We start from the raw sequence: 115,343 nt of genomic DNA on the forward strand, positions 1-115,343 counted from the left end.
AATCTCTTTTAAATCTACTGTATAATCAGAAATTTCAGGAGAAATAGCCGTACATAAGTATTTATCTTGATAAAACACTCGAATCTCCGCAATATCTCTTGGATCATAACGAATAATGACTGTTTCACCGACATATGCAGCTAGATTTGTGTCAATATACCTAAGTCCTTGGAAATGAATACCGTCAGAATGAACTTTCCTTGGTTTTGCTACATTTAGCAATAATAAATCAAGACTTTCCATACTCTCTGGCATATTCGGAAGGAATCCATAATTATTCCACGCCTGTATCGGTTCTTTTTTTGTTGTACCATGAACCCTATGATGATAATTATATATGATGAAATTAAATAATTTTTCATTAAGTTCATTAAGGGTAAGAAGTGAGCTAGTAGTCTGATTTCCCAAGTACCCAGGTAAATCTTGCAAAAACAATTGATTGACGGTTAAAAAGAATCTTTCTATTTTCCCTCGCCCTCTTGGAATACCGATTGCAGAAAAAACTAGGTTAATTTTTAAATCAATTGCTACTTGCTCCAAATGGTTGGATGTAAAATCACTTCCATGGTCTGTATAAAATATTTCAGGTATACCACATATTTGCCAATCGGCATTACTTTTTCTCCATATTGCTTGGTGTAGGACCAAAGATGTATGTATTGCAGAGGGGTTTTCAAAGGTTAAAAAATATCCAGCAACTGCTCGGCTATAATCATCTAAAATAATTGTTAGCCAAGGTCTTTCTGGTTTTCCTCTTTCATTTAAAACTATAATATCTAATGGGGTATGGTCTGCTTGCCAAATTTCATTGGGATAGCTTGCTTCTCTTCGATGAATTAAATCATATTGATTGTCGTATGCCTTTTGGCCATCATGCGCTAACTTCTTCAAGCTTGGCGAAAGGGACTTCGATACCTTATACACTTGATAATAACTCGGTTCTTGCCAGCCTTTATTTCGACATTGTTCACAGATCATTCGATGAATAGACGTCAATGAATTCCTTTTGTACTTTAAAACCAGCTGCTCAATAGAAGAGACAATTTCAGGTTCTAAATGTATTTTGCCAGCATCACTTCTTGTTTTTCGAATTAAACCTTTTAATCCAAATTGTTTATAGTCCCGAATCCAGTATTGCAGCGTTCTTTTTGCAATACCGGTTTCTTCTGTAATGACTGTTAATGTTTTATCGTCGGTAAGATAAGGTGCAATAATTTTATACTTTACCATCGCTGCTTGACGTTGTTCTTCTGAAAAAGCTGTTAATGGAGGTTGTTCATTTTGCATAGATATCAACCTTTCAGATTTATTGTTTTTCTAAATAGCGATAAATCGTAGTGCGAGACACACCCCACTTTTCCGCAACATCTTTAATCGGTGTGCCACTTTCAATTAAAGCTTTCATCATTTCAATATCTTTTGAACCATACTTTTCTGGGCGACCACCTAGACGCCCACGTGCTTTTGCGGCAGCCCGTCCAGCAGCAGAGCGCTCCTCAATCAAATTCCGTTCAAATTCCGCAAACGCTGCAAACAAGTGAAACATTAATAGCCCTGTTGCATTGCTTTTGTCCATTGTTAAGTTTTCTTGCAGGCTATGAAAGCCGATACCTCTATCATTTAAGTTATTCACTATTTGAATTAAATCTTGCATATTGCGCCCTAGTCGATCCAATCGCCAAACGACAATTGTATCGCCTTTACGTGCATACTTAAGAGCTTCTTCTAAACTGGGACGTTGTTTTTTTGTTCCACTCATTTTATCGTAAAAAATTTTTGTACAACCATGCTGCGTTAAAGCATCTGATTGTAAATCTAAATTTTGTAATCCAGTTGACACACGTGCATATCCAATTAACATCAAAATCACTCTTTCCTCATTTTACCTTTGACTTTATTGTAACATAAGATATTAAAAACATGGTTAATGAACATAGATTAATGAACAGAGTTTTGTTACATTCTAAACGGTAAAAAACGCTCCTTATAAATTAAAAAGGAGCGTGTTCAGAAAAGGACGAGTTTTGGAACAAATAATAACTTATTTATGACATGTGTACTTTTTCACTTTGTTCAAAAAACGGGCCAGATTGTGGAATAACAACTTTTTATGAAAGATTTCCAAACGACGTTTTGGTAACGTTCTATCCTACAAAAAAGACACCTATCTGAAGGGAGTTGAATCCCAATCAGACAGGTGTCTTTTTTGTCTTATTTTTTCATCGTCATTTCTGTTGCAGCTGCTTCAATGTCTCCGATTGCCCAATGACTAGCCGGTACATCACGGAATGTTGATTCGGTGATGTTTTCTACTGCTGGTCGTTCAAATAATTGGTTCAGGACTTTTACCGCTTGTGCACGTGTTAACGCACCATTCGGATTAAACGTTGTCGCACTGTTTCCAGTCATAATGCCGAGGGCACTTACTCTTTCAATCGATGAGGCAGCCCAATGGCTTGCTGCAACATCGGAAAAGACTTTTCCGCGCTTAGCGGTTTGACAATACGTTTTCGTGTCATCTTGTGCACACACTGTATCTACCCAGCGTGCGATGACACCTGCCATTTGGGCACGGGTAATGGTCCCATTCGGGTCAAATTTGGTTTGGGTTGTGCCATTAAATAAACCAGCTTGTTTCACAAACTCAATCGCATCCTTTGAAGTATTCTTTTCCGTATCTTCAAAAGTTGCTTGGGCTGTTGGAATTTTCCCATTTGTTAAGAAACGGGCTAACATTGTTGCCATTTGAGCACGTGTTACCGAAGCATTTGGTTTAAATGTGCCATCTGGGTACCCTTGAATGTAGGGCACTAATCGGTTTGTTTCTACTTCCTCTTTCCCTTCTTCTTGTACTTCTGAAGCATACACTAAGCTAAATGTGGAGAAATGATCGACTTCAAATTGGAATCCTTTCACACCTGGTTCAAATTCTACTATACGACCACGTTTTACTTCAGTTGTTGCGTCACTATGCTCAATATAAACAACCAGTGAGGCCATTTGTTCTGCTGTTAATGCAGCCGAAATTGGTAACGTAATTGTTATCAGACGATTTTGTAGATTCGTTTCAATCGTTACCGGTGTCCCTAACAATGAAAGGGTTGCTCTATTTGGCATCGCCTGTTGAATGTGTTCATTTTGTCGCACATTCGCCTGAATCATTTCCTGTTGTTGTGCCTTTACAGGCATAATGCGGAAGAATATATCCTCAGTGATCCCATTAAATGCGGTAGATGGCATCATCAAGTGTGCTAATGCTGTTTGCATGAAAAGATTGGTTTGTTGATTGTTTAAATAGAGACCAGCAGTTCTTGATAGATTTAAAATCGCTTCTCCCGTAGCCGTTTCTGCTGGGTACACGAGACGAATTGTTCGTTCCTCTTGATTAGTCATTTGTTGTACTTGTGCTTGGACATGATTCAATAAAACGTCTGCACGATAACGCACGCCCCCTTGTTCCACTGTACGAATGATAGGGATGACACGTGAAGGTATCGGTTCCACCGAGTCGTCTGGTTGTGGTATCGGTGTCGGCTCTGGTACGGATGTTGGTGCATTCACCGTAATGGTCGCTGTATCAGATGTAGTACCATAGGTAGCCTTTACCGTTACAGTACCTGGTGCAATTGCAGTTAAGGTATTACCTTGAATCGTCGCAACCGTTGAATCGCTTACTGTAAATAAGGTGTTTGCCGTTTGATCTTGCGTAGTGCCATCCGAAAGGTTTTCTATTAGTTGGAAGTTTTGTGTGCCTCCAACAGTTAGTTGCCCTGTTTTGGGTGAAAGACTAATGCCTGTTGTTATGACAGGAGCTGCATTCACCGTAATGGTTGCTGTATCAGATGTGCTGCCGTAAGTAGCCCTGACGGTCACCGTCCCAGGAGCAATCGCTGTTAAGACATTATCTTGCATCGTGGCGATGGCTGAATTATCTACTGTAAATTGGGCATTCCCAGTTTGATCTTGGGTTGTGCCATCCGAAAGGTTTTCTATTAGTTGGAAGTTTTGTGTGCCTCCAACAGTTAGTTGCCCTGTTTTGGGTGATAGAACTATGCCTGTTGAGTAAGTGGGCCACTTTGCATAAATTATCATAGGTGCTGTAACCGTATCTGTCCATGGAGTAGTATACGATTGGTCCTCGAACCATCCGTGAAAATGATTCCCTTGCTTGGTTTGATTACGAAATGCTGTCTGCCCAAGGTTTGAAATTTGTCCTTTAAATTCAACTTGATTTAGCTGGTTATACGCAAAGGCAGCATCCCCAATACTAATCACGCTAGAAGGAATGGTCACATTCGTTAGCTTGTTATTATAAAAGGCATAATACCCAATAGTGGTCACGCTAGAAGGAATGGTCACATTCGTTAGCTCGTTAGATTGAAAGGCATAAGCCCCAATAGTGGTCACGCTAGAAGGAATGGTCACATTCGTTAGCTCGTTAGATTGAAAGGCAGAAGCCCCAATAGTGGTCACGCTAGAAGGAATGGTCACATTCGTTAGCTTGTTATTATAAAAGGCATAATACCCAATAGTGGTCACGCTAGAAGGAATGGTCACATTCGTTAGCTCGTTAGACGCAAAGGCATAATCCCCAATACTGGTCACGCTAGAAGGAATGGTCACATTCGGTAGCTGGTTAGACACAAAGGCAGCATACCCAATAGTGGTCACGCTAGAAGGAATGGTCACATTCGTTAGCTCGTTATACGCAAAGGCATAATACCCAATAGTGGTCACGCTAGAAGGAATGGTCACATTCGTTAGCTCGTTAGACGCAAAGGCATAATCCCCAATACTGGTCACGCTAGAAGGAATGGTCACATTCGCTAGCTCGTTATACGCAAAGGCATAAGCCCCAATACTGGTCACCGCTTGACCATCAATAGTAGGTGGAATATGGACGTCTTTTGTTGTTCCTTTGTATTTTGTAATAGTAACACCTGTAGCATTTGGACTTGTTACAAAATCAGATTCACTATTCGCAGCACCATAGACCGGTATATTTCCCCATTGTAAATTGAGGAGTAACACGATTAGGAATAGACTAGCTAGTTTTTTCATATAGTAAGTCCCTCTCTTTCTTGTGATTTCTATGTACGAATAACGTCAACTTCTCTAGCATTCAGAACATACAAAAGTAAAAAATAACATACAAAGGTTAAAAATAGGTTAAAAATTTAAAATTAAGTAATTATTTTTTTATACAAACCCATTCAAAATAACGTTCCCAAATGTAAGTTTGGAAATACACCGAAAAGCCACGAATGTTGTTAAGTCAACGTTCGTGCCTTTTTACGAGACTATTGTTTATACAGCTTTTTATGCAAAGCTATATAAATATAGCTACGATAGGACTTTTCGAGATTTTTTAGAGTGTGTTATCTGAATAAAACCTGTATATAGAAACATTTTATTAAGCTGTATATCAGCATTTTTTTATCGTTACTATACTTCAATTACAGGGGCTATAGTTGAAAAATTCCACAATCGGGCGCTTTAATGGAGCAACAAAAAAAGCCTAATTTCTCAATTTTAATGTTGAGAAATTGGGCTTTTTATATTTACTTATAGTGCAAAATAGCGTTTAAAAAGTGTGCAATTTATCTCTTAAAGTCACAGATATGAATGTCCAAAGCTTGGCGGCAAAAAGGACAACAAACACATATACCAGGAGGCTATTCAAATGAATTATAACCAAAATGAAAAGATTGCTCAAATTACTTCTCAAACATTAATTATAGGTGTTGATATTGCTAAATACAAGCATGTGGCAAGAGCCCAAGACTTTAGAGGTTTAGAATTTTCAGCACCTTTATACTTTGAAAATACAGATTCTAGTTTTAACTGTTTCTTAGAGTGGATAAAAAAGTTAATGAATCAAAACAATATGGAAAAAGTGATCGTAGGAATGGAGCCGACAGGTCACTATTGGCTGAATTTAGCTCACTTCCTTAAGGCGAAAAATATCAAGTTTGTAGTTGTAAATCCTTTGCATGTAAAGAAAAGTAAAGAGTTAGATGATAATTCTCCAACTAAAAATGATGTAAAGGATGCAAGAGTTATCGCACAGTTGGTCAAAGACGGGAGATATGCAGAACTTCGTGTGGCTAGAAAAATACGTGATCTTCTATCTGTTGATCTTCAAGCAGTTCAAGGGCAAGTCCATAATTGGATAGACCGCTATTTTCCAGAGTTTCTTACCGTCTTTTAAGGATTGGGAAGGTAAATCTGCTATACAATTATTAAAACTAAATTTATTGCCACATGAGTTAGTAGCTCTCTCCGAACAGGAGATACTAGTACATCTTCGAAAAGCTGTTAAACGTGCAGTGGGACTCAGTAAAATAAAAGAACTAAAGAAGATTGCAGTTGCTTCAATTGGTATTAGGGAAGGTTCTGATATGGCTAAGTTAGACCTTCGCACGTTAATAGACAAATATGAACTAATAAAAGAAAAGTTCGAAGAACTGGAATCTAACATAGATAAACTTCTTGAACAAATTCCAGGTGTTGAACAAATGTTGGCTATTAAGGGAATGGGGAAAGACACGGTTGCAGGCTTTTTTTCAGAGGTAGGAGACCTAAGTTACTATTCCCACCCAAGGCAGATTATCAAACTAGCTGGGCTTAGTCTTAAGGAAAATACATCTGGTAAGCATAAAGGACAAACCTAAATTACCAAGAGAGGTAGGAAGACATTAAGAGCTCTCCTCTTTCGAGTTGCAATGCCTTTGGTCGCTAAAAATACCGCTTTTAAAGCATTACATGAGTATTTTACAAAGCGTCCAAATAATCCTTTGAAGAAGATGCAATCTCTAATTGAATTGCAATATGTAATAAGCTCATACGTATTTTATTTACCATCGGTAAAAAGCAGTGCGAATTTAGTGAAGAACGCATGTTATCGGACATTCCTCATATGGACGTATTACAGGTAGCAGCTTAATTTCTTTTCTTGATTGAAATTATTTAGTAGGTTAATTGTTTTAAACATTTGAAGCACGGATTAGTCAGTAAAACAACTAAAATACGGGCAAGGACCCTGTCGGGCAGCATGACTGACATCCACCTCATGGAAAGGTTGGACGAAGGAATTTTGGAGCGAAGACTCTGTGAGATATGGGAGGGTTGACCTCCATGAGAAATGTGGAGATCCACCAGTGCAATCATATTTTTACTCATCCACCAATGGTTGTAAGAAGGTGGTTGATGGGTTATAGCTCTTTTTTCTCTCAGAGTCCAAATATATCCTTTCAAGTGAGAATCCTCCAGCTATAAGGACATTTACCGACAGGTAAATAACTATGAAAATCTAAGAAAACAAGAGTAATCCGGCGTTTTCCCTTCTTTTATAGAGGGAGTTTAGTTGAATAGCGCTATTAATAAAAACAAATCCCAATCATCAAGATTGTTCACACAAATTCCTCGTTCCCACCTGAAATGGGGATATTTGTGTGGCTATTCAAAAATTCCGTAACTTAGCTGGTATGTACTTTTATTATAAAAATTATTTCAAACTGTTTATAAACAATAATATTGTATTCCTCTTCATCCTAAACTTCTACACTTCAACTTTTCCAGATTTCTGTATCTTAATTTTTTCTTCTAAGGACAATAGTTCGTATTCCCAATTTGCGTTCATTCACTTCCTTTTATTTTCTTAAACATTTAGAAGTTATATAAATTGTTCCAGTATCAATTTTCCCCCTGAATAATTATATAAAATTAAGTGCAAATTAAACATATAGGAAATGAAAGGAAAAATGTTATGGAACAAATAGTTTTAGATATTAAAAAAGCGTTAGGGGGTAATGATGACTTTTTTATAAAACGTGATTACCTTTTAAAAAAGGAAGTTTTGTTACTAGGACTATCTACTTTAGTAGATATGACAAAAACAAAAACAATTCTTCAAAAACAGTCAGAGGGTTTAATTTCTCAAGGGAAAACATCAGAATCTATATTTATTTTAATGGGTGAACTTTTTGAAGACGATACAAAAAAGGCTATTACATCAGTCCTTGAAGGTAAACTTATTATATATATAGAACATACAAAAAAGTTTATTATTTACGAACCTGTTCCTAAGGGGTTAAATCGTTCAATTGAAGTTCCATCAAATGAAAGTGTAATTCAAGGACCTTCAAACTCCTTCACAGAAGATATTGACACAAATATTGGACTCCTTCGTAAACAACTTACTTCAAATAAACTTCTTGTTCATTCCTTCACAACAGGGAAAAATCAGAAGACAAAAATTTCTTTACTATTTATTAATGGTCTAGTGGATAAAGAACTTGTTGAAAATATAAATAGTCTTATTGAAAAGAATAAGAGTATGGATATCAGTAACTTACAAAGCATGTCAAAAATGCTGGGGTTTTCATCTTGGGATACAGTTTCAAAATTTAATACGACAGAACTTCCTTTTCATGCATCACAATTTCTTAAAAAGGGAAGAGTTGTTATATTAGTTGATCAATTACCTTTTGCTTTAATACTGCCTAATCTCCTTTGGGATATGTTTATTGTTGAGAGTGATCGTAATTTTCCATTTCCCATTATGATAACTATCAGTTGCCTCCGAGTAATTGGTGCATTAATTGCTCTAATAAGTCCAGGAATGTATGTTGCTCTTGTTGCTGTAAATCCGGAAGCGTTACAGATAGAGCTTGCACTTTCTGTAGCTCAAAGTCGAGAAGGGGTTCCTTATCCAGCACTTGTTGAAGTTATAATCATGTTGGTTGTTCTAGAACTGATATTAGAAGCAAGCATAAGGCTTCCAAAATCAGTAGGTCCCACAATTACAATGGTTGGAGGAATTATATTAGGACAAGCAGTTGTAGAAGCTAAATTAGTCAGCAATCTCTTAATCATCATTCTTGCAGCAACAACAATTGCTAACTCAACCCTTGTGGGGGCTCAAAGCTCGCTTTCAATCAGATCATTTAAATATATTAATGTAATTCTTTCTTCACTATTTGGAGTTTTAGGATTAGTAGTAGGTCTAGTTTTTATTAGTTCTTATTTGGCAAGTTTAACTACCTTTGGCAAGTCCTATCTCTATTTAAATATAGAAAGGAAGGAACAATAGTGGTAAGAAGTCTACATGTTATGATAATGTATGTGCTTTGTCATCTGGGACTAATTTTTTTTATGTTTCCAGCTGATATTATTGCTAGTACAGAACAAGGCCATTGGTTCCCAATTCTAATAGGGATTATTGTACATTTTGTATGTTTGTTGACTTATATGAAAGGTCTCAGCTTTTTTCCAAAAAAGGATATTTTAAGTATATTTTCGAAAAGCAAAAAAAGGGTAACTTTTTTATTTTTTGCTCCCGTTTTACTTTATCTAATCATGGCCATTATTATAACGGTCAGAGCATACGCAGAAATCGTAACCTTGGTATTTTTATCCCATACCCCATTATGGACAATTATACTATTATTGTTGTCTGTTTCTGCATACATTTCATCTAAAGGTATCGAAGCCATTTTACGAACTGCATTTTTATTATTTATATTATTTTTTCCAATATTATTGTTTGTCTTAATCATGTCATTTCAGAATGTTGATTGGAGATATGCCATACCTTTTGACACAGACTTAGGATTCATTAGTAAGCCTGCTTACTTCGAGAGTTATTTTGCATTCGCCGGTGGGTTTCTCTTTCTTGGATTTGTACAACCATTTTTCTCTTATGAAAGAAAATATGTTATTTTGTCTGCGATATTTCTTATTCCTTTCTTTCTCTTTTCAGTATACATTCCAATTCTTACTTTGGGACAAGCGACTGCATCAAAAGCATTTCTTCCTTTTGTACTTATTGTGGATTCTATAAATATTGATTGGTTAATGTTTGATCGAGTTACAATGTTTTTTCTTTTAAGCCTTATTGCTTTTATTATTTTGTATCTCTCTCTCTTAATGTGGAAAGCAATTCGAATAATCAACTATTACATTCCTAAAAGTAGACCTAGCTACCTATTGTTCGGTTTGTCTGTAGCAATCTTTTTCGTTTGCTTTTGGATTCCAGACTGGAAGGATGTTGAAAATATCCTTTTTATGAATTCTTTTTTAAGGTCATACGTTATAATTGTTGTACCTCTTTCTATTTACTATATTGGAAGAAGATTAAAGAGGAAGGATACAAATGAAACTATCTAATAAAAAAGTCATTTATTTAATTTGTAGTCTTTTAACTATGGTTTTGATATTGAGCGGTTGTTGGGATATTAAGGATATAAATCATCGTCTACTACCAGTGTCGATAGGTGTTAAGAAAGTTGACGACCAATATTTGGTGATCCTGAATATACCAGAGCCTATAGATGGTAGTATGGAAACGAAAATTGTATCTGCTAAAGCTGAAACGGTCTCAAAAGCAGTGGATACAATTAGTAGAAATATGGAGAGCGATGTGTATTTATTGCATGTAAAGCTAATCTTTATTGAGAAAGAAACTGCTGAGGATGGAATAAACGATATAATTGCAGGATTTATGCGTTCAAGAGACGTTTCCCCAAAAGCTTTAGTTGCAATATGTGATGAGGATCTTCAAGAATTTTTCAATAACATTAAAATTAATGCCGAAAAAAAAGGGCTCAGCACTTATAACTATTTCGAAAAAAATGCAGGCTGGAATCCTGACATTGCCCTTACAAGAGTTTGGGAGGTCTTCCGAGGCATACATTCTTATACACATGATGTGGCTATACCTTTGATTCGTTCGGGAAAAGATACGACTATGGATCAAATCGGTTCTGCCATATTAAAAAGAGGAAAAATGGTCGAGCAAATCAGTTCAAACGAAACCCTGCTGTACAATGTTTTTAAAGGGGAGAGTGGTAATGGAAAAATGGAAGTAATGGAACATGCTACAGTCATGCTACTGGGTTCTAAAACTGACAATATAGGAAGACTAGTGAATAATGATGCACATATGGAAAGTCTAATAAAAGTGAGAGTTGTGATATTGGAAACAAAAGGAGAACCCAGTTTGAATTTAATTAAAGAGGAAATTAATACTCTAATCTCTGAGAGGTATAATAAATTATTTACAAAACTTCAAGAGAATGAGGCTGATGTATTCGGAATGGGTCAGTTTTTTAGAAATCAAATCCCTCGTGATGAATTAAAAAACTGGAGGTCAGATTACTTTAAAAACATGAAGATTAATATTAATGTTAAAATAGACATTCAAAATGAAGGTTATCTGAAAACAACTTAAAGAATTATATCTATATCCATTTTTGTAACTGGATTGGATTTTATGAATCAAATTTATGTTATCTCAGCAGTTATCTTGAATATAACAATTGAAAAAATAAATAGATAATAAAAAGTTGTTTTTCGATAAGAAAACCGGCTTTCTTTGTGAATTATGTGAAACAATGTACTTAAACAAACGGGTGCGTTAGTTCAACATGACATTATTTGGAAACTACGAAACCAAAAGAATACGAAGAAAAATATTAAACCCTGATCCTTCTGCTTAGCGTAGAAAAATCAGGGTTTTTATATCCAAAAAATGTCTTAGCGTATAATATCTGCGTTTTGTCGGCAGTACCCCTTTATAAACTATTTTTAGTATTTAAACGAAATTCAAATACTTTGATCAATCTTTTTCAAAATTCGTGGGTTCCTTCAATTATAAAAACAACGTTTGTAACAGGTTTTTGCTCAAACTTTATTTCAAATCAACATTTTCTTTAAACATTAGCGCACTAGAATTGTCATTAAACGTCACCTATAGCTTTTCTGTGAATTGGAGACTTGTATATCTTAACTTATGTTAAATCACACATTTATTAAAATACGCTTCGGCACACATGACAATATTGGCTCAGGACCTATACATTTACCACCTGATGAAATGCATACAAGTGCTTCGTGGCTATCGTTTACAGCACCTGATAAATGGACAGAGGAAGAGCTAACAGATGCTATGACTGGGGTAGCCTACGCGATGAATGCCTTCATTCCTTTGTTTATTCAATGTGATAGTAGCGATGTAGCCGTTGTACCACAGGTGAAGGCCACACATAATGAGCGGCCAACGTTTTTTGTCTATGATAAGTATCCTGGTGGCATCGGTTTAAGTGAAAAGGTATATGAACTATGGGAAGAGCTAATCATGAAAACATATGAGCATGTTACAAATTGTGCATGTGAATCAGGCTGTCCTTCCTGTATTGGGGCACAAGAATCATTGCTCCAAACAAAAGGAAAGGTAGCTAAATTACTGCAACAATTAATGGCATAGTAAACAGAGGGTGAGGAACGCCAATATGTTCTTTCACCCTCTTGTTTGTATTCATGGTAAATCGATTTTCCTCGAAGAATATTTTGAATGAGGTTAACAATCATGTTACTCTTGCAAGAGAGATGTCTTATACAATAAGCAGAAAATGAGTGAAATTCATGTCTTACGAAAATAAAATATTACAAATGAAAAAAATGCTGGGAAAAAAACCGATGTCCGCCAAAAAAGTTGAAGAACCAGCGTTCCAAAAGCCTGCTAGGCCAAGCTATACAGAGCAATGGAAACAGGCGGGACTAACGGTTGTTGAAAATGATTTCGGCATCGTATTTAAGCGTCAAGTAAGCTATCCGTTTAGCTATCAGCATGGACATTATCAACTGCAATCATTCTTTGAAGCCCTGAAAAAATGGCAAGATGCTGAGTTTGATCATCCTTATGCGCTAGATATGGAAGAATCCGTCTTATTTTTTGACACGGAAACAACAGGTTTAAAGGGTGTTGGGACCCATATTTTTTTGCTTGGATTTTTAGAAGTAGCTGAAGAATCCTTTATCCTCACACAATATATTATGGCAGATCCTGCACATGAAGCAGCCTTCTTATTTGAATCCAAGCTTTGGCAAAAGTCAGCTACTGTGATTACCTATAATGGGAAAAGCTTTGATTGGCCACAGCTTGAAACACGATGGACATTGCATCAAAAAACCTTACCAAAATTACGTTCTCAGCGACAGATCGATTTGTTGCATAGTTCGAAGCGTTTATGGAAAAATGATATGGAGCGCTTAAAATTAAAATCTGTCGAGGAAGAAAAGCTTGGTTTTTCGCGTAAAGGGGATATTCCAGGCCATCTCGCACCTATTATTTATTTGGATGCAGTAAAAAGTGGCATTCCAGATGCTCTTATAAAGGTTTTGCATCATAATGAGTGGGATTTACTATCACTTATCACACTGTATAGTCATTCTACGTATTTATTGTTCGAGCAGGACCATGAAGAATCAGCAAAAACTTTCACCAACATTGGGAAATGGTATGGTGATTTAAGAGAAAGTACACAAAGTGTGAGGATTTTAGAAAAGGTGACATCAAAATTTGATGCGCTAGAAGCGGGCCATGCTCAATATTATTTAGCTTTACAGCACAAGAAGAATAAACGCTATAGTGAAGCTATTGACTCATTCGTGGCATCCCTTCATTTTGTTGAAGCAAGAACAAAGTTACATGCCCTTGAGCAGCTAGCCATACTTTATGAGCACCAAATGAAGGATTATGAGCTGGCCCTTTATTATACGCAAGAAGGCATACGTCTCATTCGAAATAATGGGCAATGGAGAGCAGAACAAAAACAAAAATGGGAAATTTCTTGGGAAAAGAGACTACACAGATTAGGAAATAAGAAATAAATTCGTGGGTAAGCGCGTGAAACGACAAGTTTAGCCTTACAATTAGTATTTTCAGACGATATAATGTGATGAAGTATGCTATAATGTATTCGTGTATGTAGTGTGAGGAAGGGCGATGTGAATGGACATTAAATTAACGTCAAAAATGATCCTTGAAAAGGAATTTAAAAAGAACTTTAAAGGCTACAATGTAGAAGAAGTAGATTCTTTTCTTGATGAAATTATTCAAGACTATGAAACGTTTGAAAAAGTGGTGGCCCAACTACGTGAAGAAAATAGACAGTTAAAAGAAGAAATTGAAAGCACACCTAAGAGACAACCGGTTGCTTCAGCGGCAGCTGGTACAACGAATTTTGATATTTTAAAACGTCTTTCTAATTTAGAAAAACATGTATTTGGTAGCAAGCTGTACGAATAAATTTAGTCAATTATATTGTATTTAACATAAAACTCTAGTATAATCTTTCGTATCATCACGAAATTCTGGTAATCGCTGCGGCGCTAGACGTCGTAGAGGAAAGTCCATGCTCGCACGGTTCTGAGATGACCGTAGTGTTCGTGCTTACTGAAAAAATAAGGTAAGGCAGCTATTAAGGCTGACGGCGGAAGGAAAACCTAAGTCCTCTGGATATGGTTGACACTTCCTGAAAGTGCCACAGTGACGAAGCTTGCTTGGAAACTTGCAAGGTGGAACGAGGTAAACCCCACGAGTGAGAAACCCAAATTATGGTAGGGGCACTCTCTAGAAGGAATTGAACGGATAGAGGGACAGAGTTTGCTCTGTAGATAGATGATTACCACCTGATCGTACGAGGCGCAAGCTGTTTGAGTACTCGGGAACAAAACATGGCTTATGGAATTTTTTGATGCTTATCTACGAAATAACAAGCGCTCTCCAATTCGGTGGAGAGCTTTTATTTTGAATTCATGAGGAAAAAGTAACCTTGTTAATCAAGTCTTGGTATGCGCTATACGTTTGAGAAGTATCGCTACCGCTTCTAAGTCACAACATCTGAAAACGGTTATAGCATCAATGTGATGTATTGATCTTGACTGCTCACATACTTGTATTGTAAGCAAACGCCAGGTATAACAACCACCTCTATAAATGGTTTATCAGTTTAGGTGTATGGTTACCTGTTTATCAAGAGAATGCCTTCGGCGATTGTCATAGATTTACTTGAGGCGCTTTTCGAGCAAATTCGAAAAATCTGGACGCATTCATTGCACGAAAGAGAAGCGTCAGTGACAATTACACCGAGCGTAATAGATTACATAGTGGTTGGCCTGACGTAAATGCCCTTCTGAGAGGGAGTATAGAGAGATAGGATGGAGCGGAAACATGAACGGAGTAAACAATTGGGAAAGTACGGATAAACTGAAACTGATATCTAAATATCCGACTTCCTTAATACTTAAAATCTTCGAAAATGTATCTGAAGGTATCATGATTACTGATGAATACAAAAAAATAGTAATGGTTAATCCTGCCTTTGAATTTGTGACAGGCTATACATGTGATGATGTGGTTGGAAAAACGCCAGCCGTTTTACAATCTGGTGTACATGAATTGCCGTTCTATTTAGAGATGTGGGAGCAGATACGACAAGAAGGCATTTGGCAAGGTGAGATATGGAATCGTCGTAAAACTGGAGACGTATATCCTGAATGGTTAACAATTGTTTGTGTAACCAACGATGAGGGTGAGGTTACAAATTACTGTGGTATTTTCACAGATTTGTCTGAAAGAAAAATAGTAGAAAATGAATTAGAAAAGCGTTTGCTCACGGATTCATTAACAGATGTATCCAATCGTTTTGCCTATATCGAAAGAATGGATAATCTCTTGGAATCGACTTCTGCTATTTCTCATTCAGTGCAGCATGCGATCTATTTCTTAGATTTGGATCGATTTAAGCAAATTAATGATACATTAGGCCATGCTGTTGGAGATTCAATTTTAATAGAAGTAGCAAATCGACTAAAAAAATTACTGAAAAATAAAGATATTATTGCAAGATATGGCGGAGATGAATTCGTCATTACATTAACCAATGTGAAAAATGTGAAAGAGGCTGCAAAATTTGCTGAACAAATTATTAGTAGTATTGAACAGCCAATGATGATAAATGATCAGGAAGTTTTTATTTCTACAAGTATTGGTATTAGCGTTTATCCAGTTGATAGTAAAAACACAGAAGAACTGATCAATTGTGCAGATAGAGCGATGACTTATTCAAAAAAGAATGAACTAAACGGCTATTCCTTCTATTTTGATGAACTGCAAACCGACGCACAACGAGTGCTATTGCTAGATTCTGAGTTAAGAAGAGCAATAGAAAACCGTGAATTTGAGCTACATTTTCAGCCAAAGATTTCTATTGAAAATGAGCAGATTCAAGGTTTAGAAGCACTAGTCCGCTGGAATAGCGAGAGGCTAGGCTTTGTTTCGCCTGCTGAGTTTATCACTTATGCGGAGGATACAGGTCTAATCATTCCATTAAGTGAGCTTATTATCGAAAAAGCATGTGAGGCAGTCATTCAAATGCAACAATATGGTTGGAAAACACCTGTCGCCATTAATATCTCGAGCATTCACTTTAAACAGCAGAATTTTTTGGAGTCGATACAAACAATATTAGAGCGCTATAATATGCCAGCTAACAATTTTGAAATAGAAGTGACAGAGCGAACGGTGATGAACAGTGCCAATGAGACAGTTAGTAAATTGGTTCGTTTAAAACAATTAGGCTTTAAAATCTCAATCGATGATTTTGGGACTGGCTATTCATCCTTAAGCTATTTGGTTCGCTTCCCATTAGATTGTTTAAAAATTGATCGTAGCTTTATCCAGCATATTGGATCACTCGATGAAAAACAGGCAGTTGTAGATGCGATTATTCAAATGTCCCATCGCTTAAAAATGAAAGTTGTTGCTGAAGGTGTAGAACAAGCACAACAAGTGGATATACTACGTAAAATGAACTGTGATATTATCCAAGGCTATTATTACAGCAAACCACTCCCGTTAAACGAATTGATGGAGTTTATGGAGTATTGGGAAATTGAGCATCAAGGAAGGAAATAATCTATGGCAAACTATCAATTAGTAGCTACGTCAGCAATGGGCTTAGAAGCTATTGTGGCACAAGAAGTAAAAGCACTTGGCTATGAAACAACCGTTGACAATGGCAAAGTATATTTTGAAGGCGATGAAACGGCGATTGCACGTACCAATCTATGGCTACGTGTAGCGGATCGTGTAAAGATTGTTGTTGGGCAATTCCCAGCAAAATCGTTCGAACAATTATTTGAAAGTGTAAAGGCACTCCCTTGGGAGAAGTATTTACCAGTGGACGCTGCTTTTCCTGTTTCAGGAAAGTCCGTAAAATCGAAATTATTTAGTGTACCTGATTGTCAAGCCATTACCAAAAAAGCAATCGTTGAGCGAATGAAACAGCATTATAAGCGACTTGGCTTTTTAGATGAATCTGGAGCGACTTACAAAATTGAGGTTTCAATTTTGAAAGATGTGGCGACACTAACGATTGATACATCTGGTGCTGGCCTACATAAGCGTGGCTATCGTCAGGCTCAAGGTGAGGCACCATTAAAAGAAACATTAGCAGCTGCACTTGTACAAATTTCAAAATGGAATCCAAATCGCCCGTTTGTTGACCCATTCTGTGGCTCTGGTACTATTGCATTGGAAGCGGCGATGTTTGGACAAAATATAGCTCCAGGCTATAACCGAGAATTTATTTCTGAGGAATGGCCATGGATGAAAGCTGCAATCTGGGATACGGTTCGTGATGAAGCAGATAGTTTAGCGAACTATGATCAGCCTTTAGAAATTATTGGTTCCGATATTGATCACCGTATGGTCAGCATTGCGCAAGAAAACGCAATGGAAGCAGGCTTTGGAGAGTTAATCACGTTTAAGCAAATGCAAGCACGTGATTTTACAACACAGTTAACGGATGGTGTCATGATTGGGAACCCGCCGTACGGAGAGCGTATTGGTGATGTGGAAGTCGTGGAACAGGTGATTCGCGATGTTGGGAAGGTCATGATAAACTATCCAACTTGGTCTGTATATATGCTATCCTCCATGAAGAATTTTGAAGAATTATATGGACGCCAAGCGACGAAAAAACGTAAATTATTTAATGGTTTTATTGAAACAAATTATTATCAGTTCTGGGGTCAAAAGTCTAAAAGAGATTAACGAATAGTAACGGAAGATAAGATTTTTTCTTATCTTCCGTTTCGTCGCGTATAATAGCACCAGATAGTTAGAGGGGGAACATTAATTGCGTAAATCTTTACCATTTGCATTATCAAAGGACCGTTCATTTTTCGATTCATTAGGTGACTGGATGGGCGATGTTCTTTATGATGAATTACCAGAAAAGGGCTTTGAATGCCGTGATGAGCAAATCTTTATGGCTTATCAAATAGAACAAGCACTAAAAGAAAAAAATGTTCTCTTTGCAGAGGCAGGAGTGGGAACTGGCAAAACGATCGCTTATTTGCTTCCAGCTATTTCCTACGCACGTTACACAGGGAAACCTGCGTTGATTGCTTGTGCAGATGAAACATTAATCGACCAACTTGTAAAAGAGGGGGGCGATATTTATAAACTCCAAAAAACGTTAGGACTTGATATTGATGTTCGACTAGCAAAATCGAGAGATCAGTATTTATGCTTAAAACGCTTTGAGGAAGCAGAGAAAGTGGAGTCGGATGAATGGATTGATGATATTTCCTTTTCTATCCCTGATGGTGTTTATGCACAAGGTTCGATGATTGCTGTTCATCCATATGGGGAACGCAGTGATTATCCAACAGTCAGTGATGAGGATTGGCAAAAGGTTAATTACAATTCGATTATGCAATGTTCGGTTTGTGACCTTCGTAATCGCTGTGGGCAAACATTGCATCGCTCTCATTATCGAAAATCAACCGATCTTGTTATTTGTTCACAAGATTTTCTAATGGAGCATTTAGCTACAAAGGAATCTCGTGAGCGTGAAGGTCAGTTAGCATTACTGCCTGAGGTATCAATGATGGTGCTGGATGAAGGACATTTATTGGAGTATGCTGCGCAAAAAGCGATGACCTATAAAGTACAGGCGACGACTATCGTGCAATTACTGGAGCGCTTGATGGTAGATGGTGTACGCGAGCGCACACTGTATGCAATGGAGAAATTACAGGATGATCATGAACTATTTTTTGATCAGCTTCGTGATGATATCGTCGCTTCTAATGAAGATCGCAAACGCATAAACAAATCAAAAACATTGCTTGCTTATGGGAAGCAATTAATAGATGATGTAGAAACATTGATGGAAGAATTCGTTTTTGAATCAGAAATGTACATGATTCCTGAATATGAGCTAAATATGGCGGAAGAATATTTAGAACAATATGAGGCTTCGTTGCGTATTTTCATCGCACAGGGAGATGCAGTAGATTGGTTAGAGGAAACAGATGGTGAAGAAACGCTCGTCATTATGCCTCGTTTAATCACAGAAGTTTTAGCAGAAAAATTATTCTCTAAAAAGCTTCCAATCGTCTTTTCTTCTGCCACTCTATCGGTCAATAAAGACTTTTCTTATATTGCCTATAGTTTAGGAATTCGAGATTACCAATCATTTTCTGTACCATCCCCATTCGACTATGAAGAGGTTATGAAAATCTATTTACATGAGCTTACACAACGAGACAAAACAGCGCGTGTTCAGCAGTTGCTGCGTGATGGCGAGCAAACGTTGATTTTGTTTAAATCGAAGCAAGCCATGCTAAACTTCAAGGCAGAATTACCACTAATGGAACGTATGTATGTAGCATTTGAGGGAGATCGAGAGCTATCAGCCATTGTTCGAGACTTCCAGCAAGGAACAGTTAAAACATTATGTTCATATCATTTATGGGAGGGGTTAGATTTGCCTGAGGAAGCATTAACACGTGTGATTATTTATGATTTACCATTTCCTCCACAGGACCCATTATTTGATGCGAAACGTACATTTGCCGAAAACCCATTTGAGGAAGTGGAATTACCTTTCATGCAATTACGCTTGCAGCAAGGGATGGGGCGCTTAATTCGTACATCGAATGACCATGGTGATATTCACATTTTATTAAATGAAGATGAACAAAAGCAGCGCGCAGCCTTTGAAAATATAGTAGCAGTTGTACCAGAAATAAAATAGAAAGAAGCGAGTTTACCCAAACGGTAAGCTCGTTTTTTGTTATATCGAAATAACATTATGTGTGTAGTTAAATTATGGATCTTTAAAAAACTGTTGAATATTTCTCTTTTAAGCTATATAGTTCTTTGTAATGCAACGAAATCTTGTGAAAGAATATATTTTTTATATTGAAAATAATTTCACAAAAGGTTTATAATAATGACAAAGATTTTTAAGAATAGTCAAATTGCTTGCTGACTATTCCTTGATAGGGGGCTTAAACCTGTCGAACATTCAATCATTGTGTAGAAAATATACAAATCTATCGGCAACGGATATTGACAAGTTAATAGAAATAGAGGCTACGCTAACGTATTATGCTGAGTTGACTGATTGTTACATGTTCATAGATTGCCTGTTGGAGAATTTACCGCATGCAATTGTTGTGGCAGAGGCATTCCCGAAGAAAGAGATTGGTTTATACGAAAAATCAGTTATCGGAAAATTCGTATTTGAAAGTTTTGAACCAGCCGTATTTGCTGCGTTTAAACATAAAGAAAAATCATCCATTTCCAGAGCAATTACGCAGGAAGGCATAACGGTGGAGCAAAATGTCATTCCCATTTTTAATGAGCAGCAGCAAGTAATTGCTGTGTTGATTCAGGAAAAAATGGTGAAGATGCAAACGACACCGAAGGATGATTTTCAAAATATGCCGTTTGCATTAATTGAGCATATTGTCGAACCTAATTCTCAACCAATTCCAGTTGTTTCTGATTTACTCGTAGAGTCGATTATTCTCACAAATCACGAAAATAAAGTGATTTATAGTAATCCAGCAGGCTATCATTTTATTTCGGAGCTATCTGGATTAGAAAATTTTGACAATATAGCGTTGGATAAAATCTTACCTTTTTTACAGGAGGTCTATGATAAAGGCGACGATGTCTTTTTCCTAGAAATTACGATTGATCGTAAGTCCTTTATTGTGAAGAAGATTCCTATTCGCAGTCATAACGAGAAAGTCACGCTACTCATTATTCATGATCTAACAGAGCTTAAGCTGAAAGAAAATGAGCTAATGATGAAAACATTTGCGATACGAGAAATTCACCACCGCGTGAAAAACAATCTTCAGACAGTGACAAGTCTATTACGTTTACAAATGCGAAATGATCTGTCTGCTTCAAATGCAAGTGCGTTTCAAGAGGCATTAAATCGAATCTATAGTATTTCATCGGTGTATGAGCTGATTTTAGAAAATGAAGATAACGCTGAAGAAAGAGTAGACGTTATCGCATTAGCTAAAAAAATTGGTCATAAAATGATTGGTACGTCTAATACAGCAACTATTCAACTAGCCTTTCATCATGAAAATTTGCAGCTGTTCTGTCATTCAAAAAAGGCAGTCTCTTTAGCACTCATTATTTGTGAGCTACTGCAAAATGCATTAAAGTATGCGTTTATCGGACGTGATGAAGGAGTTATCGATATTCAATTCATTCAGGAAGATTCTACAATTTCGCTTCATATTTCTGACAACGGCGTTGGAATGCAAGAGGTGAAGGCATCTTTTGGTATGGAGATTATCACAAGGCTTGTAGAATATGATTTAGCTGGCTCATTTTCAATTATCCCTAGTAATGAAGGTACACATACTCAAATTCAGTTCCCTGTAAGTGAGGAGGTATTTATCGTAAATGACTAGGAAAGTTATGATTGTCGAAGATGAATCACTGATTGCGATTGATTTGAAGTTTATGTTAGAAGATAACGGCTACGAAGTTGTAGCACAAGCGAACAATGGGGAAACAGCCATTGAATTAGCCTTTTTACACAAACCTCAGTTAATCTTAATGGACATTAAAATGCCTAAACTTGACGGTTTAAAGGCAAGTAAAATTATTGAACAACAGCTTGGTATACCCGTTCTTTTCATCTCGGCCTATAGTGAAAAAGAATTGTTGCTATACATGAAGCAGGATAATATATTAGGATATGTAATGAAACCGTTTTCTGAAAAAAATGTGTTGCCTGTGCTTGAGGTTGCTTTTCATCAAATTGATAAATTCAACCGTCTCAATGGGGAGATCTTACATAAGCAAACACAATTAGATAAGCGAAAAGTCATTGAACGAGCGAAGGGCTTGCTGATGCAGGCTGAAAATATAAGCGAGGACGAGGCTTACCGTAAGATTCGCAATGAAAGCATGCAAACACAACAGGAAATGGTGCATATTGCACAGCAAATTATTAACAACTTACAAGTCAATAGTTGAAGCAAAGGCGCTTTAAAGAGATTTCTTCTTTAAAGTGCCTTTTTTTATATAAATTTATAAATAAAAAAGGGGTGATGAGTAAGATGGCAATGATAGGAACGGTTATCGTTTATATTATTATGATTTGTGCTGTTTTAGGGGCAATCGGAGCTATCCGAGATGCTGAGTATGGAATTGGGAAAGAATTTATGAATGGGATCCATACGGTTGGTCATATTTTTGTCCCAGCAGCAGGGATCATGGCAGCTATACCTTACTTAACATGGTTTATTAGTCATTTTATTAGTCCGATTTTTGAGTTAATTGGCGCAGATCCTGCGATTGCAGCGACGACGATTTTAGCCTCGGACATGGGTGGTTACCAATTAGCCAATGCGTTAAAGGAGTCTTATGAGGGATGGGTAATGGCTCTTGTTGTTGGTTTTATGTCAGGTGCTACTATCGTATTCTCAATTCCAATGGGCCTTGCGATGTTGGATAAGCGTGATCATAAATACATGGCGCTAGGAATTATGGCTGGCGTTTTAACAATTCCGATTGGTGCATTTATTTCTTCGATCATGATTGTGCTATTCAACACAGAAGTACGTGAAGTCATTAGTACAACAGAGGCTCCTACATATGTATTTGCCATTTCTGTTTTACAAATATTAATTAACTTACTACCTTTATTCATTTTCGTTATCTTAATCGCACTAGGCTTAAAGCTTATTCCAAACGGCATGATTACTGGCTTCATGGTATTCGGTCGTGTAATGGATGCGGGAATTAAATTGGTGTTAGTGTTCTCTATTGTTGAGATTTTTACAGGTATTTTTACAAAGATTTTTGGCGCGTGGGGCTTCGATCCAATCATGGCTGATGAAATCGATCAGTTCCGAGCATTAGAAACAGCCGGTTATATCGGGATTATGCTAGCGGGTGCCTTCCCAATGGTGTATCTAATTCGAAAGTATGCTTCCAAGCCACTTGAAGCAGCTGGTAAAAAATTAGGCTTATCCTCTGTAGGAAGTGCTGGGATTTTAGCAACGATTGCGAACATTTTAGCGATGTTTACACTAATTCGCCATATGCCACCAAAAGACAAAGTAATTAACATTGCATTTGGTGTATGTTCCGCCTTTTTATTAGGTGATCACTTATCATTCACGGCGAACTTCCAGCCAACCATTATTTTACCTGTTATTGCAGGGAAGTTTTTAGCGGGTGTTATTGCGATTATTTTAGCCTATAAGCTTTCAGTACCAACTGCATTAAGGTTGGAAATTGAAGATCGTAAGGCTGGCATTATCAAAGAAGGCGAGTATTTAACAGATCAACAATCTTAATTGATTAAAAAGTGAGGTGATGACGTGTGAGTGAAGAGAAAAAACGATTTATTCAGGAGTTTGTGCCGGGTAAACAGCTAACATTGAGTCACCTTATTGCCAATCCTGATCCAGAAATGTTTCAAAAGCTAGGTATCCAAGAAGCAGGTGCCCTTGGCATTATGACTTGTACGCCAAGTGAAACGGTAATTATTGCAGGAGACTTAGCAACAAAGGCTGCCAATGTCAAACTAGGATTTTTAGATCGTTTTACAGGTAGTCTCGTTATTGTTGGTAGTGTGTCAGAGGTAGAAATGGCGATGTTAGAAATCAATCGTTTTTTATCCGAGGTATTAGGTTATACACCATCAAAAATAACAAAATCATAGGATGTGTCATATGAAAAATCGAGTAATGATAATAGGCGGTGTGCAAGCAGGAAAGTCAACATTGATGAATACATTGTTGGGCAAAGAAAGCAGTGCCAACAAAACACAAGCACTCGTTTATGATGACTGGATTGTTGATACACCAGGTGAATATGTTGAAAATCCAATGTATTACAGAAATATTATGGCAACATCTTTGGAAGTAACCCATGTGATTTACTTGCAGGATGCCACATCAGCAAGGAGTGTATTCCCTCCGCAATTCAGCTTAGGGATTCCCAAAATACAAATAGGGGTTATTACCAAGATTGATGCCCCTGATGCAGATGTAGAAAGGGCTACCGCCTTATTAAAAAATGTTATGACGCAGGGCCCTATCGTGAAAACCTCTTCATGGCAAAAGCTTGGCATTGAATTGATTGAACCATTGATTCAACTCAAGACAAATGAAGAAATTCGACAATTTGTTAAGGAAAGCGATAGTCCGTATCTCATGTATTGCTCACAGTAGCGAGAGGGAGGTGTAGGGTGAAAACTGAAAAAATATTTAGTGCAGGCATTGATATTGGGACAAGTACCACAAAAATGGTTGTCAGTAGTTTTCTGTTAAAGAATGTGGCTGGCGTAACACATGTGCCAAGGATTGAAATTATTGAGAAAACGGTGTTGCATCAAAGTCCAATTATTAGAACCCCTTTTATCAATAAAGACATCATTGATATGAAAAAGATAGAGGAATTTATTTCTCAACAGTATCAATTGGCACAAATTGCTCCATCTGATATTGCAACTGGGGCCATCATCATTACTGGTGAATCAGCCACGAAGGAAAATGCAAGTGAGGTTGTCCATACCATTGCAGATGGCGCAGGTCATTTTTTAGTTGCTACCGCAGGTCCTGATTTAGAGGGCATCATTGCTGCCAAAGGGGCAGGTACTTTACAGCAATCAAAGAATTCATCCAAAGTCATCGCCAATATCGATATTGGTGGAGGGACAGCGAATATTGCTGTTATGCAATTTGGAGAGGTCATTGGTACATGTACCTTACATGTTGGTGGTAGATTGATTGAGTTTAAGGATGGCAAGATTCAATCAATTTCTCCGCCACTCATGCGATTGATGGAACGATGGACTAATCCGTTAGCGGTCGGTGATGCGGCCGAAGATATTCGAGTGACACATTGTATTGAAGAAATGGTGCAAACACTTGCCATGATTCTTCATGGGCAATGCAGAGATGAAAAGCATCCATTATTACTAGGGCATTTACCAAACTGGCATAAACCTGTGGATGCCATCGTTTTTACGGGTGGTGTGGCCTCTTGTATTTATGAAAATGAATGTACCCAGCGTCAATATGATGATATTGGTGAAAAATTAGCGAAAATGCTACTTCAGCATGAACAGCTACAATCATTTTTATGGTTACGACCAGAGGAAACAGCACGTGCAACAGTGACTGGTGCTGGTACACAAACCACTGAAATCAGTGGGGCAACCATTCAGGTGGATGCCCAAGTATTACCACTAAAAAATGTACCTGTCTTCAATTGTCATATAGATTCTTCAACAGATTTTAACTCGACGGTGAAGACAGCAGTAGAGAGAGCAAATGATTTATTTTCTATACAGGACAATCGTTCGCCATTTGCCCTCTATTTTAGTGAATTGCCATATTTAAGCTTTCAGGATGTACATGCATTGTGTCAGGCCATTTTGCTACATTTGGCGACAAGATGCTCTAAGGACATACCAATTATCATAGTCATTCAATCAGATTATGCAAAGATTATTGGACAGACCATACAAGCCATAAATGTGACAGTACCAATTATTTGCATTGATCAAATTAAAGTGGAAACGGGCGATTACATCGACATTGGAGAGGTTCTGCCATCTGGCGTCGTTCCTGTTGTGGTGAAGACCCTTGCCTTCCATTCAAAGTAAGGAGGATGAATGTGAACTTATCGGTGATATTTGGTGGAGAAAAATATAATTTTAAATCATTAAAAGATGTTATGGCTAAGGCCAATGAAGAAAAATCAGGCGATCAGCTAGCAGGTATTGCCGCTGAGACGGTTCAACAACGGATCGCAGCAAAGGCAGTATTAAGTGAGCTTTTAGTTAAAGATATCCGCGAAAACCCATTAGTGCCACAAGAAAATGATGAGGTTTCACGCATTATTGAGGGCGATATTAATGAGCAAATATATGGAGAAATCAAAAACTGGAGCATCGAGCAGCTGCGTGAATACATTTTATCAAATGACACGGGTGATCGTGAATTAAAGCGTTTAAGTAAAGGGATGAATTCCGAGATTATTGCCGCTGTTACAAAACTAATGTCCAATTTAGATCTTGTACATGCAGCCAATAAAGTTGAAATACTTTCAACGTGTAATATTACGATTGGTCAAAAAGGGACGCTGTCATCTCGTCTACAGCCAAATCATCCGACAGATAATATTGATGGCATCATCGCCTCTCTAAAAGAAGGACTGTCCTATGGTATTGGGGATGCTGTTATCGGCATTAATCCTGTAGATGATTCAGTTGAAAGTGTCAAAAAAGTGCTTACAGCTACAAAGGAATTCATCAATGATTGGTCCATTCCTACGCAAAACTGTGTATTAGCTCATATTACAACACAGATGAAGGCAATTAAACAAGGCGCCCCAGCAGATATGATTTTCCAAAGTATCGCAGGCACAGAAATTGCTAACCGTTCGTTCGGTATTTCTGCTGATTTAATAAGAGAAGCAGAGGAGCTCATTAAAAAACAAGGAACAGGTACTGGTCCAAATTTATTCTACTTTGAAACAGGTCAAGGCTCAGAGCTATCGGCAGAGGCACATATGGGCATTGACCAAGTAACACTGGAATCGCGCAATTATGGATTTGCTAGACATTTTAATCCTTATATTGTGAACACTGTAGTTGGCTTTATTGGCCCAGAGTATTTATACAACAATAAACAAGTAATTCGAGCAGGTCTCGAAGATCATTTCATGGGCAAAATGCATGGTATTCCTATGGGGGTAGATATTTGCTATACCAACCATATTAAGGCAGACCAAAATGATGTGGAAGATTTAAGTGTATTGCTGACAGCTGCTGGTGTTAACTTTATTATTGCTGCGCCAATGGGCGATGACGTGATGCTCAACTATCAATCGATGAGCTTCCATGATGTGGCTACATTACTCCAAACATTTGGTAAAAAACCAGCACCAGAGTATTTAGCATGGTTAGAGAAAATGGGCATTTATGAAAATGGTCGACTGTCAGCAAGAGCTGGCGATTTATCCATTTTTGAAAGGTAGGTGAGTCAAGTGAATGATCAATTAGTTTCTATGATTACACAGCTTGTCATGGAGAAGATGGAGAAAAGTACAGGTAGCCAAACACCTGAAATAGCAGCTACTCCAACAGAACAACCACTTATTAAATTTTATGATACAGTAGAAAATCGTTTTTCAGGAACAACAGAAGCTATAGCAACATCACAGGAGCCATTAATTCAGCTGTATCAGCATGGAGCTCCACAGCAAGTAACGACGGTTACTTCTGCTACTTTCGAACAACCAGTAAATGACGCTGTGCCGATCAAGCCCTTTCAGTTTGAGGCGGGCTCGTTAAGTGAAAGTGTGCAGGCTGCTAAGAAACATACACCTGCTCGTATTGGTGTAGGAAGAGCAGGGACAAGACCGAAAACGAAAACCTGGTTGAAATTCCGACTTGATCATGCTGCTGCGGTAGATGCTGTATATGGCGAAGTGACAGAAGATCTTTTACAAAAGCTTGATGTCTTTCAGGTCACAACGAAAGTCACAGATAAAGAGGAATACATTACAAGACCTGACTTAGGGCGTCGTTTATCAGAAGAATCAAAGGCATTGATTCAGCAAAAATGTAAACCACAGCCAAAGGTACAGATTATTATCTCGAATGGCTTGAGTGCAAGTGCGATTGAGGAGAATGTTCAAGATGTTTACTTAGCCCTTCAGCAAAGTCTTAGCAATTTAAATATTGACATTGGTACTACGTTCTATATCGATAAAGGGCGTGTTGCTTTAATGGATGAGATTGGTGAGCTGCTACAGGCAGAGGTTATTGTTTATCTAATTGGTGAGCGTCCAGGGCTCGTATCAGCAGAATCGATGAGTGCATATTTATGCTACAAGCCAAGAATTGGGACAGTGGAAGCGGAACGTATGGTAATTTCAAATATCCATAAGGGTGGTATCCCACCATTAGAAGCGGGAGCTTATCTTGGCACAGTCGTAGAAAAAATCCTGCGTTATCAGGCAAGTGGCGTAGAGCTTGTCGCAAAAGAAGGTTAGGAGGCTGAAATATGTATCCTCAAAAAATTATGGCGCAAATCTTGGCGATGCAAACCATTCCAAGAGTCAACAGTGAACTAGCAGAGCAGTTAGATTTAAAGCCACATCATCATAGCATTGGGCTTGTCACACTGACAATCGACGATGTTGGCTATGTTGCCTTAGATGAGGCGACGAAAAAGGCAGATGTCGATGTTGTTTATGCAAAAAGCTTTTATGCTGGAGCGGCACATGCGTCTGGTCCATTGTCAGGTGAAGTGATTGGCATTATTGCTGGAAGCTCACCTGATGAAATTCGTAGTGGTCTTGATGCCATTCAACAAAAAATTGAATTTGATACGTATTTTGAAGCCATTAATAATAATGACAATCATGCCTTGTTTGCCCATACCGTGGCAAGCTGTGGGACGTATCTTGCTGAGCTTGCAGATGTAAAGGTTGGCACCCCACTTGCTTATTTAATCGCACCGCCGCTTGAGGCAGTTGTTGGATTAGATGCAGCATTAAAGGCTGCAGATGTTGAGCTAAAGGTTTTCTTTGGTCCTCCATCTGAAACCAATTTTGGGGGCGGCTTATTAACTGGCAGTCAATCTTCATGCGAGGCTGCGGCACATGCATTCAGAGAAGCTATTGAAAATATAGCTAGAAACCCAGTGATCTAGAAGGGAGGCGGCTTTATGGCCACATTAGACAAAGACTTATTAGCGATTCAGGAAATGAGAGATGCCGTTAAACATGCTAATACAGCACAGGCTGCCTATATGCAATTTTCTCAGCAACAAGTAGACAACATTGTAAAGGCTGTCGCGGATGCTGCCTTTAAGGAAGCAGACCGTTTAGCAAAAATGGCTGTGCAAGAAACAGGAATGGGTATTCCTAACCATAAAAAGATGAAAAATGAAGTAGCTTCACGAGATGTCTATGAAGATATTAAAGAATTACAAACAGTTGGTATTGTGGGCTATGATCGGATGAAAAAAGTAGCCGAAATTGCAAGTCCTTTCGGTGTTATTGCTGGTATCGTACCAACAACAAATCCAACCTCTACAGCGATCTTTAAGACACTTATTTCTTTAAAAACGAGAAATGGTTTAGTGCTTAGTCCACACCCATATGCAGTGAAATGTACAAAAGAGGCCTTAGATATTTGTCGAGTAGCTGCTGAAAAAGCAGGTGCGCCAGAAGGATTACTACAATGTTTAACAATGTCCTCCATGGAGGCAACACAGCAGCTAATGAAGCACCCAAACATCCATTTAATTTTAGCTACGGGTGGTGGTGCATTGGTCAAGGCGGCCTATAGCTCTGGCAAACCTGCCTATGGGGTTGGACCAGGAAATGTACCAGCTTATATTGAAAAATCGGCTAATATTCAAAAATCTGTACGTCAATTGGTGCAAAGTAAATCGTTTGATAATGGCACAATCTGTGCAACAGAACAAGCCATTATTGTGGATAAGGTGATTGCAGAGCAAGTGCAAACAGAATTAAAGAAAAATGGTGCCTATCTATTAAATGCCGAAGAAAAAGCTAAAATGGAAAAATTGATCTCACCAGTTCCTGGGAAAGTAAATCCCCAGATTGTCGGTAAATCAGCTACTTGCCTAGCAGATTCTGTCGGTATAACGGTACCAGACGATACAAAAGTTCTTGTGGGCTTCGAAACAATGATTGGTAAAAATATTCCGTTTTCTCTTGAAAAACTATCACCAATCTTTGCGCTTTATGTTGTTGAAAACAGTACAGAAGCCAAGCAGGTGATGATTGACCTGCTCAATATTGGAGGACGCGGACATACATGCTCAATTCACACTGAAAATGCAGCATTAGCAGAGCAATTTTCTGTCGAATTGCCAGTATCACGAATTGTGGTTAATACATTATCCTCAATTGGTGCAGTAGGTGGCACAACGGGCTTAGCACCATCCTTTACATTAGGCTGTGGGACATTTGGCGGCAATATTACGTCAGACAACATTACAGCAAGACATTTATTAAATATCAAACGTATGGCGTATGGCATTAAAGATGTCGAAGTGCCAAAACCAGAATTCGAAGTACAGTCCGTTGTTGAATCGGTAGTTTCACAAGAGCCTGCTCTAGATACAACAATGGTTCAACAAATTGTCGATCAAGTATTAAAACAAATCACATTACAAAATAAATAAATTATTTGGAGGAATGACAAATGAGTACAGCATTAGGAATGGTAGAAACAAAAGGTTTAGTAGGAGCAATTGAAGCAGCAGACGCAATGGTAAAGGCAGCAAGCGTTAATTTAGTAGGCAAAGTACATGTAGGTGGCGGGATCGTAACAGTTCTTGTACGTGGTGATGTAGGTGCAGTAAAAGCAGCAACAGATGCAGGGGCAGCAGCAGCACAACGTGTAGGAGAGCTATTATCTGTCCATGTAATTCCACGTCCACACCACGAATTAGAAATGATTTTACCAAAAGCAGAAGCATAATTCATGTTCTTTCAAACGCTATAGATGGAAAAATAACTACCATTTATAGAAGAGAGCTGGATCTAACTCTAGAACAGCTCTCACCTTGTCCTGATAAAATAATCAACAAAATAAAGAGGTGGCTAACATGACAACAGTAACAAAAACTTTTCCAGTGGCCATTTCGGCTCGTCATATCCATCTAAGTGAAGCGGATTTACAAGCACTTTTTGGTCCAAATGCAACCCTAACGAAAGATTTCGACTTATCACAGCCAGGGCAATTTGCTGCAAAAGAGCGCGTCTCTATTGAGGGACCTAAAGGCGTTATTCATAATGTCCGTGTCCTTGGACCTGTAAGACCAGCAACCCAAGTAGAGGTAAGCCGCACTGATGCCATGAAGCTAGGAGTGACACCACCTTTACGCCAATCAGGTGATATAGACAATTCTGCGGGCATTAAAATACTTTCTCAAGACAAAGAAATAGAGATCCAGCAGGGAGTCATCATTGCGCAAGCGCATATTCATATGACTGAGGAAGATGCCAAAGCATTGGAAGTACGCAATAATGAAATAGTTTCAGTAGAAGTTGTAAGTGATCGACCTGTCACTTTCCGAGGTGTCGTTGTACGTGTTTCAAATGATTTTAGTCTGGAAATGCACATTGATACGGATGAAGCAAATGCTGGTTTTATCGAACAGCAGGCACAGGGTAAATTAATAAAAGTATCATCGTAAGGAGGAGGCAAGATGCAAGAAAATTTAGTGCAAAAAATTGTGGAAGAAGTTCTGCAACAGGTCTTAAAAAATCAATCTTCCCCTCCACATGACGGTAAAATTCCGATTGGTGTATCTGCCCGCCATGTCCATCTTGCACAAGCAGAAGTGGAACAGCTCTTTGGTGAAAATTATCAGCTCACACCGAAATTCGAGCTTTCACAGCCAGGGCAATTTGCTGCGGAGGAAACTGTAGTAATTGCAGGTCCAAAAGGGTCAATTGAACGCGTGCGTATTCTTGGTCCCGCTCGTTCCTTATCGCAAGTGGAAGTAAGCTGGACAGATGCTATGAAATTAGGTCTGAAGCCACCATTAAGAATATCTGGTGATATTCAAGGTTCCAGTCCTGTTACATTGATTGGTCCAAAGGGAAGTGTTGTGTTAAATGAAGGCCTCATTATTGCACAGGCACATATTCATATGTCCCCAGCGGATAGTGCGAGATTCCAAGTCGTAGATGGGCAATCTGTCCAAATTAAGGTAGAAGGTATTCGCCCAATTATTTTATCGAATGTGGTTATCCGTGTTTCAGAGCGCTATCGCTTAGAAATGCATATTGATACAGATGAAGCAAATGCAGGGTTAATTCAGCAAGGAACGCTTGCAGAAATCGTGCATCATCAAGTAAGTGAACCTATGATCACTGTGAAAGAGCAGTCGCCAGTCGTACAGAAAGTAGAGCAACCGTCCGTCTATCATTATGACAAAAAGCTACTTTCACAAATAGAAGTGCTCGATATCGATGCACAAGAAATTGTCGTTCCAAAGAAAACCATTGTGACAGCATTGGCTTATGATAAGCTGCGAGAGTTAAATAAAACATTAACGATTCGTTCAGAGTAGTTAGACAATGTGTGTCGCATAAAGAGGGTGAAGTTCATGCAAATGGGAAGAGTGATAGGCAGTGTATGGGCAACACGCAAGGAAGAGGGACTGAATGGTTTAAAGCTACTAATCATTCAACCTATTGATTCCAATCAACAGCCGATTCGCACAGAAATGGTTGCAGCTGATCGTATCGGAGCGGGTATTGGTGATGATGTCCTGATTACAAGTGGTGGGTCATCTCGCTATATTATGAAAGATAATCCGTTACCGATTGATGCAGTTGTCATTGGTATTATTGATTCTACGGAAGTAATGAGAGGTGAGGACAATGAGTAGCGCAATTGGAATGATCGAAACAAAAGGATTAGTAGGCTCTTATGAAGCTGCTGATGCGATGATTAAAGCGTCAGACGTCACAATCGTCAAACAAGAGTTTGTGGATGGTGGCATCGTGACGATTGTCGTGAAGGGTGACGTAGGTTCTGTACAAGCTGCAGTAGAGGCTGGAAAAGCAGCCGCTATGCGTGTTGGTGAATTATTAGGCGCTCACGTCATTCCGAGACCTGATGAAGATGTCTTTAAAATGATTAAAGGACCAGAGGCAACAAAGAAAAAGGCTGTCTCTGCACCAGCAGCAACGCGTGCTAAAAAAACAACAGAAACAACATTGGCGACAGATAATCGAGGTGAGGCATAATGGCATTTCGCAAAAATAAAATCGCTGTTATTGGAGCAGGCCACACCGGTTCCACACTGAGTTTATTTTTAGCACAGAAAGAATTAGGCGATGTAGTGCTTGTTGATATTCCAGAGGCCGAGAACCCGACAAAAGGGAAAGCTTTGGATTTGCTACAAACAGGCCCCATCGAAAAATTCAATGTGTCCATTAAAGGCACGAGTCAATATGAAGATATCGCAGGCGCGGATATTGTTGTCATTACAGCAGGTATTCCACGTAAACCAGGGATGAGTCGTGATGACTTAGTCACAACAAATGCTAAAATTATTCAACAGGTTTCAAGACAAATTAAACACTATGCTCCAAATAGTATTGTTGTTGTGTTGAGTAATCCTGTTGATGCCATGACGTATGTGTGTCATAAGGAAACAGGCTTTGCCAAAAATCGTATCATCGGTCAATCTGGTGTGTTAGATACAGCTCGCTTCAACACGTTTGTGGCGCAGGAGCTTCACATTGCACCAGAGGATGTATCAGGCTTCGTCCTAGGAGGACATGGCGATGAAATGGTTCCATTAATCCGTTATTCCTATGCAGGCGGCATTCCATTAGAGAAACTAATTCCTCAGGAACGACTACAGCAAATCGTGGAGCGTACGCGTAAAGGCGGCGGTGAAATTGTTGGCTTACTAGGTAATGGTAGTGCCTACTATGCTCCAGCCGCAGCGTGTGCCCAAATGGTTGAAATTATTATCAAAGATCAACGAAAAATTATCCCTTCTATTGCCCTATTAGAAGGAGAATATGGGTACCACGATCTCTTTTTAGGGGTACCAACTATTTTAGGTGGCAATGGCATCGAATCTGTCATCGAATTGCACCTTACAAATGAAGAACAAACAGCCCTTCAGCACTCTGCAGAGGCTGTGAAACAGGTAATTGCTATTTGCCAAAACATTGAATAGAGTAAACAGACTCTATTTTTCAATGGATCGAAAGGATCCCCAACTTTCTTTCCAATAAAACTTCATGATAGCTCAAAAAATGTTTGATTGGAAACCGAACATGACTTGAAGGCTAGTATAAATCCCCAATTATATAGAAAGCTCTCCTCTAGTTATGGGAGCAGAAACTGTAGCAGACTCTGTAAAGTTTGCTGCAGTTTTTTTATTCACAACTTATATCATAAAAAAAATTATCGCCTCTACTATAATGAAATTAGGAGGGATGTGGATGAACAACATTGTCCAGGAGATGATTGATTGGATTGAGCTTCATCTATTAGAAGGATTTTCATTAGAGCAATTAGGAAAGGATATAGGTTATTCTCCTTATTACTGTTCTTTTAAATTCCATCAGACGACAGGGATGACGATTAAAAAATATAGATCACTACGTAAAATTTATCTTTCTACTATTGCATTAAAAGATCCCCAAAAGAAAATAATCGACATCGCCTTTCACTACGGCTTTTCATCGCAGGAATCCTTTTCTAGAGCTTTTAAAAGGTATTTTGGTATAAGTCCGAATGATTACAGAAAGTCTCCTCAACCTTTACAAACCTTTGTAAAGTTGAGATTACAGGATGATGGAGGATGGTTGATGATGGATATTTCTCAGAAATTAAAAATTGAAGCATTACAAGAGAAGATGAATGCGCAATACGATCAAGAGCTATTGAATGTATTAAATGGTCAAATGATGTATGAGGAGTTTGCAAAACAACAATTAATGGGCAACAGTGATTACGTTCCTTTCAATGAAGCGATGTGTACGAATCCAACGATTAGTCCGATTTTCAGTGAAGAATTTAATAAACTACGTGCTATAGGGCATGAGGTATCTTTACAGCAATATGAGCAGGTGACATTGAAGCCGTTGAAGCCATTGTTAACAAATGACTATAAATGTATTGTTTTATGGTTTGGAGATGATATGTTTTGTCAGATGAATTTATTGACCGTCCTTGCTTTCCTAGAGCAACAAAGGTATCAAGGCAAAGTCTATTATTATATGGTCAAGGAAATGACCTATGATGTGGAAGAAACAGAGATAGAACTTGGACCGTATGGGGGGGTCTATCACGAGGTCTTGATGCACCATCGTCTACCCAAGACAACGCTTATACCTGTCATGTATCAGGGCATTCAATTATTTTTCAGCTATTTAAATGAAGAGAATGAGATCACTACTTATATAAAAAAACACCTCAATCTATCTCAAAATGACCTGTTAAAGCAATTATTTTCCCTATTTCCACACTATGGATTAGGGGATAGACAATACATCAAAATAATAGAGAAGTTAAAAAAGGAATATTCTGAATAATTATCCTAGAAAGTCCGCAATATACAAAATTTTCGAAAATATGATAAACTTATAACGTGAAAAGGAGGATGAATGCATGACTGTTCAACAATTTACAGACTATGTGAAGAAAATGCAGCATTATGAGGAAGCGCTCAATGTGATTTATTGGGATATGCGGACGGGTGCACCGAAAAAGGGGTTAGCACAACGTTCTGAGGTAATTGGTACATTATCAGCCTCCTTATTTGATATGCAGACGAGTGAAGAACTAGGAGAGCTTCTAGCAGCATTAGAGGCACAAAAAGCTGATCTTGACTATGTAACACTACGTTTAGTAGAAGAAGTAAGAAAGAATTACGATCAAAATAAAAAAATCCCTGCGAATGAATATAAAGAATTCGTCATTCTTCAATCGAAGGCAGAAACGGCTTGGGAAGAAGCGAAGGCGAAGAATAATTTTGCTCTATTCCTACCATACCTAGAAGAAATCATACAATGGCAGAAAAAATTCATTCAATATTGGGGCATTAAAAATGGATCTCCATACAATACATTACTAGATTTATATGAGCCAGATATGACAACAGATGTCGTAGATCAAGTATTTGGTGAATTACGAGAGTCTATTGTGACGCTTGTTCAAAAAATTGCTCATTCATCGAATAAACCCGATACTACCATGTTATTTAAGCATTTCCCGCGTGAGGCACAGCGTGAATTATCGTTAGAATTGCTTGCTCAGCTCGGCTATGACTTCGATGCTGGTCGCTTGGATGAAAGTGTCCATCCTTTCATGATTGGCTTAAACTATGGTGACGCTCGTATTACAACTAAATATGATGAAAATGATTTCCGTTCAGCTATTTTTGGCACAATTCATGAATGTGGACATGCGATGTATGAGCAAAATATTGATGAAAAACTTGCAGGACTGCCATTAGCGACTGGTACATCGATGGGGATTCATGAATCACAATCATTATTTTATGAAAACTTTGTCGGCAGAAATGAGAAATTTTGGGAGCATAACTATGAGCGCCTTCAACACTTCTCACCAGTTCAATTTGGTGATGTAGCGTTAGCCGATTTTTTACGTGCCATTAATATGGTAGAACCATCATTGATTCGCATTGAAGCAGATGAACTAACATATCCATTACATATCATGATTCGCTATGAAATTGAACGTGACCTGTTCAATGGCGATTTACAGGCGAAGGATCTCCCACAGGTATGGAATGATAAATATGAGGAATATTTAGGTATTCGTCCTGAGACAGATGCACAGGGAGTACTACAAGACATGCATTGGTCAGGTGGCATGTTTGGCTATTTCCCATCCTATGCATTAGGAATGATCTATGCAGCGCAGTGGAAGCATGCGATGGACAAGGATATTCCTAATTTTGATGAATTACTAGAAAAAGGTGAGTTACTGCCAATTCGAGAGTGGCTAACAGAGAAAGTACATCAATACGGTGCGCTGAAAAAGCCGTTCGCGCTATTACAAGAGGCTACAGGGGAAGGCTTAAATGCTAAGTACCTAGCAGATTATTTACAAGAAAAATATACAAAGCTATATCAGCTATAGAAAAACAAGCGATTTCTCTAAAATGAGAAATCGCTTCAGACTGTAGACAAAAGCCCATCGAGAAGTTCACTTTCGATGGGCTTTTGTCATTTTTCTTCCTATTTTATCTTTAACATTTGGTAATATACTACCAAATTCAACATACTCTTCGAGCATAGATACCTTCTTAAGCTGCCTGCCACGTCCAAGTAGCCAGTTTCTTTAAATTCATGGCAGCAAAAGTAAGCATCGCCTGCATGGACAATTTTTTCAGACCTCTTAAGGTTGTCCATCGCATACCATGCTTTTCTTTTGCATCGGCAAAGACACGCTCAATCGTTTCTTTGCGCTTTGCATAAATTTGTTTGATGTCATAGGAATGGCGTAAATGTTCAGCTTCCTCCACATACGACTCCCAGATATGGCGTTGAATGAGTTTTTGATGATGCTTACTTTCTGTACATTGGGAAAGGCTTGGACACTTCGCACAAATCAAAGGATTCGATTTATATTGCCGATATCCTTCTTTCGTCGTAGTTGCATACTTCAATATCTGCCCTTGTGGGCAAAGATAACAATTATAATGCTCGTCATATATATACTCATGCTTTCGGAAGAATCCATCTTTTGTTTTAGGTCGTGTATACGGAAGAACAGGCAACATTTGATTCTCTAATAAAAAGTTCGTAATCGCTGGTGTTTTATAGGCTGCATCTGCCGCAACAGCGATTGGTTTTTGAACGTTTTGAATGACTCTTTCAACAAGTGGCTGCAATACATGGCTATCGTGCACATTTCCCGGAGTCACAATGGCACCTAAGACAAAGCCCTTTTCATCTGTCGCTGCATGAAAAGAATACGCAAACTGTTTCGTACGTTCATCCTTCACGTAATATCCACTTTCAGGATCTGTCGTGCTTTCCTTTATTTCTTTCCATTCTTCTTTTTCAAATTTCTCCGGGGAAAAGGGCTTTTTTCCGTGTTCCTCACGATCAATATTTAACTCTAATTGAAGTTTCTCTTCATAAGCCCGTGTTTCTTTTCGCACAACTTTTTTATCATACTTTCGTTTATTCGCACTCGCTTTCACATGCGTAGAATCGATAAATAAATGGTCTGCATGGAGGAGTCCTTGATGCATAATCTCTTTTAATATACGATAGAATATCTGCTCAAATATATCAGTGTCTTGAAAGCGACGGACATAATTTTTACCGAAGGTAGAGAAATGCGGGACTTCTGTCTGGAAGCCAAATCCTAAAAACCAACGATACGCCATATTCGTTTCAATTTCTTTGATGGTTTGACGCATGGACCGTATACCAAAAACGTACTGAATAAACGTCATTTTAAAGAGAACAACAGGATCAATACTAGGGCGTCCTTTGGCAGAGTAGAGGTTTTCTACTAAAGGATAGATAAATGAAAAATCAATAGCCGCCTCTAGTTTTCGTACTAAATGATCTTGGGGAACTAATTGATCAATCGTTAGCATTTCTAATTGTTCACGTTCATTGATTTGATTTTTCGTCATCATGGTTGATCACCTCGAAAGTGTACTTTTTATCAATAGATGAATAAGGAATTCTTTATGTAGAAGTTGATTGGAACGAAGGGTGGCGACTCCTGCGGGAAAAGCGGGAAAGTCGAGATCCTGGACTGAGCGAAGCGAGGGAAGCAGCTCGACCCCGCCCGCGGAAAGCGTCCGCCCGTAGTGGAAATCAACGGCTTTACTTTATTTTATTGTAAAAGAAAAAAGACTGTAGGCAAACTCAAAATTCATTGAGTTTGTCTACAGTCTGAAGCGATTTCTCTAAAATGAGAAATCGCTTGTTGCTTTGAAAATATTCTTACCAAAGCTTAAAGCCTTTGAGCCCGTGGTGAATTTGAAATAATTTCGAAGATTGGAATGGTGTAAGCTAATATAAATAAGGCTACTAAAATTACAAGTCAAGATTTAAAGTAAGCTACATTTCATGTTACATCAATATTTTTTATATAATGTTCAACATTATAAAGAGTCATTTTTAAATTGAACTATTGTGTTAAACAATCTGGCCAGATTGTTGAGTAAATATTTGTATGATGAACCGTATATAGTTTTTACTTTTTTGACCAATTAAAAATTTAGGGGTGATTATGGTGACACTTAAATGGTTGTGGATATTGGTTATTGCATTTTGCGTACTAGAATGGATTTCAATCCCATTCATAAGTGCATTTACAGGAAAATTGTATCAAGTAGTTGATGGTGTATTAATAATTACTTTTATTATTTATCCATTATTTTTCTTGACTACTCTTTTACTATTACAAAAGGGGAATAAAAAAATTGGTGCAGTAATTTTGCTTATTCCACTAATTGTGTATGCCCCCGTGTTAATAAGTCTTCAAACGTTGGTTAAATAATGTATTACTAATTGAGTTAACGAGGTGCTTTGTAAAACAAGAGTTTCAAAAATTATCGAACTTTAAAAATTTAATCGATGCCATTCAATAAGAGCAAGCTTTGATTATAAAGTGAAAAAAGCGATTTCTCGTTACAGAGAAATCGCTTTTTTATAGGAAGATGCGTTTGGATGCTTACCACAATTGATAGCCTTTAGAGCCGGCTGGTGAGTTTGAAATAATATCGATAATTGGTACTGTGTAAGCGAATAAAATTAAGGCTACTAAAATAACAAGCCATATTTTAAAGTTTTCTAAAATAGCTGGTGTTGGACCGCTAAGCTCATGTACATCACCTACAGGGAATTCTTCGTCACCTTTAGGTGCGAACCAAGCTAATTTCACGACGATATAAATGATCACTAGGATGGCGATAAAGAGGATTGTTCCACCCACAGCTTGCGCGATTTGATAAGGAATCCAATCGTAAGCCTGCTGAGCGCCACCATATTCTGAGTAATCTGAGCGACGAGGCGCACCAATTAGACCAGCAATATGCATTGCAGAAGACATAATCGTCATACCAGTAGCCCATAAGATACCAGCGAAATTACTAAGATTATTTAAAGACTTCGAAAGTGTACGACCTGTTAAATGTGGAATTAACCAGAACGCCGCACCGAAGTAAGTTAAAACAACAGCTGTTGCAATCGTTAAATGGAAATGCCCTGTAACCCAAATGGTATTATGAATTAATTGGTTCATTTGATAAGAGGCATTGACAATACCGCCTGCACCCCCTGGAATAAATGACACCATACCGATAAATGGTACGAAGAAACGAGCATCCTTCCAAGGTAATTTTTTAAACCAACCAAATAGTCCTTTGCCACCTAATTCACGTCCACGTAACTCGAACATGGCAAACATCGAGAAGGCCGTCATGAGAGAAGGCACGATTACAGCAAATGTTAAAACAACTTGAATGAACTTCCATGTACCATCAATACCAGGCTCAGTTAACTGATGGTGAATCCCAACAGGAATAGAGAAGAGTAAGAATAGCATAAACGAAAGTCTTGCTAAAGAATCGGAGAAAATTTTCCCGCCAATTACTTTTGGAATAATCACGTACCACACCATATAGGCAGGTAATAACCAGAAGTATACAAGTGCATGACCAAAATACCAGAAAAGGGTACGCGATAATGCCACATCGACACGTTCAATTAAACCTAAGGACCATGGTAACAATTGAATTAAAACAGAAGCTGCAACACCAAGCGTTGCCACGAACCACATTAAATTATTAACAACTACCATAAATGATAGTAACGGGCTGCGTTGTCCACTCGCTTTATTTTCCTTGCGCCACTGGACATAACGTAAAATTTGACCTGCGCCGCCAACCCAAGAACCAACAACGACTAATGTAAGACCTAAATAGAAAATCCAATGTGCCTTTAATGGTGCATAGAATGTATAAAGAACAGTTGCTTTATTCAATAACACCATCGTTGCGGCAGCAGCTGTACCAATCGTCATTAACCAGAAACCAATCCAGCCAAGTCTTCTCTGAGTATCAGTGAACGTACCAGATGTTCGACTTACACTTGCAATTTGGAAGCCGTAAATAAAGAATGTAGTTAATATAAGACCGAGTAATACACCATGAACTGTTAATACTTGATAATAACCAATGCCTGCTGGTAATGTAAATTGACCAGAACGTACAAAAACCTGTAATAAACCTGCAAGACCACCTAATAACAATGCGATAAATGCCACGTAAATATGTGCCATTGCTAGCTTTGCATCTCGACGATCCACTTTTGTCATTGAATTAGTGTGACTCATTTGAATCCACCACCTTTAGCATAGAGTGCATCATCGTATGTCCTGTACCACAATACTCATTACATACGATTAAAAACTCGCCGACCTTATTGACTTCTGTTACATATTCCGAAATATAGCCAGGCTCAAGCATCATATTGATATTCGTACCTGCAACCTCAAAACCATGCATAACATCCTCGCTTGTCGCGATAAATTTCACTTTTGCACCAAGTGGAACCTCAATTTGTGGAGGATTATAATTGAATGCAGAAGCAACTACTACCACTTCGTAATCCCAATCTTTACCTTCAACCTTATGGACACCTGGATTATCAAAAGGCGCTGTCTCTTTCACTTTCTCGTAATCTAGTGTTTTTTTACCATTGTTTGGATGGGAGCCTTGATGAAATGCTCCGATACCGAGAATGATTAGGAATGCCACTAAAGTGGTAACTCCAAACACAAGCCAGTATTTCTCATACTTATGTATGTGCATATATTTCTGTCCCTTCTTCGTAGATTAAAACCGTCCAATGAACAAATCGAAGCAGTACACCCAAAGTAAAATGATGATAATACCTACTCCAAAAACTGCATAGAGTGAACCTTTTAAATTTTCATCTGACTTCTTTTTATTTGCCATTTTTGCTCCTCCTACGCTTTTTATTGTTGTTTCTTACAGTCATCATATAAAAATCCCCTGCATTTTGATGTGAAAAAAATCACACTTCTAGAGGGATTATGTGAAAAAAGTGTGAAGAATTACGAAGAAAAAAAACAAGCTATCTCAAAAGTCATTGAGATAGCTTGTCACCGTACTATATTTTGCTTAATTTTAGTAAAAATAAAAGATTGGTAGGAAAGTACATTCTTTTTTTGTGCGAATGATAAATCTTTTGCATGTGTGCTGTTTGTTTGAGCATACAATGTCTTATTTGGAACATTCCTCAAATCTTGTTTTCTATTCTTCTTCCTCAATCGTTAATAGAACTGTTAGGGAACCGACGCTTGGGACCGAAACTGGGAGAGCAAATGCCTTTTCAAAGCCATATAATTTTGTATTGCCCACCATCACCGTTGGCGGAGTGATATCAATTTCTAAGCTTTCTTGCCCAACAGCTGTACATAAATTTCCTGCAATCATGTTACCAAATTCCCCTGTAAAGGATTCTAGCATTTCTCCTTCAAGCGGCATACCGAACATGGTACTACCGATCCCGCTGAACACTTCGGGAGAGGAGTCAATGATGACGCGTCCCTTTAAATCTCCGATTAAGCCAATTAATACGCCCATTTGTTGTTGTTGAAAGGGTTCAGAAATAATACTAGGCGACTTTACTTCTATATCCATAGGAAGAATGGTTTTTAAAGCGTGAATTGTCCCGTTTAAAATAGTTTGAAAGTACTTCGAATTACTCATCATTACCGCATCCTTTTTCCGACTTTTCTACATCTTACCATGTAAAAAGGGTAAGATGAAAGTATGTCTTGACGAATTCACATGAAATTTATAATATATTAATGAGAATGATTTTCAAATTCAATGTAAACGTCTGAAAACTTAACGAAAAATAACTAAGAAGGAGCGGTTCGCAATGACATTCGTATTGATTGGAGCAGCTGTAGTGATCTATATTGGAGTTGGAAAATACGTCATGAACCAGGCAACTGCACATTTGAAATAAGAGCTAAACAAAAGGGTATGAAGCTACTATGCTTCATACTCTTTTTCATGTTGTTAAAAAAGAAAATAGCACGTGCAGAAAAGGGCTTTAGCAAGGCGAGAGGTGATTCCTGTTACGCCAGTGTCCATTTTAACTTACCCTCTAGAATCTGATCAGTAACACTAATCTCCTAGGAATGACGCTGTCTCCGCTTCAATTAATTAGGCTACAAAATTTTCTTCCATATTACCAATAGTGTAGGGAAAGAATCTCCTCTTTTTTACATGTTTTTGTTCGTGAGAAATATTTGTTTTTTCAGAAATCTATTGTAAAATGAAGCAAACCTTTAAGGTTATTTAAAGAAATCAGGTGACAAATATGACAAAAATATTAGTAACAGGGTTTGAGCCATTTCTTGATTATAAAATAAATCCAACGATGCAAATTGTGGAAGAATTAAACGGAAAGAAAATAGATTGCTATGATATCGTCGGACGAATTCTATCTGTAGATTTTCAGCAATCAGCGGAGCAATTAAAACACCATATAGAAGAAGTGAAACCACAAATCATTATTTCATTAGGATTGGCTGGAGGACGTTTTAAAGTAACACCAGAGCGCATTGCTATTAATGTGAAAGACGGAGAGCCTGATAATAATGGCTATACACCAGTTGATGAGCGTATCCATGAGGAGGGGGCAGATGCTTATCTAACAAACTTACCAATTCGCAGTATGGTAAATCGTTTGCAGGCAGAAGGATATCCAGCGGAAATCTCTAATACAGCGGGTACATACTTATGTAATAACATTATGTATGTGGGGCTTGCTTATGCACAGCAACATGAAGGGGTTCGTGCTGGCTTTATTCATATTCCAGCATCATTTGAGCTGGCCATCCAACATGGCAAAATTCCCGGCTGGAGTATTAGAGATTTAGTAGCTGCGGTACAGCTTTGTATTGAGGAGACGGCACGTGCAACCAATCATTGATTTTCCGCATTCCATGTGGATTAGTCAACATACTATTCGTTTTGCATTCAAAGAGGAAATTTCTCACTCAAACTTTCACGCGGTCCAAGCGTTCAATCGGTTTCTGAAACAGCAGCTACAGCAACACCTAATCGAAAGTGTTGCAAGCTACCATACAGTAACAGCTTATATTAAACAAAAAATAGATATTGAACGTTTAAGGACGCAGTGGCTTGAGATGCAAGCCTCCACAACAATTGATAAAGGAACGAATCGACTTTTAAAAATACCCGTCTGCTATGATGAGGAATTTGCTTTAGATCAAAAGCGTGTCATGGATTTCACAGGTTTACCTTTTGAGGATATTAAAACTTTGCATATGTCCAAAAGCTATTATGTTTATTTAATCGGCTTTTTACCAGGCTTTCCTTACTTAGGTGAGCTTGATGCTAAATTATTTGTGCCCCGCTTACAGAAACCAAGGGCATCTGTATCAGCGAGTTCAGTTGGGGTTGGTGGTGGACAAACAGGCATCTATCCTGTTGATTCACCTGGAGGCTGGAATATTATAGGGAAAACACCTTTGGATTTATTTGATGCTCATGGCAAAGAGCCATTTTTATTTGAACTTGGTGATGAAGTTCAGTTTTATGAAATAACCAAAGAGCAATTTTGGGAAATGAAAAGCAAAGGAGTGTAGCAATTGGAGCCACTTCTGCTCGTAACAAAACTAGGGGTGTATGGTAGCTTACAAGACAAAGGAAGGTTCGGCTATCGGGCATTTGGTATTCCGCTATCTGGACCAATGGATTACCGTTCGTTTCAAGCAGCTCAAAGAATCTTACAGCACCACCATGATCAAACGTCTTTTGAAATGTTTGTGGGTGGTTTTGAATTTGAGGCGCTTGCTGATGGTGTTTATGTATTAACAGGGGGGCATAGTACATGCTTGGTTAATCATGTACCAATTGAAATGTGGAAAACTTTCCATTTAACGAGGGGAGATAGATTATCTATCAAGGGTGTCCATCAGGGCTCTATTGTTTACTTAACTCCATTAGGAGGTTTTCGTACAAATGATGAGCTTGGTAGCCAATCCTACCTTCCACTTGGGAATTTGGGAACATGCATTACAAAAGGAAGTATTTTATATGGGCAGGTATCATCATCTTTAAAATATAATAGAGGGCTATATGCATCCTATCGTCCGCGTTTTGACAGTTCGATTACGGTTCGACTGTTTAAAGGGCCGCATTTCCATTTATTTGCTGAGGAGAGTCAGCGACAATTTTTACAAGATCCTTTTCAATTTATCGGCGGCAATCGTATGGGCTACTACATCAAAGGACCTACCTTACAACTTCAGGAGATGAAGGATATTCTATCAGAAGCTACACAGTTCGGAACAATCCAAGTGCCTCAAAGTGGTAATCCCATTATCCTAATGGCTGATGCTCAAACAGTAGGAGGCTATCCTATTGTTGCAACAGTTCATGAAGAAGATTTACATAAAGTAGCGCAAATGCGTATGTTTAACACAATTCACTTTGTACTGGAGGAAACATGATGTCAATTGATATCAATTGTGATCTGGGTGAAAGCTATGATGCTTTTATCGCGGGTAAGGACGAAGAACTATTAGACTATGTAACTTCCATCAACATTGCATGTGGCTATCATGCGGGTCATCATTCAATCATGCATCAAATTGTACGAAGCGCCATTCGTAAAAATGTTCACATTGGTGCACATCCAGGCTATCCCGATCGAGAGGGATTTGGTCGCCGTAACATGGAATGTAGCCCAGCTGAAATTTACGATATGATGGTTTATCAAATTGGTGCCTTACAAGCATTTGTACAGATTGAAAATGGTATGCTTCATCATGTTAAACCACATGGCGCACTCTATAATCAATGCGCGAATGATCGTGAAAAAGCGTTAGCTGTAGTCAAAGCAGTGTATGATCTTAATCCGCAGCTTATTTTATATGGCTTATCTGGTAGCCTCATCGTAGAGATTGCTAGAGACCAAGGGCTTCAAGTATATGAGGAGGTTTTTTCGGATCGACGCTATAACGAAGATGGCACATTAGTGAACAGACAGGTGCCAAATGCCTTCATACAATCGGAAGAGGAAATGCTAGTGCATGTAAAAGGAATTTTGACTGCGAATGAAGTGATGTCGGTCCAGTCCAAAAAAATTAAAGTGGCAGTCCAAACCTTATGTATACATGGAGATGGCCCACATGCGCTAGACTATGCGAAAAAAATTGCAGGTCTTAGAAAGCAATTACAATAAAATGTAAGAATGGATGCCCTAAATAAGGCATCCATTTTATTTAGATTGTTGTCACTAGCTCCACAGCTTCTAGCACAATTGGCGTACCAGCAGAAAGTGTACCTGTGACAGTATTGAACGTTATTTCAGTTGTAGAAACTGTATAGGCACCACCCTCCTGAAGAACACCATTGATATATAAGTTATAGTAACCATTTGCGACTTCTGGGAATACTGTTGCGGCTGTACCGCTATCATTTAAAAACGTTGTTGCAGCGACTGTCGTGCCATCTGCAATGACAAGGGGTGCAGCTAAGACGTTAAAAAACCTTGTAGAACTACCTGTTACATTGACGTGAATATTAATAATGGAAAGTGCCACCAAATTCACCTCCTTTCATTTCCTTTATTTCGTTGTAAAGCCTAGCGATTCAATAATAATGGGTGTTCCTCTATACAATGTCGCATTATAAGGTACGATTGTCAGGGAGGCTGGGGTTACCGTATAAATACCGCCTTCCTGCATTACTGCATTAATATAAAGGTTAACGTAACCATTAGGTGAAAAAATTGTAAACTCAGTAACAGAATTTGCTTCATCATTCCAAAAGAGATTGGCTGGAAGAGTTGCCCCATTCGATAGATCAAGATCAGCTGTAACGATATAAAAATATCGCTGGATCGTTGGTATAATCATACCTTCAGGGACTACTTCAGGAGGAACCATGGGTATTCCGTTTGTTGCTTTTATACGGGGCCAGATAAATCGATCCTCACAGTTACATGAACAATATTTTTCAATGATTTGATGAGACTTAGGATTTATCATATGGCATCACACTCCCTTCATAAAAAATATAACTTTGCCCCGAATATGCTTACTATAAAATATGAAGTAAATATAAAAAGAACTAGTTGACCATCTATCATTTGGCATAGATTTTTTGTATAAACATGTTTTTGTAAGGATGGAAACGTTGGCATATATGCTTTAAATTAGTGTTATACTTTGCTAGTTGAATAAGGTAGAATACTAATTATGAATAATTAATGAAAAAGGGGTTACTGGTTTCATGAAAGATTTTGAACAACAATTGGAGGGGCTATTAAAGCAAGCCTCTTTGCAATACATAATTTATCAGCATAATGGTGATACAGAGCGCATGGATAAAACATCACTTTTTGCTCGAAAAATTCAGCAAAAAGAGTATGTGATTGGCTTTGCAGGCCATTTCTCTGCAGGGAAGTCCAGTATGATTAATGCGCTGTCTGGTGAAAATCTGCTGGCATCTAGTCCTATTCCAACAAGTGCAAACATCGTCAAAGTTCATAAATCAGAGGAAGACTATGCGATTGTTTATATGCACAATGAAAAGCCTGTAAAATTTGAGGCTGGCTATGATTTTAAAACAGTAAAAGAGCTAAGTAAAAATGGGGATTTAGTGTCACAAATTGAGATTGGACACAGTGCCTCTACACTACCACTAGGTGTCACTGTAATGGATACGCCAGGGGTAGACTCCACAGATGATGCACACCGCATGTCAACGGAATCAGCACTACATATTGCCGATATCGTATTTTATACAATGGACTACAACCATGTGCAGTCGGAATTAAATTTCCAATTCACAAAGCAATTAATGAAATATAATCCAAATGTTTATTTAATTGTCAATATGATTGATAAGCATAAGGATAATGAATTGAGCTTCGAAGAATTTAAAGCCACTGTTCATCAGTCCTTTGCAGCATGGGGTGTTGTACCGAAGGGTGTTTTCTTTACATCATTAAGAGAGCCAGAGCATCCACATAATGATTTTGAGGCAGTAAAGAAAATCGTGATGGACAGTATGAATGACTGGCAGGAGCAGCTTGTACAAACAGCTACGAATACATTGCGTTTATTGCAAAGCGAGCATGACAATTATTTAATGGAAGAAAGACAGGATCGTTTAGCAATTGATGAAGAAATTTTAAGTGCGGATGACTGGGCACACCATCAAGATATATTAGAGCAATACAATAAATTAAATCGTCAGGTTGAATTATTTTCAGTAGAAGCTTGGAACGAAACGTTTGAGGAGCAACGTAAGGAGTTGCTCGCGAATGCTGCAATTATGCCAGCTGATTTACGCGATCACTTACGCCTTTATTTAGAAAGCATGCAGGAAGGCTTTAAAGTTGGAGGGCTCTTTACTGCAAAGAAAAAAACAGAGGAAGAGCGAAACAGACGTAAAGAAAATGCGTATAGTGCCTATCAAAATGTGGTCCATGCACAAATCACGGGACATTTAAAAGGTCTTATGAAAAAGGCATTGAAGGACGTTGGTGCATTAAATGAGGAACGTGCCTCTGCTATTGATGCCTATGTATTTGACTTACCTTTTTCATTGATTGAGCAGCAAGTTCAAACAGGCGCTATTTTAACAGGTGATGCTGTGTTAAACTTCGCTAACCGTATCGCAGAAGCAACAAAGCGCTACTTCATTCAGGAGACAGATAGCTGGAAAAATGCGCAAGCGACAACTCTTGAAGCTGTAGCAACAGAAACTGCCGCACCATCAAAATTAAAAATGGCGGGTATGCAGGACAAAGTAGATGCCATTAATGCGGTCCTTGAAATTGAAGGCTATCAGCAATATAGTGCAAGCACTATGCATCAAGCGAGCAATGAAATTCGTAAAGTTGCCAATCAACAGCTTACAAATTGGGAACAATCATTTAAGCAAGATTTAGCAGAAATTCGTCTATTTGACGAGTCCATGTTGCAGCCAAAAGAGCAAATCATCCAACAAGAGGAAGCTCAGCAAGCTACTAGTGCAACGACTCTACCAATCGATGGTGTGATTAACCGTGCACTCCATACTGCCAATGCAGTCAAAGAGGTGCAAGGCTTTGCCGAAGTAGCCCAATACCTTGAAAATAAAGTAGAACGACTACAGAAAAAGGATTTTACCATTGCATTGTTTGGCGCATTTAGTGCTGGGAAATCTTCCTTCTCAAACGCTTTAATGGGAGCCAAGGTGTTACCTGTATCACCAAACCCAACAACTGCGGCCATCAATAAAATTCGTCCAGTTACACCTGAACACCCACATGAAACAGCGGATGTACAGCTTAAAACTGCGGAACAAATGCTAGAGGATATTCAAGGCTCCTATGCGGCGATTGGTTTGTCTGTATCGACATTGGAGGAAGCCTATAATCGTGCTGATGAAGGGCTTGCGGTGCAGTTAACGGACGAACGCTTAAATGTTCATAAATCATTTATTCGTGCCTATAAAGAAGGCTATCCAACCTTTAAGTCTGAGTTTGGTTCTATCCTCCGCGTAGACCGTGAAGAGTTTGAAAAATTTGTAGCACAAGAAAATAAATCTTGCTTTGTTGATAATATCGACTTCTATTATGATAGTCCATTAACACGTATGGGCGTGACACTTGTTGACACGCCAGGAGCGGACTCTATTAATGCCCGCCATACAGGCGTAGCATTTGAATATATTCGTAATGCTGATGCCATCCTATTTATTACGTACTATAATCATGCCTTTGCCAAAGCTGACCGAGAGTTTTTAATTCAACTTGGTCGTGTGAAGGATGCATTTGAGCTAGATAAAATGTTCTTTATTGTCAATGCAATTGATTTGGCAACAACGGATGAGGAACAGGAAGATGTAAAAGGCTATGTACGCTCAGAGTTACAACGCTTTGGCATTCGCTTCCCAAGACTATATGGGGTATCTAGTCTTTTAGCGTTGAAGGAAAAGGTAGAAGGTGCCGATTTAACATCAGGTATGCCACCATTTGAAAAAGACTTCCATACATTCTTAAATGATGAATTGAGTGCATTAGCCGTTCAAGCTCTTGCAGAGGAAGTTGATAAAACAGAGCAACGTTTGGCGGATTTAATTGCCCAAACAGAGGAAAACTTAAAACGTAAAGATGAGCGACTAGAGGAATTAGCAACACTTGAACAACATATTCAATCGAAGTTCAGTGTACTGAATACGAGCATGTTAGAGAGTGAAACAAAGCAGGAGCTTGATGAGCTACTCTATTATGTTCTTCAGCGTGTTTATTATCGTTACCCTGAGTTCTTTAAGGAAGGCTACAATCCTTCTACCTTTGCTGCAATGCCCGCACAACAAGCATTGGAGCATGCATTAAAAGAAGTGATGCAAAGCTTGCGTTTTGATTTTACTCAAGAAATGCGTGTAACAAACTTCCGTTTATCGCAATTCATTAGCAAAAAGATGCAACAACGTTTTAAAGATGAAGTGCGCGAATTGAAAGAGTTAAATCGAAGCTTCTCATTCCTAGCCTTTGAATCCTCTGAGCCAAATTTATTGGATTTTGAAGGACCGTTTGCGGATATTTCCAAATATGCTAGCGTAAAATCTCATTTCCGCAATCAAAAAGCTTTCTTTGAAAAGAATGAAAAAGTGAAGCTAAGTGAGGCACTAGAAGCTGTAACAAAGCCAGATGCACAAGACTATTTAGATGCACAGAAAGTTTCTCTCATGACATGGGCGATTACGTTTATAGCAGAGGAAGCCGAAAAATTACGTTACTATATTTATCATCAAGCGCTTGAACAAATTGACACAGAAAGATTAGCCTTACAAGAAGAGAGTCGTTTAGCTTCTTGGAAAGCGATTTACGCACAATTACAATACGCATGAGGTGATTCTAATGGGAAAAGTATTCAAATCAGTGGATGAAATTCAGTATGATGGCGTCCGTTTTATCGATGCTCGTTTCGATCTTCAGGACAAAGAGGCTGGCAAAAAAGCATTCGAGGAAGGTCATGCTACTGGTGCTATCTATATTGATTTAGAACAGCAGTTATCGGATATGGACAGCAAAGAAGGTCGTCATCCAATGCCAAGCAAAGAAAAATTGGCATCCGTTTTTCAAGAACTAGGATTACGGTATGAAGATCAGATTGTAGTTTATGACCAAGGAGCAGCTCCATTTGCCCCACGCGCCTGGTGGATGCTAACATATGCTGGTTTCCCAAATGTAGTGATTGTCAACGGAGGTGCCCCTGCGCTAGAGGCAAAAATTCCTTTTACCAAGGATATTATTAAATATCCTCCAACTATCATTGAGTTTGATTGGAAAGATGAGCTTTATGCACCACGCCAAGCCGTAAAAGCCATTGTAGATGGAGAGGTAAAAGCTACTTTACTCGATGCCCGCGCTGCTGAAAGGTATCGAGGAGAAGTAGAGCCTTTGGATAAAGTAGCAGGTCATATCCCAACTGCGAAAAACTTTGACTGGGAGCAATTGAAGTCAAATGGTCAACTAAAGGCAAACGATGCATTACGTCAAAAAGTTACACCTGATGAACAGGTTGTTGTTTACTGTGGAAGCGGCGTAACAGCCTCTCCGCTTTATGCTGTATTAGCAGATGAAGGCTATGAAAACATCCAATTATATGTAGGTAGCTTCAGTGATTGGATTACAGAATATGACGTGGAAAACGGCACAAACGAATAAAAAGAAACGCTCACTTCGGTGGGCGTTTTTTTATGTAGTGCGGTGGAAAGAGTGTAAAGTAGAGGTAAGAATTTAATGTAGCGGATAACCTGTTCAGATTGGCGGATACGGAAGAAAAAGTGGAGGATAGAACGTTCAAAGTGACGGATAAAATTTAATGTAGCGGCTAACCTGCTCAAAGTGGCGGATAAAAATGAAAAAGTGAAGGATACCCCTTTTAAAGTAGGGGATAGAATTTTATACTTGATCAAAAGGTAGATGCACTCGATGTCGTACAGGAAGTCGCTTACCGTAGCTTTAAATACATACATTCTCTTCAAAATTCATCCTATTTAAAAACATGGTTAATAAGGATGGTCATAAACTGTGCAATAAATTTACTAAATAAGCGTGAACCGATCGTCGAGTTTGAGCTGGAGTCAGAACTAGGTGAAGAACCGCATGAAGAACTTCCTGAGAGGTGGGCGTTGGAAGATGTGATGACAAAGCTCACAAAGGAGGAAAAGGATATTATTTTGTTGAGATTCTATCATGATTATACATTGTCTCAGGTGGCTCAGGTATTGCAGCTTAAATTAGGGACGACGAAAATCATTTTGATCGTGCATTAAAAAAATTAAAGCAGGCACTGGAACAGGAGGGATAAGGGTGAACGATCTAAAAAAGCAGATGGATCAAATAGACATTCCAGAATCGTTACATCAACGTAGTCTACAAGGTATTGAACAAGCAACAAAAGAGCAGCATAAGCCTTTGCACTGGGTACCTAAAGGCTTGACTGTTGCTGTAACACTTGCAACGGGTGGATTTGTGGCATTCATGGTGGGGGAACAACACGTAGATAATGATCGGGCTAGTGCGTTAATGTCACAATTAGATCATTTATCTTCGCCAATATACTGGATTTTGGCTATTTTGTGCGTATGCATCATACTGTACATCTCTAGGAAAAAGCTTAAAGTTGGCGCTGATCAGAAAAAGACGATTGGTGTTGCCATAGTTTTGATTTTACTGATCGGTAACAGTACGATTTTTTTACAACATCAATTCATAAAACCGATAGTGGTTCCTGCTGCAATTGAAGTTACAGATAGCTTACAGAATGCTTTAGAGGTACGCTATATTACAAACAAAGATGACCATCGATATGTGAAATATTTACAGGCAGAAGACGTGCAATTACCAACAGTATATGATCAAACAGAGCAAGCAAATCTAGTCAATGGCTTTTATTATCCATTGGATACTTCTCAAGATTTACGCTATCAAAATATTCGATTAGCTTTTTTTCAGTTTGATTTAAACACGATGAAAAAAGTGATGGCAAGTAAAACTATTTATCTTGTATTAAATGACGGGGTGAAATTACCTGCCCCAATTCATTTTACGAGGGAAACCTTCATTGATGAAAATCAGATCATGAATAATAGCTATAGTCAGTCACAAAATGATTCGGAACAAATCATATCATTTACCCTTCAGCAGGATGCAGTTTTTGATGCATTTTATGTTCCAGCTACATTAGAGGATAAAATACTGTTGAAAGAATGGCGATTAAACGATCAGCGCTACACAGCAAGTGATTTCCCTTTTTCAGTGACGAAAGGTCAACGCTTGGAGCTGACTATTCAATTGAAGGAAGCTCCTTTAGATATCAATACGTCCATAGGTTTTAGTGGCCCCGATGGTTATTTAACTAAAAGAGTATATTCGCAAGCGTATTTTACGTCGAATTTGGTGAAAAAGGTGCGTGAAAACAATGAGTGAATCTAAACAACAGGTAAAACTTTTACAATGGTTTGCAGTGGCGCTCTTTTTTCAATTTATCTATTTAAATGTTTTTAAATACGCTAATCTTCTACAAGATATCCTTGTTTATGGGGCCTATTTAAAAAGTCTTTCATTCTATAAAGAAAAAACACCTATCAGCAAATATATGGCTTGCGCTATGATTCTTGCCTTGATGAGTACTTTCTTTTCTTCACATCTTCTCTTCTATTGGAGTACGGTTTTAATTCAAGGAATTAAATTGCTGATCATAATGGAATTTGGAAAAATTTTATTAAGCATTGAACAAAAACACGATATACAGGGTTCCACTACAAGAGTGATGAAAAAATATATAGCGATTACCTTTGCTGTCATTATAAGTTGGACGCTGTTAATGAATGTTACAAATGATTGGCAGATGGGATTATTGTTCCTAGGCGCATTGCTTTTATTGGCTGTAAATATACGATTATTTCTTCATGTGTTAGCACTTCGTAAACATGTAAAAAACAAATCCTTTGTTGTTACCTACTTACAAAAATGACTCACCATTCATTTTATGCTACACTTTTTGTACAAGGGGCAAAGGGGGAGCAGGATGTTTAAACGGGAGAAAAGTATCGAGATTCAGCATCATCGCGGTGTACAATGTGCGCATGGGAAAGTTGCGGTGCAGGGGGTTGGTATGAGTGTGTACAGTTTTTTTGTGGATGGGTTACTAATTGATACAGGTTCCTACTCACTATCGCAGGAATTTCAATCCTTTTTTAAGGGTATACCTATAGAGCAATTGGCATTAACGCATTCACATGAGGATCATGCAGGAAATGCAGCGTGGATTCAACATCATAAGAATGTACCTATTTATATTCATCGTGATTCAGTCAATCTTTGTGCTGAAGATGGAGACTATCCACTCTATCGTCAGGCATTGTGGGGGGAACGACCCGCGTTTGTTGCCCAACCATTTGGGCAAACCTTACAAACGAACGCAGCAACATGGGATGTTATTGAAACACCTGGGCATACTACAGATCATCTTTCTTTTTACAATCGGGAAACAGGCGCTATGTTTACAGGTGATTTGTTTATCCAGCCAAAGACAAAGGTTGTGCTTGATGAAGAAAACATTGTCCATACCTTGGCGTCTTTAAGGAAAATAGTAAACTATGATTTCGATGTCGTCTATTGCTGTCATGCAGGCTTTATAGTGGATGGTCGAACGAAAATACAAGAAAAAATTGCTTATTTGGAAGACATGCAAGGAAAAGTGAAGCAATTATTTATGCAAGGTTATTCTGTTGAGGAAATCACCAAAACAATTTTTCCTCGTGATTATCCGATTACAAAAGTTTCGGGAGAGCAATGGTCTTCCAAGCATATCATCACGGCCTTTATTAATCATTTTACCGAAGAGTCCTTTATATAGGGCTCTTTTTTATCTTGTTAAGAATTTCACAAATACTTTGATCTGTATAATAAAAAACTTTGTGAAAAAATGTGAATAAATTGTGACGAAGTCAATCAGGGCAATGGATGCGCTTACAAAAGTTTGTGAAATAATTCTCATTTACATAAGAAAAATACTATGTGAAAAGTTGAACAGGCTAAATGGCTCTATGTGTACACTTTTTAATGTGTTAACAATCGCATTAATTATCTTAAAATAATTGATTGTGAAATGTTTAATTTGACAGAAAAATGTAATGAAAGTCATTAAACATTGAATTTTTGAAGTTTAAAATAAATTGACAGAAAATTCGTTGACTATATTTTCACAAAGTATTATGATTCTGAAATATAATAAAAAATCAAAGGGAAAAGGATGGGATGGAATGGACGTAATGAAAAAGGCTTTAGAAATGCATGCACACTATAGCGGGAAATTAGAGGTGAGCTCAAAGGTACCTGTACAAGATTCCTATGATCTTAGCTTGGCTTATTCACCGGGGGTAGCAGCGCCATGTGTGGAGATTGAGAAAAATCCTTCGCTTGTGTACGACTATACAATGAAGGGTAATATGGTAGCTGTTGTGTCGGATGGGACAGCGGTTTTAGGGTTAGGAGATATCGGACCGAAAGCGGCATTACCTGTAATGGAAGGGAAGGCGATTTTACTAAAGCGTTTTGCCAATGTTGATGCTTTTCCAATATGCTTAGATACAAAAAATACGGATGAAATCGTCAGCATTGTGAAGGCGCTTGCCCCGACATTTGGTGCGGTAAACTTAGAGGATATTTCAGCACCAAGATGCTTTGAAATTGAAGATCGCCTACGTCAAGAATGTGATATTCCAGTTTTTCATGATGATCAACATGGAACAGCAATTGTTGTAGGAGCAGCGATGATTAATGCCAATCGTATTGTGAAAAAGGATATTGCAACGATGAAGGTTGTGATTAACGGTGCTGGTGCTGCAGGCATTGCGATCTTACGTATACTTGTACAAATGGGCTATAAGAATATTTATATGTGCGATACAAAGGGTATTATTTATGAGGGTCGTACAGAGGGGATGAATCCGATTAAAGAAGCGGTTGCTCATTTGACGAATCCAGAGAAGCAACATGGTACACTAGAGGATGCACTAACAGGTGCAGATGTCTTTATTGGAGTTTCTGTAGCCAATCTATTAACAGAGGCACATATTGCGTCCATGAATGAAAATCCAGTTGTCTTTGCCTTAGCCAATCCAAATCCAGAGATCACGTATGAAAATGCCAAAGCATGGGGGGTACGTGTTATGGGAACTGGCCGTTCAGATTATCCAAATCAAATTAATAATGTTCTTGCATTCCCTGGTATTTTCCGGGGAGCTTTAGATGTGCGTGCTACGGATATTAATGAGTCGATGAAGCTAGCTGCTGTAGAAGCCATTGCCTCCCTTGTGAGTGATAAAGAACTAAAGGAAGAATATATTGTGCCTAAATCTTTGGACGAACGCGTTGTGGCAATCGTCTCACGCGCAGTAAGTGGGGCAGCTGTAGAATCTGGCGTATCTGAGCTATTCCAGCAAAGTACAGCACTATCTGTTTAATAAAATTGAATAGGGAATTAGAACAGATAGGGAAAAGTGTATTGCTTTTTCTCTATCTGTTTTTTATCAAATATGCTCGAAATTTGTTGTTTTTTTGGTGTTTTATGTAATAAAATGATTAAGTAAAATGGAATGTTTTACATAGTTGATTGAAGAGAAGAAATACTTATTGATGACAGATTTAGGTTAAAAAATAAGTCTTAAGTCCATTTAAAATTGAAAGAAGTGATGAGGGAAAATGACATCAATCGTACAATTTCGATCTATTAAAACGAAGCTAATCGCTTTTTCATTGCTGCTTTTAATGATTCCGTTACTTATCTTAGGTTTTATAAGCTATCAGCAAAGTAAATCAAACCTAGAAACAGTAGGGAAAGAAAATCTAAAAAATAGTGTCGAAATGACGATTGCTATGATTGAGCAATTCAATCAAGAGGTAGAAGCAGGCAATTTATCATTAGAGGAAGCTCAGGAAAAAGTAAAGATTGCTATTTTAGGAGAAAAGGATAGTGAAGGAAAGCGACCGATTAATAAGGACATTAAACTTGGCGACAATGGTTATATTTTTGTTGTTGACCAAAAAGGGATGTCCGTTGCCCATCCAAATATAGAGGGTACGAGTGTTTGGGATGAAGAGGATGATAAAGGCGTTAAGTACATACAAGAAATCATTGCTAAAGGGAATGAAGGTGGTGGATTTGTTTCATATTCGTGGCCGTTACCCAATTCAGGTCAATTAGAGGACAAAGGGGTTTATGCAGAAACAGATCCATATTGGGGTTGGGTCATTGGTGCGAGCACCTATTTAATGGACTTCAATAAACCAGCACAAAGTATTCTTAAGATAACACTTATAGTAATTGGCTTGGCCATTATGGTGGGGATATTGATCATTTGGCAATATGCGAGTAGTATGACAAAGCCTATTAACCAAGCGGCTCAAGCGATGGAGCGTTTTGCAGAGGGAGATTTATCTCAAGAAAGTATGGCTATACGTTCAAAAGATGAAATTGGAAAACTGGCAAACGCCATGAATCAAATGCAAATAAGGTTGAAGGATATGATTCATAATATTGCCCAAGCATCAGACTTAATTAATACATCTAGTAAAGAGCTAACGCATTCAGCAAATGAAGTCAATATGGGAGCGGAGCAAGTTGCGATTACGATGCATGAATTAGCATCGGGTGCTGAGGGACAAGCTCACCATTCTAGTGCATTAACTTCATTAATGGAGCGCTTTACAGCAGATTTACAGGAAACGAATCAGCATGGTGCACATATTCATCAATCTTCAGTAGAAGTTTTAACATTAACGAATGAAGGAAGTCAGCTAATGACATCCTCTAATTCTCAAATGGAAAAGATTGATAGCATCGTGCAAAATGCCGTTGAGAAAGTGAAAAAATTAGATGCTCAAGCACAGGAAATCTCTAAATTGGTCGTGGTCATTAAGGATATTGCAGATCAAACGAACCTGTTGGCTTTAAATGCTGCGATTGAAGCGGCAAGAGCGGGAGAGCATGGCAAAGGATTTGCTGTAGTGGCAGATGAAGTACGTAAGCTTGCCGAACAAGTAGCCTTTTCAGTAAACGATATTACATCCATCGTCACGAATATTCAGCAAGATTTTGATGTTGTCACGAACTCTTTAGAGGATGGTTACCAAGAAGTAAAAGAGGGAACGAATCAAATAAAAGCTACTACTGAAACATTTAACACGATTAGCCACTCCATTAATGATGTAGTGGAGAGTGTCCAATTAATTTCAACGAATTTATCGAAAGTTACAGAAGATGGCCATAAAATGAATAACTCTATTCAAGAAATTGCTGCGGTGGCAGAGGAATCTGCTGCAGGGGTCGAGCAAACAACAGCTACGACAGAAGAGACAAGTAGCTCAATGGAGAATATGGCTGGAAAGTCTGCTCAACTATCGGAATTAGCATTACAATTGAAAGCTCTCATTGCTCAATTCAAACTATAAAAAACATCTCCCACTCTCTTAAATGAGAGGGGAGATGTTTTTACATCATGCCAACACCAATAATTCCGATGAGTATGACAAAGAAAAGAACAAATAATACGATGAAGATAATAATGGCTGGAATAAAGATGGTGAAGAAAGCCATCCAGTTAGAAATTTGATGTGCTTCAGCGACTACACCTACAGAAATAACAAATGACCAAATCGTCACAATGATGCTTACTAAAATAGTTGGCCAAAAAATCCACGGTAATGAACCCATAAAATTAGGATCCAATAATGAATCGGGTGAAGTCATTAACCAAATAATATAAAGCGGAATCAGTATGATATATGGGATTGCTGTTAAGCTTAACCCCTTAAATAAGTCCGAGTAAGTCCCAGTACCTTTAAATAATTTCCCGAATAGCCAAGAGATGAGTGCAGAAATAGCTGTGCCAATCATACCTGCGATAGGAGCAAAAATGACACATAATAGGACTAAAAGCCATGGCGAAAAATCAGGAAGAAATTCTGAATCAATTAATCCAGACATAAGGGAGCCAATATAACCAATAGACAAAACCAAAATTGCAAAGCCGATAGATTTTTCATTAATCATATAACGAGTCGTTTGCTTTGGATGCATCCAAACCGATAAAAATGGATTTAGTTTTGACCTTTCTTCTTTTGATGTCTCATTCAAGTTTTCCATCAAACTACCTCCAAAATAATAGAATAATTGCTTGTTACATATAGTTAATATACGAGTGAAGTAAAGAAAAGTTTCATGGAAAATAAAAATAAGCCCACACATAAAAAAAGAGTCGTAATTGTCGACTCTTTTTAGGGTTGTTTCTATTATTCAGCTAACATAATTTTCTCAAGTTCTAACGGCTCAATATACTGATCACCTTTGTAAGCACGCATATTACCGCCTGAAATTTCATCGATTAATAAAATTTCATTCGTTTTCGCATCGCGGCCGAATTCTAATTTAATGTCATAAAGCGTTAAGCCTTTTTTAGCAAGCTCTGCCGCTACAAATTTGGAAATTTCAATTGTACGTTGTTTTAAAATGGCGTATTCTTCATGAGTTAACAGGTTTAACATCGCTAAAGCATCTTCAGAAATTGGAGGATCTAAACGATCATCATCTTTGATTGTTACTTCTACAAAGGAGTCTAAATCTTGTCCTTCCTTTACATAGGCACCATAACGGCGTAGGAATGAACCAACTGCCTTAAAGCGGCAAATCACTTCTAAACCGTTACCGAAAACAGTTGCCGGTTTTACTGTCATTGTTGCATCTTCAAAGTTAGCATCAACGAAATGAGTAGGAACCCCTTGTTCGTTTAATTTTGAATAAAAATAAGAAGTTAAACGTAAACCAGCCAAGCCAGCCCCATCAATTGTTAAACCAACAGTATTTGCACCTGGATCAAACACGCCGTTTTCTCCTGTAACATCGTCTTTAAATTTTAGTAAATAATGACCATCTTCTAATTTGAACACATTTTTTGTTTTACCTGTATACAATAATTCCACAAAAAACCCTCCAATATTTTTCATAGTACTCTAAAATTATAACACGAATGTTCTAAATATTTAATGATAAAAATGTTCGTTTAAAACGTTTATTTTGATGTTTTATAACGGAATTGCAAATAAAAAATAAGGTGATAACGAATGTTCGTTACCACCTTGGTTGAAAATAAGAATATTCCGAAATCAAATTCTAGGAAACATTGAAAATAGAAGGTTATTAATAGACGCCTTCAGTAAGCATTCCATCTGCTACTTTGATAAAGCCAGCAATGTTTGCACCAACTACTAGGTTACCTGGGAAGCCATATTTTTCTGCTGCCGCTTTGCTGTCTGTATAAATATTTTTCATAATTTGATGAAGTTTCGCATCTACTTCTTCAAATGACCAAAATACGCGACTAGAATCTTGTGCCATTTCAAGAGCAGATACCGCAACTCCACCAGCATTCGCTGCTTTTGCTGGACCAAATAATACGCCTGCCTCTAGGAATTCATTGATTGCTTCAAGGTCTGATGGCATATTAGCACCTTCACCAATTGCTTTCACACCATTCGAAATTAATGTACGAGCTGACTCACCGTTAATTTCATTTTGCGTAGCACATGGTAGGGCAATATCACAAGGAATCGTCCAAATTCCTGTACAACCTTCTGTAAAAGTAGCATTTGGTCGGTAATTAACGTAAGTTGAGATACGGTCACCTTTTACTTCTTTAATTTCTTTGATAGCATCTAAATCTAAGCCCTCTGGATCATAGATATAGCCTGAAGAGTCCGAGCAAGCAACCACTTTGGCACCATACTGTTGCGCTTTTTCAATCGCATACGTAGACACATTACCAGATCCAGAAACAACTACTGTTTTTCCTTCGAATGAGTCATTTGCATCCTTTAGCATTTCGTTCACAAAGTAAACAGTACCGTAACCAGTTGCTTCTTTACGTGCTAAAGAGCCACCGTAGCCAGGAGTCTTACCAGTTAATACACCTGATTCATTTGCTTTTGTTAAACGCTTATATTGACCCCATAAATAACCTACTTCACGAGCACCTACGCCAATATCACCAGCAGGAACATCGACATCTGGACCAATATGACGGTATAATTCAGTCATGAATGCTTGGCAGAAACGCATAATTTCTGAATCTGATTTACCTTTCGGGTCAAAGTTTGAACCACCTTTACCACCACCGATAGGTTGCCCTGTTAAAGCATTTTTAAAGATTTGCTCAAAGCCTAGGAACTTAATGATGGATTCATTTACGGAAGGATGGAAGCGAAGACCGCCTTTATATGGGCCCATGACATTGCTGTATTGTACACGATAGCCACGATTCACTTGCACTTGATTGTTATCATCTTGCCATGCTACACGGAAAGAAATAATACGATCTGGCTCCACAATACGAGATAAAATATTGGCCTTAATATATTCAGGATGTTGCGCGAATACAGGTACTAATGAGATGAAAATTTCTTCAGCTGCTTGTAAAAATTCCGCTTGATGACTATTCTGTTGTTTAAGTTGCTCAAATACGCCATCTACGTATTCTTTTGCTAATTGTTCATTGCTAACAGTTGTAATTGTCATAAATAAAACCCCCATTTAGTTGATAGATGTATCGTATATCTATTTTTCAAACTATTCAATAAAATACTTTTAAAGTTTGTGAAAAATTGAGCAAGAGAGGTTGTTTTAAAATTATATTAAAATAATTTAGTTCTAAGTGATTCATCTAATTACGAGAAAGGAATGATGCCTTATTGTGAAGGTTCTTATAGACGCTGATGCCTGTCCAGTAGTGGATTTAGCGCTATCTATATCATCTGAGTTTGAGATAGAAACTATCTTGTTTTGCGATACATCACATCGTGTTGAACGTGATAATGTAATAACAATTATTGTACCCAAAGGTCCAGATTCGGTTGATTTTACGCTAGTGAACGCGCTTTCAAAACACGATATTGTTATTACACAGGATTACGGATTAGCAGCCATGGTTTTAGCACGAGGAGGGTATCCGATTGATCAAAATGGACGAGAAATGTCTAATGAAAACATCGAACGTTTGCTCGATATGCGGCATGTTGGTCAAAAAATTAGAAGGGCAGGTGGACGAACAAAGGGACCTAAAAAAAGAACACAAGAAAACAATATTTCGTTTGAAATGAAATTTCGACAAATTTGTGAACGAGCAATTTTAGCCCATAAACTGGAGGAATCTACAGGTGAAAAATGAACATAAACACGAACTATTCGAACAATATCCGCAGTTGAACGAACTAGCAAAAAAGGCTACTGTATTGTGGGAAAATACAAATTGGATGAAAAATCCTGAAACAACGCTCTTTACTATGGCTGAAGTGGATGATGCTGAAGCAACATTACAACGTTTTTCTTCTTATTTAAAAGTAGCATTTCCAGAGCTTCTAGAAAGTGATGGTTTAATTGAATCAACGATTAAGGAAATTCCTGCAATGAAAAGTGCTATTGAACAAGCATATGGTGTGGCGATTCCCGGCCAATTGCTTTTAAAATGTGATCATGAATTACCGATCTCTGGCTCGATCAAAGCACGTGGAGGAATTTATGAGGTATTAAAACATGCAGAAAGACTAGCTTTGGCAAGTGGAAGACTTAAAGAAGTGGATGATTATGCAATTTTAGCAACAGAAGAATTTCAGTCGTTCTTCCAACAATATACGATTGCAGTAGGCTCTACGGGGAATTTAGGATTAAGTATCGGCATTATGGGCAAGAAGCTCGGCTTTAATGTCGTTGTACATATGTCGAGTGATGCCAAGGAGTGGAAAAAAGCCTTACTGCGTGAAAAGGGTGCGACAGTGATTGAATATGAAGCTGATTACAGTGTAGCTGTTGAGCAGGGGCGACAAGAAGCTGAGCAAGATCCAAAATGTCATTTTATTGATGATGAAAATTCAAAGGATTTATTTGCTGGCTATGCCGTAGCTGCCAAGCGTTTGAAGGAACAGCTAGAAAGGACGAATATTTCAGTGGATGAAGCACATCCATTGTTCGTCTATTTACCATGTGGCGTAGGTGGAGGACCAGGTGGTGTTGCCTATGGATTAAAAGAAATTTACGGTGAGCATGTGCATATTTTCTTTGCAGAACCTGTCGCTTCTCCTTGTATGACGATCGGGCTGATGACAGGCTTACATGATGCAATTAGTGTAGAAGATATTGGCCTTGACAATCGAACAGAAGCGGATGGGTTAGCCGTTGGTCGTGCCTCCAAATTTGTAGGAAAAGTGATGGAGACGTATATAAGTGGTTGCTATACTGTATCAGATGAAGAGCTGTTTACATCTCTGGGATTAGCGATGGAAAGTGAAGGTTTATTTTTAGAGCCATCTGCACACGCAGGAATGTATGGAGCCATTCGTTTATTACAACAAGGTCAATCCTATCTAGAAAAGAACGCATTAGTAAACCATCTACCACAAGCCACACATCTTGTATGGGCAACTGGCGGTAGTATGGTCCCACCTACGATGCGAGCTGCTTATTTAGCAAAGGCCAAGGAATTTAATTAAAGACGATGTGAAGCTATGTTTGGATGGAAGCTCGACCTCTATTAGTGATATCCCGCTCGAGCATGCAGTAAAGCATTCGAATAGTGAGATGACCCGCTCCAATAGGAGACCAAAGCGCTCACAAAATGTGTGGATCCGCTCAAACAGGGGTCTTAAGCTCTCAAAAAGTGAAGCAACCCGCTTAGATTAGCGTCCACAAACGCGCAACGCAATTTCAAGTTTAGTAGAAACAAAATCAAATTAAAAAACAGGTGGAGTCATTTTTCTCCACCTGTTTTTGCTGTTTAACGTTGTAGTGCTTTACGTTGTGCGACTAAGTATACTTCTTGTGCGGCAAGGACGCCTGCTCCTGGTTCGAAATCATAGGAGAAATCTTGTAGGGCAGCCTCAAGTAGGGAAACGGCTTGTAAAATGTCACTTGGGAAACAATAGCCCATATGGCCGAATCTAAAAATTTTACCCTGTAGTTGACCTAGACCGCCTGCGAAATCTAAATGATAGTGTTGCTTAAGATGCGTCAAAAATTCACCAAGATCAATTCCTTGAGGTGTTTTAATTGCTGTAATAGTTGGAGAAGCGTATTGATCTTCAGTTAATAGCTCAATGTGTAATGCTTTCATTGCATTTCGCACCATGTTTTTCATGAGGTCATGTCGGGCAACTGTTTGCGTAAAGCCACCTTCCTGTTCGATTAATTTACACACCTCATGCAGTCCATAAATCAGTGTGATAGCAGGTGTATTAGGAGTCATGCCCTTTTCCGCCCAGCTACGATAGCTTTGAAGATTTAAGTAATAAGCAGGTGTTTGATTTTCTTCAATGACTTCCCAAGCTCTTTCGCTTACGCTGACAAGAGAGAGTCCAGGTGGGAGCATCATGGCTTTTTGAGAGCCTGTCACCAGAATATCAATGCCCCAAGCATCCATTTCAGCAGGAACGCCACCAATACAGCTTACACCATCAACGATAACGAGGGCATCTGTTTCTTCACGGATCACCTGAGCTAGTTCAGCAACAGGGTTTAAAATACCTGTGGATGTTTCATTGTACGTCACAAAAACGGCTTTAATAGTTTGTAATGGCTGTAAAAATGCTCGAAGTTCTTCGGCTGTACAAGCCTGTCCCCATTCTTTTTCGAGCTTATGTACATGGAAGCCATATTGCTCACAGATTGAAACGAAATAGTCGCCAAAAGCTCCAACTGTGATGACGACAACCTCTTCACCAGCAGATACAGTATTAACAGCTGCAGCCTCAAGCGCGGCTGTCCCACCCGAAGGTAAAAGTAAGATGTCCTGTGTCGTACCGAAAACAGGCTTTACTAATTCAATTGTTTCTCGGTATAATTCTACAAATTCCTGACTACGATGACTAAAAATATCCTGATTCATCGCAAGCTGTACCTTTTTTGGAATCGGTGTTGGCCCCGGATGTCTTAAAATATTTTCATACATATTCATTTATCCCCTTTGCTAGAAATTCAAAATTTTCTAACTATAATAATAGCATATTTATGGTGCTAGCTAACTACTTTTTTGAAAAATGATGGAAGAGATTGTCATTGTGGTACAATTTTTAAAAAGGAGGCAGTGCGAATGGAAACATCCATGCATTATCCATTTATCTATTTCTTCTTCGACACAAACCAGGTGCTAGTATATAGAATTCAAGCGTTAGAGTATATCACAATAGCAGAGGTGATGAGGGAGGGGGAATGGCAGGGGTATGAGCTTGAGCCATCTGAATCTTTTACAGCATTTCATCATGAACAAAGCATACCTCAGCAGGGATGGTCTTTCTTTATGGGGCAGGAAGAGCTCTATCAGTTGGTAGAAATTATTAATGATTATATTCAACAGGTCATAACTACTACTTCAGCACAGATGGCACATATTGTTTGCTCGGAATCTGCAGCAGGCTCCTTACGAGCGACACTTGCTCCACCGAAATATGTGATCGGGTTTCCAGAGGATTTGTCGATTGGACCTTTGTGGAAACTCGATGAAAAAAGAGGACAGGCATTCCGTGATGAGTGGCTAAGAGAAAATATTAATGATGGAATGGATGATTTTGTAAACCGAAATAAATTAATGAACACAATCAGAGAGATACAGGATATTCCAAGCAACCTGCAGATTTACATTTGGTGTGGGTACAATGCAGAAGAACAGTGTGGTATTAGATTTCTACTCTATTTATTACGTGATAAAGCCAATGAAGTTGTTCTTATCAACACAGGTGAACAGCGGGCTATCAACCATCAATGGAACATGGAAATGTATGATATAAAGCGAATGTCCGCAAAGGAGCGTCTAATTTTTCAGCAACAGTGGGAAAGTTTAGCACAGACAAAGGATGTTTGTCGTCTATGGCTACATCGACAAATTGAAGCAGTTCAAGAGAACTATTATGATAATTTGATTATGTCAACGATTGAACAACTTCATAAGGAGCAATGGGGTACTGATTTTATACAAACAGGTGAATTCATCTCAGAGCTATTAACAAGAATGGATGCCCCCCCAAATATCTTCTTTTTAGAATATAGAATTCGCTATTTAGTATATAGCGGGGTTTTTGAATTAAAGGGAATTCCTAAATCCATGCACCATTACTCTGTGAAATTACGTAAAAAACCTCTTTAGCCTAAGGGCATAAAGAGGTTTTAAACAATTAAGCAACGAAAGGTCTGTTCATACGCATTAAGCCGTAGATGGCAAAGAACAATCCACCTGTTATTACCATTAAGATTGTGTATAATACTGCCTTACCTGTTTCGCCACACCAGCGGTAGAATAGGCGATACGTGAAATACAGTGTAAAGCCTGCCGCTCCTAAAGAAGCCAGAATACCGATAAATGGAATAAACGAAACAATGATCAAGCCTGCATAAATAAGCGTATTTTTTAAAGCTGTTGCACGTATTGTTTCTCGAGTATCCCCACCAGCTGTCAGCAGGAAGAGACTATATACATTAATAATGGGAATCCAAGCAATATAGGCTACATCTCCAAAACCATTTGTTTTAGATGTCATAAAATAAATAAGTGCACTAATAATGTAGGCAATTAAACCAATAGCAAGAGCGGCTAGTATAAAGATAAAAAATAAACCACCCATGGCTGCATCTAAATCTGAGTAATAATAAGAATCATTATAGTCATAATTCATCAGAAAAACCTCCCTTCATATGAAAATACCTCCTAATCATAACAATCCTCAAATGTTAAAGCTACAACAATTTAGATGTAATATTTAGTAGAAATCGCACAAATGTACTAGAATGAAGTTGATTATTTAAGACTTTAATGATGATTTTTTGAGTGCCTTGTGATAAAAATGCAAAAAATATCCTTGGGAACATTATTATGCTAGTTTTTGAGAATCATTTTCCGTTTTATTAATTTCAAAAATTACGTACAAAAACATTACTATCCTATGATGGTAGATGCACAAGAAATGCCACAAAAAATAAAAATAGCCATCTTAACTACATTGTAAGATGACTATTTTCACGTGTATTAAATGAATTTGGCGATGTGCTCAAGTTCAATGCGGGAAGAATTGTAAGCAGGTGCGGCTGCCTTACCAATGGCAATTAAAATAACTGGGACGATATGGTCAGCTAATTCAAAGCGTTGAGCAAAGGCTTCTTTATTAAATCCACCCATTGGCACTGTATCATAGCCCATGTCTTTAGCTAGTAGCATGATTTGCATGGAAATTAGACCAGCATCAAATGTAACGATATTTTTTAACACTTCTTGGGGAAGTTGAGAATATAGATTGATTGAGTTGTTAATCATTAAATCTTTTGTTGCCTCATTGATATAGCCAAGATCGAAGTTCTTTGTATAGACAGCCTCGGCATTTTCGTACATCTTTGTATCACCTAAAACGGCAATAATTGCTGAGGAAGTTTCTACTTGTTCTTGGTTATTGGCAATAGCACGTAGCTCTTTTTTGACCGCTTCATCCTGAATTACTAAAAAGCGCCAAGGCTGTAGGTTACTAGACGATGGAGCAGACGTTGCTTCTACAAGTAATTCTTCTAATTGTTGCTGCGGGATTTTAAAGTTTTCATCGTATTTACGAACGGATTTACGCTCGTGCATAACTTTAGTTAAAGAACTTTTTGTCACTGTCATTATTTTGTCTCCTTCATGGTATGATGCGTTTTTTACTATACGATAAATGAATTCATTTTCCAAGTAAATTGCTCGAATTAAAGAGTCTTGAATCTAGGATTTAAAAGTTACAAAAAAAACATATTTTTGTAGGTATAATCCATTTATACTAGAGATGGAATAGAGCAATAATAATAGATATGGAGTGAAGGTGAATGAAAAAGCTATTAGGAAATTTAAATATTATGGCAAAAATCGCAATGCTTATTCCTGTCATCACTGTTTTTTTAGGTGGTATGACCTTCCTTAACTATTTGAACGTATCCAATGAACTTGAAAGCTCTATTGAAAATGAAATGTCTATACTAGCGGATGATGTTGCAGGTTCCGTTGAGAGCAAATTGCATGCACACATTCAGCTCATAAATAGTGCAAAGACAACAATAGAATCGGCTGACAGTATGATGACCAGAGAGCAATTTATTCGCTACGTACAGCAGCTATTGCCTTTCAATAAGGAAACGTATGGTATGGGATTATGGCTAGAGGAGGATGTGGCAAAAGGAGAAATTTTCGGGCCTTATGCCTATAAGGAAGAAGAAAAAATTGTCTCTACGGATGCTTATGAAGATCCTGCCTATCATTTTCACGAGCAAGAATGGTATCGCAATAGTATCCAATCTAGTAAGGTAGTTCATACTGCACCTTATTTTGATGAAGCTCTTGGGGAAATGTTTATCTCATTTGGTACACAAATTGTCAAAGATTCTAAGCCCATTGGCGTTATTACAGGGGATTATGTATTAGATTCAATTCAATCCATTGTTTCTGACGTGAAAATTCGAGAGAGTGGTTATGCATTTTTAATTGATGATAGTGGCAAAATTTTAACGCACCCTGATGTAAATAAAGTGAATAAAGAAACGATCCAGCAGTTATTGAACATGCCTGTGGAGCAGATTTCTGAGCAAAAAAAGTTAATACATACAAGCAGTCAGGGTAGTGATTTTACCTTACAATTTATGCAAATACAAGATATGCCGTGGAAGTTAGTTTTACTGGTTCCGACAACTGAGCTTTACGGCGAAATACAGGCAATGCTTCAACAGCAAATCGTGATCAGTGTCGTTCTAATTTTACTTATCGCAATTAGTATTTATTTCCTTGCTCGTTATATCCGTGGGGAAGTGAAAACAATGAATACTCATTTAGGCTATCTTGCTACAGGTGATTTAACGCAACAAATGGCCGTTCATACGAAGGACGAATTTGGTGAAATGGCGCAGTATTATAATGACTCTGTGGAAGCATTAGGTTCGATGATGCAGCGCATTGTAGCTGAAACCGAGACAGTTGCTTCTACTGCAGAGGAATTAACGGCAAGTGTGCAAGAGGTCAATAAAACTGTCACAGAAGTTGCGATTTCTATGCAAGAGGTGGCAGAAAATACGAGTTCACAACAACAGGTGAGTGGGGAGTTAGAGGGTGTAACAACACAACTAGGTGGGGATATGAAGACCGCCATGGACGATTTACATGAAGCTGTCCAACAATCACAAAAAACCTCTGAACTCGCTACTGGCGGATCACAAAAAATACATGGTTTCGTGAATGATATTGTCCACCTACATGCACAGGTTGACAGTAGTGCTAATCTGGTGAATGGCTTGAAGGAGCATTCGATTCAAATAGAGCAGATGAGTCAGCTCATTTCGGCTATTACCGACCAAACTAATTTACTATCACTTAATGCTGCCATTGAGGCAGCACGAGCAGGGGAAGCAGGGAAAGGCTTTGCCGTTGTTGCAGGAGAGGTTAAAGCACTGGCTGAACAAACTAGCCGTGCTTCGTTAGATATTGCAAAGGTTGTGCAGACGATTCAGGAACAAATGAATGACGCGGTAGAGATGATGGAGCAAAGTCGAAAAATAGCTCATCAAGGCATTGGCTCTGTTCAACAGGCAGGCATGACCTTCGATACAATTGCCAGTGCAACTGAAGGTCTCCAAAACACCATGCAAAAGACAAGCAAAACGACATCTGATGCTTTTGAAAAGTTGCAGGCAGTAACCGAAAAAGTACAGGAAATTAGCAAACAGGCACTTGCAACAAATGATCATACATTAAATGTATCGGCCATCACGGAGGAGCAGGCATCGACAATGAATGAGATGTCTGTAGCCTCAGAGCAATTAGCGCAACTTGCTCAAAATCTGCAAGAAGAAGCAACTAAATTCACGATTTAGTGCTAAGGTGTACATCTAGATTTAGGTGTACACCTTTTTAAGATCTAAATGAAAAAGCTTCCCATTTTACATTTTTCTTAGGTGCAGCCGATTTGAAATGCTTGATCATTTTTTCTGGTCCACATATATAAATACTAGTTTGTGGAGAAACGGATAACTCATTAACAGAGAGTCTATTGCGCTGTGTTGTATCAATAAATGTGACAGTAAAATGGTCATTTGCTTGTGCATAATCCTCTAAAAAATCTTTGTAGATGACATTGTCTTGCCCGTGAAAAGAATAATATAAGTCAATTTTTTTATCAGGCTGTGTGTGTAAATAGGCAAGAAATGGGGTGATGCCCATACCACCTGCAATCCATAGCTGCTGTGCATTCCCGTTGCCGAAGTCAAAATGACCATAGGGTCCATCTACAGCAACCTCTGTATGAACCTGAATAAGGTTGTAGACCTGTTTGGTATAATCTCCAATAGCTTTCATTGTAAGATTGATTTGTTGTCCACACCCTCCAGAAATAGAGAAGGGATGTGGTGCTTTTTCGATACCCTCTTGAAAGACTTTCAGAAAGAGAAATTGTCCTGGTCGATAATCCAGCTGTTTTGTAAGCTTCAACTTAATTTCCAATATCTCAGGAGTCAGCCTTTGAATGGATGAAATCTGACCTTTATAGGGAAAGAACATATCCTGATACATTGTCAGCATATAAAGGGCTGACATAAATCCAATTGTAGTTGTTAATGCTGTAAAAATCCCTAAAGCTGAGGGTTGTAATAAATCATAGTGGCTAGAAAAATAAGCATGATAAATACCCAATGTATAGGGTACAAGTAATAAGCGATGAAGCCAGCGCCAATGCTCGTACTTCAGGAATTTTGAAATAAAGGCAAGAATGATTAGGAAGATAAAGCCGTATTGAGCAAGCTCGCCAAGATCTTTTGCGAATTCGTTGAGTGGTGTTTGTTGCGTTAGCTCTTCATCAGGAATCATTTTTTGTAATTGCCCGTGAATAAGAATCAATACAAGTGAAAGGATTGCTAGTAATTTATGATAAAAATAGACATGCTCAAGACCACTAAACCATCGCTCTAACATTTTTATTCGTGTAGCTAATAAGAATACAAGAAATAAACAAGTTATGGCTAAGCCACCAATGACATGACTAAGTGTGTTCAACGGATGAATCGGTGCCATCGGTTTGCTAAAATACCAAAGCAAAGCACTACCACACAAAATGATGAAAATAAAAAGTATTCCTTTATAGGCTCTCATATTTAACCTCCATCACTATGTTTATCCATAATTTAACTAGCTATACAATCAGAGTGGAAAAAGTTTCGAGCGTACGTTCGGAATGTATGTTCCCTTTTGTCTCGAATTATGTTACATTAAGAAGGAAAAATAAGAGAAAAGGAGTGGAAGTAATTTATGCAAGGGAATACCCATATCGTTGGGGGCATTACAGCAAGTCTTGCCTTTGCGCAGTTTTCAAATGATAACCCACTTGTCTTAGTTGGTGCGGGAGTTATTGGTGCATTACTTCCAGATATTTGTCATAGAGGTAGTAAAATAGGTCGAACATTTCCCCTCATAGCGAAGCTAGTGACTACAGTATTTGGACATCGTTCCTTTACACATAGTTTGTTGTTTTTAATAAGCATGATGGTTTTATTACATATGTTGATTCCCTATCGAGCGATATCTATTGGAATAATTATCGGGATGGCTAGTCATATCATACTTGATATGTGTACAAAAAAAGGGGTTAAACTATTTTTCCCTGCGACTGTCTCCATTCGTTTTCCACTTACAACGAAAACTGGTAGCAAGGTAGAAGGTATCGTACTGATGTTGTTATCGATGCTATCCATCTATTTCAGCTATGAATTAATTGTAAGATTTATTGATGCGATATAAATAAGAAAAGCCCCAGTAATCGTTTACTGGGGCTTTTCATGTTAGTCTGCCTGTACCTCTTCAACAGTTTGCTCTACCTCAGCACGAGTCATTTTTTCTCGTCCTTCTTGCATTGCCTTTAGTGTTTTGTGCGCTAAGGCAAGTGGTAGGCGACAGAATAGCAGAATAGTACGTTTATTGATATCCTTCATATATAAATCTGCTTTGGCTAAATTTTCTTCTGCATACGCAAATAAATCCTCGCGTGTCCATCCCTCTGGTACGAAACTTACACCACGTTCATCTAAATCCTCATGCTGATTACGTAAGATGTTGACAGCCTGCAATCCACGGCCATAGCCTATTGCTAGCTCGCGATCCGTTTGAACGCCTGCACCCCATGCCCAAAGCTCAGACAGCATCGTCCCTACAAGCCCAGCCACGTAGTATGTATAATCGTCTAAATCCTCACGTGTGCGGACCTGCCAATTCGCCTTTGCCCATTTTGCCATCCCAAAAGCCATTTCACTTGTGGAAGCCTGTACAATTTTTCTCGATTCCTCAGGGCAAAATGTCAGCCAATCTGCTAAACGAAGGGATACTTCAGGTAATAGCTCTGCATAAGGTGCAAGTAATGACTGATAGGCTTCGTTATTGAAATTGTCCTTTAGTAATTCACTCGTAGCTGACAGTAAATCAAATTTTACATCATTAGAAAGTTCTTCATGGTCTTCAATTTCATCAATAGCACGCATTGCTAAATAGGCTGCAGCCACTGATATCTTTAAATCATTTTTTAAAAATGTAATAGGTATATAAAACGTGCGGCTTGTATCTTTCAAAACCTGCATCGCTTCTTTGTAAAGTCTTTTTTGCTCGTTCACTTGTATTCCTCCGTTCAAATGGTTCCACATCTATAGTATATCGTATCGTAAAAATAGGGAAAGATAAAACAGATTGTTCATATTTAGAGAGATATTCTTTGAAAACGTTTCCTAAAAGTGATATAGTTTAATAGTAAACTATTTAAACCTATACTTTCATTGTGGACGAAAGTATAAGTTAAACCACATTACAGAAGAGAGGAAGTTTAGAAAAATGGGACGTTTAGATAACAAAATTGCGATGATTACTGGTGGCGCATCTGGTATGGGTGCAGCAATGGCGAAATTGTTTGCCCAAGAGGGTGCTACGGTAATTGCAGCTGATATTAATGAAGATAACCTAGCAAAAATTTCTGAGCTTGACCATGTAGAGGGGATGAAATTAGATGTTTCCTCTGACGAAAACTGGGCAGAAGTGACGAAAGCCATTGTGGAGAAATATGGTCGCATTGATATTTTAATTAACAATGCTGGTATTTCATCCGAAAAAGGGCCAGATCAAATTACACAAGCGGATTGGTCAATCATGCATAATATCAATGCCTTTGGACCTTTCCTGGGCATTAAACATGCCTCTAACTATATGAAAGAAGCTGGGAAAGGCTCTATCGTTAATACATCCTCTTACACAGCAATTATTGGCGCTGGCTTTAATGCCTATACAGCCTCTAAAGGATCTTTACGTGCGATTGCTCGTGCAGCGGCATCAGAGCTTGGTGCTTTCAATGTTCGTGTCAATACAGTATTCCCTGGTGTCATTGAAACACCAATGACTGCTAAATTATCAGAAGCAAAAGAAGCAATGGATATGTTAGTAAGAGCAACACCAATGGGTCGCCTTGGTCAACCAGAAGAAGTAGCGAATGCTATTTTATTTTTAGCATCTGATGAAGCTTCTTACATTACAGGTGCCGAGCTTGTCATTGATGGTGGCTATTCAGCACGCTAATTAATCGTTTTAGGAAAGTGAAAGTGCCTGTTCAAGCAGTGCATTTTCACTTTTTTTTACATTTCAAGATTTAAATAGTGGAACGTCCGATTTGGACTCTCCCATCACTATTTCATGAACCACCCAAAGCGCCTTAATATGATAGGCATCGTGCATAGCTAATCTCTTCATTTCAAGCACTAATGAGTGCTCTCCTGGAATCTGTTTATATAAATCTTCATATTCCGCTTTAGAATATTCGTTAAATTTCAAAAACAGCATTATGCTTTAACAAAGCTTTATTTTTTTAGTAGAATGATAATAAAGCTTTAGAAATGCATTAAAATTCAGCTATCATATAGAAAAAATTTGATATTTTCCATGATTTTTTCATGAAAGTTTACGAAGTTATTGCACAATCATTTCAACAGCGTTAAAGTTTAGAAAGGGCGAAAATGTCATTACACAATTTGGGGGATTGTACTGAGCGTTTAGCTTTTGTACGAACAAATTAATTGGTCAGGATTTTGGCACACAAAACTCCTTGCAAAATCCTTCGTACCAATGAGGGCATGTACTTTAATAGTTGCCTTAATCTTCGCGTAAACTGCAATCATTATATGACAAAGTTGCGTAATAAAAACAAAGGAGAATTGTATGCCAAAGGCTATAGGTATTGATGCAGGCGGCACATTGACAAAGGTTGCTTATTTAGATCAACACAATGAACTTGTTTTAACAACCTTTCCGTCTAATGATCTGCAATCTGTAAAAAAATGGATTATCGATCATCCAGATATTGAGGATATTGGTGTTACGGGGGGACGTACAGAGCAATTACTTGATGTCATTAAAACAATGAAATCGATTCATTATATAGTGGAATTTGAAGCAACATTAAAGGGTGTCCGATTTTTACTAAATAAAGAAGGCTACTTTTTTGAGCGTAGCATGATTACCAATATCGGGACAGGCACTTCCATTCATTACATGGAGGGCAATACCCATATTCGCGTTGGCGGGACAGGCGTTGGTGGTGGGACGTTAATTGGATTGTCAGCGCTTACAACAGGGATTACAGATTACAATGAAATACGAGAAATGGCTGACAAGGGCCATCGTGAGAGCATTGATTTATTAGTTAAGGACATTTATCAGGGCATGGATACACCTATTGATGGTCATTTAACTGCAAGTAATTTTGGGAAAGTAGGCATTACCCAGTCCATGAAACATCCTGCAGAGGATATTATAGCGACGGTTCAGGGTCTAGTAGGTGAAGTTATTACCACGCTTAGCATTCAATATGCGGAAGAAAAAAAGGCTCAGCATATTGTCTATATTGGATCAACTCTCAGCAATAATGCTCATCTTGCCCGTGTGATTGCAAATTATACACGTACGAAAAAGCATACACCTGTCTTTATTAACGATCATGGTTTTTCAGGCGCTGTCGGAGCATTGCTCAACATTACAGAATATACAATTGTCTAGGGACGAAATATGAATGAACATGACTAATACATATTAGTCATGTTCATTTTTTTACAATTAGCGAAGAAACTGACCTACATAGTAACGCCTCAATTTGAACAAATTATGTGCAGGAGGTGATGTTACGTGGGGAAACGTAATAATCGAAATAACAGTAAAACCATGAATATGCGAACGCATAATCCTTTTGGTACTTACAAAAGTAAGGATCTTGATCGAAGTAATAGCAATAACAACAATCCGAATGACAACTTAAACGAAGAATTCGCAGCAGAATTTGATGCAAAAGCTAAAAATAAAAACAATAAAACGAATCATGATAAAAACCAGCAGTCCAATAAAACGAAATAACGGAGGTACAAATCATGGCAAAAAAGAGAAAAACAAGCTTTAAAAAGAAAAAGAAGGAAGATACACATAAAAAGAATGATCGTGAGGAGTACTCAGCAGAGTTTAACCAAGTCATTCATAATAACCCTCAACAGCCAAAGCAATAAAGACAAGCTGCTCCAAATCTTTTTGGAGCGCTTATTTTTTAAAGGAGTGATTCAAGTGAGGAAGTTATATTTACTTGGGATTGTGCTTGTTTGTCTTACTGTGTTCATACAAACAGCAATGGTTGCAAATGCACAACAAGAAGCACCTCCAGCCTATGCCAAATGGGGACAAATGGCCATCAAAGAGGTAAAGGCAAAATATCCTTCAGCCAAAATTATCGATTATTTGCATGAGGGTAAAGAAGTACATGGGGCGTCAACAATCGAAAAGTTTAAGCTCTGGCTCAAGCAACCCGATAAGGAATTTGGTGTCTATGTAAGAATTAGTTATCAAAGTGCAACACAAAAGGTAGAAAAAATTGAATTACAAGAAAGTACGTCATGAAAAAAAGGATGCCCAGAAAAGGCATCCTCATTCATTTAACTTTCAAGCTTTTGAATAAACGCACGCATCAAGCCTGGTAAATCAGGCCAGGCATGTCCACTTACTAAATTGCCATCTGTATGAAGATTGGCATCAATATAAGTAGCGCCAGCCACTTGCACCTCTGGCTTGCAAGCAATATAGGCTGTCAGCTCACGTCCTTTTAGCACTTCAGGAATCGTTGCGAAAATTTGTGCCGCATGACAAACGGCTGCAATCGGTTTATTCGCTTCGAAAAAGTGGGATACGAGTGTTGGCACATGCTCATTTAAACGAATGTATTCTGGCGCACGACCACCAGGAATAATCAATCCATCAAAATGGGTTGGATCAACATCAGCAAAAGAAGCATGTGCCTCTAAACCATAGGCAGGTCGCTCGATGTATGTATCGACGCCATCTACAAAATCGTGTAGTACAGTTTGTAATTTCTTAGCTGATGGTGCTGCAATTGTGACATCATAGCCTGCCTCAAGACAACGATAATAAGGATAAAAAATCTCTAAAGCCTCTACGGCATCTCCTGCAAGTATTAAAACTTTTTTCCCCATGATTCCATCTCCTTTACATTGAAAGTTTATTAACTTTTATTCGACACATGCAACAAATTTCCTGCTGCTGGTCAAGCCATCTTGGCAAATTACTTCCTTTACAAAGAAAAAAATGAAGCGTATAGTATTTATTTAGCTAGGTAAATAATTTTAGGAGGTAGATAGTGATGAATCCAATTTTCCATGCTTTATTCCAAAAAAATCGCTATTTAACTAATTGCTTAAATGAAGTGCTGAAGCAGCATCATTTATATAGTTCTCAGTGGACCATTTTATATTGCTTACATAAAAATGGACCGATGACATTGACGCAAATTTGGAAATATTTAAATGTGGAAGCGCCAAGTATCACCAGAGCGATTACAAGGCTTGAGGCATTGGGCTGGGTACAACGATTAGATGGTGAGGATAAACGAGAAAAGATAGTGACTTTATCCACACAAGCAGAGGAGCGCCTACCAGCCATTACAGCGACTATTCGAGCGTTTGAGGAGGAAATGGTAGGTTCTTTAACTGCTGAAGAACAAGAGCAATTTCTGAAGCTATTGGAAAAAATGAAAGGTTGATGGACATGCAGCAAGAAGAGAATACACAAATATGGACGAAGCGTTTCATTAGTCTATTTTTAACGAATATCTCAGTTTTTTTTGTATTTTATGGACTTGTAACGACTTTGCCGCTTTATGCAATAGGGGAGCTACATCAGACAGATAAGGAGGCAGGGCTTCTATTGTCTGGCTTTTTATTGTCAGCTATCATTGTACGCCCGTTTTCAGGAAAACTGTTGGATGTATTTGGTAAGAAAAAACTGTTAGTCCTCTCAATCGGGGGCTATTTTATATGTACCGTCTTATATTTATTTATTCATCCATTCGGCCTTTTACTTGGTCTACGTTTTATACAAGGGATTTTCTTTAGTATTATTACAACAGCTGCAGGATCTTTAGCGGCTGATATCGTTCCAGCTAAACGAAAAGGAGCAGGCCTTGGCTATTTCACGATGTCTACAAATCTAGCTGTCGTTATTGGTCCATTTATCGGACTATTATTAATACAATATAGTACCTTTAACGTATTGTTCATCGTTATGAGTATCTGTATTCTAGCAGGAGGAATTCTAGCGTTAACGGTCAATACTGATGATTTACCGAAACCTGCACATGAAGGAAAACTAACCTTTAAATTTGATGATCTGTTTGAGCGAAAAGCGTTACCTGTTGCTGCGATTGCTAGTTTAGTAGCCTTTTCGTATGCCAGTGTTTTATCCTTTTTATCGGTCTATGCACAGCAAAAGGATTTAATGGCTGTGGCCAGTCTTTTTTATGCGGTGTTTGCTGCATCCATGTTAATTACGCGTCCGTACACAGGTAAACTTTATGATACGAAGGGACCACAATTTGTTATTATTCCCGGCATTATCTCCTTCGCCATCGGGCTCGTTATGCTCGCTTTTGTAGAGGGGCCCGTATTATTTTTGAGTGCTGCTATTTTTGTAGGTTTCGGCTATGGTGCTGTGACGACAAGCTTGCAAGCATTAGCCGTTCAATCCACAGCCATCCAGCGAAGTGGCTATGCTACAGCAACCTATTTTACGATGTTTGACCTTGGAATCGCACTAGGTTCTTATATTTTAGGAATGGTAGCCGTGCAGGCAGGCTATGCTTCAGTTTACTTGTCAGGTGCAGGCTTACTAGGGGTTGTCTTTATTATTTATCTATTACGACTTGCAAAGATGAAACCGAAAAAAATAGTGAATATATAGTAAAACAGTTGGGCCTGTCCCAACTGTTTTTATGATTATAGGCAATCATGTAGCGTGGCCGTTTTAGACCAAAATATGGTATAATAAGAGAGTAACTAGATAGAGGTTTCATGGGCGGTTGGCACAATATTAACCTATCTCATTCAACTTATGGAAGAGAAAGGAGTTGATGCCTTTGACTATTTTTGAAGCAATAATGGTTGCGATAAGTCTTTCAACACTTATTGTTTCTGTACTTGCATTGTCATTTACTTTTACACAAAAAAAGTAAACCGCCCCTGCCTCGCCAGCATGTGAGATGGTTTACTTTCATCACTTTGCAAATCGCCTTTGAAGCGATTCATCTTGTTACTAGGACCATTGGTGTTCCAGCACCAATGGTCTTATTTACTTATATACATCTTCACTAAGAATTATAACATGGATAAACGGTTTTTTTCAAATAATGTAAATTTAATTGTCATTGATTACAATAATTTTTGGGAAACAAAATATATGGAACCTAAATGGCTTGAGTGGGCAAAACAGCCACAATCAATTGCACAGGCAGGACTAACTTATTCGAAGGATATTTATGACTTGGAAAGGGTTTGAATCATTAAGAGAAATAAGCGTTGACATTATAGCACACCACACAGAGATCGATAAGACAGTTATACGTGATTTTATTTGCTAATGAGACGGGTTTTGCGACCTCCAAAATAGATATTAGGGCGGTGGTTTTTAGGGACAATAAAATATTAATGGTTAAAGAAAAGATGGATGGTGATTGGTCATTACCAGGTGGCTGGGGCGACATCGGCCTTACACCTAGTGAAGTAGTTATCAAAGAAACGAAAGAAGAATCGGGATTTAATGTAAAAGCAATCAAACTCATAAGTGTATTTGATAAGAAGTACCACCCTCATCCACCATCTCTCTACCATGTCTATAAAATGTTTATCCAATGTGAAATCATTGGAGGACGTGCAGAAGAAGGCATGGAAACTAACGCTGTTGCGTTCTTAGCTGAAAATGAACGCCCTCTCTATCAATGGCTAGAAATACCGAATCACAAGTAAAATTAGCTTTTCGTCATTTAAATAATCTATATTTACCTACCTATTTTGATTGAAATCTCAAGCTGAATAATATGAATTGTATATTTGACGATTAAAGGAGAGCCGCTCAAACCAGCTCTCCATTTTTTATGTATTCTTCGATTTTTTCGAATTTGTATTTGACATAAAGTGTGCATAAAGGAAAACACTAAGAAAATCTTAAGAATTGATGTCTGAGTTTGTTAAGATTTAATTAGTATTATATCCTTATACGAATCCTATAGGGGTGATTGACATGAACCTAAAGCGGTGGAGGAGTGAATGTAGTTGAACATTTTGATTTGTGATGATGATAAAGAAATTGTTAGGGCGATTAGCATTTATTTAGAAAATGAGGGCTATCAAGTATTCAAAGCTTACAATGGGATAGAGGCAATCGATCTTATTCGAGATCACATTATTCATCTTATTATTATGGATATTATGATGCCCAAAATGGATGGGATTACGGCGACGATGAAGATTCGGCAAGATAATATGATTCCGTTAATTATGCTTTCTGCTAAATCAGAGGATTATGATAAAATACTGGGATTAAATATCGGAGCAGATGATTATATGGCCAAGCCGTTTAATCCATTAGAACTTGTGGCTAGAGTGAAATCGCAGCTCAGAAGGTATACGACCTTTGGAAGTCTTGAGAGGAGTAGTGCTGTATTTCAAACGGGTGGTCTTATGATTGATGATGAACAGAAAATCATTACTGTTGATAAACAAGAGGTTCATTTGACACCAGTGCAATATAAAATCTTAAAGCTTCTCACAGCCAATGCTGGAAGAGTATTCACGATTGAAGAAATTTATGAAAAGGTATGGAATGTCAGGGCTATTAATCCTGAAAATACGGTTTCGGTTCATATTCGAAAGATTCGAGAAAAAATTGAAATTAATCCAAAAGAGCCGAAGTATTTAAAAGTTGTATGGGGAGTTGGGTATAAGGTTGAGAAAGTTGAGAAGTATTAGTCATGCACTTATTACGAAAGTAGTTGTGTTTCTAATTGCTGTCGCTTGTTTAACTGGTATAGCGAGAGTAATGATTAACATGGAATTTAATGAGATTCATCTTAGTAGTATAAATCAAGATAACTACTTTGAAAGTCGAGCATTCGCAGATGAAAGTTACAGCATTATTGCTCCTTTAGCGCAATTAATCGGAAAATACAAAAGTGAAGAATATATTTTAAGTGGGAAGACACTAACAGAAGAGGATAATAGAAGAATCGAAGAGGAATTATATTATGATTTTCGCAATTCTTACAGATATAATCCTAATTTGAGTGAAGAGGAAAATAAGCACATCTATCAGGAAAAATATGCAAAAGACATTGCTAGAACAAAAGAAGAAAGTATGAAAGAACAGGTAAGAAATTTTTATCAATTACGTAGTACGCTTGAAGCCTATGAAGGAATTGTGTTTTATGCGAGTGACGGTGAACATAAGTTCTCCAATAGTGATCTCACAAAGAAAGAGCAATTTGAATCCTTTGATGCCTATATGTTATTTGAAGAGTATCAACAAAAGCTTTACCCAAATGAAGTGAAAGAAAGTCAATACTTGGATTACTTTACACACGAAGTTAACATGTTGAACCCACAAACAGATGTTATTTATGTGGGGTTTAAAAATTCTTACCTACAGCAAAAAATATCGAAATGGGAAAAAGATAAAGCGGCTGCCCAAGGTTTTCTAAATGAATGGATGGTACTTCTAGCAGGGTTTATTTTATGTTTTGTGTATTTAATCATAGTTATTGGAAGAACGCCATTTGATAAAGAAGAAATTCATTTCCATGTCATAGATAAACTTTATAATGATCTTAATATTGTGCTTATCGGTTGCTTAACAGCGATGTGGATCGCCATGATTGTTGAGGTCTTCCCTGATATGTACATGTTCTTCACCGTGCCTATTTTTATCATTGGCTTACTATTGATTTTATCACTCGTAAAGCATATTAAAAATAGAACGTTATTTCAGCATACACTCCTCTATCAACTTTTCAAAAAGCTATTTATTATGGTGAAACATGTTTTTGACAGTGGCAGTACAGGCGTCAAAATTGTGCTGCTAATTATTGGCTATCCATTAGTAGTGGCGGCTACGTTTTTCATGTTTCCTATTACGATGGGGGTTGCTGCCTGGTTGGCAATGAGAAAGGTGAAGTCGTTTAACCGCATTAAAGAGGGCGTAGAGCAAATTAAAAATGGAGATCTTCATCATCGAATTGAAGTTGACGGAAAAGGGGAGTTTAATCAACTTGCAGAAAATATTAACCGTATTACAGATGGGTTAAAAAAGGCAGTGGATAGTGAAATCAAGAGTGAGCGTTTAAAAACAGAACTTATTACGAATGTTTCGCATGATATTAGAACGCCTTTAACGTCAATTATTACGTATGTTGATTTATTGAAATTAGAAAACGATCCTAAAATGATTGAAGAATATGTAGATGTGTTAGATCAAAAATCGAAAAGACTCAAGCTTTTAACGGATGATTTATTTGAAGCGGCTAAAGCATCAAGTGGTAGTATACCTGTTCAGTTAGAACGGATTGATATCGTCTCATTACTAACGCAAGGAATTGGAGAAATGGATGAAAAAATTGAAGCCTCGTCATTAGATTTTAAGTTAGCCCATCCAACAGAAAAAGTGTATGTGAAGGCTGATGGTAAACTCCTATGGCGTTCCATCGAAAACTTATTCTCGAATATTTTTAAATACGCACTGCCTACATCAAGGGTATATATTGGTGTTGAAGACGTAGGGAATGAAATACTTGTGACATTTAAAAATATTTCAGCATATGAATTAAATATTTCAGTTGATGAGTTAATGGAACGCTTTAAACGAGGTGACGAATCAAGATCAAGTCAAGGTAGCGGATTAGGGTTGTCGATTGCTGAAAGCCTTATTCACATCCAGAATGGCAAATTCTTAGTTCAAGTAGATGGTGATTTATTTAAGGTCATGATTTACCTACCGAAATTTCCAAATGAATAATGTAATAAAGGAATAGGATACATGCGAGTCCTATTCCTTTTGTGTACGTAAAGAAGATAAAAAAAGAGAGCGGCATAAGCCAACTCTCCCTTAACTTAGTTAAAATTCTTTTGTAAAAATGCCTTTGTACGGTCGTTTTGAGGGTTTATAAAGAAGTTGTCTGGATGATCGGATTCGATAATTTGACCACCATCCATAAAGACGACCTTGTTTGCTACCTCTCGTGCAAAGCCCATTTCGTGTGTTACCACAATCATCGTCATCTGATCCTCTGCTAGGCTTTTCATAACCTTTAATACTTCGCCTGTCAGCTCAGGATCTAAGGCAGAGGTAGGCTCATCAAATAATAAAATTTGAGGATTCATCATAAGGGCACGTGCAATTGCTACCCGCTGTTTTTGGCCGCCAGAAAGATTAGCTGGAAAAGCCTTGGCCTTGTCGGCAAGACCAATTTTTTGTAGTAAATCTTGACAGCGTTTTGTAATGGCTTCTGCCGATTCTGTTTTTAATAAGCTCGGTGCCATTTCAAGGTTTTGCTGAACGGTTAAATGGGGGAACAGGTTAAAGTGTTGAAAGACCATCCCCATTTTAGCTGTGATTGCTTTGATGTCTTGTGGCTTTGTATATCGACCATCTTGCACTAAATAATCGCCATCTACTACAATACTGCCACCATCGATTTCTTCTAAATGTATTAAGCTTCGAAGCATTGTACTTTTCCCAGATCCAGAGGGACCGATAACTGCAATGACATCATTCTTCTCTACTGAAAATGTAATTTGTTTCAGAACCTCCACCTGATCGAAAGATTTCTTCAAATTTGTTACTTCCATTAATGCCATATGTGTCACCTCTATTCGAATTTAAAGCGTTTTTCTAGCCATTTAAAGAACACCGTCAAGACAAGGGTCATGACTAAGTAAATTGCACCAGCAATAAAGAACGGTGTAATTGTGAAGTCACGATTGACAGCTGTTTGCGCAAAATGTAGTAATTCTGGAACAGCAACTGCATAAAGTAGGGCTGTATCCTTAATTAGTGTAACGGATTCATTTGATAATGCGGGTAAGGCGACACGAAACATTTGTGGCAAAATAACACGTGTCGTCGTTTGCCATTTGGATAAGCCGAGTACCTGGGCTGCCTCATATTGTCCTTTATCGATGGCAAGAAGACCACCACGGAATATTTCTGCAAAGTAGGCAGCATAATTTAAAATAAAGCCAAGACAAGCGGCCACAAAACGATCGAGTACTAAATATTCACCGATTACTGGCAGCATAGGTAAACCAAAGCAAATTAATAATAATTGTAGTAATAGTGGTGTACCACGCATGATATAAATATACGTATGTGCAAGCCAAGCGAGTGGTTTTATCCGACTTTTTACGGCGAGTGTTAGTAAAAAGCCAAATGGAATCGATACCAGAATGGCAATGAAGAACAGTAAAACTGTCATTTTTGCCCCTTCTAGCATCGGTAATATCATAGTTTGCCAGTAATCCGCCATAACGATGTCCCTCCAAAAAGAGTAAGAGTTCCGCTAAGGAAACTCTTACAGTTGATGTATCCTGTCATTATTTTAATACTTTATCTTCACCGAACCATTTTGTTGAAATGTCAGCCGCAGTACCGTCTTCATTCATTTTGTCTAACGCGGCTTGTAGTTTTTCTAATAAGGCTTCATTTCCTGGTTTCACACCAATACCGTATTGCTCAGGTGCGAGTGATTCCTCTAATAATTTGAATGTGTCAGGCTCTTGTGTCATGTAATATTCTGCAACTACAGCATCAATTACCACAGCATCAACACGGCCTGTTTTTAAGTCTGATAATGCTAAAACATTATCCGCAAATTCTGTAATTTTTTTCACTTCTTTGTGAATTGGATTACCGTTTAATGCATCGGCTGCAGAAGAAAGGGATTGAATACCTACTTCTTGTCCAGCTAAATCACTTAGCTTCGTAATCTTTGAATCTGCCTTTGTTATTACAACTTGAGAGTTTTCAAGATAAGGCTTTGTAAATAAAACCTTTTCCTTACGTTCATCTGTAATGGTATAACCGTTCCATATTAAATCAATACGTCCACTTAATAATTCAGCCTCTTTTGTTTTCCAATCGATTGGCTGGAATTCTGCTTCAACGCCCATATGCTCTGCTGCAGCGCGAGCTAAATCAATATCGAATCCAACGATGTCATTTTTATCATCGCGGAAGCCCATTGGTGCAAATTTATCGTCAATTCCAATAATAATTTTTTCTTGATCTGCTGCTGTTTCGTCTTTTTCTGCTGTCTTTTCTTTTGAAGTACCGCATGCTGCTAAAACGATGACAGCTGTCAGCATCATAAATAAAGTCAATACACGTTTCATTTTAGTTTCCCCCTATAATCTAACGCTTTCATTTGCTAAACTACTAATGTGTTAAAGGATAACATCGTACTCTAACAATGTCAATATCGTTTTGGATTAATCAGAAAATGAGCGGCGTTTTCTAGCATTTTTTTGAATATCATAAAATTATGAAATTGGGGGATAGTAAGTAACTAAAGAATAGGGAAAAGAAAAAGGGACTGCTCCTATAGAACAGTCCTGTGAAATGAGGCTAGCCATTTTTGCTTTGGATTGCTTTTCGTGCCAAGGCATCGGCCGCTTTGTTTTGTGAGTCGGGCACCCATTTGATAAAGAATAAATCAAAGCTAGTGGCAAGCGCTAAAGCTTTTTCTAAATAAGGTTTAAATTCCTCATTTTTCACATATTCTTTTTCCATAGAAGCAACAACGATTTTGGAATCTGAACGCACCGAGACAAGAGGGGAGCCTAGCTTTTGTGCTTCTTCAAGACCACGAACCAATGCCGAAAATTCAGCAATATGGTTGTTTGTTTCACCAATATACTCGCTGATTTGGATCTGGTGACCTTCACCTTTAATAAATACTCCTATCCCACTTGGCCCGGGATTTCCTGCACTGGCAGCATCTATATAAACTTCTAACATATCATCCCTACTTTGCGTTTTGACTTCATTATAATTGTACAACAAGGCTATGGGCAAAGCATCCTTGTGGGCAATTCGTGTTTGAAAAAATACGTAGGAAGTAAACAAAATAGTTGCTTGTTGAAATTGAACGCTTCATAATAGTAGGAAGTGAATTTTGGACGTGAAAGGAGCGAGAGTTCAACATGGATAAAGTGACGGTTATGAAGGATATTGATGAACTGCATGATACGTTTTGTTCGGATTGCTTAGTGATTAAGCAATTACGTAAAGAACGTGGTAAACCAGGGGCTCATCGTTTCTGCATTGAAGCCTGTTCAGTTGGAGAAAAGCTACAGTTCCTAGGGGAAGAACTTTTAAAAGTTTATAGCAAATAAACACATGAGAAAAGCTACATGTATTAGCAAAACGCTAGTACATGTAGCTTCTTTAATTGTCAAGATTATTTCGTTTCAGCATAGCTGCTTAGATCTTGGTAATACTTTGTAAGAGAGGAAGCCGAAATATCGAATGTCGCAGCGATTTCTTTTACCGTCATAGAAAGGGACTCAAACAGCTCCTTTTCCTGACCGTAACGAATAGCACCAGCTGCAATGGCCGCTTCTTTACGCGCAGTCGGTTGACCTTCAATTAAATAGTCTTCTAAAAGCTCAAGCATCGGTGCTGTTTCACGCTCATTTTGCTCTAGGAAGTCTTTTACTTGTGTCAGGACATTGCTCTCAAAGTTTGAGAATTCCTCACCTTTATAGCCATTTGATACTAATAACTCCCAAAATGCTAGGTGCTCTTCTTTTAAGAAGGAGCCAACCTTCTTCTCTGAAGCCTCAAAGCGCTTCTTGAATTCTTCAAAGACCTTCGCATGATCCTCTGGGAAGAAAATCAGTGTAGACACAGCTAAATAATGAGCCGATTTCTTCGTGCCATCTGGTAAAATGAAGGCAAATACATGCATACCTTCAGGAATCGGTTTGTTATTTTCACGTCGAATATAAAGCTCATCATTTGTAAGTATATGATTAGCCTTGAAATATTTTTCCTCAACAACAGACACCGTACCAATAAATAAAGTAGGCTGAGACCAATCTTCAAGTACTTTGACTGTAGAAGGTCTTACCGCTTTTTTCTTCGTTTTCTTCAAATAATTTTTCCAAATAGATGGCTCTTGATGGAAGAAAAAGTCGTCTAAAGCGATGGCTTCAATAAGCTCTCGCTGTAAAACGCTCTCTAATTTAGGCTGCCATGTGCCCACATGCTCAATATAGGCACGAACATCTTTACGTTCTGGATATTCTAAGTAAAATGTTTGTAGCACACGCTCTAATTCTTCGATTTGTACTGCTTCCACTGTTACTTGTTGTTTGCCTTCACAACATTTTTTATATTTTTTGCCGCTACCGCATGGGCATGGATCATTACGTTTTACCATAATTAGAACACTTCCTTTAATCATTGTTAATCGTATATTGCTAAATAATTTGCGTACTCTTAATAATAACGGTACTTTTGTATGAAGAAAAATGATTGTCTATTTTGAAATATCTAAAAAATATAGAGGGACGCCCTGATTCTAGTATATGTACGTATTTTTCTACTTAGAACTAAAAAAAGAAAACGATCTATACCTTGAATAGGCAGGACCGTTTTCTTAAATTATTGCTGAACCGCTTCGATTTCCACTGTTAGACGTTCAAGCTCATCAATTAAATGGCCAATGTAGGCAATTGTATCACGAAGTGGTTGGTCAGTCGTAATATCAACACCAGCCATTTGCGCTAACTCCACTGGTGATTTTGTACCGCCAGCCCGAAGAACTGCTAGCCAATCTTCAACAGCTGGAGCGCCCTCTTTTAAAATACGTTGAGACACTTGTGTGGAGATGGTTAACCCTGCACTATATGTGTATGGATAAAGGCCCATATAATAGTGCGGCTGACGCATCCATGTGAGTTCAGCACCTTCAGAAATAGCGACTGTATCACCCCAGAAATCTTCCAACACGGAACGTTTTAATTGATTGAGGATGGTTGCATTAACTGCTTCTCCAGCATCAATTAATTCATATACTTTGCGTTGATAGGCAGCTTCTAGTAAATGTGTAACAAAGTTATGATAATATGTTTTCGCTACAATATTGGAAATTACCCAACGTTTAAAGCGTAGATCTTCATTATGTGTTAGTAAATAATTTGCTAACAGCATTTCATTCATTGTCGATGGCGCTTCAATAAAGTATAGAGATGGACGACTATTAAGATAAGATTGATGTTCATACGTATTTGCAAAATGCCCAGCATGACCAAGCTCATGAATAAGTGTAAAGACTTCATTCATTTGTTCATTCCATGACATTAAAATATAAGGATGGCTACCATACGGGCTTGAACAAAATGCCCCTGTAGATTTTCCTTTGTTTGGCGCATAGTCAATCCAGCGTTCATTAAAAGCTCTCTCCATTAATTGATTATAGTCTTCACCCATAACGGCTAATGCCTTTTCAACATATTCTTTTGCCTCAGCCATTGATAATCTTGGATCATACTCAGGATCCAGCGCAATTTTTAAATCTGCAAATGTCATTTGGTCGATTCCGTTGGCTTTTTGAATTAACGTTGCATAGCGACGCATATGCGGGGCAAGCTCTTTAGTGATTAAATCAATTTGACGATTATAGAGCGAACGATCGACATCTTGATCAAATAATAAATAATCAATGACAGAATTAAAGCCTCTTAGGTCAGCCATTGTTTTTTCTTGTTGAATATGTGTGTTATATACTTGTGCCGTTGTATGCTGGTAATCGCGTAGCTTGCTTGAAAAGGCTTGAAAGGCAGCACGGCGTACATCTGTATTTGCTTCAAACTCCCAGTCATTTTCGTACAGCACAAAGCTAAGAGGATGCTTTTCGCCATTGGCTTCAAATTCGCCAAAATCCATGTCCACTAATTTTGTCGTATTGTACGTTTTATATGGCGCGTCAAATGTGGCACTGAAGGCTGCCAGCGCTTTTTCCACTTCAGGATGGAGCTGGTGTGGTTTTCGTTTTAATAATTCCTCTAGATATCGTTTGTAAAGAGGGCTTAATGTCGCTGCTTCTTGTAAAACAGCTTCATCCAATGCCAGTAACTCGCTGCGCACGAAGGATAGTGCACTGCTGACTTTTCCGATAGCTGTACCAAACTTTGCCGCACGCATTTGTGCTACATCATTTGTGCGATCTGTCTCAAGATTTAAGCTTGCATATGTGCCAATCGGAACAAACTTTTTTTGTAGCTCTTCAAAGGCTGTTAACACGTCGATTACTTTTTGTGCATTTGTAATCGTACCTTTGTATTGTTGCTCGAAGCTAAGTGCATCTTCCACTAATTGTGCTAAGGTAGGTTCAAAATCAGCCTCATTGCTCAATAAATCTGTTAAATCCCAAGTTTCCTCTACTGCAACATCTTTTCGTAATGGTAAAACTTTCATTTATGGACACCCCTTTACATATAAGTGATTTCATTATAACGAAACTATTTCGGAAAGTGAAATAATTTCATAGAATAGTTGAAATATTCTTACTCTAAATCGTTTCTCATGAAGGATGTTTGAAATATTGTCGGTCGGGAACAATGAGTGTATAGCCAACATCTTTTATTACTCATACTAATGGCTAGAACAAGACATATTGGAGGAGAAATTGATTATGACACAAAACTTAAACAAACAATTAAATAAGCTAGTGGCGACGTGGTCTGTGCTTTATACAAAGCTACACAATTATCATTGGTATGTCACAGGTCCAGCCTTCTTTACACTGCATGCAAAATTTGAAGAGCTATATAATGAAACAACATTGAATTTAGATGAAATAGCAGAGCGTATTTTATCAAAGGATGGCAAGCCAGTGGCAACATTAAAAGAGCATCTAGAGCTATCCTATGTAGATGAAGCAACAGGTGAAGAAACGACAGAGGACATGGTTGCAACGACAATCTCAGATTTCCAAAAGCTGATGAAAGCTTTAAATTCTACAATGGAGCTAGCCGCAGAAGAAGGAGACGACCGTACAGAGGATTTACTCAATGCCATGTATCAGTCTCTTGAAAAGCATACATGGATGTTAAAGGCCTTTCTTGACAAGTAAAAATTGACAATTTGCATGCTGAAGAAGAAATTCTCTCCAGCATGCTTTTTTTCTGCCCTGAACTTATTATGTCAAATCAGCAACGTAGTTTAAGGCAATTTAACAATTATTACAGTTTAGTAAATTGGGTTTGTTTGTGTGTAGTGCGGGTAATTACCTAGTAAGCCATACAACATAGGAGGAATTGAACATGATGAATGAACAAAATCCAAAAATTGAGGTGGCCCATACAAGGGATGAAATGCTTCACATTTTAGAGAATATGCGAATGGAAGGTTATCACCAAGACGATATTCATATTATTGCGAGAGATCCCCAACAGTTTGAGGATGTAAAATGGGATGCCGATGTGCAAACGCATGAGGCTGGAAATTGGGTAGATCAATTTAAATCTTGGTTTACAGGCGACTCAGCCGTTACAGAGGGTTTAAAACGATTTAATCTGTCAGAGGGACAAATCGCTTACTATGCGCATCTTGTAGAACAGGGAAGTATTGTCTTATATGCAGAACATGAGGATGATGTCGATACACTCCAAACATATCCAGAGACTGCTGAAGAGCAAGAGGAGCGTTTAAGAAATCAACAGCGTATGGCAGAGGCAGAGCAATATAGAAGATTTTTATAATGAATCAAACTAACGAGATATGACTATTTCTCGCTAGTTTGAATATAGACAAAGTCGATTGTTTCGACTTTGTCTATTATTTTATCTAGCATGTCTTGAAAAGAAGGGCTATTTTTTAAATGCCATCTTTATATTTAGAAATGTTATTTTTCGCATTTAGTATTGAAAGAATAGGATCACTTGTTTTCTTTTTAAAAGGTTGCGAAAGCAGGTCTTGTAAATTAGTAGATTCTCTAATATCAAGGCTTTGTTTGGTTTCCATGAGGAGAACCCTTTGTCCTGTTGGTTTGACAAGGTATTGACGTACATAGCCATTTTCGTATCTGACCTCAATTTTCGATTTGTTCTTTTTTTCGTCTTCCTCTTCACGGCCACCGACATGTCTCATTAAATCCAGTAGGTTTTGTGTTTGAATTGGTTGATTATCCTTGGTTGGTAAATAATATGACGTATGTAAGGTTTGAATTTGCATGTATGAATCTCCTTTATTTTCGTCCCTATAAAAGTTATACTATTTTACATGTAATCGTGCTATAAATTCAATACATAGTAGAAAAGGAAGCTTGAGAAATAACTCTCAGCTTCCTTTTTTATTCATATGCACTATATTATTGTATGACTTTTTCCTGTGCATCCTTTTTCATAAAACGTAATACATGGAAATGCTCTAATTGTGCTACTAAATTCCCTATAAGAATGAAGCTGCCACCAATCATTAATTTCATTGTTATGCCTTCTCCGATAAACATCATGGCAAACATAGCGGCAAAAATTGGTTCTAAGGAGAATATAAGACCTGTATGTGTAGCAGAAGTATACTGTTGTGCAACAGTTTGACCAACAAAGCAAAACGCACTACAGATGATGCCAAGCCCTAAAATAGCAATCCAGGATATCGCTGAATTTGGCATTGTTGGTGTTTCGAATAGAAAGGTTAACACAAGTGCATAAATTCCAGCAAAGCCAAGCTGATAAATTCCGTATGAAATGGACTCTACATTTCGTGTGAATGAGCTATTTAAAAGTAAATAAATTGAATAACATAACGCAGCAATTGCTACTAATAAATCACCTTTATGGAATGTGAATGAGCCGTGTGCTGTTAAGACGGTAATACCAATCATGGTACAAATGATCGCAAAGCTAACTGCTCGAGAAGGTAATTTTTTTTCAATAAAGCTGCTGAAAATCGGCACTAACACGACCGTTAGGCTCAAGATGAAGCCAGCATTTGAAACAGAAGTAGATTGTAAACCAAATAAACTTAACGCGAACACAATGAATAATAAAAATCCTTGAATAGCCGCATATTTTAATGTTTTACCATTTACTTTGATCATCCGTTTGTAAAAAATAAGTCCTGCTACAAAAAATGCGATGATACAACGTAATGCCACCACATTATAAACTGCCAACGTTTCTAGCCCCATGACCATAAAGGTATAAGAGAGCCCCCAAAACATTGTGACAATAACCATCAATACATTTGCTTTTCCTTGGATACTCATTATGTTCACCTACCATCTGTGTACTAAAACAGTTTTATACTAAAAATTACTATATATCTTGTATTGTGATTAGTAAAACGAATGTTTATAATGAATAGGATTAAAAAAATTCATGTATATAGAGGGATTGCGGATGAGCTTAGTGAAATATGAGATTTTAACAAAGGTGGCAGAGGTGGCAAGCTTTACAAAAGCAGCTGATGCGCTAGGGTTAACACAATCTGCTGTGAGTCATGCCGTGTCGAGTTTAGAAAAAGAGTTTGGCTTTGCGCTCATTCATCGAAGTCGTGTGGGTGTGACATTAACGAGTGAGGGACAAACAATGCTAAGGGCAATGCGTCAGGTTTTGGATGCTCAGGAATTATTGCAACAGGAAGCAGCTCACATTCATGGCGTGACACGAGGTAAGGTTCGAATTGGTGTGATATCGAGTATTTCTTCCAATTGGATGCCAGAAATTGTTCGAATTATGGATAATCAATTTCCAGGGATACAGGTGGAGTTACGAGAGGGAGATTACTATGAAATTGAACAATGGCTTTTAAGTGGTGAAGTAGAAGCAGGATTTTTGAATGGTCAAAAGTCAGAGCAATATCAGTTCACTGAGCTCCAACAAGACCCATTATTATGTATTGTTTCGGATAAAAGTCCATTGTTTGATAAGACAGAAATTGATATCGTAGATTTAGAGGATATGCCATTTATTATGACTTCCTATAAAGGGACAAATGATGTCAAGGTGCTATTAGAGCAATATCATGTTAAGCCGAATATCCGCTTTGAGCTTTCCGAGGAGGTAGGGATTCTTTCCATGATTTCTCATCATTTAGGGATCAGTATTTTACCTCAGTTGGTTATTCAAAATTTACCGCCAACATTGAGAGCGATTCCGTTAAAGCAAGGTGGCTACCGAACGATTGGTATTGCCATGAAACACCATGCTTCGCCCGTCACAAAGAAATTTGCAGAGATATTAAGTGCTTGGCTAAAAGAACAAAACAGCTCCCTAAAATAGTGGCTATTGAAGCCTATCCTTACATTACGTTAAAATAGTATTTGTATATATTTCAGAAAATAGGTGAGTGTATGGGGACATTACAGGGCAAAACCGTACTCATTACAAGTGGGGGAACACTTGAAAAATGGGATCGTGTACGAGGTCATACGAATTTATCAAAAGGCACAATGGGGTGTTATTTAGCAGAGGCGGCGCTGGCTGCTGGCGCTAACGTAGTATACATGCATGGTTACTTTGCACAGCTCCCAGAAAACCAAAATGATATGACATTGATACAATTTGAAGGCATAGAGGATTTAGGACAAAAGGTACGTCATGCAGTTCAACAACAACATGTCGATATCGTTATTATGGCGGCTGCGGGCTCTGATTGGGTCATTGACAAAGTATATGATCAATCAGGTAATTTAATGGAGGAAACGGGGAAAATGCCTTCTGACGAACCACCTATTATTCATTTTAAAAAAGCACCAAAAGTATTAGGTCAAATTAAGGGATGGCAACCGAATGTAACGTTAGTAGGCTTTAAGCTCGAAGCAACGAATGATGAGGAATTCTTGTTAGCTCGTGCCAGACTGCGTATGGAAACAGCCAATGCACAATTTATGGTAGCAAATAGCTCTCAGTCTTTATATGGGGGGGATGAACCTCATTGGATTGTACCTGCTGATGGACAGCCTCTTAAAGTAATGGGCAAGCAAAAAACAGCAGAAGCTTTAATGATGTATTTACAAAATCAATAAATGTGAACTGTGTAGAGAAATATTTCTACACAGTTTTTTCTTGTCTAAAAGATTAGGATCCTATAATATTTACTTAACGGTCGGTAAAAAAGGAGGGTAATAATGGGAAATAAAGAACAAACTTTTCACAAGATTATAGAAATTGCTTATGGGATGTTTGCGGAAAATGGATTTGAAAAAACAAGCTTAGCAATGATTGCTACAGAGGTCGGTATTTCAAAACCAGCCATTTACTATTATTTTCAATCAAAAGATCAATTAATCGCTTTCATATTTGATGAATTGTATAAAGAAATTCAACATGATGTCGCTGTGGATTATAAAGAGCTTTCTTCTGCTAATTTTAAGGAGGAATTACTTAAGCTAGGCTATAAATCTATTGAGGCACAGGACAAGGACCCTTATTTTAATAAAATATTTAATCAATATGTACTATTAGCAGCCCGCGATGAAAACTATAAAAGACAATTAGTAGAGCTAGAAACCAGCTTTTTAACGAGCTTTGTTGCTATCCTACGATATGGCGTACAGCTAGGCGTGCTAGAGGATACTCCCCATATAGAAGTGAAGGCACAGATGCTAGCCCTCGTCTATGATAATATCGGTAATTTCATGTTAACAGGCAACCAATTGAACTATAGGGCTATTTGGAAGGAGGCAGTGAATAGCGTTATCCAAGGGGGCAAAGATGACAATAAGAAATGATGATCGGCGCATTGAAGGTCTTGATTTTGCAAGAGCTCTCGCCATGCTTGGCATGTTCATTGTCAATTTTGGCGTCATAACAGGTTCTACAACGAATGGTTCAACATGGTTAATTGCCTTCCAACATCTTTTCGAGGGACGTGCTTCGGCCGTATTTGTCATGCTAGCAGGAATAGGGACAGCCTTAATGACTCGTCAGGCTAGAGAGAGTAAGGACCCAATCCTTCTTCGTCAAAATCGACTTACTTTGTGGAAGAGGGCGCTTTTGTTATTTACGATAGGGATAATATTATATGCAATCGGCTGGACAGGAGATATCTTACATTATTATGGCGTGTATATGTTTGTTGCTGCTTGGTTGATTGCCCAATCCAAGAAAATGATGATCTTCATAATTGGTGCCATCCTTATCCTTTCACAATGGCTTCAAATTCAATTTAGTTACCTTGCTGGTTGGCATCCAACATATGTGCTACTAGAGTATCTTGATTTTTGGACACCAGCAGGATTTATAAGAAATTTGATGTTTAATGGCTATCATCCACTATTCCCCTGGATTTGCTTCTTTCTGATAGGTATGGTAGTGGGCACATTAGATTTAACAAATCATACATTAAGAAAAAACTTACTGGTGATAGGTTTATTGTTAGTCATCATGACTGAGACTTGTTCAACGTTATTCATTAAGATGACAACCATTCATTTATTAGATGTAGAGAGTGCATTGTATTTATTTGATACAGGACCGATTCCACCGAATATGATGTATGTCCTATCTAATTCGGCTTCGGCTATTGTTATCATTGTTGGCTCCATCTATCTTGTAGAGACATGTAAAAATAAAGTTATTCAATCTTTCATATTAACAGGACAAATGTCTTTAACGCATTATGTTGGCCATGTTGTTATAGGCATTGGAATACTAATTATTTGCCAAAAGCTGGAGAACCAAACACTTGCTTTTTCCATGCTGTATGCCTGCTGTTATTTTTTAGGATGTGTCGTTGTTTCTGTATGGTGGAGGACTAAACATCATCGAGGCCCACTTGAATTCATGATGAGGAAATGGAGCTTGTAATAAATTAATGGATTGCCATCTATTTCTCACTGACTAGGCATAAAATACTTTAGGTTTAGGGAGTCTTTTAATCTAAACGACATATTGCATAGTATTCAACTAGGTTTTCTAATATTTTGTATTGACATTCCTATAGCAGAATTATAGAATTATTTTCAAGAAACGCAGTACTCTTATCAAGAGAGGTGGAGGGACTTGGCCCAATGAAGCCTCGGCAACCGAACAACAGGTGCCAAATCCAACAGATGGTGTCTGAGAGATAGGAGGGGCTATCAATCAGTTTGATGCGTTGGCCTCTTTATGAACAATAAGGATAAAAAAGAAGGGGTGTATCGTATGGCTCAGTCAGTAAAAGTAGATGATAAGAAACTAGAGGCAATTGCGAAGGCGATTCAAAATCTTGAATTTGGTGAAGTGCATATTACGATTCAAGATGGTGTGATTGTGCAAATTAATAGGCTTGAAAAGCAGAGATTTCCGCAGAAAAAATAACAATGATTTCAGTAGAACTTATGTCAAACGGCCACCTATAAGCATGAAGGATTTCCTGTGCTTACAAGTGGCCCTTTTTTTGTGTAAAGACTAGCTATAAAAGCTTTTTGGTATGGGACCGATATGACGGCGATGATAAAGCAAAGGCTCTTTTTGAGCATTTGTAATGTCTACGACCTGCCCAATAAAAATGGTATGGTCGCCAGCATCGATTTGCTGAAATGTTTTACATTGTAAATTAGCTGCTGTATCATGTAAAATCGGTAGTCCTAAAGAGGAAGTTGACCATTTTGCTTGTGCAAAGCGATCAGGGATTTTACTGGCAAATAGTGTACATAAATGCTCTTGATCACTCGCTAAAATATTGACCGCAAAATTTGGCGCAGTCGTGAAATAAGGATGGAGCTGAGATTTTTTATCGAGTGACCACAAAATAAGGAGCGGGTCGATTGAAACAGATGCAAAGGAATTGACGGTTAAGCCAATCGGTTTTGTGTCATGACATGTCGTGACAACTGTTACGCCTGTAGGATAATTACCTAATGCCAATTTAAAAGCAGCTACTAAATCTGTCATTCAAATCACCTCTTTATGAAATTAGTGAACGGAGTTTGTAGGTAAACGAAACTTTTTTTCATATCCTACTAGTAACTCCTTTTCTTGAGTAAATTTTAAACTAATCAAACATACAGGTAAAGGTAATGGGGAAAGAAAGGGGAATGGCCATGACTTTATATTTTGATCATTTGGTTCATCAAGTGGAATCACCAGAAAATATAAAGGTTTTCTTCAATAAACGAAATGTCCATACAGTGAATGGTGGGCAGCACACGATGTGGGGGACTTATAATACGTTAAGCTACTTTGGCTTAAGCTATATTGAACAAATTGCTATCTATGATCGTGATTTATTTGAGCAAGCGGCACAATACCCATATTCCCTACATTATACGTTTAAACGTGATCAAGAGCGCCAGGGATTTTCTCGAATTGCTCTGCGCACAAAAAATATTGAGGAAGAGGGTCGACGCTTGCGAGCATTGGGCTATGAAGTATATGGACCAGATGCATGTAGCAGAACAAGACCAGATGGCACTGTGGTAGAATGGAAGCTACTGCATTTTGGTAAGCCAGATCTGCCAATTGATTTTCCATTTTTGATTGAATGGGCGGAGGAAGATGAAGAACGTTTGGTTCAATTAAAGGCAAGTGGTGCCATTGATGTCAAACAGGCTATAACGATGGAATCCGTCCAATTCTACGTCAAGGACATGCAGGCAACAGTTAAGCTGTGGCAAGAGGTGTTACAGCTACCAGTGCCTACGCAATATGAGCAGTATTTGTCACTACAGCTACCGAATATGCGCTTAGATTTCTATGAGGAAGAGAGCGCGATGACAATGACACTTGGTCATGTCAAAGAGGGACCATTTGGTGTTACATTAAAGGATCCTAAACGAACAAAGGAAACTTTAGTTTGCCCTGGTGCTTTTTATTGGATAAATCGATAAGGAGAAAAGGCTGGGCCATAACTAACTGGGACCTTCATTAAGCCGAATAATCTTTAAATTAACAAACATGATAACTAGAAAAACCGAACTATTCCGAAACACTTCGTAAGCGTTTTAGTGGATAGCTCGGTATTTTTATGGGCTGAAACACTTTTGCTTCTGCCTTTTTACATAAGTATTGAAAAACAAAACCATCAATAGAATTTCTGGTGCTGGCTACTTGCTTTCCTGTGGATTTAGCGTTACAGAGGAGACCCTGGAGCGAAATCACCTCCTCACCTTGCTAGAAAGTTTTAGCTAGTGACATGATCTTTAATTCAACAATATGGAAAAATCCACTTCATCAGAGAAGTGGATTTTCGTTGCCAATTATTATTCAATTGTCATTTTTTTCGGTGTTTCTGTACCTGTATACCAATCAAATTCAATTTCAAATGAATGCTTGTCGCCCTTTTTTGTATAGGAGTATTCGATTTTGAGCTGTTCACTTGGGCTGACAACTGTTGGCTCTGTGTCTTGAACAAAAGTGAATTCACCATTTTCTTTAAGCTTTTTTGCAATCGTTTCCAGTGTTGCTGCAAATTCTGCTACACTTTGTCGTTCTTTATGCTTCAAAATAACTTCAGTCATGGGTTTATTTTGTTTTTGCATCGAAATCCCTCCTTACGTATTGTTACTTCTATTATAACATGGAGGGGGCATTCAGCTTATAAAACAATACAAAAAGCGGATGAAGGAAACGATGCATTTCCTAATCCGCTGCTAATCTGGAACTACACGGATAGTCCCATTACGCTTATAGTTTTACAACATTTGATGCTTGGGGTCCACGATTGCCTTCCACAACATCAAATGAAACCTTTTGACCTTCTTCAAGTGTACGGAAGCCTTCCTCCTGGATGCCCGTAAAATGAACAAATACATCTTCGCCATCATCACATTCAATAAAGCCATAACCTTTTTCATTATTGAACCACTTTACGATCCCCTGTTGCATAAGCATTCGCCTCCAATGCGCTTGAATGTAAAATAAAGTTAAATAAATGGTGCACTCATTGAGAAAATGTGAAAAAATTGCATTTTCTCTTAGAACATACAGGAATTGAACAAATAAGTCAATTGATTGACGAAATGCTTGCATATCTGGCTTTCTTTTTTTTCACAATTAAGACTATAATGGAAATGAACAACATAGAAAGTAGGATGCCAAATGACAACGAAAAATCAACCATTATCAGATTTAGAAATCGCTAGTCAAGCAGTGATCAAACCTATTACGGAAATTGCCAATGCTGCGGGTATTCCAGAGGATGCTCTTGAGCAGTATGGACGCTACAAAGCAAAGATCGACCCATTAAAAATTACTGCTCAGGGCGAGGATGCAAAGGTAGTATTAGTATCAGCTATAAGTCCAACCCCAGCTGGTGAAGGAAAGTCGACTGTGACTGTTGGACTAGCAGATGCCCTTCATCAATTAGATAAGAAGGTGATGGTCGCATTACGTGAACCATCATTAGGTCCAGTCATGGGCGTAAAAGGTGGCGCAACTGGCGGAGGTTACGCACAAGTTATACCAATGGAGGATATTAATTTACATTTTACTGGCGACCTTCATGCGATTACAACAGCTAACAATGCTTTATCCGCATTTATTGATAATCATATCCACCAAGGAAATACACTTAACATTGATCCACGACGCATTATTTGGAAGCGTGTCATGGACTTAAATGATCGTGCCCTTCGTAAGGTAGTGGTGGGATTAGGTGGTCCTGTTCAAGGCATGCCGCGCGAGGACGGCTTTGATATAACGGTTGCCTCTGAAATTATGGCAGTATTCTGTTTAGCAACAAGCATTGAGGATTTACGTGAGCGTATCGCTAGTATCGTGATTGGCTATACTTTCGAGCGTGAGCCTGTCTTTGTGCGTGATTTACAGGTAGAGGGTGCCTTAACACTATTATTAAAAGATGCCTTCAAGCCAAACCTAGTTCAAACATTAGAGGGAACACCTGCTATTATCCATGGTGGTCCATTTGCTAATATTGCCCACGGCTGTAATTCTATTATGGCGACACAAACCGCTCGTAAGCTAGCTGATATTGTGGTGACAGAAGCGGGCTTCGGCTCTGATTTAGGTGCTGAAAAATTCATGAACATTAAAGCTCGTAAGGGAGGCTTTAAACCAAGCGCAGTTGTCATTGTAGCGACAATTCGTGCATTAAAAATGCATGGTGGTGTACCGAAAACAGCGCTTGTAGGTGAAAATGTGGAAGCACTCCTACAAGGAATTGAAAACTTAGCTAAACATGTAGATACAGTTCGTACATTTGGCGTTGAACCAATTATTGCCTTAAATCGTTTTATCACGGACACAGAGGCTGAACTAGAAGCCGTTCTGAACTGGTGTCAAGAAAATCATGTTCGCATTGCCCGTACGAATGTCTGGGAAGAGGGCGGTAAAGGTGGTCTAGCCTTAGCTGAGCAAGTACTAGCTGTGCTAGAGGAAGAAAACAACTTCTCTCCTTTATATGATGTAACAGAGTCAATTGAAGAAAAGGTACGTACGATTGTGCAAAAGGTATATGGCGGGAAAGATGTACAATTTACAGACCAAGCCAAAAAACAAATTGCCCAAATCGAAAAATTTGGTTGGGACTCCCTTCCAATTTGTATGGCGAAAACCCAGTATTCTTTATCAGACCAACCAAGTTTACTTGGTCGTCCAGAAGGCTTTACCATCACAATTCGCGAAGTTATTCCAAAGCTTGGTGCAGGCTTCTTAGTTTGTCTAACTGGCGATATTATGACAATGCCAGGACTTCCAAAAGCACCAGCTGCGCTACGCATGAATGTCGATAACGAAGGACATGCGGTAGGATTGTTCTAACAGAATATTAAAAGCTGCCTACTTAAATGGGCAGCTTTTTTATTGATAATGGGTAAACATGGTTCGTAGGAGGTGACCCAATTCATCGTCTATCTACAATGCAAATATGGTATAAAAGTAAAATTTCGGATGATTCCTTCATCCACCTCTTGAGTAAAAATTCATAAAAATTAATTTTTTTAAAACGATTTTAAGATTCTAGTGAAAACTAGGATCTTTTTTATGTTGCACAAAAATCACGAGAACTTTCCTTATATAAATGTGTTTGGTATTTTTTATCAATAGTTCTCTGATATTGGAAAGATAGAGCGGGTTTTTACAACGAAGGACAATTGTCAAATGAATTTTTATTTAAAAAATACATTGAATTTTCTTTTTCTTTTAAATATAATTTATTTAATTCTAATTCGGAACACTGTACCGATAATAGGAACACGGAGGGATGAAGTCTTGAAAATCGCAACAGATATTGGCGGTACTTTTACTGACCTAGTTTTCACAGATGAAAAAGGAAATCTTCATTTTGATAAGGGACATACGACACCTGGTCACTTTGAGGATGGCATATTAAATGTATTAGGACGACATGTAACGGAAGATTCTTTCATTGAATCATTTATACATGGATCGACGGTTATCATCAATACATTAACGGAAAGAAAAGGGGGCGTAGTTGGGTTAATTACAACAAAGGGTTTCCGAGATGTTATAGAAATTGCTCGTGGAAATCGACCAGACTTATATAACTTTAAATATAAAAAGCCAGAACCATTTGTAGAGCGTTATTTACGTCAAGAAATTGATGAGCGAATTGATTTTAAAGGAAATATTATGAAAGCGCTTAATACCGAGGAAGTTGACGAGATCGTTTATAAATTTAAGGAATTAGGTGTTGAGGCGATTGCCATTTCCTTAATACACGGCTATAAAAATCCAATTCATGAACAACAGTTAAAAGAAGCCATTTTAAAAATTTGGCCTGAAGTATATATCACACTTTCAAGTGAAACGATTAAAGAATACCGTGAGTATGAAAGAACAAACACAACAGTCCTAAATTCTTATGTAAAGCCAATTGCACATGCCTACTTAAAAAGCCTAAAAGAGAAATTAAGCACAATTGGCATTACAGACCATTTAAAAATTATGCAATCGAATGGCGGGACTACAAGCTTTGATAAAGCAATGGAGCTACCAATCAACCTCGTTGAATCTGGACCTGTAGCAGGGATGTTTGGGGCAGCTAAATTAGGCCAACTATTAAATGAATCGAATATCATAGCTTTTGATGTTGGTGGGACGACAGCAAAATGTTCACTTATTACAGATGGCAAAGTCAATGTCACAACAGATTACTATATTGAAAGAAATGAAAAATTTGCGGGCTATCCAATTAAAACACCTGTAGTAGATATTGTGGAAATAGGAAATGGTGGTGGCTCTATCGCACGTGTAGATCAGTTTGGCTCATTAAAGGTTGGACCAGATTCAGCTGGGGCAAAGCCAGGGCCTGTAGCATATGGCTTAGGGAATACACAGCCAACAATTACAGATGCCAATGTTTATTTAGGAAGATTATCCTTAGCAAACTTTGACAACCCAGTATCCATTGACAAAGTGGAGGAGGCTCTTGTTGAAGCAATTGCGAAACCATTTAATGTGTCAGCAGAAGAAGCAGCACAAGGTATTTTAGATATTGCAAACTCCAATATGTTAAATGCACTGAAGCTGATCTCTATTCGTAAAGGCTATGATCCTGAAGACTTTACAATGGTGGCATTTGGTGGTGGTGGTCCACTACATGCGATTAATTTAGCAGAAGAGCTTGGTATGAAAAAAGTCATTATTCCTTATGGCTCATCCGTCTTCTCAGCATTAGGAATGATGATGACCGAATATCGACAAGATTACATTCAAACAAGTTTAATGAACTTTGACAAAGACCATCTTGCGGCTATTCAAGAAAATATTGATCAAGTCATTGCCAATGCCTATGCAGATGCACCATTATCAAAGGATCATTATTATTTTGAAATTAATTATGATTTACGCTACAAAGGTCAAGAGCATGCCGTTAAATTAAATGCATCAGCTATTACGCTTGATGAAGAGGGGCTACTTGCATTAGCAGAAGCCTTCCATATCAAACATAAACAAGAGTTTTCTTTTGATTTACCAGCTACACCAATTGAGTTAGTCAACTTACATCTTACAATCTACGGGAAAGATGAGGCGGTTCAATTTAAAGAGCTAGACTTCTCTCATATCGACAATTCTACATGTATCAAGGCACAACGCAATTTATATGTGAAGGGAACAGGTTGGGTAGAGGTCAATGTCTATGACCAACAAAAATTAGTACCTGGCTATGTCATTACAGGTCCTGCAATTGTGGAAAATCCAACATCTACGGTCGTAATCAATAATAATCAATCAATTGAAATTGATAAATACGGCAATTTGATAGTAGAGATGGAGGGGAAATAAAACATGAAAAAAGATGTTTTTGCAGTAGAAATTATTCAAGATTCATTGCTAGCTATAGGCGATGAGATGTTTATAGCTCTAGCACGCTCTTCTATGAGTCCAGTAATCTATGAAGTATTAGACTATGCTTGTGGTTTAACAGATGCCAAGGGTAATTTAATTAGTCAAGGAAACGGTGTAACGAGCTTTATTGGGATGTTAAGTCCAATGGTACAGCGTGTAATAGAGAAGTTTGATAATGGGAAAAAACTACATGAAGGTGATGTCATTATTATCAATGACCCTTATGTTGGAGGTGGCTCGCATTTATCGGATGTGGGCTTAGTTCTCCCAATTTTCTACAACGGTGAAATTATTGCGTACTCTGCCAATAAAGCACACTGGACGGAGGTAGGGGGCATGGACCCTGGTTCGTTTACAAGTAATTCTAATGAAATCTATCAGGAAGGTTTACAGCTACCAGGTGTCAAACTTTATCATCAAGGTGAGTTGAACGATGCAGTCTATGAAATCATTTCTACGAATGTTCGTTTACCAGAGCTTTCAATCGGAGATATGTTTGCACAAGTAGCCGCCTTAAAAACAGGTGAAAAACGAATCGCAGAGCTTTGTCAGAAGTTTGGTGCGGAATCGGTGAAATTATCCATTCAAAAATTATTGGACAAGGGTGAGAAAATTGTAGAGTATGAGCTTCAACACCTACCTAAAGGTGAATTTTATGCGGAGGACTTTATTGAAGGGGACCCATTAAAGGGTGGGCCTTATCCAATAAAAGTGAAAGTCACAATTAGTGATGAGGCGTTTATTTGTGACTTTAGAGGCTCACATCCTGCAGTCAATGTGCCAATGAACTGTTCTCAGTTTGGTTTAATGGCAAGTGTACGCGTTATGTTCCTAGCATTACTTGGCGATATTGACGTAATTAACGAAGGTGTCTTTAAACGCTTAACGATTATCACAGATGACAATTCGATTGTTTCAGCTAAACGCCCACATCCTGTGTCTATGAATTTTGAGGCACGTATTGGGGCAGCTGATCTAATTTGGAAAGCTCTTGCGCCGCATTTACCAGAACGCTTATCGGCAGGGCATTTACAATCTGTTTGTACGTTTATTCTCACTGGGAAAAATCCTGAAAATGATGAGTCATTCCTAATTGTTGAGCCATCTGTTGGTGGCTGGGGAGCGGCGAATGATGAGGATGGGCAAAGCGGGCAATACTGTATGGGAGATGGTGAAACATATAATCTTCCAGTTGAAATTGCAGAAACAAAATACGGTATTCAAATTGATGAATATAGCTTAAATTGTGACGGTGCTGGTGCTGGTCAATTTAGAGGTGGCTTAGGTGTTCGTCGCGTTTATACAGTCAATCATGATGGTCAAAGGGTTTCTGTGAACTTAGGTAGACATCAATTCGCGCCATTCGGCTTAAATGGTGGAGGAGAAGGCTCTCACAACTATTTAATCATTCATAAAAAGGATGGAACGAAAATTGGACCAGTGGGCGTACTTGCCAATTATGAATTGCAAAAAGGCGACCGTATTGAGCTTGTGACTGCTACTGGCGGTGGTTATGGTCCTCCACACGAACGAAGCTTAGAGGCCATTGAACGTGATCTATTAAATGAATATATTTCTGTAGATGTAGCGAAAGAGCGATACGGTTATCAAAACGCTTAAAGGGAGAAATAGATGACTGTCAAGACATTAAAAAACTCATTGGATATACTAGAATGCTTTGCAACGACAGAAAATGCATTAGGTGTTCGTGAAATTTCACGCATGATGAAACTGCCGACAAGTGTCGTGCAAAGAACCATTAATACATTTACAGAAGCGGGTTATTTAATACAGGATGAACACACGAAAAAATATAAATTAGGTTATAAAATGTACCTTTTTTATGATGTGTTATCGAATTCAAAAGACCCTCACTCGACCATTTATGAATTGATGCAAAATCTTGCCAGTGAAATCAATGAATCAGTATTTCTTACTTATATGGACAATGAATACGGTGTCACAACGAAAATAGCCGAAAGCAATAAAAATGTAAAGTATGCGGTGTCTTTAGGAACAAAGACACCCCTTTATATCGGTGCTTCCTGTAAGGTCATGTTTGCTTATTTAGACGAGGACAGGCAGCTGGAATTAATGGCCTTCTTTCATGAGGAACAATCGAAGGAAGAGCAGGTTTCTTTCCTAGCGTCATTAAAGGAAGAGCTGCAACAAATTCGCCAAAACAACTGGTGTGTTACCATCGGGGAGTATAATGAACATGCATTTGGCATTAGTGTACCGTTATTTAACTATAAAAAGGAAATCACTGCATCTCTTACAATTTCTGGGTTAGTATATGATTTAGATGATCAAAGGGAGAAAAATATGCTTGAACAGTTAGTGAAAGTAGCTCAGCAAATACAATCACACATTTCAAAATTATAACAACAATAGGGGAGCTGACACTATGAATAATAAAGTATTACATCCAAGGGCTTTAGAGCCTGTAACTCTACTAATGATCGTCTTAACATCTGTTGTGGGGGCAATTATTGGGATACAGCTAATTACGACTTTAGGGATTTCTGCCAATACATCAATCGTTGGGGCAATATTTGCGATGATTCTTGGAAGAATACCGATTGGCAAGCTAATTGCCTTTAAATCTGTACACAGACAAAATATTATTCAAACTGCCATTTCGGCAGCAACGTTCAGTGCAGCAAGTAGTTTAATGTTGCCAATTGGTATTCCATATGTATTAGGCTATGAAAATTTAGTATTACCATTGTTTATCGGTGTTATTTTAGCGATGTTTGTTGATGCTTTATTATTATATAAATTTTTCGATACAAAGATTTTCCCAGCAGCAGGTACTTGGCCACCGGGAATTGCAACAGCTGAAGCCATTAAAGCGGGCGATAAAGGCGGTAAGAATGCAAAGGTATTAATTGGTGGCGTGTTAATTGGTATCGTGGGATCTGTTTTGAAAATCCCAATGTCAGCTTTTGGGGTAGCGTTCATCGGTAATATTTGGGCACTGACGATGTTTGGGATTGGGCTTTTATTAAGAGGCTATTCTGTTCAATTATTTAATGTTGACTTAAATGCTTACTATATTCCACATGGCGTTATGATTGGTGCTGGGATTGTAGCACTTTTCCAAGTAGCTTTTGCCTTATTGAATAAAAAGTCGGCTAAAAAGTCAGAAGAGTTAAGCTATTCAAAAGATGCAAAAGAAATTCGACAAGCATTTGGTGTTGGGTTTATAGCATATTTAGCCATTGCTCTATTAATCGCTATTTTAGGCGGTATTATTTCACACATGTCTTTCGGTATGTTAATAGGATTCATCATCTTTGCAACGATTGCTGCATTTGTCCATGAGCTAATTGTAGGTATCGCAGCGATGCATGCGGGTTGGTTCCCTGCATTTGCAGTGGCATTTATTACACTGATTGTTGGTATTTTAATTGGTTTCCCAGCTCCAGCACTTGCATTACTAGCAGGGTATAGTGCTGCTACAGGGGTAGCATTTGCGGATATGGGCTATGACTTAAAAACTGGTTTCATTTTACGTGGTAATGGTAGTGATGTTGCATTAGAAAAAGAAGGTCGCAAGCAACAATTGATTGCTGGTATGCTAGCTTTTGCAATTTCCGCAGTTGTAGTATTGCTATCCTATAAATCTTATTTTGCACAGGATTTAGTAGCACCTGTTAACCATGTGTATGCAGCAACAATTCAATCAGGCGTTACAGGCGATGTAGCGAAACAATTAATGATTTGGGCGATTCCAGGTGCATTAATTCAGCTAATTGGTGGGTCAAAACGTCAAATGGGTATCTTATTCGCAACAGGTTTATTACTTGTCAATCCAATTGCTGGCTGGGCTGTATTAGTGGGTATCATACTTCGTGTTATTTTCACATATGTGACGAAAGGTAAGAGAGAATCTGAAATGACGGTCTTTGCAGCAGGTGTCATAGCTGGAGATGCGCTATATAGCTTCTTCTCTTCCATTCTAAAAATAGGGAAATAGAAAGGAGTCATGCTGAATGGCGAAAGGATTATCGTATGAGGATGGGATTGCTGCCGTTTATGGAGGAGCAATCCTTGGCGGAGGCGGCGGTGGTCTCCTAGAGGAAGGACTCAAGCTAGTGGAGGAAATCTTTGCAGCAGGCGAACCTCAAATCGTGGATATTACCGAATTAGACCAAGAAGATTTAGTTGCCTGTGTGGCAATGGTAGGTGCGCCATCAGCGGCCGATCAATATATTTCAAATGAACAGCTTTGTTGGAGCTATCGTAGTATGAACAACTATATCAATCAACGTCTAAAGGGCATCATTACCAATGAAAATGGTGCCATCACGACGATCAATGGCTGGTTGCAGTCAGTCTTATTACATGTACCTGTTGTGGATGCTCCCTGTAATGGACGAGCACATCCAACGGGAATCATGGGTTCTTTAAATCTCCATGAACAACAAGAATATCAATCCGTACAATTTTATGCAGGAGGAAAAGATGACTTCGCCGTCCAAGGCTTTGTGGAAGGGAATTTACACAGCACTGCAAAGACAGCACGCCAAGCTTCTATTTTAGCAGGCGGGCTAGTCGGGGTCACTCGAAATCCTGTGACGATTGACTATTTACAAAAACATGGCGCACCAAATGCGATTACTATGGCCATAGAGCTTGGCTATTGCTTCTTAAATGGGCAAACCTTTGAAGAAAAGCTAGCCCATGTGTTGCAGTATTTGAATGGCGTGCACATCGTATCAGGCGCTGTCACAAATTATTCGTTAACAAAGGAAAATGGCTTCGATGTAGGGGAATTATCAGTGGGTGATTACCATCTGACGTTCTGGAATGAATATATGACATTATCGAAGGAAGGGCAGGTACAATCCAAATTTCCAGACCTCATCATGACGTTCGATACAGAGAAAATGATGCCAGTTCCAAGTGCAAGTATTGAAGAAGGAATGCATGTTGCAGTGATTCATGTAGACCAATCTAACTTAAAATTAAGTACAACCATGCAAAACGAAGCACTATTGCGGGAAATTGATGAAGTGATCAAAGGCGTTCTATAAAGTAAGAAAATAAAACAGTAAAAGCTGCCATCATCTACTTGAATGTAAGATGGGCAGCTTTTATTTGTCCTTCAGCGGGATGGTAATACATTTTATCACAATCGTTCCTACTTCCTTTTTCACTTCATACATTGATGGCTTAAATGAATTTCTTACTGATTTGCACAACTCATCGAACGTGGTATTCACAAGCTGTAAGCAATTATCGTGTACGATTTTCATTAAAGGGAGGAGCTACGTTCATACATAATCAAGGTATTGACTAGAAGAAGGTAACAACCAGTAATGAAAAAACAATGCACTTCTGCTACAACTGGCGAAATCCTTTTGGTCATGCAACAAACTAACTTGTTGTTCACATTTTCGGCATGTACATTTGGCTATGCGGGTTAAACAAAGAATTTCTAAGGGAAAGTGTTCACTTTTATTTGTTTAGATGAATGGTTTTCAATACGCACGTCATCTTTTAAACAGGTTATTCAATTGTAAGCCCGCTGAAGTTAATGTTAAATCTGTTAAACACACAGCTGTTGTACATTGCTGAAAAATATGAGGTACAGAACAAATAGCTGTTCTGTACGTTTATCATACAATATTCTGAAAAATTAGTCAATTGAAATGGATTTGATTTTTAATTTTTCTAGATTACCTCTTATGTAATAAAATACAGTATAATTTTGTAGGAAAGGAATGAGTGTAGACTATGAATCATTTAATGAATAAAGTACGTGAAATATATGAGCAATTTGATGCTAGTCATGATTTTCAACATATTGAACGTGTCTATCAAAATGCATTAGCTATCCTACATAGCGAGCCAACAGCAGATGAAGAAGTTGTGAAAATAGCGGTACTTTTACATGATGTCAGTGACAAAAAGTATACCGATAGCAAGGAAAAGGAAGAACAGCTTATTGCGGAATTACCTGTTAGCGAGGAAAAAAAGCAACATATTCGTGATTGTATTGCTCAAGTGTCCTTTAATGGTGGGAATGAGCTAGAAGCAACATCATTGGAAGCAAAAATCGTCCGAGATGCAGATCGTTTAGATGCGATTGGTGCTATTGGCATTGCCAGAACATTTGCTTATGGTGGCGCAAAAGGTCGCAAGCTTTATGATAAGGAAGAAGAAGCACGCACAAATATGTCAGAGTCAGAATATCGTCAAAACAATACCGCGTCTGTTACTCATTTTTATGAGAAATTATTATTGCTAAAAGATTTAATGGTGACGGAAAAGGGCAAGCAAATGGCACTTGAACGTCATCAATTTATGGAAAGCTTTTTAAAGCAACTCCAGCACGAAATCGGTCAATAGCACATAGCACAAAAACCGCCTTTTCAATTTGAAGGGCGGTTTTTGTGCTTCATTCGGCTATGGTCTTCGTACCACCAAAAGGATGTATGGTAAGCTAGTACTTTAGTTTTGTATTGACTATCAAATAGATGGGAGACGCACAAATGAGGAATCCTTCATCATGTGTTACTCCATTACCTTTTAATAGCTTAGATGGATTCATTAAAATAGGAGGATATCGCTGTTGTTAATGCTTCCCAAATGATTGTCAGGTCTGCTTGGGAAGTACGCCAATTACTGAAAGCCGCACGAATAGCTGGCATATCTTTGTAGACAGTTGGCGTCATGTATACTTTGCCTTGTTGATTTAAAGTAGTTAAAAATTGTTGGTTCATTTCAGCTGTCAGTGCCTCATTATTGACGGCGAAGCACACGATATTCAGTCGAACAGGTGCTAGCAATGTAAAGTAGGGACTGTCATCTATTTTTTGACCAAGCTGTTGTGCGAGTAATACATTTTCTTCTATTAATTGTTGGTAGCCCAATTTACCATAGGCCTGTAAAGAAAACCAAGCAGGTAGCGCACGAAAACGACGTGAATTTTCAGGTGTAAGATCACAGAAATCTGGATTTTCAAGGGAACTACCAAGATAGGCAGCATTATTTTGAAAAACGGTTGCTTGCAACGATTGATGACGGGTAAATTGCATAGCGGCATCATAAGGGACGTTCAGCCATTTATGTGCGTCAATTGTAATAGAATCTGCATAATTCATGCCCTCAACAAAGTGACGATACTTTGGTGAACAGGCTGCAAAGCCACCAAAGGCCGCATCGATATGAAGCCAGAAAGGGTATCGCTTTTTTAGCTCGCCAATTGCTTGCAAATCATCAAAGTCAACCGTATTGACAGTTCCCGCATTTGCTACAACTATACAAGGTTCATGTAGGTTTTCTTCAAGAAACTGCTGTAATTTTGTGATATCAATGGCTTCTCGCTGTTCTAGGCATAGCATAGTATGAATGGAATTTCTCCCCATGCCAAGCATAGAGGTTGCTTTGATTATACTTGAGTGGGGCGTTTCGCTAACAATCTTTATTGGAGGGATACCATATAGACCATCCAGAGCAGTGTTTTTTCCATAGTATTGTGCAATCCATTCCCTTGCTTGAGCAAGTCCTACAAAATTAGCCATCGTAGCCCCACTGACAAATGTTCCTCGATAATCATCGCTTAATAGCAATAACTCCTTTAGCATGTCAATTGTCGCAAGCTCCATTGAACCTGCAATAGAGCCCTTAGAATGGGATAAATTTTGATCGTAAACACTTACTAACCAATCTCCGACAATCGAAGCAGGGGTAGATCCACCTGTGACAAAACCTAAGTACCTTGAGCCTACACTACTATTTAAGCCTTCAGCAAATTGCTTTGTAAAATATTGAAGTGTTGCCTGAGCACCCTCACCCACTTCTGGAAGTGTCGGAGTAGGAACACTAGAGGAATGGTTCGTTACAGCTCTATGCTCCAGATTAGTAAAAAAATTGGCTGCATGGTCAACTACATCCATTAAAAGCGTTTTTATTTTTTCCTGATCTTGCTTCATGTTCATCATGTATCATCATTTCCCTTCATTTTAACTTAGCTATTTCTGCCTCTACACTATATAGTGATATATATAACAGTCAAATGAAGACTATAACAGTTGGAGGTCCAATGGAAATAAAGCTGAATCGTCAGTCCGATCAATCTTTAATTGATCAAATTTCAACTATCCTTGCAGAAAAAATAAGGTCAGAATTTTTACAGGAAGGGAGCCAATTACCTTCTATTCGGAGCTTTTCAAAAGAAAATCAAGTGAGTCCTGTCACAGTCAGTAAGGCATATGCCTTATTAGAAAGAAATGGTTATATTGAAGTGATACATGGCAAGGGGGCGTTTGTTCGAAACAAAGAACAAAGAAGCTCAAATGAGAGCGGTAGTGATTATAATTGGCAACTAACCATTCCTGATTACATTCAACGTTCACAATCTATGTTAAATAAAAGAATGGAATATGCGATGAAATTCTCCAGTGCGACCATCCACCCTGGATTATTACCCTCTGTTTATTTGGTGAATGAAATTGTGGCGATATTACAGGCAGATCCTCAGATTGTGGCTCGTTATGGAACGGTACAGGGGGATGAAGATGCACGAAAGGCAATCCGAGACTATGTCAAAACATATAGTAATATTGCCACAACACCGCAGGAAATTATTGTGACAAACGGTGTACAACAAGGTATAGATTTAGTGGCTAAAACATTTATTGGACCTGGAGATATTGTCATTACCGAAGCCCCTACATATACAGCAGCAATCGATGTCTTTAGAAATCGTGGGGCCCACATTATTCCCATACCAGTAGACGAGGAAGGAATGCAGACAGCTCTTCTAGCGACACTCTGCCTAAGCAAACAGCCAAAGCTTATCTATACAAATCCTACCTTCCATAATCCTACAGGCACAGTTTTAAGTGAAGCAAGAAGGAGAGAATTACTGGATCTTGCCCAACAATATGGCTTTCTTATTGTAGAGGACGATTCATGGAATGAAATTTATTTTGACGATAACCCACCACCACCACCTCTGAAAGCTTTAGATACAAGTGGTCATGTTATTTATTTAAAAGGCTTTAGTAAGACGTTGGCCCCAAGCTGTAGAATCGGCGCTATCCTTTCAAAAGGTACCGTTCATCAACGACTTTTATCTGCCAAATCCAGTGCCGATTCGGGTAACCCCTTATTAACACAAAAGGCACTGATTCCATTTTTACGTTCAGACCGAATGCATGCCCATTTAGAAAAACTGCGCATTGCACTTGAGATAAGAAGGGATCAGACCATTGCATTGTTGAATAAGCATGCACCAAAGGGCGTTACGTGGATCGAGCCAAAAGGTGGACTTAATATTTGGGTGTCTTTACCTAGTAATGGCAATACGGATGAGCTGTTATGGAAGGCTCAACAAAAACAAATTACCTTTTTACCAAGCACAGCTTGTTATCCAGGAGAGCCACAATATCACCATCTAAGAATTAGTTACTCTTATCCTGAACCTCACGACTTAACACAAGGAATCATCAAGCTTTGTCAGCTTATGGAATCCTATTTACAGGACATGCCACCAGTTCGTTGATAGTTTGTTGTTCTTTGTTTACCTGCGGTTTGATGTTATGATGAATAGTGGATATCAATAATCGTCTACATAAAAATCGTGTGGGCATGAACAATACCTAACATGAAAGAGATGGAATAGTGGAATGAGTCATTTAATTGTACAAAATTTAACCAAAACAGTGGGCGATAAAACGCTTTTTCAAAATATTGAATTTACCATTTATGAGGGAGAGCGGGCAGGCTTAATCGGTATAAATGGAACGGGAAAATCAACCCTGTTATCCATTTTAGCTGGGGACATGGAAGCGGATTCGATGACAGTAGATCGCCCGAATAAATACCGTGTCGCTTATTTACCACAGGAGCCTACATTTCAGGCAGGTGAAACAGTTTTACAAGCTGTCTTTTCAGGCGATTCGCCCATTTTACAGCTGAATCGTCAATATGAGGAAACGGTTGCTGCACTAGCAAGTAACCCAACATCCGAAAGTTTACAAAAGACGTTATTTAGTCTGCAACAGCGCATGGATGAAGAGCAGGCATGGGATGTCAATGCCCTTGCAAAGACGGCCTTAACAAAGCTTGGTATTGAAACTTTTGAAAAAGAGGTACTAACGCTATCAGGCGGTCAGCAAAAACGTGTTGCATTAGCGAAGGTGTTAATTGAACCAGCGGATCTTTACTTATTGGATGAGCCCACCAACCATTTAGATGTACAGTCTACAGAATGGCTTCAAGAGATGGTCTTACGATTAAAGGGTGCAGTGATTTTCATCACCCACGATCGTTATTTCTTAGATGAATTATCAACACATATTTACGAGTTAGCAAATCAAACCTTGTATCGTCATACAGGGAATTACGGTGATTATTTAGAGGCTCGAGCTATTCGTGAGGAGATGCAAGCTGCTTCTGCACAGAAGGATCGCAATCGTTATCGTTCAGAATTAAAATGGATACGTCGTGGTGCGAAGGCGCGTTCAACTAAGCAAAAGGCTCGTATTCAACGCTTTGAAAAGCTAGAAGAAAACCTAGAACGCAAAACAGAAGATGTTTCCTTGGATATGGGACTTGCGACAACACGTCTTGGACGTAAAGTGCTGGAGGCTGAGAAAATTTCGAAAGCCTTTGGCCAGCAAAAAATCCTTGAAAAGTTCTCATTTCTACTACAGCAAGGTGATCGAATTGGCATTATTGGCGCGAATGGTGTAGGAAAATCAACTTTGTTGAACATGCTAGCAGGAGAGCTGACACCCGATCAAGGTGAAATTCTTGTTGGGTCAACGGTCAAGCTGGCACATTTCAAGCAAACATTGCCGAAAATGAATGAAAATGAGCGTATGATTGAATATATACGTGAGGCTTCAAATGATATTACCGATGCAGAGGGTGTCCGTTACTCAGCTGCTCAAATGCTGGAGCGCTTTTTATTCCCGTTGCATGCTCATGGTACTCCAATTGGAAAATTATCGGGCGGTGAGCGCAAGCGTCTTCATTTATTACGTTTATTGATGGAGCAACCAAACGTCTTATTATTGGACGAGCCAACGAATGATTTAGATATTGAAACATTAGGTGTGCTAGAGGATTTCATCGAGCATTTCCCAGGCGTGGTTATCACGATTTCCCATGATCGTTTCTTCCTCGACCGTATTGCGAAAAAGCTATGGATACTAGATGGTCAGGGACAAGTAGAGGAAACACTGGATCTATACAGTGAGTATCTGGAGAAACGTGAGCAGACAGCTACTGTCAAAGTAGAAACGTCAAAAGTAGAAAAGCCAAAATCAGAAAAGCCAAAATCAGACAAAAAAAAGCTATCGTTTAAAGAGCAAAAAGAATGGGAAACGATTGCAGACGAGATAGAGAAAACAGAAACTGCTATTATGGAGACCGAAGAAGGAATCGCCAATGCAGGCTCAGATTTTACCAAGCTACAGGAATTAACAGCTAAGTTGGATGAGCTAAATGCACAGTATGAGCATCTAATTGAAAGATGGTCGTATTTAGATGAAATAGTTAACGGATAAGGAGCGATAGACATGAAGATTATTACCATTGAACCGACGCCAAGTCCCAATTCTATGAAGATTGTTGTTGATACAGAGCTACCATTCGGGAAGAGCTATAATTTTACAAAGGATAATAAAGACGAAGCAACAGGCGAGGCGGCTGCTATTTTAGCGATTGAGGGAGTAAAGGGCGTTTACCATGTAGCCGATTTCTTTGCTGTTGAGCGCAATGCCAAATATGCATGGGAAGGCATTCTAGCAAGTATTCGTCAAGTGTTAGGGGAAGATGTCCAAACACAAGAAGAAACGGTTGTGGCCAATGAATTTTATGGAGAGGTTTATGTCCATGTACAATTTTACAAGCAGGTGCCTTTACAAGTAAAAGTTTTTGATAACCAACGTGAATATCGTATTAGCTGCGGAGACCGTTTTGTCGATGCTTTTAATCAAATTATTGAGTCAGCAGTAGATGAAAACTATATTTTCCAACGTAAGTGGATTGATTATGGGGTTCGCTACGGTGAGCTTGAGGAAATTGCTGAAACAATCAAACAGGAGATTGATGTCACTTATTCTGCAGACCGTTTAGCAGAAATTGTCACAGCTATCAATAATGATGGTGAAAAAGCCGCTGTGAAAACGGACAAACTTAAAGTGACAGTAGAACAGTTCAAGCAACCTGAATGGGAGAAACGCTTCCAACTGCTCGATCAAATGGCTGATCCTGAGCTAGACGACCTACCGCTATTAGATTTAGCCTTACAGGATGAACAAATGTCTATCCGTCGACTAGCGACGGTGTACTTAGGCATGATTGAGGATGTGGCAGTTGTCCCTTATTTAGAAAGAGCCCTACAAGATAAAAGTGCAGCAGTACGTCGAACAGCAGGTGACTGCATGAGTGACCTTGGCTTTGTAGAATTTGAAGAAGCCATGCTGCAAGCCTTACAGGACAAAAACAAATTGGTTCGCTGGCGCGCAGCCATGTATTTATATGAGGTCGGCACAGAACAGTCCTTACCAGCATTGAAGGCTGCCGAAGATGACAAAGAATTCGAAGTGAAGCTACAAGTGAAAATGGCCATTGCCCGTATCGAACAAGGCGAGGAAGCAAAAGGCTCGGTTTGGAAGCAAATGACCGAGTCCCGTCAACAATAATCAGGAAAAACCAGCAAATGCTGGTTTTTTTCTATTTTGTAATGGTTGGCATTCGCCCTATAAATGGGTAAGGTGCTTCTGAATGGTGATAGGTCCTCTCCAAGAGTGAGCGAACTATGGACCAGCTCTTAAAAAGGGTGAACCGCTCAAAAGAAGCGGAACCCGCTCTAAAAAGAGATGAAAC

103 protein-coding genes, 1 other RNA gene, 3 pseudogenes and 1 riboswitch (1 of these 108 running past the window's edge) are annotated in these 115,343 nt (G+C 38.3%); of the genes and pseudogenes, 76 read left to right on the top strand and 31 right to left on the bottom strand.

Annotation, left to right across the window (positions count from 1 at the left end; translation table 11 throughout):
- From NYE73_RS08875 to NYE73_RS08885, 3 genes are all read right to left on the bottom strand, one after another.
- Positions 1-1,287 carry the 5' portion of a Mu transposase C-terminal domain-containing protein gene (locus NYE73_RS08875; RefSeq protein WP_315054436.1) on the bottom strand. Its footprint begins 162 nt before the window's first position, so only the first 1,287 of its 1,449 coding nucleotides appear in the window; its start codon is at positions 1,285-1,287; its stop codon lies off the left edge, out of view.
- Positions 1,288-1,306: 19 nt separating this feature from the next.
- The gene (locus NYE73_RS08880; protein ID WP_315054434.1) at positions 1,307-1,861 is read right to left on the bottom strand and encodes a recombinase family protein; all 555 of its coding nucleotides are present in this window, start codon (positions 1,859-1,861) and stop codon (positions 1,307-1,309) included.
- Positions 1,862-2,211: 350 nt separating this feature from the next.
- The gene (locus NYE73_RS08885; RefSeq protein WP_340815474.1) at positions 2,212-5,061 is read right to left on the bottom strand and encodes a leucine-rich repeat protein; all 2,850 of its coding nucleotides are present in this window, start codon (positions 5,059-5,061) and stop codon (positions 2,212-2,214) included.
- A 622-nt stretch (positions 5,062-5,683) separates the two neighbouring features.
- Here NYE73_RS08885 and NYE73_RS08890 point away from each other — a divergent pair.
- The 29 genes and pseudogenes from NYE73_RS08890 to NYE73_RS09030 all read left to right on the top strand — a co-directional run bounded on the left by NYE73_RS08890 (position 5,684) and on the right by NYE73_RS09030 (position 36,827).
- Positions 5,684-6,946, top strand: a pseudogene (locus NYE73_RS08890) (IS110 family transposase).
- 822 nt (positions 6,947-7,768) lie between these two features.
- Complete coding sequence (locus NYE73_RS08895; protein ID WP_340815475.1) at positions 7,769-9,094, top strand: spore germination protein; 1,326 nt, start codon at positions 7,769-7,771, stop codon at positions 9,092-9,094.
- A 20-nt stretch (positions 9,095-9,114) separates the two neighbouring features.
- Positions 9,115-10,170 (top strand): GerAB/ArcD/ProY family transporter, encoded by a 1,056-nt coding sequence (locus tag NYE73_RS08900; protein WP_307476322.1) that lies wholly within the window; start codon positions 9,115-9,117, stop codon positions 10,168-10,170.
- Complete coding sequence (locus NYE73_RS08905) at positions 10,157-11,233, top strand: Ger(x)C family spore germination protein (protein ID WP_307476191.1); 1,077 nt, start codon at positions 10,157-10,159, stop codon at positions 11,231-11,233. Before NYE73_RS08900 ends, NYE73_RS08905 begins: the two co-directional genes overlap by 14 nt.
- 576 nt (positions 11,234-11,809) lie before the next feature.
- Positions 11,810-12,268, top strand: a pseudogene (locus NYE73_RS08910) (Zn-binding domain-containing protein); the annotation flags it as partial.
- A 158-nt stretch (positions 12,269-12,426) separates the two neighbouring features.
- Positions 12,427-13,674: a ribonuclease H-like domain-containing protein gene (locus NYE73_RS08915; RefSeq protein WP_048389987.1), complete on the top strand. Its 1,248-nt coding sequence runs from the start codon at positions 12,427-12,429 to the stop codon at positions 13,672-13,674.
- A 121-nt stretch (positions 13,675-13,795) separates the two neighbouring features.
- The gene (gene gpsB, locus NYE73_RS08920; protein WP_004269307.1) at positions 13,796-14,092 is read left to right on the top strand and encodes a cell division regulator GpsB; all 297 of its coding nucleotides are present in this window, start codon (positions 13,796-13,798) and stop codon (positions 14,090-14,092) included.
- 60 nt (positions 14,093-14,152) lie between these two features.
- An RNA gene (rnpB, locus tag NYE73_RS08925) (RNase P RNA component class B) lies at positions 14,153-14,533 on the top strand.
- A gap of 483 nt (positions 14,534-15,016) precedes the next feature.
- Positions 15,017-16,762: a GGDEF domain-containing phosphodiesterase gene (locus NYE73_RS08930; RefSeq protein WP_259950095.1), complete on the top strand. Its 1,746-nt coding sequence runs from the start codon at positions 15,017-15,019 to the stop codon at positions 16,760-16,762.
- A gap of 3 nt (positions 16,763-16,765) precedes the next feature.
- Complete coding sequence (locus NYE73_RS08935; protein WP_259950096.1) at positions 16,766-17,902, top strand: THUMP domain-containing class I SAM-dependent RNA methyltransferase; 1,137 nt, start codon at positions 16,766-16,768, stop codon at positions 17,900-17,902.
- Positions 17,903-17,987: 85 nt separating this feature from the next.
- Complete coding sequence (locus NYE73_RS08940; protein ID WP_048389992.1) at positions 17,988-19,895, top strand: ATP-dependent DNA helicase; 1,908 nt, start codon at positions 17,988-17,990, stop codon at positions 19,893-19,895.
- 280 nt (positions 19,896-20,175) lie between these two features.
- Complete coding sequence (locus NYE73_RS08945) at positions 20,176-21,582, top strand: sensor histidine kinase (RefSeq protein ID WP_016991941.1); 1,407 nt, start codon at positions 20,176-20,178, stop codon at positions 21,580-21,582.
- The gene (locus NYE73_RS08950; RefSeq protein WP_004269312.1) at positions 21,575-22,153 is read left to right on the top strand and encodes an ANTAR domain-containing response regulator; all 579 of its coding nucleotides are present in this window, start codon (positions 21,575-21,577) and stop codon (positions 22,151-22,153) included. Before NYE73_RS08945 ends, NYE73_RS08950 begins: the two co-directional genes overlap by 8 nt.
- Positions 22,154-22,236: 83 nt before the next feature.
- Positions 22,237-23,481 (top strand): ethanolamine utilization protein EutH, encoded by a 1,245-nt coding sequence (gene eutH, locus NYE73_RS08955; protein ID WP_054550774.1) that lies wholly within the window; start codon positions 22,237-22,239, stop codon positions 23,479-23,481.
- 26 nt (positions 23,482-23,507) lie between these two features.
- Positions 23,508-23,849: an ethanolamine utilization microcompartment protein EutS gene (gene eutS, locus NYE73_RS08960; RefSeq protein WP_004269314.1), complete on the top strand. Its 342-nt coding sequence runs from the start codon at positions 23,508-23,510 to the stop codon at positions 23,847-23,849.
- A gap of 10 nt (positions 23,850-23,859) precedes the next feature.
- Positions 23,860-24,360 (top strand): EutP/PduV family microcompartment system protein, encoded by a 501-nt coding sequence (locus NYE73_RS08965; RefSeq protein ID WP_004269315.1) that lies wholly within the window; start codon positions 23,860-23,862, stop codon positions 24,358-24,360.
- A gap of 17 nt (positions 24,361-24,377) precedes the next feature.
- A complete protein-coding gene (locus NYE73_RS08970; RefSeq protein WP_259950102.1) occupies positions 24,378-25,799 on the top strand; it encodes an ethanolamine ammonia-lyase reactivating factor EutA in 1,422 nt (473 codons plus the stop codon).
- Between the two features lie 5 nt (positions 25,800-25,804).
- Positions 25,805-27,175: an ethanolamine ammonia-lyase subunit EutB gene (locus NYE73_RS08975; RefSeq protein WP_008176446.1), complete on the top strand. Its 1,371-nt coding sequence runs from the start codon at positions 25,805-25,807 to the stop codon at positions 27,173-27,175.
- Positions 27,176-27,184: 9 nt separating this feature from the next.
- Complete coding sequence (gene eutC / locus NYE73_RS08980; RefSeq protein WP_066037675.1) at positions 27,185-28,195, top strand: ethanolamine ammonia-lyase subunit EutC; 1,011 nt, start codon at positions 27,185-27,187, stop codon at positions 28,193-28,195.
- A gap of 11 nt (positions 28,196-28,206) precedes the next feature.
- Positions 28,207-28,857, top strand: coding sequence for an ethanolamine utilization microcompartment protein EutL (gene eutL, locus NYE73_RS08985; protein ID WP_036077522.1), 651 nt, complete (start codon positions 28,207-28,209; stop codon positions 28,855-28,857).
- Positions 28,858-28,872: 15 nt separating this feature from the next.
- A complete protein-coding gene (locus NYE73_RS08990) occupies positions 28,873-30,363 on the top strand; it encodes an aldehyde dehydrogenase family protein (protein WP_259950107.1) in 1,491 nt (496 codons plus the stop codon).
- 20 nt (positions 30,364-30,383) lie between these two features.
- Complete coding sequence (locus tag NYE73_RS08995) at positions 30,384-30,662, top strand: BMC domain-containing protein (protein ID WP_004269321.1); 279 nt, start codon at positions 30,384-30,386, stop codon at positions 30,660-30,662.
- 127 nt (positions 30,663-30,789) lie between these two features.
- Positions 30,790-31,380, top strand: coding sequence for a phosphate propanoyltransferase (locus tag NYE73_RS09000; RefSeq protein ID WP_259950108.1), 591 nt, complete (start codon positions 30,790-30,792; stop codon positions 31,378-31,380).
- Positions 31,381-31,392: 12 nt separating this feature from the next.
- Entirely contained in the window at positions 31,393-32,262 is an 870-nt protein-coding gene (locus tag NYE73_RS09005; RefSeq protein WP_009370493.1) for a phosphate propanoyltransferase, read from the top strand.
- A 36-nt stretch (positions 32,263-32,298) separates the two neighbouring features.
- A complete protein-coding gene (locus NYE73_RS09010; protein ID WP_004269324.1) occupies positions 32,299-32,583 on the top strand; it encodes a EutN/CcmL family microcompartment protein in 285 nt (94 codons plus the stop codon).
- A complete protein-coding gene (locus tag NYE73_RS09015; RefSeq protein WP_115673404.1) occupies positions 32,576-32,944 on the top strand; it encodes a BMC domain-containing protein in 369 nt (122 codons plus the stop codon). The genes NYE73_RS09010 and NYE73_RS09015 overlap by 8 nt, the downstream gene beginning before the upstream one ends.
- Entirely contained in the window at positions 32,944-33,891 is a 948-nt protein-coding gene (gene mdh / locus NYE73_RS09020; RefSeq protein WP_016991928.1) for a malate dehydrogenase, read from the top strand. Before NYE73_RS09015 ends, mdh begins: the two co-directional genes overlap by 1 nt.
- 268 nt (positions 33,892-34,159) lie before the next feature.
- Entirely contained in the window at positions 34,160-35,254 is a 1,095-nt protein-coding gene (locus NYE73_RS09025; protein WP_259950114.1) for a helix-turn-helix domain-containing protein, read from the top strand.
- Positions 35,255-35,330: 76 nt separating this feature from the next.
- Complete coding sequence (locus NYE73_RS09030; RefSeq protein WP_259950116.1) at positions 35,331-36,827, top strand: carboxypeptidase M32; 1,497 nt, start codon at positions 35,331-35,333, stop codon at positions 36,825-36,827.
- A 166-nt stretch (positions 36,828-36,993) separates the two neighbouring features.
- Here the strand turns inward: NYE73_RS09030 and NYE73_RS09035 are convergent, their stop codons facing one another.
- Positions 36,994-38,343 carry an IS1182 family transposase gene (locus NYE73_RS09035; protein WP_279494186.1) on the bottom strand — a complete coding sequence of 450 codons (1,350 nt, stop codon included), beginning with the start codon at positions 38,341-38,343 and terminating at the stop codon, positions 36,994-36,996.
- Positions 38,344-38,948: 605 nt separating this feature from the next.
- Here NYE73_RS09035 and NYE73_RS09040 point away from each other — a divergent pair.
- Entirely contained in the window at positions 38,949-39,215 is a 267-nt protein-coding gene (locus NYE73_RS09040; RefSeq protein WP_054550783.1) for a hypothetical protein, read from the top strand.
- A 174-nt stretch (positions 39,216-39,389) separates the two neighbouring features.
- Here the strand turns inward: NYE73_RS09040 and NYE73_RS09045 are convergent, their stop codons facing one another.
- The 4 genes from NYE73_RS09045 to NYE73_RS09060 form a co-directional block, all read right to left on the bottom strand.
- Complete coding sequence (locus NYE73_RS09045; RefSeq protein WP_048390013.1) at positions 39,390-41,051, bottom strand: b(o/a)3-type cytochrome-c oxidase subunit 1; 1,662 nt, start codon at positions 41,049-41,051, stop codon at positions 39,390-39,392.
- Positions 41,038-41,529, bottom strand: a complete 492-nt coding sequence (locus tag NYE73_RS09050; protein WP_004269330.1) for a cytochrome b5 — start codon at positions 41,527-41,529, stop codon at positions 41,038-41,040. Before NYE73_RS09050 ends, NYE73_RS09045 begins: the two co-directional genes overlap by 14 nt.
- A gap of 24 nt (positions 41,530-41,553) precedes the next feature.
- Positions 41,554-41,676, bottom strand: a complete 123-nt coding sequence (locus NYE73_RS09055) for a hypothetical protein (RefSeq protein ID WP_009370491.1) — start codon at positions 41,674-41,676, stop codon at positions 41,554-41,556.
- Between the two features lie 318 nt (positions 41,677-41,994).
- Positions 41,995-42,453 (bottom strand): chemotaxis protein CheX, encoded by a 459-nt coding sequence (locus NYE73_RS09060; protein ID WP_259948590.1) that lies wholly within the window; start codon positions 42,451-42,453, stop codon positions 41,995-41,997.
- Between the two features lie 622 nt (positions 42,454-43,075).
- On the opposite strand from NYE73_RS09060, the gene pcp reads away from it, so the two are divergent.
- From pcp to NYE73_RS09080, 4 genes are read left to right on the top strand one after another with little or no spacing between them, the layout of a single operon-like run.
- Positions 43,076-43,690, top strand: a complete 615-nt coding sequence (gene pcp, locus NYE73_RS09065) for a pyroglutamyl-peptidase I (RefSeq protein WP_259948593.1) — start codon at positions 43,076-43,078, stop codon at positions 43,688-43,690.
- Positions 43,674-44,369 carry a 5-oxoprolinase subunit PxpB gene (pxpB, locus tag NYE73_RS09070; RefSeq protein ID WP_259948595.1) on the top strand — a complete coding sequence of 232 codons (696 nt, stop codon included), beginning with the start codon at positions 43,674-43,676 and terminating at the stop codon, positions 44,367-44,369. Before pcp ends, pxpB begins: the two co-directional genes overlap by 17 nt.
- 3 nt (positions 44,370-44,372) lie before the next feature.
- Positions 44,373-45,236: a 5-oxoprolinase subunit C family protein gene (locus NYE73_RS09075; protein WP_259948598.1), complete on the top strand. Its 864-nt coding sequence runs from the start codon at positions 44,373-44,375 to the stop codon at positions 45,234-45,236.
- Positions 45,236-45,970 carry a 5-oxoprolinase subunit PxpA gene (locus NYE73_RS09080; RefSeq protein WP_257961375.1) on the top strand — a complete coding sequence of 245 codons (735 nt, stop codon included), beginning with the start codon at positions 45,236-45,238 and terminating at the stop codon, positions 45,968-45,970. Before NYE73_RS09075 ends, NYE73_RS09080 begins: the two co-directional genes overlap by 1 nt.
- A 40-nt stretch (positions 45,971-46,010) precedes the next feature.
- On the opposite strand, the gene NYE73_RS09085 is transcribed toward NYE73_RS09080, so the two are convergent.
- Complete coding sequence (locus tag NYE73_RS09085) at positions 46,011-46,331, bottom strand: DUF4183 domain-containing protein (RefSeq protein WP_004269344.1); 321 nt, start codon at positions 46,329-46,331, stop codon at positions 46,011-46,013.
- Between the two features lie 24 nt (positions 46,332-46,355).
- Positions 46,356-46,778, bottom strand: coding sequence for a DUF4183 domain-containing protein (locus NYE73_RS09090; protein WP_115673397.1), 423 nt, complete (start codon positions 46,776-46,778; stop codon positions 46,356-46,358).
- A 244-nt stretch (positions 46,779-47,022) separates the two neighbouring features.
- Here NYE73_RS09090 and NYE73_RS09095 point away from each other — a divergent pair, with 244 nt between their 5' ends.
- From NYE73_RS09095 to NYE73_RS09130, 8 genes are all read left to right on the top strand, one after another.
- Complete coding sequence (locus tag NYE73_RS09095; protein WP_259948606.1) at positions 47,023-50,634, top strand: dynamin family protein; 3,612 nt, start codon at positions 47,023-47,025, stop codon at positions 50,632-50,634.
- Between the two features lie 10 nt (positions 50,635-50,644).
- On the top strand, positions 50,645-51,454 hold the full coding sequence (locus tag NYE73_RS09100; protein WP_259948607.1) for a sulfurtransferase: 810 nt from the start codon (positions 50,645-50,647) through the stop codon (positions 51,452-51,454).
- A 239-nt stretch (positions 51,455-51,693) separates the two neighbouring features.
- Positions 51,694-52,065: an RNA polymerase sigma factor gene (locus tag NYE73_RS09105; protein ID WP_259949169.1), complete on the top strand. Its 372-nt coding sequence runs from the start codon at positions 51,694-51,696 to the stop codon at positions 52,063-52,065.
- Between the two features lie 37 nt (positions 52,066-52,102).
- Entirely contained in the window at positions 52,103-53,221 is a 1,119-nt protein-coding gene (locus tag NYE73_RS09110) for a hypothetical protein (RefSeq protein ID WP_259948609.1), read from the top strand.
- A complete protein-coding gene (locus NYE73_RS09115; RefSeq protein WP_066037692.1) occupies positions 53,214-53,768 on the top strand; it encodes a hypothetical protein in 555 nt (184 codons plus the stop codon). The genes NYE73_RS09110 and NYE73_RS09115 overlap by 8 nt, the downstream gene beginning before the upstream one ends.
- A gap of 54 nt (positions 53,769-53,822) precedes the next feature.
- A complete protein-coding gene (locus NYE73_RS09120) occupies positions 53,823-54,653 on the top strand; it encodes an MBL fold metallo-hydrolase (RefSeq protein ID WP_048390035.1) in 831 nt (276 codons plus the stop codon).
- Between the two features lie 406 nt (positions 54,654-55,059).
- On the top strand, positions 55,060-56,262 hold the full coding sequence (locus tag NYE73_RS09125) for an NAD(P)-dependent malic enzyme (protein WP_048390037.1): 1,203 nt from the start codon (positions 55,060-55,062) through the stop codon (positions 56,260-56,262).
- A 238-nt stretch (positions 56,263-56,500) separates the two neighbouring features.
- Positions 56,501-58,249: a methyl-accepting chemotaxis protein gene (locus tag NYE73_RS09130; protein WP_259948616.1), complete on the top strand. Its 1,749-nt coding sequence runs from the start codon at positions 56,501-56,503 to the stop codon at positions 58,247-58,249.
- Between the two features lie 40 nt (positions 58,250-58,289).
- Here the strand turns inward: NYE73_RS09130 and NYE73_RS09135 are convergent, their stop codons facing one another.
- The 3 genes from NYE73_RS09135 to gdhA all read right to left on the bottom strand — a co-directional run bounded on the left by NYE73_RS09135 (position 58,290) and on the right by gdhA (position 61,367).
- Entirely contained in the window at positions 58,290-58,943 is a 654-nt protein-coding gene (locus NYE73_RS09135; RefSeq protein ID WP_112117739.1) for a YIP1 family protein, read from the bottom strand.
- Positions 58,944-59,089: 146 nt separating this feature from the next.
- Positions 59,090-59,776, bottom strand: coding sequence for a phosphoribosylaminoimidazolesuccinocarboxamide synthase (locus tag NYE73_RS09140; protein ID WP_004269355.1), 687 nt, complete (start codon positions 59,774-59,776; stop codon positions 59,090-59,092).
- 217 nt (positions 59,777-59,993) lie between these two features.
- Positions 59,994-61,367 (bottom strand): NADP-specific glutamate dehydrogenase, encoded by a 1,374-nt coding sequence (gdhA, locus tag NYE73_RS09145; protein ID WP_004269356.1) that lies wholly within the window; start codon positions 61,365-61,367, stop codon positions 59,994-59,996.
- A 175-nt stretch (positions 61,368-61,542) separates the two neighbouring features.
- Between gdhA and NYE73_RS09150 the strand changes: the two genes are divergently transcribed.
- Both NYE73_RS09150 and NYE73_RS09155 read left to right on the top strand, forming a co-directional pair.
- A complete protein-coding gene (locus NYE73_RS09150) occupies positions 61,543-62,016 on the top strand; it encodes a YaiI/YqxD family protein (protein WP_004269357.1) in 474 nt (157 codons plus the stop codon).
- Entirely contained in the window at positions 62,006-63,334 is a 1,329-nt protein-coding gene (locus NYE73_RS09155) for a D-serine ammonia-lyase (RefSeq protein WP_066037695.1), read from the top strand. Before NYE73_RS09150 ends, NYE73_RS09155 begins: the two co-directional genes overlap by 11 nt.
- Before the next feature lie 284 nt (positions 63,335-63,618).
- Here the strand turns inward: NYE73_RS09155 and NYE73_RS09160 are convergent, their stop codons facing one another.
- Positions 63,619-64,788: a pyridoxal-phosphate-dependent aminotransferase family protein gene (locus NYE73_RS09160; protein ID WP_066037696.1), complete on the bottom strand. Its 1,170-nt coding sequence runs from the start codon at positions 64,786-64,788 to the stop codon at positions 63,619-63,621.
- Positions 64,789-64,929: 141 nt separating this feature from the next.
- Between NYE73_RS09160 and NYE73_RS09165 the strand changes: the two genes are divergently transcribed.
- Positions 64,930-65,979, top strand: a complete 1,050-nt coding sequence (locus tag NYE73_RS09165) for a DUF1835 domain-containing protein (RefSeq protein ID WP_259948624.1) — start codon at positions 64,930-64,932, stop codon at positions 65,977-65,979.
- 28 nt (positions 65,980-66,007) lie between these two features.
- On the opposite strand, the gene NYE73_RS09170 is transcribed toward NYE73_RS09165, so the two are convergent.
- Both NYE73_RS09170 and NYE73_RS09175 read right to left on the bottom strand, forming a co-directional pair.
- Positions 66,008-66,505 carry a hypothetical protein gene (locus NYE73_RS09170; RefSeq protein ID WP_004269361.1) on the bottom strand — a complete coding sequence of 166 codons (498 nt, stop codon included), beginning with the start codon at positions 66,503-66,505 and terminating at the stop codon, positions 66,008-66,010.
- A 350-nt stretch (positions 66,506-66,855) separates the two neighbouring features.
- A complete protein-coding gene (locus tag NYE73_RS09175) occupies positions 66,856-67,482 on the bottom strand; it encodes a nitroreductase family protein (RefSeq protein ID WP_016992492.1) in 627 nt (208 codons plus the stop codon).
- Positions 67,483-67,676: 194 nt separating this feature from the next.
- Here NYE73_RS09175 and NYE73_RS09180 point away from each other — a divergent pair, with 194 nt between their 5' ends.
- Positions 67,677-69,707, top strand: coding sequence for a methyl-accepting chemotaxis protein (locus NYE73_RS09180; protein ID WP_259948628.1), 2,031 nt, complete (start codon positions 67,677-67,679; stop codon positions 69,705-69,707).
- Positions 69,708-69,744: 37 nt separating this feature from the next.
- On the opposite strand, the gene NYE73_RS09185 is transcribed toward NYE73_RS09180, so the two are convergent.
- Entirely contained in the window at positions 69,745-70,977 is a 1,233-nt protein-coding gene (locus NYE73_RS09185; protein ID WP_259948630.1) for a ferredoxin reductase family protein, read from the bottom strand.
- A 156-nt stretch (positions 70,978-71,133) separates the two neighbouring features.
- On the opposite strand from NYE73_RS09185, the gene NYE73_RS09190 reads away from it, so the two are divergent.
- A complete protein-coding gene (locus tag NYE73_RS09190) occupies positions 71,134-71,622 on the top strand; it encodes a metal-dependent hydrolase (RefSeq protein ID WP_259948631.1) in 489 nt (162 codons plus the stop codon).
- A 41-nt stretch (positions 71,623-71,663) separates the two neighbouring features.
- On the opposite strand, the gene NYE73_RS09195 is transcribed toward NYE73_RS09190, so the two are convergent.
- Positions 71,664-72,485, bottom strand: a complete 822-nt coding sequence (locus NYE73_RS09195; protein WP_082148098.1) for a squalene/phytoene synthase family protein — start codon at positions 72,483-72,485, stop codon at positions 71,664-71,666.
- 214 nt (positions 72,486-72,699) lie between these two features.
- Between NYE73_RS09195 and NYE73_RS09200 the strand changes: the two genes are divergently transcribed.
- From NYE73_RS09200 to NYE73_RS09220, 5 genes are all read left to right on the top strand, one after another.
- Positions 72,700-73,434 carry an SDR family NAD(P)-dependent oxidoreductase gene (locus NYE73_RS09200; protein WP_004269367.1) on the top strand — a complete coding sequence of 245 codons (735 nt, stop codon included), beginning with the start codon at positions 72,700-72,702 and terminating at the stop codon, positions 73,432-73,434.
- A 636-nt stretch (positions 73,435-74,070) separates the two neighbouring features.
- Positions 74,071-74,907, top strand: coding sequence for a type II pantothenate kinase (gene coaW, locus NYE73_RS09205; protein ID WP_036076313.1), 837 nt, complete (start codon positions 74,071-74,073; stop codon positions 74,905-74,907).
- Between the two features lie 126 nt (positions 74,908-75,033).
- Positions 75,034-75,258: a hypothetical protein gene (locus tag NYE73_RS09210; RefSeq protein ID WP_004269369.1), complete on the top strand. Its 225-nt coding sequence runs from the start codon at positions 75,034-75,036 to the stop codon at positions 75,256-75,258.
- A gap of 14 nt (positions 75,259-75,272) precedes the next feature.
- Positions 75,273-75,404, top strand: coding sequence for a hypothetical protein (locus NYE73_RS09215; RefSeq protein WP_004269370.1), 132 nt, complete (start codon positions 75,273-75,275; stop codon positions 75,402-75,404).
- A 55-nt stretch (positions 75,405-75,459) separates the two neighbouring features.
- The gene (locus tag NYE73_RS09220; RefSeq protein WP_054550802.1) at positions 75,460-75,789 is read left to right on the top strand and encodes a DUF3889 domain-containing protein; all 330 of its coding nucleotides are present in this window, start codon (positions 75,460-75,462) and stop codon (positions 75,787-75,789) included.
- 35 nt (positions 75,790-75,824) lie between these two features.
- Here NYE73_RS09220 and NYE73_RS09225 read toward each other — a convergent pair whose 3' ends face one another.
- Complete coding sequence (locus NYE73_RS09225; protein WP_054550803.1) at positions 75,825-76,379, bottom strand: DJ-1/PfpI family protein; 555 nt, start codon at positions 76,377-76,379, stop codon at positions 75,825-75,827.
- Positions 76,380-76,546: 167 nt separating this feature from the next.
- On the opposite strand from NYE73_RS09225, the gene NYE73_RS09230 reads away from it, so the two are divergent.
- The 5 genes and pseudogenes from NYE73_RS09230 to NYE73_RS09250 all read left to right on the top strand — a co-directional run bounded on the left by NYE73_RS09230 (position 76,547) and on the right by NYE73_RS09250 (position 82,242).
- Positions 76,547-76,945, top strand: coding sequence for a MarR family winged helix-turn-helix transcriptional regulator (locus NYE73_RS09230; RefSeq protein WP_004269373.1), 399 nt, complete (start codon positions 76,547-76,549; stop codon positions 76,943-76,945).
- 5 nt (positions 76,946-76,950) lie between these two features.
- Positions 76,951-78,141 carry an MFS transporter gene (locus tag NYE73_RS09235; protein WP_373275171.1) on the top strand — a complete coding sequence of 397 codons (1,191 nt, stop codon included), beginning with the start codon at positions 76,951-76,953 and terminating at the stop codon, positions 78,139-78,141.
- A 495-nt stretch (positions 78,142-78,636) separates the two neighbouring features.
- A pseudogene (locus NYE73_RS09240) lies at positions 78,637-79,255 on the top strand (NUDIX hydrolase).
- Between the two features lie 253 nt (positions 79,256-79,508).
- Positions 79,509-80,204, top strand: a complete 696-nt coding sequence (locus NYE73_RS09245) for a response regulator transcription factor (RefSeq protein ID WP_259948644.1) — start codon at positions 79,509-79,511, stop codon at positions 80,202-80,204.
- A complete protein-coding gene (locus NYE73_RS09250; protein WP_259948647.1) occupies positions 80,182-82,242 on the top strand; it encodes a HAMP domain-containing sensor histidine kinase in 2,061 nt (686 codons plus the stop codon). Before NYE73_RS09245 ends, NYE73_RS09250 begins: the two co-directional genes overlap by 23 nt.
- Positions 82,243-82,337: 95 nt before the next feature.
- Here NYE73_RS09250 and NYE73_RS09255 read toward each other — a convergent pair whose 3' ends face one another.
- From NYE73_RS09255 to NYE73_RS09270, 4 genes are all read right to left on the bottom strand, one after another.
- The gene (locus tag NYE73_RS09255) at positions 82,338-83,084 is read right to left on the bottom strand and encodes an amino acid ABC transporter ATP-binding protein (RefSeq protein ID WP_259948649.1); all 747 of its coding nucleotides are present in this window, start codon (positions 83,082-83,084) and stop codon (positions 82,338-82,340) included.
- Between the two features lie 11 nt (positions 83,085-83,095).
- Positions 83,096-83,752, bottom strand: a complete 657-nt coding sequence (locus NYE73_RS09260) for an amino acid ABC transporter permease (RefSeq protein WP_004269380.1) — start codon at positions 83,750-83,752, stop codon at positions 83,096-83,098.
- Positions 83,753-83,819: 67 nt separating this feature from the next.
- Positions 83,820-84,617 carry an amino acid ABC transporter substrate-binding protein gene (locus NYE73_RS09265; RefSeq protein WP_054550807.1) on the bottom strand — a complete coding sequence of 266 codons (798 nt, stop codon included), beginning with the start codon at positions 84,615-84,617 and terminating at the stop codon, positions 83,820-83,822.
- Between the two features lie 232 nt (positions 84,618-84,849).
- Positions 84,850-85,242, bottom strand: coding sequence for a ribonuclease HI family protein (locus tag NYE73_RS09270; RefSeq protein ID WP_054550808.1), 393 nt, complete (start codon positions 85,240-85,242; stop codon positions 84,850-84,852).
- A gap of 185 nt (positions 85,243-85,427) precedes the next feature.
- On the opposite strand from NYE73_RS09270, the gene NYE73_RS09275 reads away from it, so the two are divergent.
- Complete coding sequence (locus NYE73_RS09275) at positions 85,428-85,619, top strand: zinc-finger domain-containing protein (RefSeq protein ID WP_048390078.1); 192 nt, start codon at positions 85,428-85,430, stop codon at positions 85,617-85,619.
- A gap of 65 nt (positions 85,620-85,684) precedes the next feature.
- Here NYE73_RS09275 and NYE73_RS09280 read toward each other — a convergent pair whose 3' ends face one another.
- A complete protein-coding gene (locus NYE73_RS09280; protein WP_004269384.1) occupies positions 85,685-86,668 on the bottom strand; it encodes an SEC-C domain-containing protein in 984 nt (327 codons plus the stop codon).
- Between the two features lie 224 nt (positions 86,669-86,892).
- Positions 86,893-88,707, bottom strand: a complete 1,815-nt coding sequence (gene pepF, locus NYE73_RS09285) for an oligoendopeptidase F (protein WP_259948656.1) — start codon at positions 88,705-88,707, stop codon at positions 86,893-86,895.
- 217 nt (positions 88,708-88,924) lie between these two features.
- Between pepF and NYE73_RS09290 the strand changes: the two genes are divergently transcribed.
- Together NYE73_RS09290 and NYE73_RS09295 are read left to right on the top strand one after the other, a co-directional pair.
- The gene (locus tag NYE73_RS09290) at positions 88,925-89,365 is read left to right on the top strand and encodes a Dps family protein (RefSeq protein ID WP_054550810.1); all 441 of its coding nucleotides are present in this window, start codon (positions 88,925-88,927) and stop codon (positions 89,363-89,365) included.
- A 190-nt stretch (positions 89,366-89,555) separates the two neighbouring features.
- On the top strand, positions 89,556-89,993 hold the full coding sequence (locus NYE73_RS09295) for a general stress protein (protein WP_048390084.1): 438 nt from the start codon (positions 89,556-89,558) through the stop codon (positions 89,991-89,993).
- A gap of 115 nt (positions 89,994-90,108) precedes the next feature.
- On the opposite strand, the gene NYE73_RS09300 is transcribed toward NYE73_RS09295, so the two are convergent.
- On the bottom strand, positions 90,109-90,465 hold the full coding sequence (locus NYE73_RS09300; protein ID WP_054550811.1) for a hypothetical protein: 357 nt from the start codon (positions 90,463-90,465) through the stop codon (positions 90,109-90,111).
- A gap of 136 nt (positions 90,466-90,601) precedes the next feature.
- Positions 90,602-91,501 carry a DMT family transporter gene (locus NYE73_RS09305; protein WP_004269389.1) on the bottom strand — a complete coding sequence of 300 codons (900 nt, stop codon included), beginning with the start codon at positions 91,499-91,501 and terminating at the stop codon, positions 90,602-90,604.
- Between the two features lie 133 nt (positions 91,502-91,634).
- On the opposite strand from NYE73_RS09305, the gene NYE73_RS09310 reads away from it, so the two are divergent.
- The 5 genes from NYE73_RS09310 to NYE73_RS09330 all read left to right on the top strand — a co-directional run bounded on the left by NYE73_RS09310 (position 91,635) and on the right by NYE73_RS09330 (position 95,537).
- Positions 91,635-92,516 carry a LysR family transcriptional regulator gene (locus NYE73_RS09310; protein WP_048390089.1) on the top strand — a complete coding sequence of 294 codons (882 nt, stop codon included), beginning with the start codon at positions 91,635-91,637 and terminating at the stop codon, positions 92,514-92,516.
- Between the two features lie 71 nt (positions 92,517-92,587).
- Positions 92,588-93,262 carry a phosphopantothenoylcysteine decarboxylase domain-containing protein gene (locus NYE73_RS09315; protein ID WP_048390090.1) on the top strand — a complete coding sequence of 225 codons (675 nt, stop codon included), beginning with the start codon at positions 92,588-92,590 and terminating at the stop codon, positions 93,260-93,262.
- Positions 93,263-93,364: 102 nt separating this feature from the next.
- Positions 93,365-93,967 (top strand): TetR/AcrR family transcriptional regulator, encoded by a 603-nt coding sequence (locus NYE73_RS09320; protein ID WP_259948661.1) that lies wholly within the window; start codon positions 93,365-93,367, stop codon positions 93,965-93,967.
- Complete coding sequence (locus NYE73_RS09325) at positions 93,951-95,045, top strand: DUF418 domain-containing protein (RefSeq protein ID WP_054550814.1); 1,095 nt, start codon at positions 93,951-93,953, stop codon at positions 95,043-95,045. Before NYE73_RS09320 ends, NYE73_RS09325 begins: the two co-directional genes overlap by 17 nt.
- Positions 95,046-95,215: 170 nt before the next feature.
- Positions 95,216-95,311, top strand: a riboswitch (SAM riboswitch).
- Positions 95,312-95,345: 34 nt separating this feature from the next.
- The gene (locus NYE73_RS09330) at positions 95,346-95,537 is read left to right on the top strand and encodes a YezD family protein (RefSeq protein ID WP_036218773.1); all 192 of its coding nucleotides are present in this window, start codon (positions 95,346-95,348) and stop codon (positions 95,535-95,537) included.
- 90 nt (positions 95,538-95,627) lie between these two features.
- On the opposite strand, the gene NYE73_RS09335 is transcribed toward NYE73_RS09330, so the two are convergent.
- Positions 95,628-96,113: a flavin reductase family protein gene (locus NYE73_RS09335; RefSeq protein WP_048390098.1), complete on the bottom strand. Its 486-nt coding sequence runs from the start codon at positions 96,111-96,113 to the stop codon at positions 95,628-95,630.
- A 149-nt stretch (positions 96,114-96,262) separates the two neighbouring features.
- Between NYE73_RS09335 and NYE73_RS09340 the strand changes: the two genes are divergently transcribed.
- Complete coding sequence (locus NYE73_RS09340; RefSeq protein ID WP_048390099.1) at positions 96,263-97,048, top strand: VOC family protein; 786 nt, start codon at positions 96,263-96,265, stop codon at positions 97,046-97,048.
- 372 nt (positions 97,049-97,420) lie between these two features.
- Here NYE73_RS09340 and NYE73_RS09345 read toward each other — a convergent pair whose 3' ends face one another.
- Positions 97,421-97,699: an amphi-Trp domain-containing protein gene (locus NYE73_RS09345; protein WP_048390101.1), complete on the bottom strand. Its 279-nt coding sequence runs from the start codon at positions 97,697-97,699 to the stop codon at positions 97,421-97,423.
- 145 nt (positions 97,700-97,844) lie between these two features.
- Positions 97,845-98,045, bottom strand: a complete 201-nt coding sequence (locus NYE73_RS09350; RefSeq protein ID WP_004269397.1) for a cold-shock protein — start codon at positions 98,043-98,045, stop codon at positions 97,845-97,847.
- A 213-nt stretch (positions 98,046-98,258) separates the two neighbouring features.
- On the opposite strand from NYE73_RS09350, the gene NYE73_RS09355 reads away from it, so the two are divergent.
- The 7 genes from NYE73_RS09355 to NYE73_RS09385 all read left to right on the top strand — a co-directional run bounded on the left by NYE73_RS09355 (position 98,259) and on the right by NYE73_RS09385 (position 108,848).
- A complete protein-coding gene (locus NYE73_RS09355; RefSeq protein WP_048390103.1) occupies positions 98,259-99,938 on the top strand; it encodes a formate--tetrahydrofolate ligase in 1,680 nt (559 codons plus the stop codon).
- 450 nt (positions 99,939-100,388) lie between these two features.
- Entirely contained in the window at positions 100,389-102,425 is a 2,037-nt protein-coding gene (locus tag NYE73_RS09360) for a hydantoinase/oxoprolinase family protein (RefSeq protein ID WP_054550816.1), read from the top strand.
- A 3-nt stretch (positions 102,426-102,428) separates the two neighbouring features.
- Positions 102,429-104,108, top strand: coding sequence for a hydantoinase B/oxoprolinase family protein (locus NYE73_RS09365; protein WP_259948666.1), 1,680 nt, complete (start codon positions 102,429-102,431; stop codon positions 104,106-104,108).
- Between the two features lie 12 nt (positions 104,109-104,120).
- Positions 104,121-104,873 carry an IclR family transcriptional regulator gene (locus tag NYE73_RS09370; protein ID WP_054550817.1) on the top strand — a complete coding sequence of 251 codons (753 nt, stop codon included), beginning with the start codon at positions 104,121-104,123 and terminating at the stop codon, positions 104,871-104,873.
- A 22-nt stretch (positions 104,874-104,895) separates the two neighbouring features.
- On the top strand, positions 104,896-106,470 hold the full coding sequence (locus tag NYE73_RS09375) for an OPT/YSL family transporter (RefSeq protein WP_048390111.1): 1,575 nt from the start codon (positions 104,896-104,898) through the stop codon (positions 106,468-106,470).
- A gap of 16 nt (positions 106,471-106,486) precedes the next feature.
- Positions 106,487-107,530 (top strand): S-methyl thiohydantoin desulfurase domain-containing protein, encoded by a 1,044-nt coding sequence (locus tag NYE73_RS09380; RefSeq protein WP_259948669.1) that lies wholly within the window; start codon positions 106,487-106,489, stop codon positions 107,528-107,530.
- A gap of 703 nt (positions 107,531-108,233) precedes the next feature.
- Positions 108,234-108,848, top strand: a complete 615-nt coding sequence (locus NYE73_RS09385) for an HD domain-containing protein (RefSeq protein WP_259948671.1) — start codon at positions 108,234-108,236, stop codon at positions 108,846-108,848.
- 188 nt (positions 108,849-109,036) lie between these two features.
- Here NYE73_RS09385 and NYE73_RS09390 read toward each other — a convergent pair whose 3' ends face one another.
- Positions 109,037-110,434, bottom strand: a complete 1,398-nt coding sequence (locus NYE73_RS09390; protein ID WP_340815481.1) for a pyridoxal phosphate-dependent decarboxylase family protein — start codon at positions 110,432-110,434, stop codon at positions 109,037-109,039.
- Between the two features lie 110 nt (positions 110,435-110,544).
- Here NYE73_RS09390 and pdxR point away from each other — a divergent pair, with 110 nt between their 5' ends.
- The 3 genes from pdxR to NYE73_RS09405 all read left to right on the top strand — a co-directional run bounded on the left by pdxR (position 110,545) and on the right by NYE73_RS09405 (position 115,159).
- On the top strand, positions 110,545-112,008 hold the full coding sequence (gene pdxR / locus NYE73_RS09395; RefSeq protein ID WP_259948675.1) for a MocR-like pyridoxine biosynthesis transcription factor PdxR: 1,464 nt from the start codon (positions 110,545-110,547) through the stop codon (positions 112,006-112,008).
- A 124-nt stretch (positions 112,009-112,132) separates the two neighbouring features.
- Positions 112,133-114,019 carry an ABC-F family ATP-binding cassette domain-containing protein gene (locus NYE73_RS09400; protein ID WP_259948678.1) on the top strand — a complete coding sequence of 629 codons (1,887 nt, stop codon included), beginning with the start codon at positions 112,133-112,135 and terminating at the stop codon, positions 114,017-114,019.
- Positions 114,020-114,031: 12 nt separating this feature from the next.
- Positions 114,032-115,159 (top strand): conserved virulence factor C family protein, encoded by a 1,128-nt coding sequence (locus NYE73_RS09405; RefSeq protein ID WP_048390119.1) that lies wholly within the window; start codon positions 114,032-114,034, stop codon positions 115,157-115,159.
- Positions 115,160-115,343 lie beyond the last annotated feature (184 nt).

This window comes from Lysinibacillus sp. FSL K6-0102 (genome assembly GCF_038003545.1).
GTDB classification, from domain to species: Bacteria; Bacillota; Bacilli; order Bacillales_A; family Planococcaceae; genus Lysinibacillus; species Lysinibacillus capsici.

Bases quoted from the DNA above. Each gene is read 5' to 3' on its own strand.
- NYE73_RS09280 (WP_004269384.1), bottom strand. From the start codon at position 86,668: ATGGTAAAACGTAATGATCCATGCCCATGCGGTAGCGGCAAAAAATAT.
- NYE73_RS09275 (WP_048390078.1), top strand. From the start codon at position 85,428: ATGGATAAAGTGACGGTTATGAAGGATATTGATGAACTGCATGATACG.
- NYE73_RS09365 (WP_259948666.1), top strand. From the start codon at position 102,429: ATGAAAAAAGATGTTTTTGCAGTAGAAATTATTCAAGATTCATTGCTA.
- NYE73_RS09190 (WP_259948631.1), top strand. From the start codon at position 71,134: ATGCAAGGGAATACCCATATCGTTGGGGGCATTACAGCAAGTCTTGCC.
- NYE73_RS09175 (WP_016992492.1), bottom strand. From the start codon at position 67,482: ATGACAGTGACAAAAAGTTCTTTAACTAAAGTTATGCACGAGCGTAAA.
- NYE73_RS09015 (WP_115673404.1), top strand. From the start codon at position 32,576: ATGAGTAGCGCAATTGGAATGATCGAAACAAAAGGATTAGTAGGCTCT.
- NYE73_RS09335 (WP_048390098.1), bottom strand. From the start codon at position 96,113: ATGACAGATTTAGTAGCTGCTTTTAAATTGGCATTAGGTAATTATCCT.
- NYE73_RS09230 (WP_004269373.1), top strand. From the start codon at position 76,547: ATGAATCCAATTTTCCATGCTTTATTCCAAAAAAATCGCTATTTAACT.
- NYE73_RS09255 (WP_259948649.1), bottom strand. From the start codon at position 83,084: ATGGCATTAATGGAAGTAACAAATTTGAAGAAATCTTTCGATCAGGTG.
- NYE73_RS09025 (WP_259950114.1), top strand. From the start codon at position 34,160: ATGAACAACATTGTCCAGGAGATGATTGATTGGATTGAGCTTCATCTA.
- NYE73_RS08905 (WP_307476191.1), top strand. From the start codon at position 10,157: ATGAAACTATCTAATAAAAAAGTCATTTATTTAATTTGTAGTCTTTTA.
- NYE73_RS09000 (WP_259950108.1), top strand. From the start codon at position 30,790: ATGACAACAGTAACAAAAACTTTTCCAGTGGCCATTTCGGCTCGTCAT.
- NYE73_RS09380 (WP_259948669.1), top strand. From the start codon at position 106,487: ATGGCGAAAGGATTATCGTATGAGGATGGGATTGCTGCCGTTTATGGA.
- pcp (WP_259948593.1), top strand. From the start codon at position 43,076: ATGACAAAAATATTAGTAACAGGGTTTGAGCCATTTCTTGATTATAAA.
- NYE73_RS08880 (WP_315054434.1), bottom strand. From the start codon at position 1,861: ATGTTAATTGGATATGCACGTGTGTCAACTGGATTACAAAATTTAGAT.
- NYE73_RS08950 (WP_004269312.1), top strand. From the start codon at position 21,575: ATGACTAGGAAAGTTATGATTGTCGAAGATGAATCACTGATTGCGATT.
- eutH (WP_054550774.1), top strand. From the start codon at position 22,237: ATGGCAATGATAGGAACGGTTATCGTTTATATTATTATGATTTGTGCT.
- NYE73_RS08995 (WP_004269321.1), top strand. From the start codon at position 30,384: ATGAGTACAGCATTAGGAATGGTAGAAACAAAAGGTTTAGTAGGAGCA.
- NYE73_RS09300 (WP_054550811.1), bottom strand. From the start codon at position 90,465: ATGCAAATTCAAACCTTACATACGTCATATTATTTACCAACCAAGGAT.
- NYE73_RS09305 (WP_004269389.1), bottom strand. From the start codon at position 91,501: ATGAGTATCCAAGGAAAAGCAAATGTATTGATGGTTATTGTCACAATG.
- NYE73_RS09295 (WP_048390084.1), top strand. From the start codon at position 89,556: ATGATGAATGAACAAAATCCAAAAATTGAGGTGGCCCATACAAGGGAT.
- NYE73_RS09115 (WP_066037692.1), top strand. From the start codon at position 53,214: ATGAGTGAATCTAAACAACAGGTAAAACTTTTACAATGGTTTGCAGTG.
- NYE73_RS09080 (WP_257961375.1), top strand. From the start codon at position 45,236: ATGTCAATTGATATCAATTGTGATCTGGGTGAAAGCTATGATGCTTTT.
- gpsB (WP_004269307.1), top strand. From the start codon at position 13,796: ATGGACATTAAATTAACGTCAAAAATGATCCTTGAAAAGGAATTTAAA.
- NYE73_RS09235 (WP_373275171.1), top strand. From the start codon at position 76,951: ATGCAGCAAGAAGAGAATACACAAATATGGACGAAGCGTTTCATTAGT.
- NYE73_RS09090 (WP_115673397.1), bottom strand. From the start codon at position 46,778: ATGATAAATCCTAAGTCTCATCAAATCATTGAAAAATATTGTTCATGT.
- gdhA (WP_004269356.1), bottom strand. From the start codon at position 61,367: ATGACAATTACAACTGTTAGCAATGAACAATTAGCAAAAGAATACGTA.
- NYE73_RS09045 (WP_048390013.1), bottom strand. From the start codon at position 41,051: ATGAGTCACACTAATTCAATGACAAAAGTGGATCGTCGAGATGCAAAG.
- NYE73_RS09035 (WP_279494186.1), bottom strand. From the start codon at position 38,343: ATGATGACGAAAAATCAAATCAATGAACGTGAACAATTAGAAATGCTA.
- NYE73_RS09010 (WP_004269324.1), top strand. From the start codon at position 32,299: ATGCAAATGGGAAGAGTGATAGGCAGTGTATGGGCAACACGCAAGGAA.
- NYE73_RS08885 (WP_340815474.1), bottom strand. From the start codon at position 5,061: ATGAAAAAACTAGCTAGTCTATTCCTAATCGTGTTACTCCTCAATTTA.
- NYE73_RS09385 (WP_259948671.1), top strand. From the start codon at position 108,234: ATGAATCATTTAATGAATAAAGTACGTGAAATATATGAGCAATTTGAT.
- NYE73_RS08895 (WP_340815475.1), top strand. From the start codon at position 7,769: ATGGAACAAATAGTTTTAGATATTAAAAAAGCGTTAGGGGGTAATGAT.
- eutL (WP_036077522.1), top strand. From the start codon at position 28,207: ATGTATCCTCAAAAAATTATGGCGCAAATCTTGGCGATGCAAACCATT.
- NYE73_RS09315 (WP_048390090.1), top strand. From the start codon at position 92,588: ATGGGGACATTACAGGGCAAAACCGTACTCATTACAAGTGGGGGAACA.
- NYE73_RS09050 (WP_004269330.1), bottom strand. From the start codon at position 41,529: ATGCACATACATAAGTATGAGAAATACTGGCTTGTGTTTGGAGTTACC.
- NYE73_RS08935 (WP_259950096.1), top strand. From the start codon at position 16,766: ATGGCAAACTATCAATTAGTAGCTACGTCAGCAATGGGCTTAGAAGCT.
- NYE73_RS08930 (WP_259950095.1), top strand. From the start codon at position 15,017: ATGAACGGAGTAAACAATTGGGAAAGTACGGATAAACTGAAACTGATA.
- NYE73_RS09340 (WP_048390099.1), top strand. From the start codon at position 96,263: ATGACTTTATATTTTGATCATTTGGTTCATCAAGTGGAATCACCAGAA.
- mdh (WP_016991928.1), top strand. From the start codon at position 32,944: ATGGCATTTCGCAAAAATAAAATCGCTGTTATTGGAGCAGGCCACACC.
- NYE73_RS09215 (WP_004269370.1), top strand. From the start codon at position 75,273: ATGGCAAAAAAGAGAAAAACAAGCTTTAAAAAGAAAAAGAAGGAAGAT.
- NYE73_RS09350 (WP_004269397.1), bottom strand. From the start codon at position 98,045: ATGCAACAGGGGATCGTAAAGTGGTTCAATAATGAAAAAGGTTATGGC.
- NYE73_RS09260 (WP_004269380.1), bottom strand. From the start codon at position 83,752: ATGGCGGATTACTGGCAAACTATGATATTACCGATGCTAGAAGGGGCA.
- NYE73_RS09180 (WP_259948628.1), top strand. From the start codon at position 67,677: ATGAAAAAGCTATTAGGAAATTTAAATATTATGGCAAAAATCGCAATG.
- NYE73_RS09005 (WP_009370493.1), top strand. From the start codon at position 31,393: ATGCAAGAAAATTTAGTGCAAAAAATTGTGGAAGAAGTTCTGCAACAG.
- NYE73_RS09135 (WP_112117739.1), bottom strand. From the start codon at position 58,943: ATGGAAAACTTGAATGAGACATCAAAAGAAGAAAGGTCAAAACTAAAT.
- NYE73_RS09330 (WP_036218773.1), top strand. From the start codon at position 95,346: ATGAACAATAAGGATAAAAAAGAAGGGGTGTATCGTATGGCTCAGTCA.
- pdxR (WP_259948675.1), top strand. From the start codon at position 110,545: ATGGAAATAAAGCTGAATCGTCAGTCCGATCAATCTTTAATTGATCAA.
- NYE73_RS09390 (WP_340815481.1), bottom strand. From the start codon at position 110,434: ATGAAGCAAGATCAGGAAAAAATAAAAACGCTTTTAATGGATGTAGTT.
- NYE73_RS09060 (WP_259948590.1), bottom strand. From the start codon at position 42,453: ATGAGTAATTCGAAGTACTTTCAAACTATTTTAAACGGGACAATTCAC.
- coaW (WP_036076313.1), top strand. From the start codon at position 74,071: ATGCCAAAGGCTATAGGTATTGATGCAGGCGGCACATTGACAAAGGTT.
- NYE73_RS09095 (WP_259948606.1), top strand. From the start codon at position 47,023: ATGAAAGATTTTGAACAACAATTGGAGGGGCTATTAAAGCAAGCCTCT.
- NYE73_RS09355 (WP_048390103.1), top strand. From the start codon at position 98,259: ATGACAACGAAAAATCAACCATTATCAGATTTAGAAATCGCTAGTCAA.
- NYE73_RS09055 (WP_009370491.1), bottom strand. From the start codon at position 41,676: ATGGCAAATAAAAAGAAGTCAGATGAAAATTTAAAAGGTTCACTCTAT.
- NYE73_RS09265 (WP_054550807.1), bottom strand. From the start codon at position 84,617: ATGAAACGTGTATTGACTTTATTTATGATGCTGACAGCTGTCATCGTT.
- NYE73_RS09375 (WP_048390111.1), top strand. From the start codon at position 104,896: ATGAATAATAAAGTATTACATCCAAGGGCTTTAGAGCCTGTAACTCTA.
- NYE73_RS09370 (WP_054550817.1), top strand. From the start codon at position 104,121: ATGACTGTCAAGACATTAAAAAACTCATTGGATATACTAGAATGCTTT.
- pepF (WP_259948656.1), bottom strand. From the start codon at position 88,707: ATGAAAGTTTTACCATTACGAAAAGATGTTGCAGTAGAGGAAACTTGG.
- NYE73_RS08915 (WP_048389987.1), top strand. From the start codon at position 12,427: ATGTCTTACGAAAATAAAATATTACAAATGAAAAAAATGCTGGGAAAA.
- NYE73_RS09225 (WP_054550803.1), bottom strand. From the start codon at position 76,379: ATGGGGAAAAAAGTTTTAATACTTGCAGGAGATGCCGTAGAGGCTTTA.
- NYE73_RS09125 (WP_048390037.1), top strand. From the start codon at position 55,060: ATGGACGTAATGAAAAAGGCTTTAGAAATGCATGCACACTATAGCGGG.
- NYE73_RS09405 (WP_048390119.1), top strand. From the start codon at position 114,032: ATGAAGATTATTACCATTGAACCGACGCCAAGTCCCAATTCTATGAAG.
- NYE73_RS09100 (WP_259948607.1), top strand. From the start codon at position 50,645: ATGGGAAAAGTATTCAAATCAGTGGATGAAATTCAGTATGATGGCGTC.
- NYE73_RS09345 (WP_048390101.1), bottom strand. From the start codon at position 97,699: ATGCAAAAACAAAATAAACCCATGACTGAAGTTATTTTGAAGCATAAA.
- NYE73_RS09200 (WP_004269367.1), top strand. From the start codon at position 72,700: ATGGGACGTTTAGATAACAAAATTGCGATGATTACTGGTGGCGCATCT.
- NYE73_RS09030 (WP_259950116.1), top strand. From the start codon at position 35,331: ATGACTGTTCAACAATTTACAGACTATGTGAAGAAAATGCAGCATTAT.
- NYE73_RS09165 (WP_259948624.1), top strand. From the start codon at position 64,930: ATGGAAACATCCATGCATTATCCATTTATCTATTTCTTCTTCGACACA.
- NYE73_RS08975 (WP_008176446.1), top strand. From the start codon at position 25,805: ATGAATGTGAACTTATCGGTGATATTTGGTGGAGAAAAATATAATTTT.
- NYE73_RS09310 (WP_048390089.1), top strand. From the start codon at position 91,635: ATGAGCTTAGTGAAATATGAGATTTTAACAAAGGTGGCAGAGGTGGCA.
- NYE73_RS09400 (WP_259948678.1), top strand. From the start codon at position 112,133: ATGAGTCATTTAATTGTACAAAATTTAACCAAAACAGTGGGCGATAAA.
- NYE73_RS09270 (WP_054550808.1), bottom strand. From the start codon at position 85,242: ATGTTAGAAGTTTATATAGATGCTGCCAGTGCAGGAAATCCCGGGCCA.
- NYE73_RS09170 (WP_004269361.1), bottom strand. From the start codon at position 66,505: ATGAATTATGACTATAATGATTCTTATTATTACTCAGATTTAGATGCA.
- NYE73_RS09120 (WP_048390035.1), top strand. From the start codon at position 53,823: ATGTTTAAACGGGAGAAAAGTATCGAGATTCAGCATCATCGCGGTGTA.
- NYE73_RS09130 (WP_259948616.1), top strand. From the start codon at position 56,501: ATGACATCAATCGTACAATTTCGATCTATTAAAACGAAGCTAATCGCT.
- NYE73_RS09160 (WP_066037696.1), bottom strand. From the start codon at position 64,788: ATGTATGAAAATATTTTAAGACATCCGGGGCCAACACCGATTCCAAAA.
- NYE73_RS08900 (WP_307476322.1), top strand. From the start codon at position 9,115: ATGATAATGTATGTGCTTTGTCATCTGGGACTAATTTTTTTTATGTTT.
- NYE73_RS09185 (WP_259948630.1), bottom strand. From the start codon at position 70,977: ATGAGAGCCTATAAAGGAATACTTTTTATTTTCATCATTTTGTGTGGT.
- NYE73_RS09320 (WP_259948661.1), top strand. From the start codon at position 93,365: ATGGGAAATAAAGAACAAACTTTTCACAAGATTATAGAAATTGCTTAT.
- NYE73_RS09290 (WP_054550810.1), top strand. From the start codon at position 88,925: ATGACACAAAACTTAAACAAACAATTAAATAAGCTAGTGGCGACGTGG.
- NYE73_RS08990 (WP_259950107.1), top strand. From the start codon at position 28,873: ATGGCCACATTAGACAAAGACTTATTAGCGATTCAGGAAATGAGAGAT.
- NYE73_RS09325 (WP_054550814.1), top strand. From the start codon at position 93,951: ATGACAATAAGAAATGATGATCGGCGCATTGAAGGTCTTGATTTTGCA.
- NYE73_RS08965 (WP_004269315.1), top strand. From the start codon at position 23,860: ATGAAAAATCGAGTAATGATAATAGGCGGTGTGCAAGCAGGAAAGTCA.